The sequence below is a fragment of the Pseudorhodoferax sp. Leaf267 genome, assembly GCF_001422405.1.
Classification (GTDB): Bacteria; Pseudomonadota; Gammaproteobacteria; order Burkholderiales; family Burkholderiaceae_C; genus Pseudorhodoferax.
The window spans coordinates 1,345,571-1,458,395 of record NZ_LMMV01000001.1 but is presented as its reverse complement, the minus strand read 5'-3'; the positions used below and the strand labels follow the sequence as shown (position 1 = coordinate 1,458,395).

Here is a 112,825-nt window from a genome sequence, read left to right as displayed (position 1 = left end):
CGCGCGCGTAGCGGATCAGGCCCGCGTTCTGCAGCTGCGAGGCGGCCTCGGTCACGCCTTCTCGGCGCACACCGAGCATGTTGGCGATCAGCTCCTGCGTCATGCACAGCGCGTTGCCATCCAGCCGGTCCAGGCTCAGCAGCAGCCAGCGGCATAGCTGCTGGTCCAGCGAGTGGTGGCGGTTGCACACGGCGGTCTGCGACATCTGCGTGATCAAGGCCTGCGTGTAACGCAGCAGCAGGTGCAGGGCCGGGCCCGCACGGTCGAACTCCGCTTTCATCTGCGCGGCGCCCAGCCGAAAGCCCACGCCTGCGCTTTGCACCAGTGCCCGGCTGGAGGTGGAATTGCCGCCCATGAACAGCGAGATGCCGACGATGCCCTCGTGGCCCACAACGGCGATCTCGGCCGAGGCACCGCTCTCAAGCACGTAGAGCAGCGAGACGATGGCGGTGGTCGGAAAGTAGACATGGGTCATCAGCCCGCCGGACTCGTACAGCACTCTGCCGAGCGGCAGGTCGGCCACCTCCAGGTGGGGCAGCCAGCGTTCGAGCACCTCCTGCGGCAGCGCGGCCAGCAGCTGGTTCCTGGTCGCGTCGTTCCGGTTCACCATGCGTGCATTTCGACAACTCCTCGGCGCAAAGACCTTCCTCGCCCGTGCCGCACTGTAGGACAGGCGCGGCTGGCGGCTGTCCGGATGGCAAGCATGGCCCCACGGACCGCTGACCTCGCAGGCTTGCCTGCGTGTCGCAGGCCCGCGCGCTCAGGCCCGCGCGCTCAGGCCAACAGCCCGAGCAGCGCCAGCACGATGGGCACGACGATGCCCGTAGCGATGCCATTCAACCCCATCGCCAGTGCCGCGAACGCGCCGGCGGTGGGGCTGGTCTGCAACGCCCGCGCGACGCCGATCGCATGGGCCGAGATGCCCAGCGCGAAGCCGGCCACGGCCTCGTCGCGCTCGCGCAGCAGGGCCAGCAGGCCGCGCGCGGCCATGGCCCCGGCGATGCCCGTGACGGCCACGGCCACGGCGGCCAGCGAGCGCGTGCCGCCGGCTTGTTCGGCCACCGCCATGGCGATCGGCATGGTGGCGGACTTGGGCGCCAGGGCCACCAGCGTGGCACGCGAGCCGCCCAGCAGCCAGGCGATGCCCAGCGCCGAGACGATGGCCGTCAGCGAGCCGGCGGCCAGCGCGATGGACAGCGGCAGCCACATGCGGCGCAGGCGCTCCATCTGGCCGTACAGCGGCACGGCCAGCGCCACCGTGGCCGGGCCGACCAGCCAGTAGATCCAGCGCGCGCCGTCGAAGTAAGTGGCATACGAGGTGCCCGTGGCCAGCAGCACGCCCACCACCAGCGTGGTGCCCACCAGCACCGGCAGCAGCAGCGGATGCAGCCCGCCGCGGCGGAACAGCCACAGTGCCACGGCATAGGCGGCCAGCGTGAGCGCCAGCCAGGGCAGGGCGGCAAGGGCGCTCACTGCGGCCCCTGACCGAAACGGCGCAGCGACCAGCGCAGGGCCAGCGCCGTCACCGCCAGCGTCAACGCGGCGCCGAGCGCGCAGGCGGCCAGGAACGGCAGCCATTCGTCGGCGACCAGTGCGAACTGCGTCATCACGCCCGCGACGGCCGGGATGAAGAACAGCATCAGGTGCCGCAGCAGCGGTGTGCTGGCCGCCTGCAGGCCGGGCGGCGTGCGGCCCCACGCGATCAGCGCGGCCAGCAGCAGCACCATGCCGACCAGCGAGCCCGGCACGGGCAGGCCGGACCAGCGCACGATGGCCTCGCCCAGCAGCAGGAACAGCACGAGCGCCAGCGCGCCGGCAAGGGTTCGGATCATGGTGGCAAGCGGGGAGGGCGACACGGGGGCGCGATTGTCAGCCATGCCTGCGCGATGCGACAGAATCAAAAGCAGCCCCCGCCACCAGATCAGATGGACACGCCCGCGATGCACCCCGCCACCCGACCAGGCCGCGCGCCATGAAGCGCTACGAAGCGCTGGCCGCCGAGATCTCCGCGTCCATCGCCAGCGGTGTGCTGGCGGCCGGCGACCGCCTGCCCTCCGTGCGCCAGGCCTGCGCCAGCCGCGGCGTGAGCCCGTCCACGGTGTTTCAGGCCTACTACCTGCTGGAGGCGCAGCGTTTGATTGAGGCGCGCGAGCGCTCGGGCTACTACGTGGCGCCGCAGATCCAGGCGCGCCCGCCCGAGCTGGAGCGGCCGTCCGCGCCCGAGGGCGAGACCATCGCGCTGGACGTGAGCGAGCAGGTGTTCGAGATCCTGCAGTCGAGCATGGTGCGCGACGTGGTGCCGCTGGGCTCGGCCTTTCCCAGCCCGCTGCTGTTCCCGCTGCAGCGCCTGGCCGCGCTGCTGGCCACCAGCGCCCGCAACCTGGACCCGTGGAGCACGGTCGACGACCTGACGCCGGGCAGCGAGGCGCTGCGCCGGCAGATCGCGCTGCGCTACCTGGCCGACGGCCTGCACGTGCACACCGACGAGATCGTGATCACCAACGGCGCGCTGGAGGCGCTGAACCTGTGCCTGGCCGCCGTCACGCGCCCGGGCGACGCGGTGCTGATCGAGTCACCCACCTTCTACGCCGCGCTGCAGTCGCTGGAGCGCCTGGGCCTGGAGGCGGTGGAGGTGCCCACGCATCCGCGCGAAGGCATGGAGCTGGACGCGATGGAGCGCGCCATCGTGCGCCACCAGCCCAAGGCCTGCTGGCTCATGACGAGCTTCCAGAACCCGCTGGGCAGCGCGATGCCCGACGACAAGAAGGCCGCGCTGGTGCAGATCCTCGCGCGCCACGGCGTGCCGCTGATCGAGGACGACGTCTACGGCGAGCTGCACTTCGGCGCCCAGCGCCCCAAGCCCGCGAAGGCCTTCGACAGCGAGGGGTGGGTCATGCACTGCGCGTCGTTCTCCAAATGCCTGGCGCCCGGCTACCGCATCGGCTGGGCCGCGCCGGGCCGCTTCGCCAAGCAGGTGGCACGCCTGAAGCTGACGACCTCGCTGGCGGCGCCGGCGCCCAACCAGGCCGCCCTGGCGGCCTACCTGGAGACGGGCGGCTTCGACAAGCACTTGCGCCGCCTGCGCCACACGCTGGCCACGCAGCAGCAACAGTTCGCACAGGCCGTGGCCGAGCATTTCCCGGCCGGCACGCGCGCCACGCGGCCGGCGGGCGGCTACTTCCTATGGGTGGAGATGCCGCAGGGCGTGGACGCGCTGGACCTGCACCGCCGCGCGCTGGCCCAGGGCATCAGCGTGGCGCCCGGGCCGATCTTCTCGGCCACGCGGGGGTTTGGGAATTGCCTGCGCTTGAACTACGGGCACGCATGGGATGCGCGGGCGCAGCGTGCGGTGGCGGTGTTGGGCGGGATGGCGGCGGGGCGGGGTTGACGTGAGGGAGCCATGCTTGGTCCGTCAGGCGGCTGGGGCGGAACGTCAAAGTGACGGGCCATGCTCCCGGCTTGCATGCCAGTGGCACAACACCTCCAGCGTCTCACCCTTGACGCGGTAGTACAGCCAATGGCCTGTGCGCGAGAGGTAGAACCGACGCACCTGGATCGTTCGGCCGGTTTCGACTTTGCCGCCGATACCGGGTTGGATCACCAGCACAGCCAACGCGTCCTGGATGTCCTGGCGGACAGCGCCGGGCGCTGCCTGGCGGTGCACAGCCCACCATTCGGCGGCGCTCGCGATCTCACGGGCAGCGCGCGCCTTGATCTGGTACTGCAGCGTCACAGGGGCTATCCGTAACGGCGAAGACTTTCCAGAAATTCCGGGCCCGCGCCGCCTGGTTCGGCGTCGGCTTCGTCGATAGCGGCGAGAAGTTCCTGCTCCAGGTTTGGCGGCAGCCGGATCGGAGCCTGGTCGTCAGGGGCCAGCACGGTCACGACGGTCCCTTCCGGGAGCGTCAGGCCTTCGACGACGATCTTGCCGTCAACGACGGTTCCAGTGGCGATGCTCATGCGCGCAATCCTACTCTCGGGTGGCATGGTGCGAGGTGCGTGATCAATCGGCCAGCGCGCAGACCCGGCCAGCCCCACGCCCAATTGGGCCACTACCGTCCGCGATTCAGACCCGCTCGAACACCGCCGCGATCCCCTGCCCACCCCCGATGCACATCGTCACCAGCGCGTAGCGCCCGCCGATGCGCTGCAGCTCGTGCAGCGCCTTCACGGTGATCACCGCACCCGTGGCGCCGATGGGGTGGCCCAGCGAGATGCCCGAGCCGTTGGGGTTGACCTTGGCCGGGTCCAGGCCCAGGTCCTTGGTGACGGCGCAGGCCTGGGCGGCGAAGGCCTCGTTGGCCTCGATCACGTCCAGGTCGGAGACCTTCAGGCCCAGCTTTTCCAGCAGCTTGCGGCTGGCCGGCACCGGGCCGATGCCCATGTACTTGGGGTCCACGCCGGCATGGGCATAGCCGACCAGGCGGGCCATCGGCGCCAGGCCGCGCGCCTTGGCGACGGACGCCTCCATCAGCACCACGGCCGCCGCCGCGTCGTTCAGGCCGGATGCATTGCCGGCCGTGACCGTGCCGTTCTCCTTCTGGAACACGGCCTTGAGCTTGGCCATGTCCTCCACCGTGGCGTCGGCGCGGAAATGCTCGTCGGTGTCGAACACCACGTCGCCCTTGCGGCCCTTGGAGACCACGGGAACGATCTGCTCCTTGAAGTAGCCGGCGGCGCTGGCCTTGGCGGCGCGGCGATGGCTCTCCACGGCCAGCCCGTCCTGGTCGGAGCGCGTGATGCCCCACTTGGCGGCGATGTTCTCGGCCGTCACGCCCATGTGGATGTTGTGGAACGGGTCGTGCAGCGCGCCGACCATCATGTCCACCATCTTGGTGTCGCCCATGCGGGCGCCCCAGCGCGCGTTGAGCGAGGCGTAGGGTGCGCGGCTCATGCTCTCGGCGCCGGCGCCGATCGCGATGTCGCAGTCGCCGAGCAGGATGGACTGGCTGGCCGACACGATGGCCTGCAGGCCCGAGCCGCACAGGCGGTTCACGTTGTAAGCCGGCGTGTCTTCGCTGCAGCCGCCGTCCAGCGCGGCCACGCGCGACAGATACATGTCGCGCGGCTCGGTGTTGACCACGTGGCCGAAGACGACGTGGCCCACGTCCTTGCCCTCGACTTGGACGCGCGCCAGCGATTCGCGCACGACCAGCGCGCCCAGCGCCGTGGGGGGCACATCCTTGAGGCTGCCCCCGAAGGTTCCGATGGCGGTGCGCACACCGCTGACGACGACGACTTCACGACCCATGTTCCTGCTCCTTGAACGCTTGTGGTGGCCGCCCGCGGAGTGCGGGCCGCAACGCGCGCGATCTTCCCACGCGAGCCGGCGTCAGGGTGTCACCGAGCGGGCAGCCGAAACAATTCAGTGCACGCCGTGCACATGCCGCGTGCGGCCCGGCACGTGCGGCGCCGGCTCGCTGGCCAGGCCTTTGAGGATGCCGCAGTCTTCCGTGGCATGGGCGACGGGGCATTGGGCACGCAGGTCCACGAGCTGGCGTTCCAGCGCGCGCAGCTCACGGATGCGCTGGGCCACATGGCCGATGTGGGCGTCCAGCAGGTCGTTGACGCCGGCGCAGTCGGCGTCCGGTGCGTCCTTGAAGCGCAGCAGCGTGCGGATCTCGTCCAGCGCCATGTCCAGCGAGCGGCAGTGCCGGATGAAGCTCAGGCGCTGCACGTGGGCCTCGTCGTAGACCCGGTAGTTGCCCTCGGTGCGCGGCGCGACCGGCAACAGGCCTTCGCGCTCGTAGTAGCGGATGGTCTCCACGGGTGTGTCGGTGGCGGAGGCGAGTTGGCCGATCTTCATGGCAGGTCCTTCCATGCTGGGCCCGACTCTATCGCGGCAGGCAGTCCATGCCGTTGCAAGGGCTCGATCCGATCAAATGCCCCGGTTTGGTGCGCTGCTGTTGTGCCCAGGGGCCGTGGATAACTTTGGGGAAAACCCTGAGGGCTTCTGCGCAGATCGTTGCTGGGCGCGGCCTGCGACGCGGTGCCCGCGAATGAGGCATGTGAACAGTTCGGATCGTGCCGGCGTTCACCTGAGCCGCTGTTATTGCACTGCACCAACTATGTCTGGCCCTGGCGCGAAGCTGGTGCCTGGGCGTTGTGCACGCCCACCATCCTCCGGATGGCGGACTTTCTCGCCCGCTACACGCAATGACCGCTGATCTGCTCTTACTATGGCCGAATTGTGTGAACCATATGAAACGACGATGGACCGCGAAAACCGACCCCGGGCTTTGCTGCAGTACCTGGGCATCGCCGAGGCTCTGAAGGACCTGAGCTTGCATATGCCGTGCCGTTACGCGGCCATCTTCGAGGTGCAGGATGGCGACCTGGTCAACCGCTATTTCCACGACAAGCGCGGCGAGCCCCGCCCGGCTTTCATTGCGCGCGTGCCGTTCAAGGACAGCTTTTGTCATCTGGCACTGCGCGACGGCGAGCTGCGCTGTGCCAATTCGGCCACCGACAGCCGCATGGACTACAGCCCGTACAAGGGGCTGATGCTGGCGTACCACGCCGTGCCCATCCTCGACCCGCAACGCTCGCTGAAGGCCACGCTGTGTGTCTTCGACGAGGAGGAAGTCGACCTCAGCGACGAACAGTTCGCACGGCTGGCACTGCTGGCCAGCCTGTTGCCGCCGTTCCTGGAGGCCGAGAGGCAGCCAGGCGCGTGGCGCGCGCGCCAGCCGTAGGCCAGCCAGGAGGGATGCGAGAAGGGGATGTCAGCCGGGCGGCTGGGCCACTGCCGGCGCGGCCGGGAGTGGAGCGGGTGAAGGGAAGCGGAACCGAACTCAGGGCATCTCACGAAGTCTCATTCCGGGAAACATGATGTTGATTTAAAATGATGTCTTTGAATCATCGTCGCAGTAGGTTTCAGAAGATATCACCACGGCTCGCGTTTGTAGTGGGGCGGTTAGTGGGGTACACTGGTTCGATTCCGCTTGAGATCCACTGTGCCAAAGACCGCTTCGCAGCTGACCATCCTCGAAGTCAAAGCACTGAGGAAACCTGGCCTCCATCCAGTTGGTGGTGCACCAGGGCTGCAACTTCAGATTTCGCCCAGCGGCGCCCGTTCTTGGGTGGCACGGCTAACCGTGGGCAAGCGCGTCAATTCAAGCGGCCTAGCGGTGCAGCATCGCCGCGACTTCGGACTGGGCAGCCTGGGTGATGTGTCCTTGGCGCAGGCCCGCGAGAAGGCCCGGCTGCTGCGCATCAAGGTGGCCGAGAACGTGGACCCTTTGGCCGAGAAGATGGTCGCCAAGGCCCAGGCCGCAAACGCTAGGGCAGCGGCCATCAGCGTCACGGCTGCGGTCGAGGGGTTCATTGAAGACATGAAGGGCAAATGGGTTCGCGATCCAAAGGGCGTTTCTAAGCGCTTAGCCATGTTGGGTACCTTTATCACGCCGGTGATCGGCACCCTCCGCGTCGCAGATGTCGAAGCCGGTCATGTGGTGAAGGTCTTACGGCCGGTTTGGGAGACCAGCCCGGCAACCGCTGAACGGTTGGCGTCGCTGCTGCGCAATACCTTCGACTGGTGCAAGGCGCACAAATACCGCAATGACAACCCGGCCGCAACTGAGATTTTGAACAAGTTGCTGCCGAAATTGAGGGAGGGCGGAAAGCACCCGTCGCTGCCTTTTGCCTTGCTGCCCGCATTCATGCGCGATCTACGAGCCAGAGATGGCATGTCGGCGCACGCGCTGGAAGTCACCATTCTCTCAGCGCTTCGGACCAACGAATCTTTAGGGGCTGAATGGTCGGAATTAGATTTCGAGTCGAGAGTTTGGACGGTGCCGCGCTCGCGCATGAAGGTTAAACGCGATGTCCACCGTGTTCCCCTTGAGGGGTCGCTTTTGGACTTGCTCAAGCGTATGCATTCGGTGCGGACAGGCAATCTGATATTTCCCGGTGCTGGGAGTAGTGGGCCGTTGAGCGATGGGGCCATGCTTGAGCTTTTGAAAGAAATGAAGCCGCTCGATAAGGACGGTCGCCGTGTCGTAACGCATGGCTATCGCGCGACATTCTCTACCTGGTGCAGTGAAGCCACGGACCATCCTTCAGAAGTCCGTGAAATGGCTTTGGCGCACAAGATCAAGAATCAAACCGAAGCTTCCTATCGACGGGGTGACCTGTTGGAGAAGCGCAGATCACTGATGGCCGATTGGTCCAGGTTTTGCGATGGCGTCTAGACGCCATTACTATCCAAAAGCGCGAAACTATATTTTTTGCAATTAAGTGGCGCAGTCCAGACACTGGTAGTTGTCGAGCAAATTGGCGTCGAGGAATTCGCCTAGGAACGGTCTGCACAAATCCGCTCGCGATGTGCTCGGCGAACTGAGGCGCTGCAAAATCTGAGCCATGGAGCAAGCCGACCTGGGCCTGAACCTGACGACCAAGCGCACACGAAAGCGCGAGTTCCTGGCAGAGATGGAGCGCGTGGTGCCATGGGCAGCGCTGATCAGCCTGATCACGCCGTACGCGCCCGAAGGCAAGGCTGGGACAAACACAAATTCAGGATTTGAGCGAGCTTCTGCCTGCATGGTGGGGATGGCAAGGCCATGCGCGGTATGTGCTACGCGGCGGATGCTGAAAACTTGCGCTTTCCACGCGTCGTTGGAGCCAGGGGGAGCCAAGTCGCGTGCAGTCGCCAGGGTGTCCTGTATCGCCGCCAGCCCTGTATCGAACACGCCATCGAGTGCCAAAATCGTCGTTGATGGCATCATGGCGAGAACGGTATCATAATTGGCAATATTGCCAAGTCCCCTTATGGCGTTGCGATGCTAGATTTGGGTGTGCAGCCGATCATTGAAATGTCCTGGCAGCACAAACCTCAACCATTCACCGAGGAGATCATCAAGATGACGCAAATGGGTTTGTTTGTTCGGCTCGATGCCAAGCCTGGTAAGGAAGCCGCGCTAGAGGAGTTCCTTAAAGGAGCGCTTCCACTTGCACGAGAGGAGACCGGTACGCCGGTCTGGTATGCCTTGAAATTCGGTCCCAGCAGTTTCGCAATCTTCGACGCTTTCGACGCCGAAGATGGTCGAGCCGCCCACCTTAATGGGCCTATCGCCGCAGCGCTAATGAAGCATGCGGACGAGCTTCTCGCGAAACCAGTAGTGATCGAACGCTGGGATGTTGTGGCGGTCAAATAGTGCTGAGCGGCGAAGCGCCGAAGGAGCTGAGTGAACCGCCCCGGCTTTTGAACTGACCCCCAGAAGTTGGACGAACTTCAAGGGGTTTTATGAAGCGGTACAGAACGGAGTTCAAGCTGGAAGTCGTCCAGAGTTTCTTGGCGGGCGAAGGCGGCGCAAAGTTGCTGGCTCGGCGCTGGTCGGTGCCCGAAGAGAAGATCCGCACCTGGGTGAGCCACTACCGCCTGCATGGCGTCGACGGATTGCGCCCTAAGCGCAGCATCTACAGTGCGCAGTTCAAACTGCAGGTGCTGTCTCATCAGGATCGCGAACAGCTCTCCAGCCGCCAAGTTGCGGCGATCTATGACATCCGCAATCCCAACCAGGTCGTCGTCTGGCGACGCAATCTCGATCAAGGCGGCCTGCAGGCTCTCCAAACCGAGAAAGAAGAGCCTCTTAAGATGAAGCCGGAACGACGCTGTGCAGCCCCGTCGAACGTGGTCGCCACCGATGCGCCGCAAACCCTGCGGGAAGAGAACGAGCGTCTGCGCGCGGAGGTAGCGTACCTAAAAAAATTGCAGGCCTTGATCCGGTTGAAGAGGTCAGCTGCGCCGACAAAGCGCGTCTGATTGCCGGGTTGAGGCCTTACCATAAATTGGCGGACCTATTGCAGGTAGCGGGCCTGGCGCGCAGCACGTTCTACTACCAGTGCCATGCGACCCAGCGCGCCGACCAGCAAAGCGCCATGGAGGCCACGATCCGCACGGTCTATGACGAGCACAAGGGCCGCTACGGCTACCGGCGGATCACGGCCGTGCTGTGCAATTCGATGGCGGAACCGGTCAACCACAAGTGCGTGCAGCGTCTGATGCAAAAGATGGGGCTGCGCGCGTTGATTCGGGCGAAGAAACGCTCCCGGCATGTCCCTGGCTTGAGCGATGCGCATGTGCCCAACGTTCTGCAACGCGACTTCTGCGCGACCGCGCCAAACCAGAAGTGGGCGACCGATGTCACCGAGTTCAATGTGAACGGCCACAAGCTCTACCTGTCGGCCTGCATGGACCTGTACAACGGCGAGATCGTCGCGTACCGCATGGCAAGGCGTCCGGTCTTCGAGCTGGTTTCCGGCACGCTCGAGGCAGCGCTTGCGCGGACCAAGTGCGCCCATGAACTGATCGTGCACTCGGACCAGGGCTGGCACTACAAGATGCAGCCGTACCGCGCGATGCTCGCGAGACGTGGAGTCAAGCAAAGCATGAGCCGTAAGGGCAACTGCTTTGACAACGCGGTGATTGAAAGCTTCTTCGGCACCCTGAAGGCTGAGTATTTCCATCTTGCCGCGCCCAACAGCATTGATGCGCTCGAAGCGGGCGTGCATGATTACGTCCACTACTACAACCACGAGCGCATCAAGCTCGGGCTGCAGGGGCTCAGTCCGGTGGAGTACCGGCTGAGAAGCGCCGCCTGATCGGCGGAATCGTGACCGTCCAACTTGTGGGGGTCAGTTCACTTTGCGGGGCGGTTCACTTTTGTCCTCGGGGTGGAGTTACACCGAGGAACTCGCGGGCACTGATTGCTGCACTACGCAGCCTTCTGCAGGGTGATAACGCTACGATTCAGCGCCTCGAGCAATGCCTGTTCCTCGGGCTTGGCCACCTCGACGCTGCGGGCTCGGACGTGGCCGTAGCCGCGGATGTGCTCAGGAAGCGTCGCCAGTTTCAACGCCGTGTCATGGTGGCCTGCGTCGCGCGACGCGGTCAGTACTTTCAAGGCCTGGGCGATGTTGGACTCGTAGCGCTCAATCAGGTTGCGTTCCATCCGCCGCTCTTGCGAGTAGCCGAACACATCGAGGGGGCTCCCACGGAGGAAGCGTAGTTTCGCGAGAAGACGCAAGGCCGGAAGCAGCCATGGACCGAACTCTCGCTTTTTGGGCTCACCAGTCTCCCGGTCTCGCTTGGCAAGCAAGGGAGGTGCGAGGTTGAAAACCAACCTGTAGTCGCCCTCGAAGTTGCGCTCCACGCCCTTGAGGAACTCTGTCTCGGTGTAGAGGCGAGCCACCTCGTACTCGTCCTTGATGGCAAGCAGCTTGAAGTAGTACTTCGCGACGGCGCGCGTCAAATCGGTCCGTCCTGGAAAGCTGCCCTGCTCGGCGGCACGCACGCGCTCCACGAGCGCAAGATACCTGTCTGCGTAACGCTCGTCCTGATAATCCGTTAGGAAGGTTTTCCGCCAGGCAATGGCCTCGTCCAGGTCTGCGATTGCCGAAGGTGCCAAAGTCGAGGCCAGCGAGGCCTGTGTCCAGCCGAGAACCCGCTCAACGGCCTTGGGGTCAACGGCTGTCCGGCGCCCCCAGAGGAACGCCTCTTGGTTCATTTGCGGCTGTGACCCGTTCAGTTCGATGGCCTTCTCGATGGCCTCGCTCGCCAACGGAATCAGGCCCTGCTGGTATGCATATCCCAGCATGAAAAGGTTGGTCGCGATGCTGTCGCCCATCAGCGCTGTAGCAATGCGTCCAGCTTCGATGAAGCGCGCATGGCCTTCGCCGACGGCGTCTACGACATTGCGTTGAAGGCTGCCGCGCGGATACTGCATGTCGGCCTTCCTGGAGAACTCACCAGGCATGGTCTCCTGGGTGTTGACCAGCATGTGCGTACGCCCGGAGCGTGCCGCAGCCAGCGTCTTTGAGTTGCCCGCGACAATCATGTCGCACCCCAGAATCAGGTCGGCGCCACCCGCTGCGATGCGAATTGTCTTGATGGCGCCCGGCGTCGCTCCGAAGCGCAGGTGGCTCCACACGGAGCCGCCTTTTTGGGCCAGTCCCGCCATGTCCAGAATGCCGCATCCCAGGCCCTGGAGATGCGCTGCCATGCCAAGGATGGCGCCAATCGTGACCACACCGGTGCCGCCCATGCCCGCGACCAGGATGCTGTAGACACGCCCGTCGAGAGACGGAAGCGCTGGCTCGGGAAGAGCCACGAACGGTCGGCTTTGTTCGCCGGCGCGCTGTGGCTTGCGCAGCTTGCCACCCACGACTGTCACGAAACTCGGACAAAAGCCTTTGACGCACGAGAAGTCCTTATTGCAGGACGACTGGTCGATGGTGCGCTTGCGCCCGAGCTCAGTCTCAAGGGGTTGCACCGACACGCAGTTGGACTTTGCCCCGCAGTCGCCACAGCCTTCGCAGACCAGGTCGTTGATGACGACCCGCTTCGCTGGGTCAGGCATCACGCCCCGCTTGCGGCGGCGGCGCTTCTCGGCCGCGCAGGTCTGGTCGTAGATGAGGGCCGAGGCCCCCTGAACCTCCCGAAGCTCGCGCTGCACCACATCGAGGTGGTCACGGTGGTGGACCGTCAGTCCAGTTGGCCAATCGATGTCCTTCGGGTACTTCCCGGGTTCGTCGGTGACCACAGCGATGCGCTGGATGCCCTCCGCTCGGACTTGTCGCGCGATGGTCGGCACATCCAAGGTGCCGTCGTGTCGCTGCCCACCGGTCATGGCGACCGCATCGTTGAACAGAATCTTGTAGGTGATGTTGGTCTTCGCGGCGACAGCAGCGCGAATGGCCAGCAAGCCCGAATGAAAGTACGTCCCGTCGCCGATGTTCTGGAACATGTGCGTTCGCTTTGAGAAGGGAGCCTCCCCAACCCACGCCAGCCCCTCAGCGCCCATTTGCGTGTATCCCGTCGTCGAACGGTCCATCGATTGGGCCATCCAACTACAGCCGATGCCCGCATACCCCTTGCTACCTTCGGGCAGGACCGTCGACGAGTTGTGCGGGCATCCGCTGCAGAAGTAGAAGCTGCGAGACAGGATATCGATTACCCCCTTGGGAGAACGCATGGAGCGAATCTGCTCGATGCGCCGCTGGAGCGCTTCAAGCCCGCCTTCGTGGAGTTCCAGCAGCCGCGGGCCCAGAGCAACTGCAATTTGATTGGAGTCGAGGGCGAGCTCTGACTGGAACAGGGTGCCCCCTTGTTCATCGCGCTTGCCGATGATGGTCGGCGCACCTGGCTTGCCGTAGAGCTGCTCCTTGAGCTGCTGCTCCAACAGGCTGCGCTTTTCCTCGACGACGATGACCTTTTCCAGGCCCTTCGCGAAGAGCGCGGCACCGGTGGGTTCGAGCGGCCAAGTCATGCCAACCTTGTAGATGCGCAGGCCGAGCTTGCCCGCCTGCTCCTCGCTGAGGTCAAGGTCATGCAATGCTTGAAGCACATCCAGGTAGCTCTTGCCGTGCGTGATGATGCCGAGCTTGGCGTCCTCCCCATCGACGACGGTGCGGTCGATGGCGTTGACCCTGGCGAAGGCCTTCACCGCCTCCAGCTTGTGCCGGTGAAGCCGCGCCTCCTGCGCATGCGGCGTGTCTGGCTGCCGGAGATTCAAGCCGTCCGCAGGCATCTGGAGGCCCTCAGGCAGGTTGATGCGCACACGGTCGATGGCGACTTCAATCGACGCGGTCGCCTCTACCGTGTCCTTGACGCACTTCATCCCAACCCAACAACCGCTGTAGCGCGACAGCGCCCAGCCCACCACGCCGAAGTCGAGGATTTCCTGCACGCCAGCAGGACTGAGCACCGGAATCATCGCGTCGACCATCGCGAATTCGCTCTGGTGGCAGGTCGTCGACGACTCGCACGTATGGTCGTCGCCCATCAGGACGAGGACGCCGCCATTCTTCGATGAGCCGGCCAAGTTCCCATGCCTGAACGCATCGCCTGTGCGGTCGACGCCAGGGCCCTTGCCGTACCACAGCGCAAAGACACCGTCGTACTTGCCTTCCCCAGCGGCTTCGGCCTGCTGAGAGCCCCACACCGCCGTCGCGGCCAGGTCTTCGTTCACCCCGGGCACGAACACGACGTCGTGCGCGCCCAGGTGTTTGGAGGCCTTGTTGATTTGATCGTCGAACGTGCCAAGCGGCGACCCGCGGTAGCCCGTGATGTAGCCGGCGGTGCTCAGGCCCGCAGCCTTGTCTCGCAGCTGCTGCGTCAGCGGCAGCCGCACCAGTGCCTGCGTTCCTGTGATGAAAACTCGCCCGCTGCGCAGCGTGTACTTGTCGTCAAGGCTGACCGTACGAAGGTTCATTTGCAACGTCCACAAAATGGGCGCGGTGCCCGAGTCGGCTGAGCGGCAACGCCGCTCAATGCCGGCCAAATTCCTGCTCGCAGCTGAGACCAATCCCCGGGAAACCACGCACTTGAACCGCGGCCGGAGCAGTTCTAAAATTCTATGCCGGTATAAGTGTCGACACTTATCATTCCGGCTCACCAACGTTCGCAGAAGCTCATGGAAATCCCTCGTTTACAGGCACAAATCGACTGGCCATCCCCGGTCTGCACGAGCGTGCATGCGGCCTCGTTGGTGACCACGGATAGGCAGGTGTAGGACCATGCGAACAGCCAGCCGGAAGGCCTCGAAAAAGCCGCCAACCGTTCGCGACGAAAGCAGCGTTGAGCGGCTCTACTACGAGCTGCGTGACCGCGCCATGCGGTACGACTTCAAACCGGGGTCGCGCATCAACGAGAAGGGTCTCAGCGAGGAGCTTGGCGTCGCCCGTGCCACGCTGCGAGAAGCCCTGAACCGACTCTCGTCGGAAGGCCTCTTCGAGTTCGTGCTGAACAAGGGCTTCTTCCGCAAGGCCATCAGCGTGGACGAGGTGTTTGACCTCTACCAGGTCCGAATCGCACTGGAGCGGCGGGCAGTTCATCTGGCGGTTTTGCGTGCCTCGGACGCGGACATCGCTGCGGTCAAGGCCTACTGGGTTGGCGTCATGCAACGGGCTCAGGACCTGTCAACTGGCGACCTCGTCCTTGCGGACGAGGAGTTCCATCGAAGGCTTGTGGCCCTTTCCAAGAACAAGGAGCTGGTCTCCTTCGCCGAGATGGTGACCCGCCGCATCCATGTCGCACGGAACATCGATATCGAGCAGCTGTCAGCGTGGAATCTGAAGGCCTTCGACGCTCACATCAACGTCATCGACTTGGTCGCCCACAGGAGGACTGAGGAGGCGCTTCAAGTGCTCACTGAGCACATTGACGTCAGCCTCAAGCGAGCCGTTGAAATCGCCAAGGAGATGGTCTCGCGATTTTTCTTGGTCGATGCGTCGACATCGCTGCAAGCGGCCGGCGCAACCCTGCAGGGCGGTGTAGCCCTAGAGCCCAACACGGTGTGAACGATTGGGCACGGTTGAGGTGCAGCTATGTCAGACCCACTTCGTATCATCCACGGGACGTTTGGAAGAGTCGTGCTGGTCCGCTTGGACCATTCCATGGCGCTTCACGCGCATCGGGAATGCCACATCGTTTTCAAGATTGGCGGCGCCGACATCGACTTCGGCATCGGCCGCAAGGAGTACCCCGTCACAGCCCACGGCGCGCTGTTGATTAACGCCTGGGAGCCGCACTTCTACAACTTTCGCGAGACGGAGGAGAAGACCGTCCTGCTCGCGCTCTACCTCAACCCACACTGGTTGAAGCAGGTGGACCGGCGGTTCGCGTACAGCGCGCACCCCAAGTTCTTCGCCCGACCAGTCCAAGTGCTGACGCCCCTGCTCGAGCGCGGTCGCGACGATGTGATGGACGCCCTGACTCAGCGCGAGCCGCCAAGTCCTCGCGACATGGAGAACCTCATCGCATCCATCTTCGCTGAGATTTTGACACTCGCACCGCCGCGCGACCTTCTGCACTTTGCCGGCGAGCGCGGTGAACTGGACTACGACGCGCGCATCAGGCGCATCGTCGAGCGCATGCTGTCCTGCGAGGAACCCACCGCGACACCGGAAGACATGGCTGTGCAATCCGGGCTGTCGCGAGCGCAGTTCTTCCGGCTCTTCAGGAAGTCCACAGGTATGCCGCCCGCGCTGTTCATCAACATGCTGAAGATGGAATGCGGGCTGCGCAAAGTAGCTCAGCGCGACGTCAAGCTGCAGGACATCGCATTCGACCTTGGCTTCGACACCGCTGGAAATTTCACGCGGTTCTTCGTTGGCATGCAGGGGTTCGCCCCCAGCAAGTACCGCAAAATTGTCGAGGTGATGTAGTTGCGCCGCGGGACGCGGGCCTCGAGCGGTCGTCCGCTCGAGATGCATGCAGGCCGGCCTGCTGCGGACGAGGCGCCCGGTCCTCGTCGGGCAGCTTCGTCAGCCTATGCCAGCGGTGGCTTAGCTACTTCCACTCCACCAGGATTTCGCGGTACGTCTCATTGCCCACGTTCTTGGCTTTGTGCTTGGACGGGACCTTCACGCCCTTGCCGATGTCCGACATGACCTCGATGGTGTCGCCTTCGACCTTGAGTTCGAAGACTCCGTCGGTGGGGACGGGGAACAGTCCCACGTCGTTGCCGTGCTCGTCGTAGATTTGAAGCGGTGCGCCTCGCACCGCGAACCACATGTACGAGTGGTTGTGCATGTGGACGGGGGTCTCCTGCCCTGCTGGAAGAACGAAGTCCCAAACGATGACCTTGTCGTTCTCGAAGAGCTTCTTGCTGCCTATGCCTGCCTCTGCGGGCGCCTCAATGACGTTGTCCATGGTTGTCTCGCTCATTGTCGGGTTGCTAGTTGGAATGGCGAGCGGACGCAGACCGCGCCCGCCCGCAGGCGGGTCGTGGCGAAGAACCCTGAGGTGCAACTCCATCGACTGCCCGGTTCCATGCTCCAGCAACACCGGCAACGGGCCTTATCAACGGCCCTCGCTCCTTATCGCAGGGGCTCGCAACTTATCGTTGCGTCTCATCACATCGCAGGCCTGCGCGGGCGCTGCGACGGCGGGCTTACCAGGGCAACGGCTTCCCGAGGTGGGTGAATGTGCCCGACGGACCATCCTCCGCGAGAAGCGCCATCTCCACGCTGCTATTCGCCCCTTCCGGCACCGAAATTTCGCCGTGACCGCCGTTCATGTCGGTCTGGACGTAGCCAGGGTGGATGGCGTTCACCTTGATGGGGGTGTCGCGCAGCTCGTAGGCGAGGTGCACCGTCAACGAGTTCACCACGCTCTTGGAGGCGTTATAGGCGGGAATTTTGAAGTTGTAGATGGGCGAGCTGGGGTCCGTGTGCCATCCGAACGAGGCCAGTTGGCTCGACACGTTGACGATGCGAGCTGCCGGCGCCGCGCGTAGCAAGGGCAGGAACGCCTGCGTGACTTCGACCACGGCGAACACGTTGGTCTCGAAGGTGGCTTCGTCACCGCCATCGCAGGTGCGGCAGCCATCACCATCAACGGGCCGAGCCACGATAGCGGCCCCATCGCGGCGGCTCATGCCTCTGAGGCAAAGCAGGCTCCGGCAGTGCAGGTCGACGTGGCGACCATCATCGCCAAGCCCATCGCCGAATGGCAAACCTACTCCGGCCGGATGGAGGCGGTTGAGAAGGTTGACAACCTCGGCTACACCCAGGTCGTCGCACCGGTCTCTGGCCGCATCTCGCGCGCCGAGCTCACGCTGGGCAACGTGTTGAGCACGGGCGCAAGTGCCCCCATCCTCACCACACTGGTGTCGGTATCGCCCATGTATGCGTCGTTCAGGTGATGATGGACAACCTGGCGTACATCGCCCTGGATGGCCTTCAGGCAGACATCCGCCGTGACCTGGAAGCCGGCGTGTTGCCCATCGGGCATCTGCTTTCGCGGCTGTGGGTGAGGCGCCACTTCTTGAGCCTCGAAACGGCGCTGCTGGAGCGCCTGTGGTCTGCCGCGGGAGGTTTGCCGGACCCAGACGCATCGCGGCTGTACTGCATCGCGACGCCCGAGAAACCGCGCATGTTGGATCGCAGAAACCTTCAGGCGCGGCATGCTGATGGCCCCCAAGGGCCTGCCCTGACGCGGCTGCTGATCGCTCAGCAGCACAGCCAAGCGCAGTAGGCCTCCTGGCCCTGCAACAAGCGCAGTCCAACCATCCCTTCTTCAAGCGGATGCGGATGCGCGCGCCAGGGTCTACAAGGCGTAACCGACTGGTATCGTTCTCACGCAGGTGTCGAAGTACGAAATAACTGCAAATTTGAATGAACAACCCGCTAGCCTGAACGAGTAATTTGCAAACGCATCTCGGCGGCGGTTGTAGGGCTGCGCCGGCTGGTCTGTTTAGCCGATGGCGCGCGCCAGATCGGACTTGGCCGACACGCGCCCCACCAGGCCGCTCAGCCAGGCGTGCAGCTTCTCGAGCAGCGGTCCGGCACGGGCCTGGCGGTGAGCCCGGCGAACATCCGGTGGCAGGCCACGGACCTCTTTCTCCACGGCATACAGCGCTGCGATACGTTGCAGTGCCTGGGCGGCGATGGAGTCCTCGGCTTTGCCGGTGCTCAGGTACAGGTCCCACCACGGGCGGCGCGCATGGGCCCAGCAAGCGGCCTCGGTGACCTGCCCGCTGTCGTACAGCTTGCCCCAACCACCATAGGCATCGGCCTGACGCACGCCATGGAAGTGGCGCAGGTGGCGTTGCGGATGCTCGCCCCTGCGGTCGGGCGTGTACTGGTACCAGGCAGCGGGTGGCTCGCTGGCGCCGGCGGGCCGGTCGTCGCGCACGTAGACCCACAGGCGCGCGGTGCGCGTCTTGCCCTGGCCAGGTGCCAGCACCGGCACGGGCGTGTCGTCGGCGTGCAGCTTGGTAGCCGCCAGCGTGTAGCGGCCCAGCGCGGCCACCAGCGGCGCGAGCAGCCGCTCGCTGTGATCGACCCAGCCAGCCATGGTGGAGCGGTACGACATTGTCTTACTTTGAGGTTTCAGGGGGTCTCAGGCAGGCCCAAGCTGTATCGCTAAGTTGTTGTAGCTAAAGGGTTTTTTGCATTTTTCGGTTTCACGCCGTATCTTGACGTCCTGGCTGATCTCAACGTTGATGGGTAGCTAGCTGGGTAGCTAGCGCGCCCTTTGGAGCAGGCCGATGAAAAGCAGGTACGGTGTGTTAAAGGACCTTCAGTGCAGGCACGCGCTGAGGCTTGGCGAACCAACGGCGCGCAGCGACGGCAATGGTTTGACCTTCACGATCTCCAGCGCGGGTTGCGCGGCTTGGGTGTTGCGGTACCGACATGGGCAACGACGCTACGAGTTGACGCTTGGCCGGTACCCGGAACTCAGCTTGGCAGAGGCCCGTTCGATGGCCGCACTTCAGCGGGCAGAGATCCTTCGGGGTGTCAATCCCGTGGCCGAGAAGCGCAAGGCCAAGGTGGTCGCGGCCAAGGACTGGACCGTGCGCCAGTTGATCGGGGACTACCGCGGCAAGAAGCTGGTCACGCTGGCCAAGAGCACGCAGACCTGCTACGGCCGCCATCTCAAGCGGCTTGAAAAGCGCATCGGCATGCTCGGCGTGCGCGAGGTTGAGTCCAGCGACATCGTCGGAGTGATCGAGGACAGCCGCCTCACGTGGGGGGGAATCGAGTCTCCTGCACATCACCGCGAAGTGCTTGTTCACGCACGCGTGCGGCAAGCGGCTGATCAACGTCAATCCAGCCGCTGGCATCATGGTCGCGGCGCTGCTCGGGCCCCGACCACCGGTGCGCAAGCGCCTGATGCTGACACGCGAGGAACTGCACTTGCTGCTGAATGCTCCCATGCGTCGCAACAACGCATTGGCCATCCGATTTTTGCTCGGCACCGGCGTTCGGGGAACCGAGCTCTTCACCGCGAAGTGGGTCGATGTTCACTTGGAGGAGGGCCGGTGGCACATTCCGGACAGCAAGACCGGTCCCGCGATGGACGTGCCCCTGGCACCGGCGCTGGTCGGCTGGTTCAGGGAGCTGAGGCAGTTCAGCGGAAGGTCAGACTATGTGCTGCCGGCCAGGGCGCGCAGTCGCGCCGAGCGCCATGGCGGAGACATGCATGTGGGCAAGGACACGGTGCGGGAGTCCATCGACTACTGGGTCCGGCAATACCAGACGAAGGTGCGTCGTTTCACCCCGCATGATCTGCGCAGCACCATGAAGTCGCACATGCGAGCGCTGGGCGTGCCGCGCGACATCTCCGAAATGTGCCTGAACCACAGCTTGGAGGCGTCGAAGGCATCTACGACCAACATACGTACTATGCCGAGCGTCGCGCCGCGCTGTCGACATGGCTGGAATTTCTTGAAATCTGTGGTTCGGAGGATCCGGCACGCCGCACAAACCCATGCCCTCCGGAGGCGGGCTTGCGGCAACTACGGACTCTTAATCCGTAGGTCGAGTGTTCGAGTCACTCAGGGCCCACCAAAATTCTTTTGGTAGATCAAGCACTTAGCGCGAAGGCGCTAGGTGCTTTTTTCTTGGCAGATTGTCGATTCTTGGCCGTGTCCGACGCGTGTCCGAAATCGCACGCGTACGACAAAGTCTTTTCTCCAGCGATGCTGGAGTGCCGCGCGTGGTGTGTTTCGCGCCGATGACCATGTTGATGGCGCGGCGCTTGATGCTGAATGCCGCGCGCAGGGGAAGGAAGCACCTGCGCCTCGGCGATCAGCGCCACCATCTCTGCACTCGTCCGCAAGTCATAGGGGCTGGGCTGCAGCGGGATCAGTTCGCGCGTGGCCGCCAGCACCGCGGAGCGTGCCACCGCGGCAATACATGCCGGCCCGTCGATCCCGACGCAATCTGCCCGCCTGGCAAATTCTGGCGCTTCACACGGGAGGGGTCGCAGGTTCGAAGCCTGCACCGCCCACCAAAAAAGTTTGTTAAATCAGCGCACTACCTGACAGGTGGCCTTTTGTTTTGGTGGGCCAAAAGTGGCCAAAGCTTTCAGCTGCATACCGTTCGCTCGATGCAATCGAACGGCTCGATTTAATTGGATAACCTTGCGGGAAGAGTAGCTTTTCTGTTCCTTCGCTGGATCGGCCGTTGTCGAAGGCTGGCGGCAACATCCTCCTGATGCTGAGGACTTGTCTCCAACTCGCCGCAGCTACCCGCGTCCTTGCGGTGTGAGTCAGACATACGACGTCCCCAAATGCTAGGCGTCGCTTTGGGACCGCATTCGCATCCATCAGCGTGTGCCAGCCGCGTGCCCCCCGGCCGGAGCCTGTCAGAACCTGCGCGACATCGTGAGCGCGTCCGGCCACGAGGTAGACCGGGCTTGGCAGATGGCCGCACGGCATGATCCGGCTACCATGCACGCGGTAGCCGATCTGGAGTTCCATGCCGCGCGGGCGTTGCCGGTGCAGCGCGAGGTCAACTGGCGCGATGACAAGCGGATGGCCCGGCCGCGCAGAACATTGACTGTCGCGCCTCGCGCGGCTGAACAATTCGCCGATGGCCGAGCTGGCCACGCCCTGATGGGTGGCCGCGCAAGAGCGCAGCGACCTGCTGGGCTGGATGACCATGTGAACAGCGGGACGTCCATTATCATTAGCCAGTTGTCGCCGTTGGTTTGGCACGCTTGGCTGGGCTGCTAGCCTACGCTGGCCAACGCGATCTTGGACCGCGTATGCATGGTGCGCGCAAGATCGCGTTAGAAGGGCGAGTCCATGCGGCGCGGCCATGCCGCCGATAGCACCGGCACCGCTGAGGCCGCCACGGCTCAGAACATCGGACCGGGCGGCTGACGCCAGCGCTGTGCGCAGCACCGCTTCGCCCGCCGCGCTCAGTTCGTCGCACCCACCGACCGCCGCCGCGGACAGAGCTTCCGAGCACGTAATCGAAACGCTCTCATCGCCCCCGGCGCACCGATTACCCACCGGGACCATCGCCGCCATCACTCCGAGCCGCACGCGGCTCCCCGCCAGCGCGTGGATCGCTGCCCGCAATCCGCGTGGACTGCTGCACGCCATCGTCTGGAATAGGGGCCTGCTATCAGTGGAATGCGCGGTCTGATCACGTGCGGGAGGCCAACTGACTGATCGACGTCGGGACTGGCTGCGGCGGCCGCCCGAGAGCTGCCCTACAGCGGCTTCCCTGCCTCCGGCCGCAGCTATTTTGCCAACGTCCTGGCCTGCGATAGCGAGCTACGTTTTTCTTCGGCGTGTGCGCGCGAAGCAGGAATTCTTGTTTGCGCAATAAACGAATGGCTGGCCCGTGACGTTCATGTCCCCGACTAAGCGGCTATGGTCCATCGCTTGTACGCCTGTCCCTTCACACTCTTCGGCAATATCGGGGCACAACCTTTTCCATAGAACTCCTCTCTCATTTTTGGGCGTTTGAACTTTAGGCTTAAATAGTTTAATGCGGCAGGGATGAAACTATTTCTTCTTAAAATAGGCGCCGCTTACCGGTGATTGAGTGTATTAATAAGTTTGCTCGATGCTACCCGCCTCTGGTAATCCGTCGCATGAGGATCTCGCCATTTTTAGTCCGAATCGATCGCTTAATAACCTCTGGCGTAAGCTCATTCTTAGACAAAAGAATGTTAACTTAAAACGAATACGAAGGGACTTCCCCAGTCCCAACACGGTGTCCAGGCACCAAGATTGACTCGCGGAAGTTCAATCTGAAACGGAAAAGGGGAAGTCCATGACGGAGATTACACGGGCGCCGGTTGTGCGGGTAGGGGTGGATCTGTCCAAGCGGATTTACCAAGTGCATGCGGTCGATGTGCAGGGCCGCGTCGTGCTGGCCAAGGCAATGCCGCTGGATCGGTTCTTTGCCTGGTGCGCCGAACTGCCGAACGGATGTGTCGTGGCGATGGAGACTTGTGGCGGTGCGCACCACGTGGCCCGCCGGTTGCGCTTGCTGGGTCTGGATGCCCGGTTGATCGCCGGAAACTTCGTCACGCCTTACCGCATGGCCGGCAAGAGCGGCAAGAACGACGCCAACGATGCCGCTGCCATCTGCGAGGCCGCTGGTCGCCCGCACATGCGCTTCGTGCCGGTCAAGACGACAGAGCAGCAGGGCCAGTTGGCCGTGCACCGCCTGCGCGAAGGCTTCAAGGAAGAACGCACGGCGTTGATCAACCGCATTCGCGGCCTGCTGGCCGAGTTCGGATTGGTCTTCGCCCAAGGCCCCGATGCGCTGCGCCTGGTGCTGGCCGGCGTGATCGAGGATGCCAGCAACGAGATCCCCGGCGTGGCACGACTGGCCTTGCAACGCGCGCACCCGCACTGGATTGACATCGACCTGCAGATCGCTTGGTGCGACGAGCGCATTGCCGCCCATGTGCGCGCCGACGCGCGGGCGACCAAGGCGGCCACGTTGCTGGGCATCGGTCCGACCACGGCGTCGGCATTGGTTGCCAGCGTCGGCGAGTTCGGCCAGTTTGCCAATGCGCGCCAGTTCGGCGCCTGGCTCGGGCTGGTGCCCAGCCAGAACTCCACCGGCGGCAAGGCCCGGCTCGGGGGCATCACCAAACGTGGCGACGACTACCTGCGCACCTTGCTGATCCAGGGCGCCAAGTCGGCCGTGATGAGTGCGGCCAAACGCAGCGACCGCATCAGCCTGTGGCTGGTGCAATTGAGGGAACGTGTCGGCTGGCAAAAGGCCGTGGTGGCCTTGGCCAACAAGAATGCGCGCATCCTGTGGGCCGTGCTCACGCGCGATGGCCAGTTCGACCCCGACCATGTGCCGCAGATACCCGCGGCGCGGCAAAAGCCGCAACTGGTATGAACTGATTCTCTGAGTTGGACGTGCGAAAGCAGATAACCACCACAGGTCAGACCGGCAGCAGGTGAGCTCGATAACTCGTCCGTGCTTCAAGCACGAGGAACGAATGGAGTCCTGCTGAGCGGTTCGTATCTGGGGCATCGGACCATTCGGCCGACACAAGCCCGCCTGTAGATGTGCAGTCTGTCCGTTTGCGGTGGCTTCTGAATCCATCGTGCGTCTGCGATCAATGAATGCGAATACCGTTTATCAGGAGGAACACCCATAAGCCGCTGTTGACGAGACGGGAAGTCCCTGTAAATGAGTTAGGCGATTTGTGGGTATTTGGTGTCGTCAATGGTGGGATGTCTTCGGTGTGAGGGAGTCAAATCTGTTCGTTTGAGAGCAGGTAAGCGATCTATGCATAGATCAGAACGCAGAAGACTGACTTTTAACAAATCGGTAGCGTGCCTCGGGCAAGCGCGTCAGAAACTTCTTCACGCAGAGCCTCATAAAGTGTTTCTTCTGGGAGGATGGCCCGGAGCTCTCTGAAAACCTTTTGTCCAATGGCTGGTTGATTAGTATCCTTATCAACACTATAAAATTATTGTCCGTAAACCCAGGGTTTTGAACTGGGGCAGGTCGGAGGGCTTCCAAGTGCTTGATGCGACAAGACAAATCACGAAGGTCAGGGCGCACCGTTCGTTGCGTTCGCACTGCGCCGGCGCGCCTCGCGCAAGCAAAAGAGGAGGGCGCGCGCTCGGCTACACGCGCGCCGCGGGGGCATGAAGGCCCAGGTCTCCAACGCCCGCACCCGCAAGCTGGGCATCGCCCACTTCGCCTTCATGCGCGCGCTCGTGCAGGGCATCGCGCTGCGCGACGCTTGGGACCGCTACTTGCTGGTGGAAGGCCTGGCCACCGACCTGCGCCTGGTCAAGGGCACCATCGACTGGATCCGCGACGCCTTCGCCGCGGCCGCGCGCCGCGAGGACCGGCACGGCACGGCGCGGCTCATCCTCATGGATGTGCGCCGGCTCGCGGACCCCGAGCCCGTTTTGCCATCGCTGGAGGACTTCGCGGCCGAACGCGGCCTGGAAGACTTCTCCGAGGCCGATCAGATTGAGGCCTTCGAAGCGGAGTTCGGCAAGGCCAACGTGCGCCAGGGACGCCGCGCGAAGCTCATTGCCCGCCAGCTCGATGCGCTGCGCTGGCTCGAGCAGCTGGTGGCCCAGCCACCGCGCGCGGGCGACGCCGTAGCCGCCTGGCTGAACCCGAACGTGTCCGGGCGGCTAGAAGCTGTGGGAATCTTTACGCTGCATCAGTTGGTGGAGCGCATCAATGGGGTGGGGCGGAACTGGACTGCGTCCATCCGCGGCCTGGGGACGGCCAAAGCCGCGCGCGTGCAGCGTTGGCTCACCGAGCACCAGGACTCGCTCGGCTTGGCCATCGGCGGGCATGTAGCCTTGGCCCGGGGAAAAGTGTTCCGGCACGAGCTGCAGAAGGTGGTGGAGCCGGCCACCGATGTACGGCCTTTGGAGAAGCTGCTGGTGCCCGCCGAGCTCGACGGTCGCGCGGGCGTGTACCGCCGGCCGCAGGCCCAGTGCCTGATGACCGCGCGCAACGACTACGAGGCCATCCTCACCTGGCTGCGCTCGAAGAATGGGGCGTCGCCGGCGCAGCAGGCCCAGTCCAAGGCCAAACGCCGCGGGCGCGACCTGGGGGTGGAGTCCACGTTGGACTGGCTCACGACGCTATCGCACACGCAGCGGGCCTACCGCAAGGAGGCCGAGCGCTTCTTGCTGTGGGCCGTCATCGAACGGCGCAAGCCGCTGTCCTCGATGACGACCGAGGACTGCACTGCGTACCGGGATTTCTTGGGAGATCCGCTGCCGCGGTCGCGCTGGTGCGGGCAGCGCAACCGAGAGCGCTGGTCGCCACTGTGGCGGCCGTATGAAGGGCCGTTGTCGGCCGCGGCGCAGCGCCATGCTCTGACCGTGCTGAAGAACCTGTATGCCTACTGGGTGGACAAGAACTACCTTATGGGCAATCCGTGGAGCGGCATCACGGTACCGCGGTCAGCGCTGCCCAAGATGAACACGGGCCGCAGCTTCACGATGGCGCAGTGGCAGTTCATCTGCGAGCAGGCCGACATGCAGCGCGAGCGCTCGACCTCCCAGCGGTTGAAGCTGGCGTTGGCACTTCTGTACGCCACGGGGTTGCGGCTGTCGGAGGCAGTGGCCGCTAAGGTCGACCACCTGCAATGGGTGGAGTACCCGCCGGACAGCGAGGATGCGGAGCACGTGGAGGGTTGGCTACTCAACGTTGTGGGAAAGGGACAGAAGCTACGGCAAGTGCCGGTGCCCGTCGACGTCGTCGGGCAGCTGGCGGACTACCTGATCGCCCGAGGCCTTGACCCCGACCCAGAGGCTGGGGTCAACCAGGGTGCCTACCTGCTGGGCAAGGCTGCCGACCTGGAAGCGGTGGCGCCGTCGCTGCAGGAGCGGCACGGGGACGATCCCAAGCATGGGATCGCGACCAACACGCTGTACGACCAGCTCAAACGGTTCTTCGAGGAGTGTGGGCGGGTGCTGGATTCGCTGGGAGATGAAAAGGGGGCCGACCGGCTGCGGAGAGCCAGCACGCATTGGCTGCGGCACACCCATGCATCACATGCGATCGCACGCGGCATCCGTGTGGAAATTGAGAAGGAGATCCTGGGGCACGCATCGTTGGCGACGACAACGGTCTACGTGACGACCGAGGAGAAGCGGCGCATGAAGGCAATGGCCAGGTTCTGGGGGCGGTCCTGAACGCACCTGGCATCCGCGATTGGCTTACAGCGAGCTGGCCGTCTGATTCGCTGCCCTCGTGCGGACGGCGGCATCTTCTGGCAGTCTTCGAATTGGCCTTTCGAGCCGACGACTGATCAAATCGGCCAGAGTGCAGGACAATGGGAGAACCATGGCAAACGGCGATCAACTCAAAGCACTGCTGCGTTCTCACGCGGAGGGCGACGATCGCCATTTCTACTCGGTGGCCATGCAGATGGCGGCTCATGAGGCGAAACAAGGGCACGGCAAACTCGCCGAGGAGCTGCGCGACTTGATCGATGCCGCAAAATCGCGCCGCAGCTCAGGCAACAGCGAAGGCGCGACCCCGATCGCGAGGCCCAAGGGCGAGCTCGCAGGGCTGCTCAGCGTCACCTACCCGTCGCGACGATTGAGCGACATGGTGTTGTCTGACACGTTGCAGCAGAGCCTGCAGCGCGTGCTCAAGGAGCAGAGGCACTTGTCCAAGTTGCGCAGCCACGGCCTGCACCCGCGGCGCAAGCTTTTGCTCGTTGGCCCGTCGGGCACGGGCAAAACGATGACCGCCGCAGCGCTGGCCGGAGAGCTCGGCATTCCGCTGTTCGTGGTTCGCTTGGACGCACTCATCACCAAGTTCATGGGGGAGACCGCGGCAAAGCTACGCCAGGTCTTTGACGCTGTGGCTTCCACGCGTGGCGTCTACTTCTTTGACGAGTTCGACGCAATCGGTAGCCAGCGTGGCATGGCCAATGACGTGGGCGAGGTCCGCCGGATTTTGAACAGCTTCTTGCTAATGATCGAGCAGGACGATTCCAACAGCGTCATCGTTGCGGCGACGAACCACCCGGACATCCTGGATGAAGCGCTCTTCAGGCGTTTCGACGACGTGGTCGAATACCACGTGCCGTCTGCAGCAGAGGTGCAGGCTCTCCTGCGCATACGCCTGGCCGCCTACGTCAAGTCGAAGAAAGATCTCGCAGAGCTCGCATCGGAGGCATCAGGCCTGAGCCATGCGGAGATCGCGCGCGCGATCAACGACGCGGTCAAAGAGGCAGTGATGCATGACCTGGAGACCGTCCCGGTCGAAGCGATGCGAGCCCTACTGCAACAGCGCCAGGCCGTACGCCGCCGAACCGCCGGCAGCTAAGAGTAAGCGCGATTATTCTTCATGGCCACTGAGAATCAACAGCGACGTCCGCACCTCTTTCCCCATAACACCCGCTCTACCGAGGGATATACCGCCAAGAAGGCCGTCGTCGTCAAGGCTGCGGTTCCGGCGCAGCCGCGTGGACAACACGCGCAGAAGTTGCGTGCGCAGTTCGCGCAGGTAGAGGTCGTTCAGCTCCAGCGCGTCGATGAGCAGAAGGCTGCGGGAGTGCAAACTGCAATTGGCATCCAGATTGAATTCGAAAGCCAACAGGGCGTAGAGTTGGCTGCTGAAAGCCTGGCCCGCGATCGGCAGGGCATTGAACTCATGAACGTGCGTGAGCAGGACGACCAAGTGCTGGCCACCGTGTTCGTGCCCCAGGGCAAACTGACGCACTTTGAAAAGCTGATCGCTGCCTATGCAGAGCACCGCACAGGTGCTGGCGGCCGTTCTCTCGACAATCATTCGCTGATCGATGCCATCCGCTCGGTGCGCGTTGCCACGTTTGAATCGCTGTGGACTGATGATGCCGGGGCGCTGCCCCTCAATGACGGCGAGTCGATCTGGTGGGAAGCGTGGCTTCCTGCCGGGGAGCACAGGCCGCAGATCATTGCGGACTTCCGCACGGTCGCTGAATTGGCCGGCCTCCTTGTACGGGAACGCGCGCTGCACTTTCCAGAACGTTCGGTCGTGCTGATGCACGGCAGCAAAGCGCAGTTGCTTCGTTCGTCGCTGGTTCTGAACATGGTTGCGGAGCTGCGTCGAGCTAAGACGACCGCGGAGTTTTTCGCGGCGCTCCCGCTGAACGAACAAGCGGAGTGGGGTGCGGATCTGCAGGCTCGCCTCGTGCCGCAGCATGCGGGCAACTCGTACGTCACTTTGCTGGACACAGGCGTCAACCACGGGCACCCACTGCTGGCCCCAGTGCTCGATGCCGAGGACCGGTACACCGTGGAGCCTGGTTGGGGACCGGATGACGCCAATGGCCACGGCACAGAGCTAGCCGGCTTGGCATTGTTCGGCGACCTGACGCCAGCGATCTCAGACACTGCCGCGCTCTCTGTGCCGCATCGGCTCGAGTCAGTGAAGATCTTGCAAGGTCCGGGCGACAACGATGGCCAGTCCTACGGTGCGATCACGGCAGAAGCTGTCGCACGTGTTGAGATTGCTGCACAGGATCGGCGTCGGGTGTTTGCGATGGCTGTGTCGTCCACCGACGGCCGTGATCGAGGACGCCCGTCGTCGTGGTCCGCAGAGGTTGACCGGCTTGCATGCGACTACGAGGGGCAGGGCGAGTCGCCGCGCCTTTTCGTGCTCTGCGCGGGAAACACGCAAGATTCCAGTGCCTGGGGCGATTACCCGGCCAGCCTCTCGACAAACATGGTGCATGATCCAGGCCAAGCTTGGAACGCTCTAACCGTCGGCGCGTACTCTGAGCTCACATCGATCTCTGAAGCCTTTGGCCATCTGTACACCCCCATCGCTGCTGCCGGTGCGCTGAGTCCGTATACGACGACCTCGTCCACTTGGCAGACGGGGTGGCCTTTCAAGCCGGACATCGTGATGGAAGGCGGCAATGCGGCGGTCGATGGGAGCGGCTTCACAAGCCAGTTGGAGAGCTTGTCGCTTCTGACGACTAACCACCAACCTCACGATCGCCTGTTCACGTCAAGTTGGGCCACGAGTGCATCCACCGCTCTGGCAGCGGGCATGGCCGCCCGGATCCAGGCTGCGTATGCCGACTACTGGCCTGAAACCATCCGAGCGCTCATGGTTCACTCTGCACGTTGGACCCAGCCCATGCTCGACGCCTACAATCCCAACGCAGTTCGCAACCAAGCCAACATGCGGCAGCTGCTTCGACATTGCGGGTATGGCGTCCCCAGCCTGGAACGGGCGCTGTACAGCGCAAGCAACTCGCTCACATTGATCGTCCAGGATCAACTGCAGCCGTACCAGAAGGTGGGCTCGGTGGTCCGCACCCGCGACATGCACCTGCACGACCTGCCGTGGCCGACCGAGCTGCTTGAAGCTCTGGGAGAAGCGCAGGTGAGACTGCGAATCACGCTTTCGTATTTCATCGAGCCAAACCCTGGCGAGCGCGGCGGCATCGACAAGTATGCGTATCAATCGCATGCGCTACGGTTCGCAGTTCGGCGTCCTTTGGAGACTGAGGCCACCTTCCGCGGACGTATCAACGCACAGGCCGCAGCAGAAGAGCAGGGCCTCCCTGCGGCCGGTGGCGCAGACGCAGGCTGGACTGTCGGAGAGCGCACGCGTGCACGTGGGTCTTTGGTCAGCGATAGCTGGAGTGGAACGGCCGCGGCACTCGCTAACCGTGGGCAGATCGCTGTATTTCCCGCAATGGGCTGGTGGCGAAACCGTCCTCGCCACGAGCGGTTTGAGCGGGCTGCGAGGTACAGCCTCGTCGTTTCGATCGAGGCACCAGAGGTTCAGCAGGACCTGTACGCGGTGGTCGCACAGCAGATCACAGCACCAGTTGCGATCGACATTCCAGCCGGGGCTTGAAGGTCCGGACCACTGCAGCGCGATCGCGCGCTGTGAGCTTCAATGAAGCGGTGAGCATGAGGACCTGCTGCCCGGCCAGGTTCCGAGTGTCGGTTACACAGGCGCCTTGCCTTCTGATGTCCTGGCGATCATGGCTGGAGTCCTCGCGGGCTGTGATGCACTTGAAGTCCTCAGCGTGGCTAACACATGGAACGTAGCGTCGCGAAGCCTTCCATCCGGTGGTATGCCCAGTTCTACCGCATCCTTTGCATCTGCGATTCTGACGATCAGCGCGATCGTGTCGTCAAGCACCGCTCGGACCTCGTGCCAATGAAGTTCGTTGGCGGCGAAGAAGTCTTTGGTTGTCTCCTTTGCATCGATATGCGCGACAGTCTTGTTACGGATCTTCAGCAGCGGCTTTGCACGCGCAGTAAGAGGGTCAAAGAGGGCTCGCAGTTCGATGACGCGATCCTGCTTTCCATCCTTCTCAAGCAAAGCCATCCTTCGCCAGGATGTCCAGGTAGCGGGCGGGCCCGGTCATACGGTCGCCGGGTGGAGGTCGAGCGCCAGAAGGTCGCGCAGCGCAACGCAGGGTTGGCGTTGTGTTGCATCCACGCTATTCCGTGGCTGGGCCGGACCGCACCATCGTCGAGCGGCTTGAACACCACGCCTTCGACCGTTTCCTGCAGCGCCAGTTCGCGCGGAGCGATCGAGCCCCCGACCCCGGCCGCCACCAGGCACAGCAGCACTTGGGCGGTCTCGCTCTCGCGCACCACGCGCGGCGAGAATCCGGCGCGGCGGCCGTGGACGAGAGCGGGCCAAAGTGGGGGCTAGCAGAAAGCCGTAGCAGGATCAGAATCGTTGGCCAACGAACGTCTGGAGGCCTGCCATGCGGATCATCATCGAAGCACATCTTGTCGATGACAGAGAGCAAACAGAGCGTGTTCAGCTCTGTGCTTTTGAGCGCGAGCTCACCACGGATCCAATTGGCATGAGCTTGGCCGAGGGGAAAGCGTTGTTGGCTGCGGCACAACGCTACTTCGTGAGGGGCCAGTGCGCAGGGATATCCTGCGGCCATGCGCGCTGCGAAGTATGCGACGCGAAGCTCAGCTTGAAAGGCTGGCATCAGCGGAAGATCCGAACTGCGTTCGGCCTCGTCCAAGTGCCGAGCCCCCGCGTGCGCTATTGCTCCTGCGCCGGCCAGCCGGACGGCGCGACGTTCAGTCCCCTCTCGAAAGTCGTCCCGCATGGGATGACGCCGGAACTGGAGTACCTGCAGGTTAAATGGGCCGCGCACCTCTCCTATGCCGATGCATGCTCTCTTTTGCGGGAAGTTCTCCCCGTTGAGCAAGCGATCTCTGTTACCGGGGTGAAGCGGCGCGTTCGTGTGGTTGGTCAGGAGCTCGAGCTGGCATCTGAACGGCCTTCTTCGAACCCCCAGCCGCAGATGCCTCCAGTCACGGCGGTCGCCGTTGATTCAGGGTGGCTCAAGCATTGCTGCCCACCGCGCCGCCACAACCGGAACGTCAACGTCGTCGTGGGCCGAGCCTGCTTCCAGGGAGGGACGACGCGTCTGTACTCCTACGTTCACAACCAAGTCCCTTCTTCGTCGGCACGCCTTGACCAGTTTCTCGACAGCTGCGGGGTTGGACATGACGAGCGGGTCACCGTCGTCAGCGACGGCGCAGGTGAATTTCAGAAGGCCGTCGATGGCACTGCTCGGCCGCTGTGTCGCATCTTGGACTGGTTCCACATCGCAATGAAGTTTCGATCGATCGAACTATGCGCGCTGAAGTTCCCGCGGATGCTTGCACCGAATGGACGTCTGCTCCGAGACGAAGTACAAGCGTGCAAGTGGCTGACGTGGCACGGGAAGGCCGGCGCGGCGGTAGCAAGGCTGAAGGAGATCCACGACGTCTTGGACGGCAAGGACGAACTCGAGTACTTCAACCTGTATTGGAGCGTCAGACGCACATGGGGCTACCTAAGCTTGAACGACAGGTACCTCGTCAACTATTGCCGACGGCACCACAGGAACCTCCCAATAAGCAGTGCCATCGCTGAATCAGCCGTCAATCAGGTCGTGAGCCTGAGGATGGCCAAGAAGCGACAGATGCGGTGGTCTGATCAAGGGGCGCATCTTCTCGCACAGGTGCGCGTCACTGATTTGAACGGCGAGTTGCGGCCCAGAGCATTCGCAGTTCCATGGCGTCCTCCAGCAAAGTTGAATGGCTGGGATGATCCCTTCCTGCGTCCATACCTACAGGCATAGCCCCCGGTTTGGCCCGCTGTCGTTGACGACTGCCCAATACATCCCCATCCAGCCGGTGTCGGCCTCCATGACCCCGCCCAAGTTTCCGCTGAACCAGTGGTACATGGCCGGTTTCTCCACCGATGTGACCGACAAGCCCGTGGGGCGAATGTTCCTGAACCAGCGAGTGGTGCTGTTCCGCACGGCCGACGGCCAGGTAGCCGCATTGGAGGACCGCTGCTGCCACCGCTCGCTGCCGCTGTCGTGCGGCACGGTGGAAGCGCAAGGCGTGCGCTGTGGTTACCACGGCATGCTCTACGCGCCCAACGGCCAGTGCCTGGAGATTCCGGGGCAGGACCGTATACCGAGCAAGGCCAAAGTCCGGGCGTACCACATTGCCGAGAAGAACCACATCCTGTGGATTTGGATGCCCAAGGAGGCCGGCGGCGCCCCGACTACCGAAGCTCCAAACTACCCTTGGCACAACGATCCGCGGTATAAATTTGGCACGGGCGCGTACCACTACAAGGCACCCTGGCAGCTCATCCACGACAACTTGCTGGACCTGAGCCACCTAGGGTACGTGCACTTGCAGACCATCGGCGGTGACGCGCGCCTGCACATGAACGCCGGCATGAAGGTTACCCAGGATGGCGACACGGTCAAGGTGGTCCGGCAGATGCCAGGCTCGCGGCCGCCGCCGACCTACAAGGCGGCATGGCCATTCGGTGACACCTGCGACCGTTGGCAGGAAATCGAGTTCGCGCTGTCTCACTTGAAAATCTGGACCGGTGCCATAGAGCCAGGCACCGATTCCATCGACGACCCCGAGCGCGGCGGCTTCCACATGCGCGGCCTTCACGGCATCACTCCGGAGACCGAGGACACCTGCCACTACTTCTGGAGCATGTCGAGCACGCGGCACCCGGACAAACCGGACAACAGCCAGGCAGTCATCCAGCAGACCGCCTTCACCTTTGACGAGGACCGCATCGTCATCGAGGAGCAGTACCGCAACATACGGGAGTTCGGCGGCAAGCCCGAGTGGATTGACATTCACGTCGACGCGGGAGGCAACCGTGCCCGCCGTGTCGTTCAGCGGTTGCTGGCCGAGTCCGCTTGACCGCTCTTTCCTGTCCGTGCGGCGCTGGCGGGCCGTGTCAGCCGCGCGGCCTGCGCGTGACGGCCTGCGGGTAGCGCTGTTCGAGAAACTCCGCCGTTGCCTTCTCGACGCTGGGCAGGTTGTCGTGCAGGCGGCGCAGCAAGTCCAGAAGGCTCTCGCGTTCGTGCTTCGCCAGGACGGACAAGAAGACACGCTCGCGCTCGCGGGCCAGTTCCAGAATCTGGTTGTGAAGAGCGCGGCCCTTCTCGGTGATAGTCGCAAGCCGCAGCCGGCCGTCGTTGTTGTCCAGACCAAACGTCACCAGCCCATCGGCCTGCATGTTTTTGAGCGCGCGGCTCACTGAAGCCTTGTCCATACCGATGGTCTTGGAAACGGCCTGTGCGGTGAGCTCGTCTTCGATGGCGAGCAGAACAAGGATGCGCCAGGTTTCGATGCCAACGTCGAACGCTCGCAAGTAAGCGTTTGACGCCCCTCCAGACAGCTTGTTCGCAATCCACGTGAGGTAGGCCGGGGCGTACTGCTCAAGGTCGATGGTGGGACTGGGCGCCTTCTTGGGGTCTGCGCCTTTTCCCTTGAACTTGGGTGACAGTGCTTTGGTCATGCTCCGATGCGTTTTGTTGCGCACCGGATTGTGTCTCAGCGCGCTGCGCGCTCAGGAAACGACGGCCCTGAGGCCAGCAGACAAGTCGTGTCGCGAGCGTCTCAGTCGCCGGCCACCGAACGAGGGCGCTTACTTCAGTTGCCCGTGCGGGTCGATGACGAACTTGGTCGGCGCGCCGGCGTCGAACTGTGCATAGCCGGCGGGAGCCTCATCCAAGCCAATGACCTTCACACCAACGACGTTCGCGATGTCAATTCGGTTCCAAAGGATGGCCTGCATCAGGGCGCGGTTGTACTGCATCACCGGGGTCTGGCCCGTCATGAAGCTATGCGACTTCGCCCAACCGAGCCCGAGGCGCAGGCTCAGGGAGCCCTTCTTCGCGGCGGCGTCCACCGCGCCGGGGTCGTCGGTGACGTAGAGGCCAGGGATACCAATCTTCCCTGCGGCGCGCGTCACTTCCATCAGCGAGTTCAGCACCGTCGCTGGTGCTTCGTGCTGCGCGCCGTCGTGTCCATGGCCCCGTGCCTCGAAGCCGACCGCATCGATGGCGCTGTCCACTTCGGGCACGCCGACGATGGCAGCGATTTGGTCCCCGAGGCTGGCATCGAGCGACACGTTAACGGTTTCAAAGCCTACCGCCTTGGCGTGTTTCAAACGCTCTGCGTTCACGTCTCCGACGATGACGACCGCGGCGCCCAAGAGGCGGGCTGATGCCGCTGCTGCGAGGCCAACAGGTCCTGCGCCGGCGACGTACACCGTGCTTCCGGGGCCAACGCCAGCCGTGACCGCGCCGTGGTAGCCCGTGGGGAGGATGTCCGATAGGCAAGTCAAGTCGCGAATCTTCTCGATGGCCTGAGCGCGGTCTGGGAACTTCAGCAGGTTGAAGTCCGCATAGGGCACCATGACGTACTCCGCCTGGCCCCCAATCCAGCCTCCCATGTCCACATAGCCGTAGGCGCCGCCTGGCCGAGCTTCGTTGACGTTGAGGCACACGCCCGTCTGCCGTTCCTTGCAAAGGCGGCAGCGGCCGCACGCGACGTTGAAGGGGACCGAGACGATGTCGCCAACCGACAGCGTCTCCACGTCCTTCCCGGCCTCGATGACCTCGCCGGTGATTTCGTGGCCCAGCACGAGACCTTCGGGGGCGGTCGTTCGGCCGCGGACCATGTGCTGGTCGGAGCCGCAGATGTTGGTCGTCAGGACCTTCAGGATGACGCCGTGGTTCGCCGTGCGTCCTCGCGGATTGAGAAGCTTTGGATAGTCGATGTTGCGTACCTCGACCTTGCCCGGTTCGACGTAGACGACGCCTCGGTTCTCTGCCATACGATGTGTTCTCCTGATTGGATGGTTTGGGCCGCGACGCATTGGTGGTCAGGCGGCCGTTCTTTGACGACAGCCTTTGCAATGTCGCACCGTGTGCGTTGAAGTGGCACGACCACTGGCGCCCCGGTTTGAGGCCTGCAGACGATATCCATGGCTCACGCTGGTGTCAGTCGGCCAAGGCGACTACGGGCTAACCCTCGGGCCTTGCTGCGTGTTTGACCTGGGAGCGGATGACCCTGGACAGCGCGGTTCGCTGCAGACCTTGCGCAGAAGTCGGAAGAGACAGGCCGACTCGCGCGAAGTGAGCCCCGCGATACTCTCGGCTTCCACCTGCCGTAGCAACGGCGACAGACGCGCCACCGCGGCGAAGCCCGTCGGCGTGGCACGAAGCGCACTCGCTCGCCCATCCTCCGCGTGAACACTTCTGACGACGTACCCCGCGCTTTCGAGGTCGCGTAGGACGCCGACGAAGTTAGGCTTGCGCATACCGAGAGCGGTCGACAGCTGAGAAGACGTGATGCCTGGGTTGCCGGCGATGAGCGACAGGGCTGCGAACTCGTAAGGCTTCAGGTTCAGGCGCTCCGCGGCCAATGCATGTGCCTGGGAAAGCCTATGGGACGCGCGCCGCAGCCAATAGGTCATCAAGGCTTGCACTTCGGTCAGGTCCAGCTCGATGGGACCAGCGCGCGAAGCCAAGTTGCGGGAAACCTCTCTATCGCTCATGACGTTGCATATGCCTATCATCATCTGTGGAAACGATTGACCCAGATTTCGACCTCAACACGCTGCGCCTCATCGTTGCCTTGGAGGAGACGCGGAACGTGACGCGAGCGGCCGAGCTGCTCGACATGAGCCAGTCGGGTGTGAGCTCCGCGCTCGCCCGTTTGCGCAAGCGCTTTGCCAATCCCCTGTTCGTGCGCACTGCCAATGGGATGGAGGCAACACCCCGAGCCGCTCGCATGGCCGAGAACGCGCGTGACATCCTGTCGCGTGTGAAGTCCGGCATCCTCGACCAAGAGGTCTTCGACCCACTGGCCGAGTCCGCGCATTTCTCGCTGTCGATGGCCGACGTCGCGGAGGTGGTTTTTCTTCCGCGCTTGCTCGCGACGCTGCGCACAACGGCTCCGCGCGTGACGGTGCAGAGCGCTTCGCACCGCAAAGAGGAGCTGCATGCAGAAATGGAGGCCGGACGCGTCGACCTGGCCATCGGCTACTTTCCCGAAATCGACACCGACGCGTTCTTCCAGCAACGCCTGTACAACCACACCTACGTCGGCATGCTGCGACCCAAGCATCCTGCGCTCGCGGCGCCGATGACGGTGAGCGTCTTCACCTCCCTCGGGCACGCCGTCGTGATGTCGCCAGCTCGGACCAACGACCTGTTCGAGCGCTTTCTGGAGCACCGCAAACTCAAGCGCACCGTGGTGGTCAGGACCCCGCACCACCTGAGCCTTCCGTCCATCGTCAGCGAGACCGACCTGATGGCTGTGGTGCCCCTTGCGACAGGGGCGTACTTCGCCGAGCTGGGCGCCGTGGAACTGGTCCCACTCCCGTTCAAGCCGCCTGTCTTCGGCGTGAACCAGCATTGGCATCGGAGGAACCACCACGATTCACGCCACTCTTGGCTTCGGCAGCAGTTGGTGTCGCTGTTCAACGACGATACGGACCGCTGGCTGCCTCTGGAGCGCAAGCTCTACGGTGACCTGCGCCGCCGCAGCCGTTAGTCAGCGAGGGGCCATCCGCAGCGCGCCGTCCAGGCGAATGACCTCGCCGTTGAGGTGCCCGTTCGTCACGATGTGGCAAGCGAGTTCCGCGAACTCGCTCGGCTTGCCCAGGCGTGGCGGGAACGGAATCGACTTCGCCAGGTTCTCTTGCACTGCCTCGGGCAGCTCTTTGAGCAGCGGCGTGGCAAACAGGCCTGGAGCGATGGTGCACACCCGGATGCCGTGCTGCGCCAGGTCCCGGGCCATCGGCAAGGTCATGCTCACGACACCGCCCTTCGACGCGCTGTACGCCTGCTGGCCGACCTGGCCGTCGAAGGCCGCGACGGAAGCCGTCATCACCATCGCGCCGCGCTCGCCACCTTCGTCGGGAGGAAGTTGCGCGCATCTGGCGGCGAACAGCCTGCACACGTTGTAGGTCCCGATGAGATTGATGCGGACCACGGCTTCGAAGTCCTCGAGAGGCGCCGCCCGACCGTCCTTCTGAACGATGCGTTTGGCGGTGCCGATGCCCGCCACGTTCATCAGAATGCGCGCGGGTCCGTGCGCTGCGGAAGCCCGCTCCAGCGCGGCTTCCACCGCCTGCGCGTTCGTGATGTCGCACTCGATGGCCAGGCCGTTAATTTCGCTTGCCACCCATTCAGCTGCGGCAAGGTTTCGGTCAAGCACTGCCACGCGGGCGCCGCGGCCGGCCAGTTCACGCGCGACGGCCTCGCCCAGGCCGGAGCCTGCTCCGGTGACGATGGCCGCTTGGTCTTGGATGTTCATGGTTCAAACCGGCTTCGACGCCGGGTATCTGGGGTTACATGGGGGCGCAGGCGAACTAGCCGCGTTGCACCTTCTCGGCACGGCCCTGCAGGAACGCGCGTACGCGCTCTTTGGCCTCAGGCGCGCTCTGCGTGATACCGGATATCAGCGACTCGGTGAGGTAGCCGTGGTCGGCGGGCTGCTCCGAAATGCGAGGCAAGACATGCACGAGTGCGTAGTTGGTGAGAGGGGCGTTGCCAGCAATCTTCTCGGCCAGAGCCACGGCGTGGTCCAAGGACTTCCCGGGGGGCACCAGGTACTGCGCCAGGCCGACGCGCTCGCCCGCCGCTGCGTCGTAGACACGGCCAGTCAGCATCATGTCGGCCATACGAGCTGCACCGATGAGCTTGGGGATTCGGACGGAGCCACCTCCACCAACGAAGATGCCGCGCGAACCCTCCGGCAGGGCGAAGAACGTCGTTTCGTCCGCGACGCGGATGTGGCACGCGGCTGCCAGCTCCAGGCCTCCTCCCACAACCGCGCCGTGCAGTGCTGCGACGACCGGTACAGAGCCGAACTGGATGTGCTCCAGCGCGGCATGCCACATGCGGGAGTGCCGCATCCCCTGGCCGGCGTCGCGCTCGGAAAGCTCCGAAAGGTCAAGCCCCGCGCAGAAGTGCTCGCCTTCTCCCGCGATGACGGCGGCCTTGATGTTCTCGGGCAGTGTTTCGAAGATGGTGCGCAGCGCAGCAATGATAGGGTCGCTCAGCGCGTTGCGCTTGGCCGGCCGGCACAGCGTGACAACAGCGATGTCGCCTTTGGTCTCGAACGAGACGTCGGGATGGGTTGTTGAGTTCAAGTTTCGGTCCAATCAGCTAGCAGCCACTGTGTCTATTGCGCGGCCTGCATCGCGTTGCGCAGGCCGCCCCAGGTGTCTTGGAACATTGCAGGGTCCATCACCTTCACGTCACGTAGGATGGGCCTGAAGCTCATGTGTGCCAGGACGTCGCGCTCAAGGTCGATGCCGGGGGCGACCTCGATGAGCTCCAGGCCCTCGACTCCCAACCGCAGAACGGCGCGCTCGGTGACGAAGAGCACGTTCTGCTGGCGTTGCGCAGCGTCCTTCCCGTTGAAGGTGACCTGCTCGACCTGGTCGATGAACTTGCGCGACTGGCCTTCCTTGCGGATGTGCAGGCGGCCGTCCGACACCTCGACCTCCAGGCCGCCTGCCGTGAAGGTGCCGCAGAACACCAAGTTGGGTGTTGCCCGCGTGATGTTGATGAAGCCACCACATCCGACCGGACGCCCGTTGAACTTGCTGACGTTGACGTTGCCCGCAGCGTCGACTTGCGCAAGTCCCAGGAAGCTGACGCCGAGTCCGCCACCGTCATACCAGTCGAACTGCGCGCTTTGCTCGATGATTGACGTCGCGTTGTAGGCCATGCCGAAGTCGCCAAGCTGGGCGGGGACGCCACCGCTGACCCCACTCTCAATCGACAGCTTCAGCAGATGCGCTACGCCCTCTTCGGCGGCGACGGCGGGGATGGCTGCCGGAATGCCGATACCCAGGTTGGTCGCGGCGCTCGCCCGCAACTCCAACGCAGCACGTCGCGCAATCACTTTGCGCTCATTCAGCGGAATGCGAGTGAGCCGCGTCAACGGGACTCGGACGTGGCCGCTGAAGGCCGGGTCGTACTGGGTGGAGATGCTTTGCATGTGCTGCTGAGGCTCAGCAACAACCACGTAGTCGACGAGAGCCGCCGGCACCTTGACGTGCATGGGAGCCAAGCTTCCGGCTTGCACAATGCGTTCGACCTGGACGACGACGGTGCCCCCGCAAGCCTTTGCCGCTTGCGCAATCGACAGCTGCTCCAGCAGCATGCCTTCCTTGTCCAGCGTGATGTTGCCGTCCTCGTCGGCAACTGTTCCGCGGATGAGGGCGACGTCCACCCGCGGTGGGGGGTAGAACAGCCATTCTTCGCCCTGGAAGTCGACCAGGCGCACGAGGTCCTCCGTGGACCTGCTGTTCATCTTGCCGCCTTCCTGCCGCGGGTCCACGAAGGTGCCAAGACCTACCTTCGTCAGCAGGCCCGGGGACCGGCTGGCGATATGCCGCGTCAGGTGCGAGATGGAACCCTGGGGAAAGTTGTAGGCCTCGACCTCTCCGTCGAAGACCATCCGCATCATTTCCTTGCCGGCCTGCCCGAAGTGCCCGGCCACCACGCGCCGGACCATGCCCGGATGCGCGAAGTGCTTCATGCCCGCGTCGCCGGAGTTGCCGATTGCACCGCACGCCCAGGTCGTGAGATTGCGAGGCGAGCCGTGGGCCTGGAAGTGGCGCTCAAGGCCCTGCAGAACGGCTTCTGGGAGGCCGCTTAGGGCCAGGCCGCCAAGGAAAACGGTGGCGCCGTCGCGAACGAGCCCGCCCACGTCGTCGGATGTGATGACTTTCAAGATTGCTCCGATGGATGTCGGTTGGAAATGCGCCGTGGTCGCGGCTTACGTGTCAGGCCCGGCTGCTGTCGTCCACGCGCAGCACGACCGCGTGACCGGTGTCGCCGGCCGCGCAGCCCGTGAACAGGCCAATGCCGCCGCCGCGCAGGACAAGCTCCTCGATGAGCTCGATGACGCCGCGCAGGCCGGTAGGCGCCTGCGGGTGGCCCCAGACGATGGAGCTGCCGAAGTTGTTCATCCGCTCCCAGGCAAAACCGGTTTCCCGTGCCAACACGATGTCGTTGACAGCGAATGGGTTGTGCGTCTTGACAGCGTGCAGGGCCGATGGCGTGATGCCTGCGCGTTGAAGGGCGCTCAGTGCAGCGGGTGCCGGCGCGACCGGCATGTAGCCCGGCTCGACACGCGCCATGCCGAAGCCGAGAACCGTGACTGAGATGGCCGGGTTGCGGGACACCTGGCGGGCGAGCTCGGGCGTGGTTACGAGCATGCCTGCGTTGCCATCGGCCGGGTGCGTCTGGGCGCCGAAAGTGACGGTGCCGCCATCCAGCACCGGCTTCAACGCGGCAAGGCCTTCCGCGCTCGTGGCGAATACACCTTCGTCCGCCTCCAGGCGCCGCTCATCCTTGCGACCGCGGCCGGCGATGGGCGCGTCGACCATGTATCGACGCTGGAAGGCGCGGTCGTCCTTGAGCGCCTCCTGGTACTGCTCGAAGCGGTGCAACTTGACCGCGTGCTGCTCGGCTGTGTCGATGGCGTACTTGCGCGCGGCGTTCTCGCCGGTCTGCAGCATGGAGTTGCGTGCGTACGGGTCCTGCGCCATGTTGTCCAGGACCCAGCGCTCGGTCTCCCCGTACCCGCCCGGGCCGCGCGGGTTGGGATAGTGGACAAGCGGTCCGTTGGACTGCCGGTCTGCCATCACGAGCAAGGCGCAGGAGCTGGTGCCACAAGCGACCTCCTGCGTCGCCATCTGCAACGAGCGAACGCTCGTCGCGCACGCCTGCTGGACCGTAGGCCCAGCGACCCTGTCCAACCCCATCAATCCCGTGACATACGGAAGCCCGTAAAAGCCCCCCTTCTGCGGATTGGTGATGCCGAGAATGCCAAGGTCGATGAGCGACTTGTCGACGCCACGGCAGGCCAACGCTTCGTCCGCGACACGGGCGGCCAGGGTGAGCGCGTTCTGCTCGGCGAGCGAGCCTTGCCATTTGGCAAACGGTGTGGACCAGTAGGCCCCGTAGGGGATGGATGCTTGCATAGTTTCTTGGTTGCGATGCAGAGGGCTGCGCTACGCGTTGGTCGCAGCCTCTTCGATGCGCCACTCGAAGGTGAAGCTGCGCATCAGAGTCTTCAGACGTTCTGGCGTATCGGGCGAGAGAGAGCTAGCGCACGGCACGAAGTCCACGCACAGCCCGTGCGCTTCGTCGCGCGTGCGCACGGAGACTTCCGTTTGCAGACCCGTCGCGACCAGTCTTTCCTGGATGGAACGCTCTAGTGCGATGCGACGCAAGGCCGGCTTGTAGACCTTGCCCACCGCGGTCTGGGGCAACGCGTCGATGACGTCGATGCGCTTGGGCTGTGCCGGACGCTCAGCAATGTTCTCGCTCGAGAAGGCCAGCAGGTCGTTCAGGTCCAGGACCACACCCGGCTTAGCCACCACGAACGCCACCGGAAGCTCGCCGGCGTACTCGTCGGGCTGACCAACCGCCGCGGCCATCTGCACGCCCGGATGCTTGAGCAGTGCATCCTCAATTTGCTGTGGGTCGATGTTGTGGGTGTTGCGGATGATGACGTCCTTGGCGCGCCCCGTGACCTCGATGCGCCCGTCTCGGATACGCGCCAGGTCGCCTGTGACGAGCCATCCACCTTCGAAGGTGCCAGCACCGCGTGCTTGCTCGGTGTAGCCTGGGCTCACATTGGGGCCGCGCAGGCGCATGATTCCGGACGTCCCGTCGGGAACGGGAGTCCCATCGAGCGTGGCCACTGAGACCTCAGTGAACGGAATGCGAATGCCGCACGAAACGGACTCTCGTTCAGCGAGGACAGGCTCGATGCTCACGACGCCGGAGCATTCGGTCATGCCGAAGGTGTTGCGCACCGGAATGCCGGTTTCGCGCTCAAACTCCAGCGCAAGCTCCGGCGGCAGAGGCGCCCCGCCGGTCAGAAGTGCCCTGACGCCATCGACCTCACCAGGTTTTCGCGCGGCCGCAAGCACCGTGGCAATGCCTGTGGGCGTGGCCGTGATGAGGCTGGCCTTGACCCCTGCCGCCACCGACCAGAAGTTCCTGAGGAAGCCGGGGTTGCGCATGCCGAGCACGGTCGGCAGAACGATGTGTCCGCCGGACAGAACCGTGGACAAGCCGAACACGATGGTGCCTGCCACGTGGAACAGCGGCATCGCGTTGATGATGCAGTCCTGTTCCGTCAGGGCATAGTGACCGGCTGCGCCTGCTGCCGCGTGCAGCTGGTTGCGATGGGTGTGTTGGGCCAGCTTCGGGCTGCCTGTTGTTCCGCCCGTATGGAACAGCGCGGCGATGTCGTCGCCCGAACAGGCGTTCTCAAGGGTCGCCGGCTGCGCCGCCACCAGGTCTTCGAAGCTGACTCCACTGGCGCCGGGTGGAACCTGTCCCACCCAGGCAATCTCGCGGACGCTGGGACAGTCCCGACAGATGTCCAGAACCTTGCTGCTGATGTCGAGCTGCCCATGCACGCCCAGCGCGACCACCACGTTGCACTGGGCTGCTTGCAGCAACTCTGCGATGTGCTCCTTGCGCAGGATGTAGTTGATGGGACAAATGGTGCCGACCGAGGCAGCTCCCCACAACGTCGCGTACGCTTGGGGGATGGCCGGCAACAGCATGGCCACGCGCGGCCGTTCTCCCTTGGCCAGTGCCCGGAAAGCGTTGCCTGCGCGAGCGACCTGTTCAAGCAGCTCAGCGTAGGTCCAGGACTGAGCGGGCTCGAACGTGTCGTCGGCGAGAAGCGTCATGGCCGTACGAGCGCCGAACCGCTCGGCGCTCGCGCTCAGCGCCTCGTGCAAGCCGCGCCATGGCATGAACGTTTCGTAGGGACGTGCCTCGATGGCCTGCACATCGGCCACGGTGCGAACGGGAGGGAAAAGCTGGGTGCTCATGGCGTGCTGACTTGTCCTGGCTTTCAGTCGGCGCGGAAGCCAGTGGAGCGGGCGGCGGCGCCCCAGGCTGCGAATTCCTTCTGTGCGATTTGCGCGAACTCCTCGCGGTTGGTGCCGCTGATGCGGAAGCCGGCCGCTTCGAGCTTCTGGCGCACGTCCGGGGACTGCAGTGCTTTGCGTGCCTCGGCAGATACGCGCTCGAGAGTTGCCGCGGGCGTCGAGGGCGGGGCAGCCAGGCCGAACCACGCTGCGAAGACTGCCTGGGGCAAGCCCAACTCGCCGAATGACGGAACGTCGGGCAGCTGAGCCATCCGGGTGGGTGAGGTCACCGCCAGCGCACGCAGCTTGCCTTCCTTCACGTACTGCGTGCCCAGCGATGCTGTCACGAAGAGGCCGGGGACCTCGCCGCTCAGGACGCCGGACATCGCGTCCGCGGTCGTCTTGTAGTGGACGGGCTCAATCTTCAGCCCCGAAGCGTTGGCAAACATGGCCGTGCCGAAATGGGCCGGAGAGCCGGGGCCGAACGTGGCCATGAACATCTGCTTCTGCGTCTTCGCCCAGGCGATGTACTCGCGCAGCGACTGCGCCGGAACCGACGGCGGAATGGCCAGGATGAAGTCGGTGTAAACCAGGTGGCTGATGAGCGCGAAATCGTTGGGGTTGTAGTTCAGCTTGCTGTAGATATGCGGCGCGATGCTCATGTCCGACACCGTGTTCATGAACAGCGTGTTGCCGTCCGGCGCGGCCTTCGCGGCTTGTGTCGCAGCAATCATCCCGCCTGCGCCGGCCACGTTCTCGACCACGAAGGGCTGCTGCATGTTCTCGCCCATCTTCTGGGTCACGATGCGAGCCACCGTGTCGGGTGCGGTCCCGGGCGGGAAACCCACCAGGAGACGGATGGGGCGGTTCTGCTGGGCCTGTGCGGGGAGGATGGTGCCAACGCTGAGGGCACCAAGGCCTTCAATCAGCGTGCGGCGCGTGAAGCGTGCCATGAATGTCTCCTGAGATGTGGATGCGCGCAGAACGGCCTGCGCGGTGCCTCATCGTAGGAACGAAGGTGTCCTTCGTCAGTCCTCCGAGGCGTGGACAGGAAAGCCCTGCTACCACCCTCCAGTTGCCAGCCAGCGCTCGGCTTGGTCGAGACGGTCGAAGCCCCAGAACGGCTCGCCATCGATGAGGACGGTGGGGGAGCCGAACACGCCCCTGGCCACCGAGTTCTCGACCGACTGGCGCAGCAGGTCGGCCGCCTCCTTGGACTTTGACGCGTCAACGAGCGTGCCTGCATCCAGCGACGGCGGCAATGCCACCTGCGTCAAGTCGTCTGGCGCATCGATGTCGATGCCATGGCGCCATAGGGCCGCGTAGAGCGCGTGGACGAGCTCTGGCACGGCGTGCGGTGCATAGTGCTTCGCCCAGCAGACGGCACGCGCTGGAACCAGCGAGCTTCTGGGTGGCCTCTCCAGCTCACGGCCCAAGGGTAGGTCCAGCATCCGCGCCAGACGCGCGACGTCGCGCCGGATGTAGTCGCCCTTGAGCGGTGTCTCAAGCAAGGGCTTCAGTCCCATGACCTTCATCACGGTGATGCCCAGCAACATGGGATGCCAATCGACCAGGCGGTCGTGCCGCGCGGCCAGCGCCTCGACGCCTTGGCTCGCGAAGTAGCCGTAGGGCGAAAGGAAGTCGAAGTGAAACTCGAGTTCAGGCATCCACGCTCCGCGATTGCGACGTCTTCTCGACGACACCCGCAACGCATACGCCGTACAGCTGATTCCGATGGTTGATGCCGAGCCGGCGGAAGGCACGGTCGCGGTAGGTCTTCACCGTGGCTGCAGACAGATTCAGCCGCGCGGCAATGCCATCGAAGGACCAGCCTTGCACCAGGCCCATGCACACCTCGAGCTCGCGCTCCGTCAGGCGGGGGCAGCGCTCGCGCAACACCGAGATTTCGAGGTCCTGGGTGGTGACGGTCGGTGGCGCGGGCCGTGACACCGCGGCCAGCTCCAGATGCCGCTTGACCGCGGTCACAAGCATGGCTGCCGAGGACAGCAGGTCGGCCTCTTCATCGGCGCTGAACCAGTGTTGCCCGGCAAAGCGGTAGAAGTTCAGGGCCAGCAATGACCCAGGACGCTCGACGGTGACGAGAGAAAGGCGTTCCTGAATCGCGTGGCGGTCGTAGATTGCGGCGCGATGTGCTGGTGCCAGCTGTCCCGGGTCAAGGCGCGACATGGCCACGCCGCCTTGGGGGTCCGCTTGCATCGCGTCAAAGCTGTGGTCGGACCGGTACAGACCTGACCGGTAGCGCTCCCAACACGCCTCGGTGATGTCCTGCCGCCCCCGCGTCGCACCCAGCGAGAACTCTGGCGGAGCATCGCTTTGGATACGGTAGACGGTCCACGCTCCCAAAGCGACCAGCGGATGGATGCGCTCCAAAGCCGCAATGGCGAAGTCCTCGGCACCAATGCACCCGACGATGGATGCCGAAATCTCGGCGGAGCGACCACTCGAACGCGCAGCGCCCTCTGCCTGGGAATGGGATTTCATCGTGGCATCTCCTTGTTGTCGGAAGCATTGCTCAGAGGTCCAGAACCAGCCTGTCAGTCTTTGAGCGCGAGCAGCACGGCGTGAACTGGTCGCCCTTGGCGTGCTCTTCGTCGGTGAAGTAGCTGTCTCGGTGTTCTGGAATCCCCTCGAGAACGTGGGTGATGCATGTACCGCAAACACCCTGCTCGCAAGACGTCATTACCTCGATGCCGCACGCGGCGAGGGCGGCGACCACGGTCTGGTCCGCCGCAACAGGGATGACAATGCCCGAGCTCGCGACGACAACCTCGAACGCCTTGTCACCCGCGGTGTCGACCGGGGCGGCGGAGAAGAACTCTCGATGCACCCGGCTGTCTTGCCAGCCCTGCGCCTTTGCCTGGCTCAGTACCGCATCGATGAAACCGGAAGGACCGCAAACGTAGAGATGAGCATCCCGCGGAGCCGTGCGTAGCGCATCGGCAATGTTGAACTTCAGTTCGGCCGGTCCATCGTCATGGTAGACGCGGGCACGCTCGCCAAACCGGCTGGCGAGCTCGTCCCGAAAGGCCGTTCGCGCGGGGCTGCGTGTGCAGTAGTGCAAAGCGTACTGGCGGCCCTGAGCCTCCAACTGGTGGGCCATCGCAAGGATGGGGGTGATGCCGATGCCGCCAGCCAGCAGAAGGCTTGGAGACGCGGCGACATCCAGCTCGAAGTGGTTGCGCGGGGCGCTGATGGTGAGCACGTCCCCCGCCTTTACCTGTTCGTGCATCGCACGAGAGCCGCCGCGGCCATCTTGCTCATGCAGAACAGCGATGCGGTACAGGTTCCTGTCGGTGCTTGGATTGCTGAGCGAGTACTGGCGGATGATGCCCGAGGGCGTGGTCACATCGACGTGAGCGCCGGCCGTGAACGCCGGCAACGTGTCTCCTTCAGCGGCAACCAGGTCGAACGCGCAGATGCCCTCCGCCACGGCCTCCTTCTTGGCCACCCGAACGCGAAGAGAGCCGGTCATGCGCTCGCCGCCTCGGCAGCCTTGGCGTCCTGCTCTGCCTTGATGAGGGCGTCGAGCACCCGACGAGCGCGAACTGCGGCAGCATCGCCCGACAGCAGGATGGGCTTCATCGACCAGAAGTCACGGTCTCCGAGTTGCCGTTGCTGTGCTTCCAGCATCGGAAGGTCCTCTCGCTCGAACGGCTCGCGCAGGTACTTGATGTCCGACTCCGCCCGAGCGCGACCTTCTTCGCCCATGCGCTTCGGGTAGCTGGTCGCGAACCAGTAGTGCGCGGTGGTCGCGGTCTCCGGTGTGAACAGATGGGCGAACGGGACCTGCTTGCCCACCGAGCGTGGGTCCGCATCACCAGCGGGGGCGACGCCCACCCACAGCTCCATGACCGCCGGTGCGTTCCAACGGGTATCGAGCCAGCGGTCGACGAGTTGGGTTTCGGGAATGCCGTATCGCTGCGCGAGCGAAGGCATCAGCTGCTCATTGCGGGTCAGGCGACGCGAGTAGACGGTGTTGCCCTCCTGCTTGACTTCGGACTGCGACTGCTTGACCGCGTCGCTGCCGAGGGTGCCGGGGTGCAGGTACTCGATGTGGCTCAGGTCCAGAATGTTGTCGGTTTCGAGTTGGTATTCCGCCTTGGCCAACAGGTAGTCCTTGCCCACCCAGCGCTTCTCGGGGTCCAGGCTTTTGAACTCGGGGATGAGCGCGTCGTCGGCCTTGTCCGGGTCACCCATCCAAATCCAGAGCGCCGACCAGCGTACGACCAGTGGATAGCTGCGCACCTGCGCGGCCTTGGGAATCTGGCCGTTGCCGTGCGGGTTGCGGCTGCACGAGCCGTCACCGCGGAACTCCAGGCCGTGGTACGGACACTGCACGCAGCCGTCGACCACCTTGCCCATGCTCAGCGGTGCAAACCGGTGTGGGCAGCGGTCGAAAAGAGCATGCGCGCGACCGTTAGCGTCACGGAACATGACGATGCGCTCGCCAAGAATCGTGCGAGCGAACAACTGGCCGTCCGGGACTTCAGAGTCCCATGCGGCGACGTACCAGACATTGCGGAGATATTGAGTCATGGGGAGAAAGCGGGTGTCGTGGTTTCCTTGTGGGGAAGGATGACGGCGGGGTCGAATACCTCGGCGTGTAGCCGGACGACCTCGTCGTTGCGAAGCGCCAGGACCTGGCGCTGATTCAGATATCCCTTGTCGGTGATTTCGCCGGCGTCTGCGCGGGGCGGGTTGACCTGGACGAGCGCTCGCATCACACGGGTCGAGCTCCCCGCGGCTGCGTTCATTCGGGCCAGGCCTTCACCGAGGCGCTCGCGCAGCACAGCGGGAGCTATGGAAGCCGCAGAGGGGTGCAGAAAGAGCAGCGCGCCAATCTCGTCGCGGTCGTGTCCTGTCAAGACGGCGTCCTGAACTAGCGGGTCACAGGCTGCGATGAGCTGCACCCGAAGTGCACCCACGTGCACCCAGGTACCCGTGCGCAGCTTGAAGTCTTCCGCGACGCGGCCGTCGAACACCAGGCCCTTCTCTGGCTCGTCCGGGTCGAGCATCTTGAGGGCGTCACCAATGCGGTAGAAGCCTTCTTCGTCGAACGCGGCCTTGGTCAGCTCTGGGCTGTTGTAGTAGCCCGGCGTGATGTTGGGACCGCGCACGCGTGCCTCAAGCTTGCCGGCCGTCGGCACCAGCTTGATGTCGCACCCGGGGACAGGCAGCCCGACAACGCCGGCCTGGTCAATCTGGAAGTGCACCGCCGCGCAGAGTGGTGCGGTCTCGGTAGAGCCCCATGCCGACACCAACATCACGTTCGCACCAGTCTCTTTGCGCGCCAGGCGTTGGATGCGGTCCCACGTGTTCTGCGCGAGCGCGGCGCCCGCGTAGAAGATGAACTTGCAACGGGAGAAGAAGCCCTTGCGGAACTCTGCGTCTTCCTCCAGATGCGGGAGCAGCAGGTCGAAGCCCTTGGGCACGTTGAAGTAGATGGTGGGCAAGACTTCGCGCAAGTTGCGCAGGCTTTCGGAAAACAGCGCAGGCACTGGCTTGCCGCCATCGATGTACATAGTCCCGCCATTGCTCAGGACCAGGTTGAAGTTGTAGTTGCCGCCGAAGGTGTGGTTCCACGGCAGCCAGTCGACCACCACAGGTGGCTCGTCGCCGAGGAATGGCCAAACGTGAAGGCTCTGCCGCTGGTTCGCGGTCATCATCCGCTGCGTGTTCATCACGCCCTTCGGCGTTCCCGTCGAGCCGGACGTGAACATGACCTTCGCGACGGTGTTCGGCGACGTGAGCGCGTGCGCGTGGTAGACGGCCTCGCTGGGCTCGTGGCGAAGCAGCTGTTCGAACGAGACGCTGTCGCGGCCGAGCGCGTGCAGTGCCTTCCCATAGCGCACTGGGTCGCTTGCGAAGACCGCACCGGGCTGCAGCAGCGCTGCCACGGCGCGCAGCTTCTCGTGGTCGCCGCTCAACAGCGAGTAGGCGGGCGATACTGGGGCGACCGGCACGCCGACGTGCATCGCCGCCAGAGCCAGCAGGGCATGCTCAATGCTGTTCTCGGAAAGAATCATCAGTGGCTTCTGAGGGCCGAGCCCCAGCAGCAGCAGCCCCTCCCCAAGCCGCAAGACCTGCTCCCAAGCCTTTGCGTAGCTGAGGTGCACCCATTCGCCTTGCTGCCGCTCAGCGAACACTGTTCTGTCCGGCGCGTGCGTACTCCAGTAGCGAAGCCAGTCGCTGACGAGCTCGTTGTGGTCTACGAGCGTGGTCGGTGAGCGCAGGATTTGCGTCCCGTCCGCTCGGCGCTGAATCGTCACGCGGGCCTCTGCGAGGCGAAGGTGCTGGGCCACTGCAAACATCCTCACTCCTCGGGGACGAAGCCGACGCTCTTGACCAAGGCCGCGAAGGACACGGTCTCTTCCCGGATCTGCCGCGCGAAATCGTCGCCTTTCACGAAGGCAGGCTGCACGCCGAGCTTGCGGAAGCCCTCGCGCAATCCCGGCTCCTCCAGCGCTTCGCGGATGGCAGCCTGAAGCTGCTGCGCTTGTGCCGTCGGTGTCGCGGCCGGGATGAACAGACCGAACCAGTCATGGGTCTGCAGAGCGTCGAAGCCTTGTTCGGCAATCGTCGGTGTTCCTGGGAGGTCCGGCGAGCGCTGCGCGCCCGTGGTTGCGAGCACGCGAAGCTTTCCGCTGGCGATGTGCGGGAGCTGCGCCGCAGGCACGTTGATGCTCATCGGCACCTGGCCACCAAGCAGGTCTTGGATTGCAGGCGCATCACCCTTGTACGGGACATGGGTGAACTCGCTGTTCGCAGCGCGCCCAAGCATCACGCCCACGAAGTGCGGGGTCGAGCCCGTTGCCGGCGATGCAAAGAAGCCATTCTTCGGTCCCGAATTGGCCCAGTCCAGGTATTGGCGAACCGTCTTGACACTGTCGGGGACCGCCGGACCCACGCTGATGAAGAGCGGGTAGCTTGCGACCTTGGCCAGCGGCGTGAGGTCGCGTACCGGGTCGTAGGTCAGCTTCTTGTAGACCGATGGGTACTGGGTAATCAGCGGGTTCGGCGCTAGCAGAATGACGCTGCCGTCTGCGGGCGCTGACTTCACGAATTCGGGAGCAATGCGACCTGCGGCACCCGCTTTGTTCTCCACGAGGATGACCCGGTTCAGCCGCGGCCGCAGTGCCTCGGCCAGTTGACGCGCGACGACGTCGGATGAGCCACCTGGCGGAAAGCCGACGATGATGCGAACCGGCTGGCCGGATGCCTGTGCCCAGGACGTTCCTACTGCGAGCGGCCCGGTGAGAGTAGATGCTGCTGCAAACGCGAAGTCGCGTCGCGACCATTGCGACCGTGATCGAACCATTCTTGCCTCCTTGATGTTTGAGGCGTCAGCATAGAAATTCATGCCTCTCGTTTCCAGCGATTCAGGTGCAGTCCTGGTATCTCTGGCTACGATAGTGCTGGCGCTTCGGGGCCGTGTCGCGGACTTCGAGCGACCGCCGTCCGGCCCACGACCTCATCGCTCTCGCCAGCTCTCACCAGCTATCGCCCGCGCAGATACCGCGACTGTTCCGCAGCGTGTTGCCGGTTCGGCATCAGGCCAATAGCTTCGCGTCACGTTGGAAATGGTTCCGACGAGTATTTATTGGAGACAACGTGGAAAGACTGAAGAAGTTGATGCTTGCGCTGACTGCGGCAGGCGGCTTGGCCGCGTGTGGCGGCGATGGTTCCGACGATGAGGCGCCGCCTTTGCCGGCGGCCGTGCGCATGTCGTGTGCGGAGGTGACGTCGGCGAACGTGAACCTGCCAGGGGTCATCGTCGACGCAGCTGTAGAAGTTGCCGCCAAGGAGGGCATGGGAGGCGTTGGCTACCCTGCGCATTGCTATGTGACGGGACGGCTGAATCCGAGGACTGGCATCGACGGGAAGTCCTATGCCATTGGCTTCGGCCTTCGGCTGCCCAACGAGAACTGGAACGGGAGCTGGATTTACGGTGGAGACAGCGGACTGTCGGGTTCATTGACGGGGCCCGAAGGCATGGCCAACACCGGCATGGGTGGGCAGACCAATCCTCTGAAGCTCGGCTACGCGCTTGCGAGCAGCGACGGTGGCCACCGAGGTAGTGGACCCGCGGCCGGCCTCGATGGGTCGTTCGGACTAGACCCCCAAGCGAGACTTGACTATGGGTACAACGCCATCGGCACCTGGGCGCCCCTTGCGAAGCAGTTTGTCCAGAAATACTACGGGAACACGCCGCGCACCTCCTACTACGTGGGGTGCTCGAAAGGCGGGCAGACAGGCATGCAGGCCGCCGCGCGTCTCGCCGACGTCTTTGACGGTGTTCTCGCTGGAGACCCAGGCTTCAACCTGCCGAAGTCCGGGGTTGCAGCGATGTTCGACAACAAGCAACTGGCAACGGTCAACAACGATGTGACCAAGGCGTTCAGCCCAGCCGATCTCGCGCTGGTGAGCTCTCGAATCCTCGCGAAGTGCGACGCGCTCGATGGTGCTTCAGATGGCATCGTGAACGACCTGGCCGCCTGCAAGACACGTTTTGACATCGCCGCCGACGTGCCTCAGTGCGCTGCAGGCCAAGTGCAGTCGGGACAGTGCTTGAGCGCAAGCCAGGTCACCGCGCTGAAGAACATCATGGCAGGTGCGAAGACATCGACCGGCACCCCGCTGTACTCCGATTGGCCCTGGGACCCGGGCATCTCCTCGAACGACTGGGTCGGATGGAAGACCTCCCTGAATGTGATGCTCAGCCCTGTGGCGATGTCAACCGTCTTCTCGGTCCCACCAACGCCTGGCGTGAACGCGCTGGATTCGACGGCAGATGCGTACTGGCGCGCGTACGACATGGATCGCAGCTTCGAGTTCATCTACGGGACCGACGCGACCTATCGCGTCTCCTCGATGGATTTCATGTTGCCGCCGGGGATGACGACGCTGTCGACGTTGAAGGCCAAGTCGAAGTTGCTGGTCTACCATGGCGCCGCAGATGGCATCTTCTCGGTCAACGACACGATCAACTGGTACTCCAGGCTCCAATCGAACGACAGCAACGCTGCCGCGTACGCTCGGCTGTTCGTGGTCCCTGGAATGGCCCACTGCGGGTCGGGTCCATCGACCGACCGATTCGATGCCTTCTCTGCGCTTGTCAGATGGGTCGAGCAGGGAGTGGCCCCGGACAACATCCGAGCCACCGTGTCCCCAGGCAACAACGAGTTGCCGACCTCGTGGTCTGCCACGCGTAGTCGCCCTCTGTGCCCGTACCCCACAAAGGCGGTGTGGAAGGCCGGCTCAGTTGACCTCGAGAGCGCCGACAGTTTCATCTGTCAATAGCCGCGCGGCGAGGCCGTTGCCGTGCAACTGGCCTCGCCATGAGAAGGCCGGCGGCGATTGCGAGGACGGGGTCCACAGTCCATGCAGCCCCCGCGTTTCTGCTTCGCTGGCTCTGCCCGTCAAACTCTGATGTAGCTGGAGCCTCACAGGCTTCGGTTGACCGTGACTCGCAACACCGCGTGCGTCTTCGTTAAGGGTTTTCCTGTCAACTGCCAAGGTGGCTGCCGAACGTCGGTCGTTCTCCTATCGTTGCTGGGCAAAAGCAACTTTATCGGAGACATTGAATGCGCTTTCTCGTTATCGACCGCACGGCCATCGCGCTCGCCGCATCGGTCGTTCTCATCTCGGGCTGCGGAGGGGACGGCAGCGATGAGACGGATGTGGGGCAGGCTCCCTCGTTGACGCCCGCGCAAGCGTGCGAGGGCCTGAAGGGCTTCTCTATCCCCGCCACGGATATTGCGCTTTCAACGAGAGGCGCGGTTGTGGAGAACGCCACGCTCGTGGCTCCGGCAGGGAGCGGAACGACCGCTGTGGGGGAGTTCTGTCGGGTGACCGGCTGGATTGCGCCGATGGACCGCAGTGCTCCATCCATCGAGTTCAGCGTCGCGCTGCCGTCTACCTGGAATCGCAAGGCAATGCACCTCTTCGGCGGCGGCTACGATGGTAGCCTCATCCAGGGAAGCAACAACGTTCCCGGCGCGAGCGGCTATGCGTCGCCGGTGGCCAGAGGCTATGCGGGATTTGGTAGCGACGGCGGGCATAAGGGGGGGGAGGGCAGCTTCGCCCTAAACGACGAGGCGCTGGAAAACGAGCTGGGCGACCACCTTGGCAAGACGCGTGATGCCGCGGTAGCGGTCATGAAGAAGCGCTATGGCGAGGGCCCCGCCCTTACCTACGCTGCGGGTGGCTCGGGAGGCGGTCGTCAGGCGATGTACGTCGCAGACAGATGGCCCGCCTTGTACGACGGCGTCATTGCCTACTATCCAGCGTGGTCGCTCACGGCCATGCTGGTGAACTACACGCAGACAGCGAAAGCTTTGGCACTGCCAGGAGCGTGGTCGACCCCCGCGAAGCAGCAGCTGTTGACCAACGCTGTCATCGCAGCCTGCGACGGACTCGACGGAGCCACTGACGGCGTCGTGAGCAACGTCGCAGCCTGCACGTTCGATCCGATCATTCTGCGCTGCCCTGCTGGAAACGACGCAGGTGATAGCTGTCTTTCTGATGCACAGATTGCGGGATTCCAGGCCTACTCGAAGCCCCTGTCCCTGTCGTTTGCACTGGCCAACGGGACGCGAAGCTATCCTGCGTACAACATCTTCAACGGTGGAATGACTCCGGCCATGGGGACCGTTGCGCCTTCGACGCCTTCGACAACCAACATGGCATTTGCCATGTGGATTGGCGAGTCGTTCGCAAGGTACTACATCTACAAGGACTCGACGTTCGATTCGCTAACCTTCAACCCGTCCGCGAATGGCTTCACACAGCAACGACTGCAGTATCTGTCCGGCCGCCAGGACATAAACCCGAACCTGTCTCCATTTGCGAGCAAGGGCGGGAAGCTCATCATCATCCACGGAATGGCCGATCCGCTAATACCTGCAGCTACCTCTGACGAGTTCTACGCTAGGGCGGTTGGCGCGATGGGCCGGGACATGGTCAACTCGTTCATGAGGTACTACCAAGTACCAGGCTACGGCCATGGCAGCGGTGCATTCAACCTTTCGGTCGATTCGCTGACCGCGCTGGAGGGCTGGGTGGAGGGCAGGACTGCTCCTACAGGCCTGGTCGGTCGTGATGCAAACGCAGGGGCGAATCGGTCGCGACCGCTGTGTGAGTATCCGACTTGGCCGCGATATAACGGCACTGGTGACGGGGCCCTTGCTACGAGCTTCGCCTGCGTGCTCTAGTTGTGGAGTCTCAATAGTGAGGTTGCCCTCGAATCCTGGAGTTCATTGCCCCAGCCGTGAGAATCCACGGACGGGGGCGTAGATTGAATGAGAGGTCAATGAAAGCGATGTTGACGGTGGAGTTCAAGCAGGAGGCTGTGTGACAGTTCAATGCCGGGCGCACCGCGTCGACCGTGGCCGCGACGCTGGGCATGCCCAGTCGGGCCTGACGAACTGGGTGCGTGCCGATGCTGAAGGCCAGTTGGCGATGGCGTCCGATGGCCAGGCGACGACACCGACGGTCAGCGCGCGGCTGAAGGCGCAGGTCGCCTGGCTGACGATAGAGCGCGACATTGAAGAAAAAAGCCGCGGCTTACTGTGCGTAGTGCGTGCTGCAAGGTACGCCTGGATTTTCTCCATGAAGTGGAGATGGCCGATCACGCCGATGTGCCAGGTGCTGCGGATCAGCGCCAGCGGATATTTCCGCTTGAATGCCTGCACACCAGGCACCAAGCACGGTGAATGCCGGCGGCACAACAACTACGCTTGAGGATAGGGAGACGCCCTCCGGTTGTCAGGGGCAACCTCAGTTCTGGGCCGACACCAAAACGGTGTGCTCCAGTCGCCTGCACCAGATCCTCTATGCCAAGCAGGATTCAAGATAACGGATGCCGCTCAGCCTCGAAGCTGCCGCCCCAGCTTCTCGCTGATCATCATGCAGGCTGCATTGATGTTGCCGCTGATGAGCTCCGGCATCACCGATGCATCGGCGATCCACAGATTCTCCAGGCCTTTGACCTTCAGGTCCGGCGTCACCACCGCATTGTTGTCGATGCCCATGCGGCAAGTGCCCCACGCGTGGTAGGCCAGCCCGGTGCGCGCCTTCACATACTCCACCAGCGCGGCCTCGGACGTGGAGTGTGGCCCTGGCTTGATTTCATCCATCACCATGCCGGCCAAAGGGGACTGAGAGACGATGCGGCGCAACATTCTGATAGCCCTTACGAGGGTCTGTACATCGGCATCTTCGGCAAGGAGGTTGGAGTCGATGAGCGGCGCCGCCTTCGGCTCCTTGCTGGTGAGCCGAACGGTGCCACGGCTTAAGGATAGCTTTTGTCGGGCACCATCGAGAATGATGGGTACGGCAGGACCGTCAAGCTTTTGTAGAACTTTCGTTCGTCGTCGTTGACCGCGCCCGCCACCGAGAACAGCATGTGCACATCTGGCACGGGTTCCGAGGGCGAGGTTCTAAGGAAGCCCCTGGCCTCCGTGATCGTAGCCAGTGGTCCTTGCCCGGTCAGCAGGAACTTGGCACCGAAGCCTGCCATGCGCAGAGGGTTTGTGGTGGGGCTGTAGCTGGACCCCTTCACGCGCCAGGTCGGGCGGATGAGCGGATGCTCCATCAAGGGGATGCTCAGGCGCATTCTTGAGACGGATCCGATGGCTTCGTTGATCGTGAAAGAGCGCCTGCCAGGGCCACAGGCGGTCAGCGATGAGCAACTTCTCGACCATGTGAAGAACCATGGTGGCACAGCCTGGCACCCCGTCGGTACATGCCGCATGGGATCGGATCCTCAATCGGTGGTCGATCCCACCCTGCGGGTGCGCGGGGTCGAAGGCCTTCGCGTTGTCGACGCGTCCATCATGCCAAAGATTCCGTCCGGCAACACCAGTGCGCCGGCGGTCATGATCGGCGAGAAAGGCGCAGACCTGATCCGACACGCAAGCTGACGGTGAGCGCCAGGCGTAGCCCCATCGCGTACCGGCGCAACCTTGGGCTCGCCATATAACCCGTCCAAGTTTTCTGCCGCACCCCCGGTGGCTCACTTTTGCATCGTCGCCGACAGCGCAGAACTTTGATGGGCGCGCAGGCATGAGTGCGCCTGCAAACGGCCAAAAGGCAGGAAAACTGGCCTGCAGCGGCCGAAGAGCCGCTGCACCGCGGGCCGAATCGGCGTGTTGGCTTGAACGTACTGCATCAGCACATCTCAAAGTGCATTGCGCAGAGCTTTCCTAAAGGGACGGTAGCCGCGCGGCAGGTCCGAGCCCTTCTCGTCCGCCCGGTGCCATGTCTTGAGAGCGTTCTCCGTTGAATAGCTCAACAGTGAATGGTCTCGACGACCCGCTTGCCAAGTTTATGTAGAGCTTGACTGCGCGGGTTCGATTTCCTTAAAAATTAATGAACTACTTTTTCCAGGTGGTCCAAGTTTTTTACCATCCCCGTTTGAGGTCGCCAATGCATTCGTCCCTGTCGGGAAAAGTATATCGGCGGCAATGCTTCTTAAGGTTTGTATATCCATTTCTACATGTAAGACTGAACTGTGTAAGCCTGGATTGGTTGTGGGTGATTCCATGGGTGTCACTTCAGATCACCGCGCATCTGCGTTTGGTAAGAAGCATCTGCGAACGCAGCTCGATTGACGATGGTAAAGAAGAGCGTAAGAAGATCTTAACTAGTAAGCAGAAAATCCGTCTTGACGTATCCATTGGATTCTCCAATACTTCGTGAATTGACAGTAAGAGCAAATAGAGCTGCCGATTCTGTGACGCGTCGAGATACCGATGCAGGCTCAAGATGCATATTGAAGCAGCAACAATAATATTAACCTCGCATGAGGAGACATCCATGTTTTCAAGACGATCGATATTGCAAGCAACCTCGGGATTTGCAGCCATCGGGTTCCCGACAACTCGCGCCCTTGCGGACAGAGCCTACCCGTCGCGGCTCATCAAAATTGTGGTGGGAAACGCGCCTGGCGGGACGGATGATCTGATCAGCCGCTCGTTGGGGCAGTACATGACGACCCGATGGGCTCAGCCAGTGATTGTCGAAAATCGGGGTGGTGCTTCGACCACCATTGCGGGCGGCCATGTGGCTGCGGCTCCCGCTGATGGGTACACGATGCTTTGCCTCATCGGTACGAGCATTGTGCAGACAGTGTTGCGCGACAAAATTCGATATAGCCTCGACAGTTTTTCTCCGATCATCGGTGTCGGCGGATTCCCATTGGCGCTCGCAGTATCGGCCTCTGGAAATATAAAAACCATGGACGACTTGAAGGCGGCGGCCAAAGCGCCAGGTGGGGTGAAATTTGCATCGGGCGGCGTTGGGACCATGGGTCACCTGAATGCGGTGAAATTCTTGAGATCCATTGGCGGGTCAGGGCTGCATGTGCCCTATCGCAATAATCCGGAATGTCTTCAAGCCATTGCGGCCGGATTTGCAGACATGATGTTTGCCTCGGTATCGGAAGTGGCACCAATGCGGAGTGACGGTTTTTTGCGTGTTTTGGCAGTTTCATCGCAAGAGCGGTCGAGTAATCTCACCGATGTGCCGACCACGCGTGAGTTGGGTCTCCCCCAGATCGATACCGTGCTGTGGCACGGGTACATGGCGCCTGCCGGAACTACCCCCGCGGTCATTGCGAAAATTGCCGAGACAATCACCCAAGGGGTGAATGAGCCGGAGTTTCAAAACCGGTTCAAGCCTTTGGCCTTTCAAACTGATTTGAAGACCGGCACCGCATTGAAATCGTTTCTGACAGGCGAGGCCGCGAAGTGGCGGGAAGTCATCACTGAGAACAACATCCGGATCACCGACTGAAACTGAGGACAGACATGAAGAGATACGGGCATTTCATCGACGGGAAAGACGTCGAACCACACTGTGGGGAATGGATCGAGACAGTCGATCCCTACCGCGGCGAAGCCTGGGCCTCGATTGCGCGCGGAAGTGCCCACGACGCTGACCGTGCCGTGGCTGCCGCCAGAATGGCTATGACCAAGGGCGAGTGGGCTCGCATGTCGGCCACCAGGCGTGGCAGGGTCATGCGCAATATCGGCGATGCAGTGGCCAGCCATGCAGCTCGGCTGGCCGAGATCGAGGCCAGGGACAACGGGAAGCTGCTCGCGGAAATGCATGGGCAGCTGAACGCCATCGCGGAGTGTTGGTACTACTACGCCGGACTCGCTGACAAGATCGAAGGATCGTCCGTGCCGGTGGAAAAGCCAGAGATATTCGCCTTCACGACCCGCGAACCGATCGGCGTGGTGGCGGCGCTGACGGCGTGGAACTCACCACTGTGGTTTGCCACCGTCAAGTGCGCGCCGGCCATGGCTGCAGGCTGCGCCGTGGTGGTGAAGCCCTCTGAATTTGCGTCAGTCAGCACGCTGGAGATGGCAGCTCTCATGCGGGACGCGGGGGTCCCGGATGGGGTGTTCAATGTCGTCACCGGGCTGGGGCAGGAGGTCGGTGCTGCGCTGGTGGAGCATCGGGACGTGGCCAAAATTAGTTTCACCGGCTCCGACACCACTGGCACCCGCATTTACGAGACAGCGGCGCGATCACTGAAGCGCGTGTCACTGGAACTCGGCGGCAAGTCGCCGAACATTGTGTTCGCCGATGCCGATCTGGATCTGGCAGCGGCAGGCGTGGTTTCCGGTATTTTCGGTGCCGCAGGCCAGATGTGCTCTGCGGGATCTCGACTGCTGGTTGAAAAGTCCATCAAGGAAGTGTTCGTTCAAAAGCTTTTGAAACTGGCGACAGACATTCGTCTCGGCGACCCGATGGACCCGCAGACCAATGTGGGTCCGATCGCCACGCCGCCTCAGTTTCAGAAAGTTCTGGATTACATCGCGATCGCAAAAAAAGAGGGCGCACGTTGCATCCTGGGCGGGAAGCAGGCCGCCGGGCCTGGATTGCAGGGCGGGCAATTCGTCGAACCGACGATTTTCGATGACGTGACCAACGGCATGCGCATTGCGCAGGAAGAGGTGTTCGGTCCTGTGTTGTCGATCATCGAGTTCAGCGGAGAGGAACAAGCGGTCGAGATCGGCAACGACGTGGCGTTCGGGCTGGTGGCTGCCGTTTGGACCAAAAGCATCGGGCGGGCACTGCGCATGTCGAAAGCGCTTCATGTCGGGACGGTCTGGATCAATACCTACCGAACCTATAGCTACATGATGCCGTTCGGTGGAATGAAGCGCTCCGGTATCGGGCGCGAGCAGGGCATCGAATCGGTCAATGAGTATCTGGAAACCAAGAGTGTTTTCATCTCAGCCGCAGAACATGCGGCGACCAATGCCTTTGTCCAGCGATGAACCAAGGCGTTCGAGACCAGACCACGGATCTGAGATGAAACTCTCTAGGCGACAGCTGTGCTGCTCGATCTGCATGGCGGCTTTGCTTCCGACGCCGTCGAGGGCACAGCCGTTTCCGAACAAGCCAGTGCGCATCATCCTTCCGTTTCCGGCGGGCACCGGGCCCGATGGTGTCATGCGACTGGTCGGCGACAAGCTCGGAAAGCTGTGGGGCACCCCGGTCGTGATCGACAACCGTCCTGGCGGCAATGGCTGGATCGGGGTGGAAGCCGCCAAGCGATCACCGGCCGACGGCTACACCTTCCTTCTGGTCGACGCCTCTTACGTGGCCATCCAGCCGCATCTGCACAAAAGACTGCCGTTCGATCCGTTTCATGACTTCGAGCCGGTCGCGCCGATGTACCGGACGAACTACTTCGTCGTGGTGAGCGCCGATTCCAAGTGGGACAGCGTTGCCGACCTTGCTGCCGCGGCCAAGGAGGCCAAGGGGCAACTGACCTATGGATCGTCGGGCGTGGGCAGCCAGCTGCATGTCAATGCGGCTACCCTGGCCACGGCGCTTGGACTGCCCATGACGCACATCCCGATCAAGGACACACCGCAGGTCTACACCAGCATCGCCCGCGGCGACATTGCCTGGGCGTTCGGCACGGCTGCTACCGCTGGCCCCCTGGCCAAGGCCGGCAAGATCAAGCTGTTGGCGCTGGCCGCACTCCAGCGGCACCCCAGCTATCCGGATGTTCCGACCGTGCGCGAGGCGGGTGGGCCGCCAAGCCTGGAGGCGCGCACCTGGGTGGCGCTATTCGCCCCGACGGGCGTGCCCGCACCCATCGTCGAGCGGGTCAACGCCGACGTGATCCGGGTCATGGCCGAACCGGATATCCGGGAGCGGCTCGACGCCGTCGGCTTCGCGGCATGGGCTGGCAGCCCCGCGCATCTGCGCAAGGTGATGGACGAGGACTACCTGCAGTTCGGCCAGGTCATCAAGTCGCTGAAGATCTCGCTGGACTGAACCGATCAAGCCGTCCTGCACTTGCACGACGCGTGGTGCATCGCTGCTGAGATCGTATCCGTTTCCAAGCCACTGCCATGGACCCACGCAAGCTTTTATACCTGGCCACGATCATCGAATGGGGCAGTCTGGCCAAAGCGGCAAAGCAGCTCGCTGTGTCGCAGCCTGCGCTGTCGAAGTCGATGGATCGGCTGGAGGCCGATCTGGGTGTGAAGCTGCTCGACCGCGGAGCAAGCGGCGTCAGGCCCACCAAATCGGGTGAGCTGGTCTATGCCCATGCGAGGTCCATGCGCGAGGAGATGGCGCTGGCGCAGACATGTTCCTGCGGGCATCCGGCCCGCTCCAACGTGCTGACCCTGGCCACCTTGCCCAGCCTAGCCAGCAGCGTGATCGCGGGGGCGGTGGCGCGCTGGCGGACGGCCCAACCCGCGGGGTTGCTCAGGGTGGTCGAAAAGGTGCAGATCGAACTCTTGGTCGGGCTGCAGCGCGGCGAATTCGACTTCGTGGTCGGTCAGACCGAGTTTTTCGACATCCTGTCGGACGGACTGAAGCAGCGCGTCCTGTTTCGCGATCGGCTGTCTGTCTTCGCGCGTGTGGGCCACGCGCTCTTCCGCAAAGACGCATTGGCGTGGGCCGATGCAGCGGCTTATCCGTGGATCTGTCCGATGGTCGGATGGTCCCAGCGCAATGCCTTGGAAAAACTGATGGATGAGCAAGGCATTCGATTTCCCGCCAACCTGGTGGAGTGCGGCTCCATCAATTTCACCAGAACACTGGTCGCCTCTAGCGACCATCTTGCGCTGTTGCCGATCCATTCGGTCGCAGCAGATGTGCGCGCGGGTTCCGTGAAGGCACTGCCGCTGGATGTTTCGTCGCTCAAACGGGATATCGCCGTGGTTTTTCAGGAAAGCGCACCACTCACACGGGAGAGTTATGAATTGATCCGGCATATCGAAGAAGTGGGGCAGGCCCTCTCGCGTGATTGATCGGCGGCCTGTGCTTGTTGTTGTTGTGGCGTCGTTTACATGGAGAAATCATGATCAAGATTGGTGAAAAGATTCCAGAAGTCGTTCTGATGGAGTACGTCGAACACGAGGGTGAGGGCTGCAGCCTGGGGCCGAATCCCGTCGATGTCATCAAGGCAAGTGCGGGCAAGACAATCGCGCTGTTTGCCTTGCCCGGTGCCTTCACGCCGACTTGCTCGGCGAGCCATGTGCCCGGGTACATCGCACAGGCGGAAGCTCTCGGTGCGGCGGGGGTCGACGAGATCTGGTGCTTGAGCGTCAACGACGCGTTCGTGATGGGGGCCTGGGCGCGCGACCAGAAAACAGAGGGCAAGGTGCGCATGCTCGGCGATGGCAGTGCCGACTTCACCCATGCCGCCGGCCTCGCGCTGGACCTCACGGCACGCGGCATGGGCGTGCGCAGCAGCCGGTACTCGATGTTGATCAAGGACGGCGTTGTCACTTCGCTGAATGTCGAACGGCCGGGGGCTTTCGAGGTCAGCGATGCCGAGACCTTGCTGGCACAGGCGAGATCCTGATGCGGGGTTGGACGGGTGCAGCAGGGCCCGGCCGTACAGCGCTCAAAGGGGCAGGCACGCGTCAGTTTTTTTGGTAAGTTAAGCTTACCAATATCGCTGATAAAAGTGTCTTGACCCGCTTCTCTGCAGTTTGAATACTGGCAGTATTGTTCGTCAGTTGTTGGCGATCCGGAGACACAAGATGAATGTCGGGTACATCGGCCTGGGGGCCATGGGAGGCGCGCTGGCGCGTCAGATCATTGGAAAATTTCCATTGAAAGTGCTGGATCTCAACCCGGCAGTCGTCGCCGACTTCGAGGCAAAAGGTGCCGTGGCGGTGGCCACAGCGGCCGACATGGCGCGGCAGTGCGATGTTGTTTTCCTGTGCCTGCCGCGCAGCACGGATGTCGGCCACGTCATCTTCGGTCCCGGGGGGCTGGTCGAAGGTCTGTCGCCGGGCAAGATCCTGATCGATCAGACCAGTGGTGTTCCCGAGCAGACCCGCAGCTTCGCCCACCGCCTGGCAAAGCTGGACGTTGTGCTGTTCGACGCGCCCGTTTCGGGCTCGATGGCGGCGGCCGAAGCCGGTACGGTGTCGATCATCACGTCCGGCCCGCAGACTGCGTTCGACAGGTGCAGGCCTGTGCTGGAAGCGATCAGTCGCCATGTCTACCGCTGCGGTGACCGGGTTGGCAACGGCCAGACTATGAAGTCGGTCAACAACCTCATGAACACCGGGTGCCGGTTTTCGACCTTGGAGATCGTGGCCCTTGGCCGCAAGATGGGGTTGACGCTGGAGGTGATGACGCAAGCCATCAACCAGACGACGGCGCGCAACTTCACGTCCACCGGCATGCTCCACGCCATCGCCGAACGACGGCAGGCGACGAACTTCGGCCTGGCTCTGCAGCTCAAGGACACGAACCAGGCGTTGGCGCTCGGTGTGGAGACCTCCGCCCCAATGCCGATCACCACGGTCGTTCGCGGCCTGCTGCAGATCGGCGTCAACACCCTTGGGCCGAACGCTCGACTCGAGCAGATGATCGGATTGATCGAGTCCCAGGCAGACGTGCGCTTCGTAGCTTCGGCTCCGGCCGCGCAAGCCCCCACGGAAAGGGTTTGAAATGAACATCGGATGCGTGACTTTCGGCGGCCTGGGTCAACGGCTCGTCGATCAAATTGCACGGCGACATGACGTGTCGGTATTCGACGTATCAGGCGCGAACCCGAAGAGCCTGAGCCTCGCGGCACTGGTGGCGCGCAGCGACGTCGTCATGGTCTGCAGCAAGACAGCGCAAGAGAGTCTGCATGACGTCGTTTTCGAGCACGACGAATTTGCGGCCGGCCTCACACCGGGCAAGATCGTGGTCGACCTCACAAGTGGCGACCCCGAGTCGACGCGGACCCTGTCCGACGCGCTGAAGTCGCGCGGCGTGCAGTTGGTCGACGCGCCAGTCCATGCCGAAATCTGGGCCGATCTCGGTGCACACGCAGCCATCTTCTGCGGCGGTGACGCCGACGCCGTGGCCAAGGTCCAACCCCTGTTGAACTGCATCACCTCCAGGGTCGTGGCAACCGGATCCTGCGGCAACGGGCACGCGACCTATCTGGTCGTCCAGGCCATCGCCATCTGCAATCGCGTCGTGACGTGCGAGTGCGCCAGCCTGGGCGCCAAGCAAGGGCTGTCGGTGCGGGACATGGACACGGTGCTCAACAACAGTTCCGGTCAGAGCAGTGCATCAGAGCGTCTGCTGCCAGGTTTTCACTCGGCACAATCGACGGCCGATGTCCCTCTGAACAACGTGGTGCAGGACCTCCAGATCTTTTCACGCGCCGCTGCAAGCTTCGGAGCCCCCGTTCTCATCGGCAACCTGGCGCGCAGCATCATCGAGATGGCGTCGAACGACCTGGCACCAGGCGCCACGTTGGATGACATTGCGCTCTTCTACGAATCGACCGGCAAAATGAAGTTTGCCGACGCATGACGGCTTGCTTCGCCGCGGGCCTGCCGTCGTGCCTATGACATCACCGTTGCAGCGCGCCTGACAGGCCACCCCATGGAACTTCGACACCTTCGCTATTTCAAGGCCGCTGCAGAGGAGGAACATTTCGGCCGCGCGGCGGAGCGGCTGCATGTGACGCGGCCCGCCGTGTCACAACTCATCGCCGATCTGGAAAGCGAACTCGGTACCGCGCTGTTCGAGAGGCTGGCGCACCGCGTCAAGCTTACCGAGGCAGGCAAGGCACTGCTGCCCAGGCTGAATGCCTTGATGAGCGACCTGCACGACGCCCTGACCATGACCAAGCGCGTCGGCGAGGGCAAGAGCGGCGCCCTCACTATCGGCTACGGTTCCTTGACCCTGTTTCACACCCTCTTCCGCGGTGCGATCAAGCGCTTTCGCGAGGAGTTTCCGGATGTCATCCTCTCGTTGATCGATCAAGTGACGATTGACCAGTACAAGCTGCTGGAAGATGGAAAGATCCATGCGGGGTTCATGCACTTCGGACCTGACACGGTGTTCCTGCGCAAACGTCGGAGCACGCCGGTGATCAATGGCCAGGACCGCACAGCACTCGACTGGGTCCCGATCCAGACTGGAACCGTTGGCGTCGTGATGCTGCGCGACCATCCGTTGGCCAGTAAAGAGTCGGTCGAGTTGGCGGAACTGGCGAATGAGCGCTTTGTCGTGGTTCCACGCGGGCTTAGCAGCCCAGGACACGGCGCCATCCTTGAATTCTGCCGGGAGGCGGGTTTCGAGCCGAGGATCGTGCAGGAGGTGAGCACCACTGTGTCGCAGATGAACCTGATCTCTGTCGGTATGGGAATCGGGCTTTCCATCATCGGCAAGAACTTCATCTATCCGCCGGAGCTCACTGTCTTGCCGCTCAGCGACATGGACTATCCCACCACCTTCGTGTTTGCTTGGTTAAAGGGGGAGCGGACACCCGCCCTGAATCACATGATCGAAATCGTTCAATCTCTGGCGGCATAGCGGCCGGCCGGCGTCACGCGGGGTCGACCAGGCGCTGTGGCGGCGGGTGGAGAGCGGTTGCCCGATTTGTCACGCTGACCGTGGGGCGGTCAGCGCCGGTTCATGCCATCAGCGTTCCGCCATTGACGTCATAGACCGCACCGTTCACGTACGCCGCTTGGTCGGACACAAGAAAGTTGATCACCGCGGCAGCCTCCTCGGGTTTGCCGTAGCGCACCATCTGCGCTTTGCCTGAGCGGTATTCGGGCGCGTTCATGATGCGTTGGGTTAAAACCGGTCCGGGCGCAATCGCATTGACGGTCACGCCTGACTGTCCCGATTCGATGGCAGAGCTGCGCGTCAGCCCGATCAGGCCGTGTTTGGAGGCGGTATAAGGCGTGCTGCCATTGACGCGTCCGGTGCGCCCCGAGGTCGACGCGTTGTTGACAATCCTGCCCCAGCCCCTGGCCTTCATCTCGGGCAGCAATTCACGCGTCAAGATGAATGGCGCGGTCAGGTTGATCGCGAACACTTCAGCCCAGTGCGCGTTGGTCACCTCTTCCAACATGAACTTGCGGTCAAGCTGTTTGGGATGGATGCCGGCGTTGTTGACCAGAATGTCAACCCTCCCCTTCCAAGCCAGGGCGTCGCGCGCCAAGGCGGTAACCTCTTCTTCGCGCGCAAGGTCGACGACGAATCCGATGGTCGGCACATGGTGCTTCTCGCCAAGTGCTGCAGCAAGTCGGTGCACGTCCGGATTGCGGTCGACCAATGCCACCTGCAACCCGCCTGCGGCAAACATTTCGGCACATGCCGAGCCGATGCCGCCAGCACCTCCCGTGATCAATGCGACTCTCTCGTTCATAAGACGGTTCCGCTATGCAGGTACGCGAGGCTGCGCAGGGCGCGTGGGCAAGTAGGCGGTTTGAGATGCATGGGAGGTTCGAAGTTTGTTGAATCCGAGGGCCGCCACACCGTGGATGGCGCCGGACCAATGAACTGTAGGACCCCAACTGCCAACCGTCCATTTGCATTAACTTTGCATTTCGAAAGAAATACTGACATCGTTTGGCCGTGCCGGTTCACGAGCGCTGGCATTCCCGCCTTGGCGCTGACGTGCCAGCAAGGCGCGGCCCTTCGACAAGCCGAGCCGGCCCTACGGAAGCAGTCAGGCAGCAGCCTCGACGATGCGCACGTCACGCTCGGCAGCTTGGCCAAGAGCCTGCAACGCCGCGTTGTAGCCGGGACCGTCGTGTGCGGCGATCGCCTGCTGGACGCTGTCGAACTCGATCAGGACCGTGCGCTCGCTGATCCCGCACTCATACACCATGGCAGGCACCGCGCGCGCCAGAAAGCGGCCGCCTGCGGCTTGCAACGCGGGGCCGGCGAGCTTGCCGTACTCCGCAAGTGCGGCAGGGTCCTTGATGGCGCGGTAGGCAGCGATCCAATAAGCCTTGGGCATGGTGAAGTTCCTTGAAGTTGCAGAGAGTTGAGGTGGGACGAAACAAAGTCAGCGAGTGGATCCGCCGGCTTGCGGCACCGGGGGCGTCGGCAGCTCGCGAAGTTGTCGTGCCTTGGCCGTGGCGGCGCCGAGCAGGAAGGACAGATCGGTCCCGGTGGACACGTACTGGGCGCCGAGGGCCACATACCGGGCGAGCAAGGCAGGGCTGCCAGCAAGCCCGCCGATCCCCAGCGACTTGCCATGGCGCTGGCAGGCCTGCATGGCGTACGCATAGGCATCGCGCACCAGCGGATGGTCAAGTTGTCCGGGCACACCCAGGGAAGCGCACAGATCATTTGTGCCGATGAAGACCACATCCACACCCGGTACGGCGGCGATGCGATCGACGGCTTCCAGGCCCTTGGCAGACTCCACCATGGCGATCACCATGGTGGCGTCGTCCAATGCGCTGAACATCTCGCCTGCATCGACGCTCTGGTATTGAAAGTGCGGTAATGCGGCGGAGAAAGATCGATGGCCAAGCGGCGGAAATTTCGCAGCGCGCACAATTCTCTCGGCATCCTCCGAAGATTCAATGTGCGGTGCAATGATGCCGAGTGCCCCGCCGTCCAATACTCGGGCAACATAATCAACGTTCGGAACGCGAACAAACGGTGCGATATTCAAAGCCAGCGCTGACATGCAGATCTGGCTGGTGGCATCCAAAGAAAACGTGCTGTGTTCCAGATCTATGTAGATCGAATCGAATCCCGCGGTGGAAGCCAATGCCGAAATCTCGACCGTTCGCACCAGACGAACGGTCAGCGACAAGACCAATTCACCACGACCCAGCTTGTCTTTGACGGTGTTGCGCAGTAAACGTTGTTGCGGCTTTGCAGGCATTTTTTCTCCTGAGGATTTTGTAGCGGCGAGTTCCACTGGACCATCCAGGCACAAGAAGCTTTGGATCGGCAAATAATCTGCGGAGGAGAGCGGTGCGTCAACAGCGGGTAAGCACGGGGAAATAACCAGGGGTTATAGCTTGTCCGGTAAAGGGCTTCTAATTTCAGAGCCCAACCGCTAGCATCGCGCCACGCTAATGCACAACCGCCTAAATTACCGCGTGGCGGTGGAGGAAATACACATGCGAGTGTCTGAAGCAGCCTCGGCGGAGAAGAGCCAAGTGGGCAGCATGCGCGAGGGCGTCTTGGAACTGAAGATTCTGCTGACGGGGGAAGACGACAGCCCCAGCAATTACTGCATGCAGATGAATCGGACTGGCTCGGGCGGATGGAGCACGCCCCGCCATCGGCATAATTTCGACCAAGTGCGTTACATTCTCAAGGGCACTTATCCGTACGCCAAGGGTAAATCGATGCCCGAGGGGTGGGTTGGCTATTTTCCCGAGGGCGTGCGCTATGGCCCGCAAGACCGACCCGAGGGTCTGGAAATGCTCACCCTTCAGTTCGGGGGAGCCAGCGGTAATGGCTTTCTGAGCGTGGCGCGCCGGGAAAGAGCCAATCGGGCGCTCCAATCAAAAGGCGTCTTCAAAGACGGCATCTTCAGCTATGTCGACGCCAACGGGAAGCTTCACAACCAGGACGGATCCGAAGCCTGCTTCGAAGAGGCGACCGGACAAAAGCTCAGTTTTGGCAGTCCGCGCTATCAGGACCTGGTGCTGATGGATCCTGCAAGTTTCCAATGGATCGAAGACCCCGTGGCCGGCGTATTCCACAAGTGGCTGGGCACGTTCACCGAGCGGCGTACACAGATCGGGCTGACCAGGGTCGAGCCGGGTGCGAGCTTCGTGGCCGGGGGCCAGCCGTCGATCGAACTGCTGTTCCTGAGCAGGGGCAGTGTGGAGATTGGTGGCAAGACCTATGGTCCGCACTCGGCTTTCGAACTGGCCGCGCACCATGAGCCCGTCGCGATACGCGGCGTCACGCCAGCCGAGTTCCTGCGTCTCGTGCTGCCGCAGTTCTGACCCAGCCACTCCAAGGACCTCCACATGAAAATTGCCCGCTATGCCCAGGGTTCCCGCATTCTTATCGGCGTCGTCGACGCCGACGGCATCTGCATCCGACCCCTTGCAGAGGACCTGCAGGACATGGTCGACGTGATCCAGCGCCACGGCGCGCCGGCCGATACGTTGCGCGTTGACGCCACAGCCGTGCGACTGGACCAGATCCGCCTGTTGCCGCCGCTGGTACCCAGGCGCAACATCTTTTGCGTCGGCAAGAACTACCGTGCCCATGCCAAGGAATTCGCGGGCAGCGGCTACGAGGCCGGTGCCGTCAAAGGCGCCGAGATCGACGAGTACCCTGCGGTCTTCAGCAAGCCGCCGTCGACCGTGGTCGGCGACGGCGACACGGTCCAGTTGCATCCCCAGGCCACGTCCGAAGTGGACTATGAGGCCGAGCTGGCGATCGTCATCGGCAAGGCCGGCCGCGACATCCCGGCCCCGCGCGCGCTGGACCACGTCTGGGGCTACACCATCGTCAACGACGTCACGGCGCGGGACCGGCAGCGCAAGCACAAGCAATGGTTCCTGGGGAAGGCGCTCGACACCTTCTGCCCCATGGGCCCCTGGATCGTCACGGCCGGTGAGCTGCAGCACGACGACCTGGCGGTGAAATGCTGGGTCAACGGCGAGTTGCGGCAGGACGCCAACACGCGAGACCTGATCTTCGACATCCCGACGCTGATCGCGATCCTGTCCGCCGGCCTGGAATTGCAGCCCGGGGACGTGATTGCCACCGGCACGCCGGCGGGTGTCGGGATCGGCTTCTCGCCCCCCCGGTTCCTGAAGGCGGGCGACGAGGTGTCCATCACGATCGATGCCATCGGTCGCCTGACCAACCGGTTCGCGTAGCGGCGCCTGAGGCCCCGCGCCTGGCATGGGCCCACTGCGCTCGGTGGGCCAATTCAATGCGCTGCACTGCGCTGCGCTGGAGACAAGGAGACACAATATGAGGTCAAGCAATGCGGGCGCTCGCGCCCAGGCACGTACGTGGATGGGACGGCAGGCACCTGCGGTGCAGGCGGTGCGGGTGGTGATGGCCGCCGCTCTCTGCGCTTCAGCGCTTGGTGCGCAGGCGCAGCAAGGCCCTGCGCCCGCGCTGGGCAGCAAGCCGATCCGCATCCTGGTGGGGTACACGCCGGGGGGCGGCGCCGACCTGATTGCGCGCGCATACGGCCAGAAACTGCAGCAGGCGCTCGGCGTTCCCGTCGTGGTGGAGAACAAACCTGGTGCATTCGAGCAATTGGCGGCGCAGCCCGTGGCCAGTGCGGCCCCTGACGGCCATACCCTGTGGCTCGGAACCTCCGGCGCGCTGACGATGGGGCCAGGAGTCCGGTCCAACATCCCCTACGACATCCTCAAGAGCTTCACCCACATCGGCAAGGTCGGCGAAGTCAACGCCGTGCTTACCGTGAACAAAAGTCTTCCGGTGAGCAACCTGAAGGAGTTCATCTCCTACGCGAAGTCGTCTCCGAACAAGCTCAACTACGCCAGCGCAGGCGTGGGCTCGGGCAACCACCTGTTCACCGAATACATCATGGGTTTGACGCAGATCAGCATGACCCATGTGCCCTACAAAGGCGACGCCGATGTCGTGCGCGAGGTCGCCGCGGGCAATGCGGATTTCGGCATACCGACCATTGCTACGGCGGCCCAGTTCATTCACGAAGGGCGGATCAAGGGTCTGGTAGTCACGGGCAACCAGCGATCCACGGCGCTGCCCCAAGTTCCGACGCTGGCGGAGGAGGACGTCACCGATGCGTTGAAGAACTACGATGTCTACGCGATCTACGGCTTGCTGGGGCCGGCTGGCATGTCCGCCTCGGTGACGCGGACACTCAACGAAGCACTCGAACGCATCTCGCGCATGCCAGACGTGGTGCAGCAGTTGGAACATGCCAATGTTCGCGCCAGCTACTCCACGCCGGAGCAACTCAGGCAGTTCATCGAGAAGGATGTCGCCAAGTGGCGGGAAGTCGGCAAGAAGATCAAGATCGAATGACGGCCGCCGCTCACGCTCGCCATCAGGCCAGACTGCAGACACTCCCCCATTCCACTCCGCCTGAATCCAGGAACACGCCATGCCCTATGCCATCACCTTCGTCGACGGGCCCGGAACAGACCGGGAAATGAAGAGCAGCCTCCGCCAGATCCACGTCGACTATGTGACGCGCAACGCCGGGCGCATCATTGCGAGCGGTGGACTGTTTCCGGACGACGACGACTTCCCGAACGGCGGTCTGATCATTCTTGACGTCGAAAGCCGGGCCGAAGCAGTCGACTACATCGAGAACGATCCGTTCTTCCTCCACGGGATCTTCGGCGCCTACACAATCCAACGTTGGAAGAAGTTCGTATTCGATCACCGGCGCGTCGTGGGCTGAGCTTGGGCGGATCGGTGCCCGCGGCCACTTCTGGCATGCCACGCACCTGAGCGTCGGAGCGTCAGCAACGACATTCAGGCGGCTCAGCCCCTGAGCTGCCGCCCCAGCTTCTCGCCGATCATCATGCACGCTGCATTGATGTTGCCGCTGATCAGCTCCGGCATCACCGACGCATCGGCGATGTACAGGTTCTCCAGGCCCCTGACCCTCAGGTCCGGCGTGACCACTGCCTTCTCGTCCAGACCCATGCGGCAGGTGCCCGACGCGTGGTAGCCCAGCTCGGCGCGAGCCTTCACGTATTCCACCAGCGCGGCGTCGGTGGTGGCGTGCGGACCCGGCTCGACCTCATCCATCACCATGTCAGCCAAGGGCGACTGGGACACGATGCGGCGCAGCACTTTGATCGCCTTCACCAGGGTCTGCACATCTGTCCAGCGTTGTTCGAACTGCATCGGACTGAGGTAGCCCAGAGCCGAATGTAGCCGCGAGTGGTTGTAGAAGGCGATCCAGTCCATGACTGCCTGCTTCGCCTGCTCGCGCGTGGCATACCTGGGGCCGTGATCACAGGCAGTTTTCAGCCGTCCCCACAGGCTCTCGGTGAGGGCGTTGTCCCAGCAATTTCCCTCGCGCGACATCGAACTGCGTATGCCCCAAGCCAGCAGCGTGTCCTGGAAGTCCTGGCTGCAATACTGGGTGGCCCTGTCGCTGTGAAAGATCAGGCCGGCGGCCGTCCTGCGTCGAAAGCAGGCCATCAGCAGCGCATCGCTTGACCAGCGAGGTCTGCATGTGTGCCTGCAGGCTGCGTCTTCGATCAGTGCCGCATTCGCGTGCGTATCAGCCGCTGGCTTCCGTGAAGAACTTTTCTCCTCCCAGAAACCGGTTGGGCTTCGTGAAGAACGAGATGAAGACAGCACCGCCTGGAGACTTCGCGACATGCATGTTGCCGCCTGGACGCCAGACGAACCCGCCAGGGTTCGCCGCGCCTTCCGCGTCTTCCAGCGAGCCTTCGATCATGTAGGTCTGTTCGATGGACGTATGCTCGTGCAGCGGGACGACGGAGCCTGGCTCCATCTTGAACATGATGGTGGACATGCCCGTAGCGGGATCGGCGTACAGCAGTTTCATCGTGATGCCCTCGAACTGCGTGGGTTGCCAGTCCATGGCGTTGGTGTCCAGGTAATGCGAGCGCAGATGTGGGGGCTGCGGCGCGGCCGGCGTGCTGTCGTGGGTGCGTGCGGTGTCGGGAAGGGGAGGGGTCATGGTAGGGCTCCTGGTTCATGCGTCATGCCGGTGCACTGGCTCACTGGATGCGGATGTTGCGCTTGCGCACGACGTCGCCGAGCCCTTTCTGGCTCGTCATGAACGACGCACGGAACTGCTCTGGTGTGCCAGGCGACGGGATGAAGCCGCGCTCGACCAACTCCCTGTTCACTGCCGGGTCCTGGAGCGTCTCGCGGATGGACCGCGACAGCTTCTGCACGACATCCTCGGGCACACCCTTGGGGGCGACGACACCCTGCCAGCTGTACATGTCGAAGCCGGGGTAGCCGCTCTCGTGGACGGTCGGTACGTTGGGCAGCGAAGGCAGGCGCTCCTTGGTGGAAACCAAAAGCACCTTGAGTTTGCCCGCCCGAATGTGGGGCAAAGCCGTCGCAGGGTCGGAAAAGTACAGATCGATCTGCCCACCCAGCAGTGCCTGGACTGCGGGTGCTGCGCCGGGATAGGGAATGTGCATCGGTGTGACACCGACGCGGTCGGCGAACGCCTCCATCGTCAGATGGTTCATGCCACCTTGTCCCCAACTGCCATAGGTAACCTTGTCTCCCCGATCCTTCATGAGACCGATCAAGGCCGCTGCGTCGGCGGCGGGAAACTCGGGGCGCGCCAGTAGCACCAGCGGTGTCCGCACCAGCGGCGCGATGAACGTCAGATCGCGCTCAGCCGAGTACTTCAGATCGGGATACAACGTGCCGTTCACCGCCACCTGCTCTGCCGAGTTCATGACCGTGTAGCCGTCCTGCGGAGCAGACAGCAGCGCCTGGGTGCCGATGATGGTGTTTCCGCCAGGGCGGTTGTCGACGACGATAGGCTGGCTCAGCATGCTGGACAGTCGCAGCGTCACGGCACGAGCGACGTTGTCCGCGCCGCCACCCGCAGGATAGGGAACGATCCAGCGAATCTGACGCGACGGGAAGTCTTGGGCACAGGCGCTGCTGGCGATTCCGATGGCAGCTATCAGTGCCAGAGTTGCTTGGGCAAATCGCATAGGACATCCTGAGTTAAACAGATGTTTGAATACTAGAGTGAATCACGAATCTCTCCCAGTAGACTTATCCCTTAAGATCAAGCGATGTTTCAAACAGTCGTTTAAATCATGGTGCGTCACTTTCCGGGCGGGCCTCGTTCCGGCGAGGTGACCAGAGGCCTGATCCTGGACGTGGCAGAGCGCATCTGTGCGCGTGGAGGGACCGAGGCGCTCTCCGTGCGCGCTGTCTGCGAAGAGGCTGGTGCCAACGTCGCAGCGATCAACTACCACTTCGGCTCCAAGCAGAAGTTGCTGGAGGAAATGTTCAGTCGGCGGGTGACGCCGTTGAACGACGAGCGCCTGCGAATGCTCGATGTTGCCTTGGCCGGTCCGCAGGCCACACTGCTCGAACGCGTGGTCCACAGTTTCATCGCGCCGGTCATCCACGGGGTTATGCCCGAGCAGCCCGCCGCGGACCACGGCGCGCTCGATGAGGGCAACTCGTCTCTGGTTGTGACGCAGTTTCTCGCCCGCGTGTACTCAATGCCAGGCGAGGAGGATTTCTTGAAGGTCCACTACGAGCCGGTGCGCAGCCGCTTCGTCCTCGCGCTGCAACTGTGCCTTCCCGCGTTGTCGCTTCGAGACTTGCTGTGGCGCTACAACCTGATGGTCGGCGCGCTCATCTATGCCATGGCAGGACCACAGCGGATGACGCGGCCGCCGGTGCTGTTCAGCAATCTGCGCTTCAACGATGACCATGGCCACTCGGAGGCCAGCGTGCGGCAGATGACCGCATTTCTCGTGGCCGGCTTTCGGGCGCCACCCTGCGAACTCGAGACACCGCCACGCTGACACGCGCGCGGCCGACAGCGCCGGCCCGGTCGTTGCCAGACGTTCCGGAGTTGGCGCAACGGTCAGCCCCTGAGCTGCCGCCCCAGCTTCTCGCCGATCATCATGCACGCCGCATTGATGTTGCCGCTGATGAGCTCCGGCATCACGGATGCATCGGCGATCCACAGGTTCTCCAGGCCCTTAACCTTCAGGTCCGGCGTGACCACCGCCTTCTCGTCCACGCCCATGCGACAGGTGCCCGAGGCGTGGTAGGCCAGCCCGGTGCGGGCCTTCACATACTCCACCAGCGCGGCCTCGGAAGTGGCGTGTGGCCCTGGCTCGACTTCGTCCATCACCATGTCGGCCAGGGGCGACTGTGAGACGATGCGACGCAGCACTCTGATCGCCTTCACGAGGGTCTGCACATCAGCATCGTCCGCGAGAAGGTTGGGGGCGATCAGCGGCGCCGCCTTCGGGTCCTTGCTGGCGAGCCGGATGGTGCCGCGGCTCAAGGGATAGCTTTTGTCCAGCACCATCGAGAACGACGGATACGGCAAGACCTTCAAGCTCTTGTAGAACTGTCGTTCGTCGTCGTTGACCGCGCCCGCCACCGAGAACAGCATGTGCACATCCGGCACAGGTTCCGTGGGGGATGTTCTCAGGAAACCCATGGCCTCGGTGATTGTGGCCAGTGGCCCTTGCCCGGTCAGCAGGAACTTGGCACCGAAGCCTGCCATGCGCAGCAGGTTGCTGGTGGGGCTGTAACTGGGCCCCTTCACGCGCCAGGTCGGCCGGATGAGCGGATGCTCCATCAGGTTGCGTCCGACACCCGGGCTGTGCAGGGCGACGTCGATCCCCAGCGATTGCAGTTCCCGCCCATCGCCGATGCCCGACAGCATCAGCAGCTGCGGCGTGTTGATTGCCCCGCCGCAGACGATGACGCGGCCTGCCTGGGCCACGCGTACGACCCCACCGACTTCGTAGGCGACTCCCGTCACCCGGCCATCCTTGACAAGCAGCTTGTGCACCAGCGCGTCCGTGGTCAGCTGCAGGTTCTTGCGCCGCAGGGCTGGGTTCAGCCATGCGTCCGCTGAACTGACCCGCATGCCGCGACGCTGATTGAACTGGCCGTAGCCCACGCCTTCCTGCTGCGCGCCATTGAAGTCTTGGGTGCGCGGGATGCCGGCTGCCTGTGCTGCCTTAAGGAAGGCCTCGGTGAGCGGATGGCAGTGCCGCACTTCCCGAATGGGCAGCGGTCCGCAATCGCCACGGATCGAGAGGTCCGGCGGCGTGTGGTAGCCCGGCTCGCAGCGCTCCATGTCGCGGAACAAGGGCATGACGTCGTCCGCTGACCAGCCTGTGTTGCCCATGGCGGCCCAACGGTCGAAGTCGGCGCGGGTGCCGCGCACGTAGTTCATCCCGTTGATGCTGCCGCTGCCACCCACCACGCGGCCGCGCCGCCAGTGGTCGGTCCGCAGGTTGCGGGTCGCATCGGGCTGCGACCAGAAGCCCCATTCGAAGCGCGAGAAGTCGAGGTAGTAGCTGAGGCCGAAGGGCTTCATGAGCCACACGTCCTTTGGTCCTGCTTCCAGCAGCAGCACGCGCCGGCCACTGTTCTCGCTGAGCCGCGCCGCCACGACGCAGCCCGCGCTGCCGGCCCCGATGACGATGTCATCCCAGGCGCTTTCATCTTGGTTCATGATGCCCGCATCCACATTCAGTCTCTTGTCTCTTCATTGATAGTTGATGGCGTCCCTGGGTGCGCAAGCACTGATGACGCCTTTGGGGGTTGTCTGCTCACTCCGGCTTGATGCCCATCTTGTCGATCAGGCGCTGCCACGCGACGACCTCACCTGCGATTCGCTCTGTGAAGCTGGCGGTGTCCAAAAAGGTCAGCGAGACGCCAGACCGCTCGAAGATCTCACCGAGACCTCGCGCATTGCTCGCTTGCTGCACTTGGCTGCGCACGGCGTTCCGCATCTCGGCGGGCATGCTGGCAGGAACCATGAGCCCGAACCAGTAGGTCACCTTGTAGTTCGGAAAGCCGGCTTCGGAGAACGTTGGCACCTGGGGCATCAGGGGGTGCCGTTGCGTGCCGCTGTGCGCGAGCGCTTGCACCCTCCCGTCCTTGATCAGGGCTTGGGTCGATCCGACGCTGCCGATGGAGATGTCGATGCGCTGGCCCATGACGTCCGCCATCGCTGCCGCCACCCCTTTGTAGGGAACGTGCACCATCTCCACGCCCGCTTGCTGCAACCATTCGGCTACGGCTAGGTGGCCGGATGAGCCCTGGCCACCGGATCCGAACGACAAGGCCGACGGGTCCTGGCGGGCCAGAGCAACCACGGCCTTGAGATCCTTGGCTGGCAGCCCCGTACGTGCCACCAGCACAGCAGGAGACTCACCCACCTGGGCCAGTGCGAGCAGATCGCGGGCAGGCACGTAAGGCAGCTTCTTGTACAGGGCGGACGACACCGAGAAGGAACCGTCGGTGAACAGCAAGGTGTGGTTGTCGGTCGCCTTTGCCACCAGGTCGTTGGCGATCGTTCCGCCTGCGCCGGTGCGGTTGTCAATGACGAACGATTGCCCCGTCTGCTGCGCGAGTTCCTTGCCCAGGGCGCGCGCCGCGATGTCGGTGAAGGAGCCGGCCGCAAACGGGACCACGATGCGAACGGTCTTGGTCGGCCAGTGGGTGGCTGTGGGGCTCTGCGCTTGGGCCGAACCTGCGGCGAGCGCGATGGCTGTGGCCAGAAATCTTTGGAGCATGGTGGTCGGTGGGGATGTTGGTGCGCTGCGAGCAGGTGCTACACGACCACCGGCCGCGCCGCACCGTCCATCGAGATCACCGATCCCGAGATGTATCCCGCGCGCGGCGACGCCAGGAACACGACGGCGTTGGCGATGTCCTGCGGCGTTGCCAGGCGTCCGATCGGGATCGAGCCATTGGCCTTGGCCAGCGCCGCGTCGATGGAAACACCGCGTTGGCGCGCATCGGCTTCCACGCCTTCCATGAAGCGGTCGGTCGCGGTCTTCGAGGGGTTGAGCGCGTTGATCCGCACCCCTTGCGGCGCATAGGCCATGGCCAATCCGGCCGTGGCCAGCAGCAAGGCCGCGTTGGCGGCGCCGCCCACCAGATGTGTGGTGATCGGCAGCTTGCCGCCCATGCCGACGACGTTGACCACCACGCCCGTGCCGCGTGCTGCCATGCGCTTGACGAGCGGGTCCATCACGTTGATGTAGGTGAAGAACTTCGCGTCCATGGCGGCGCGCCAGTCCTGCGGCGCGAGTTCGGCAAACGGCTTTTGCTTGGCGCCCCCGGCGGCGTTGACCAGCACATCCACCGGCCCCAGCGCAGCCTCGGCCTGCTCGATGGCCGAAACCGCACCTGCTGCGTCGGTCAGGTCGGCCGCCACGCAGTGGATCCGGCGGCCCGGCGCGTCGAGCCCGTCACGGGCGTGCTGCAGTCGCGCCGGGTCGCGGCCGACCAGCGTCACGGCGCAGCCCTCGTTCAGGAATTCTGCGGCACACGCCAAGCCGATGCCTTTCGATCCCCCGGTGATGAAGACGTGCTTGTGGTTGAGATGGAGATCCATGGGTGTCTCTGGCAGTGCTAATGGCTGTCCGTGGGGTGCACGATGTGGTCGGCCAGCTTCTCCGCGACCATGATGGTGGGGATGTTGGTGTTGCCGCGCGGTACCGACGGCATGATGGAAGCGTCCACCACGCGCAGCCCGTCGACGCCGATCACGCGCCCGGTCGGGTCGACGACCGCCATCGGGTCATCCGGCCGGCCCATGCGGCAGCTGCCGGCCGGGTGGTACACGCCCGAGACTTCGCTGCGTACGAAGTCCAGCAAGGCTTGCCGATCGCGCGAGAGGTGGCCCATGTCCAGCGCCGTGCCCGTCATGCGCGCCAGCACACGGTCGGCCAGCGCCAGTGGCATCACGTCCAGCAGGGCGGCGAAGGCCTTGGCCTGCAGCGCGTTGCGTTCGCTCAGCGCATTCCACTTGCGGATGCGGTCGCCCACCCGCACCACGAACGGCTTGCCGATGTGCGGCGCGACATGCGGCGAGGCCAGCATGTCGAAGATCCGCAGCAGGCCTTCGGACAGGCGCAGCAGGTCGCCCTCGTGGTCGCCGAAACCGAATTCGACGACGGGCGCGCTGCCCGCTGCGCCGTTCGCCAGGCTCACCCGCCCGCTGCCCTGTGGCTTGAGCAGCACCGAGTTCAGGCTGGCCAGGCGCAGGCCCATGGCGTTCCACGAGGTCTTGCTCTGGATGTTGATGTACAGGTCCGAACGCAGCGCATCGGGCGTGCTGGAGGTCAGCCGCATGCAGGTCGTGGGGTGGGTGCGCAGCCGCGGGTCCTGCCGAAAGTCGCGGCCCAACACGGCGCCCACGAACACGGCCGCGTGGTTCTGCAGGTTGCGGCCGACGCCGGGCCGGTCGGCCACAACCGTGATGCCGTGGCTTTGCAAGGCTTGACCGTCGCCGATGCCCGCGCGCAGGAGCATCGTCGGCGAGTGGATGGCGCCGGCAGAGAGGATGACTTCACGCGCGTTGAGCACAATCTGCTGCCCCGCATGCTGCGCCACGACGCCCACCACACGCCGGCCGGCAAAGCGCAGCGTCTGTACCGATGCCGCGGCCAGCAGGGTGAGGTTGGGCCGCTGGCGGACCTGGGGTGTCAGGTAGCCGGCTGCCGTCGTGACCCGGCCGGAGGCCAGGTTGCCGATGGGCGTCATGCCATAGCCTTCGCGGAAGTCAGCATTCATGTCCGCCACGAAGTCCATGCCCGCGTCGCCGGCATAGCGGTGCAGCGCCTTGCTCAGGGGCGGCCAGTCGCGCTGCGGGATGCGGCGGATCGGGATCGGTCCCGCGTTGCCATGGGACGACCCCTGGAAATCCTGGTCGGACTCCAGCTTGCAGAAGTAGGGCAGCACATCGCTCCACGACCAGCCCTGCGCGCCCTGGGCCGCCCACTCGTCGTAGTCGTCCGCCGTGCCGCGGAACGCCACCATGCCGGCCACGGCCGAGCCGCCGCCCATGATGCGTGCCTGCGGAAACTTCACCGCGCCGCCGCGCTGGCTGTTGCGCCAGAACGCCTTGACCTCGGGCCAGAAGTAGCTCTGGTTGTAGGAGGACAACGGGTAGGGGTCACGCACGTCCTCGGCCTCCCCTGCGGGCCCGCTGTCCGGCGCGGCTTCCAACAGCAACACGGTCCTGGAAGGGTCGGCCGAGAGGCGATTGGCCAGCACGCAGCCGGCCGAGCCGGCGCCGATGATGATGGTGTCGTAGTCGGTTTGCATGGCTGCGCGGTCAGGCCGAGGCGAGCGGTTTGGGTGGCACGGCGCGCGTGATCGAGTGAGGCGCGGCACGGGTGCCGGCGGGGACGGCACGCCAGTGCAGTGAGCGGAGCTCGCCGAACTCGTGCGGCAGGCGCAGCCAGCTGTCGCCGCCATCGGTGCTGCGGAAGACCTGGCCGAGGTTGGTGCAGACGAACATCCAGTCCGGCATTGACGGGTGCAGCGCCACGCACCACAGCGTGCTGTTCAGCTCGCCGGGCAAGGGCAGGCGTTCCCAGGTGTCGCCGCCGTCGCGGCTGCGCAGCAGCTGCCCGTCGTTGCCCGGGGGGCCATTGCCGTTGGCAAGGAATACCGTTGCCGGGTCGTCGCTGCGCGTCACAACGCAGCGCATGTACTGCGAGGGCGTGTCCATGGCCACAAAGCGCCAGGTCTCACCCTGGTCCTCGCTGATGTGCAGGCCGCGGTTGGTCGTGGCCAGCACGCGCACCGTGCCGGCCGGCGTGCGCGCCACTGCGATGCCGTGCACGTCGGCAGACACCAGGCCTTCGGTCAGCAGGCGCCAGGTGGTGCCCGCGTCGGTGCTGCGGTAGATGCCGCCGATCTCCACCGTGGCCCACAGCGTGTCCGGCGTGAATGGGTCGAACAGGATCTGCGTGACGCGCGTCGGCCCCATGTTGATGTCGGAGAACTTGGCGATGCCTGGCGTTGCAAGCTCGCTCCAGGTCACGCCGTCGTCGACGGACCGGTAGAGCGCTGCAGGGCGCGTGCCGGCGAACAGGGTGCTCGGGTTCTCGGGTGCGTGCGCGATGGCCCACACGTCACCGAGCTGCGTGGAGATGGCCTGCCAGCGCGCGGTGCGCTCGTCCCAGCGGTAGACGCCTGCGTCCGTCCCGGCATGCAAGGTTTCCGGTGTGGCCGGGTGGCTGCTGAAGGCCCAGACCCGCGCTTCCAGGTACATGCCGGAGTGGCTGTTGGGATGCACCCAGGTGTCCCCCAGGTCATCGCTGAACCAGGCGGAGTGGCCCGCCGTTCCGGCATAGAGATGGACCTCTTGCCCCTCGGGTGTACCAGAGGCGCTGGCCGGGCCTTGGTGAACGATGCCTTCTGCTTTCATGGTTGTGTCCTGTGCGGTTGGGATAAATTATCCCAAATGGTGACACAAAATACAAGTGCCGATGTGCGCGCCCGTTCTTCCGTCGCATCCACCCACGGTCCCAGAAGCGCCGCCATGGGACCACTTGCTTTCACGTTTGCAAGGACTTAAACTAGTCTCGCCAATTGAGACAAACTTGTTTTTTTAACTACTTCGCAAAGCACACGATGGAAATCAATGCATTTGTTCATGCCCCGCAGGATTCGGGCGTACCGGCCTCCGCGCGGGATTTCGGCGTCACTGGCCGGGTCGTGATCGTTACTGGCGCGGGCCAGGGCATTGGTCGCGAGTTCGCGCGGCAGTTCGCTGCGGCGGGTGCCATCCCTGTCGTGGCCGATCTCAACATCGAGGCCGCGCAGAACGTGCTGGCCGAGATCGAAGCCGCAGGCGGGCGCGGCATCGCAGTGAAGGTCGACATCGGCGACCGCGCGTCGGTCGATGCCATGGTGGACGCGACCGTCGCCGAGTTCGGCCGCGTCGACGTGCTGATCAACAACGCGGCGATCTTCGCCACGCTGGAGAAGCGACCGTTCGACCAGATTCCGCTGGCGGAGTGGGAGCGTGTCATGCGCATCAACATCACCGGGGTGTTCAACAGCGTGTGCGCCGTGGCTGCGGCCATGCGCGAGGCCCAGTGGGGCCGCATCGTCAACATCTCGTCGGATGCGGTGCGCCTGGGCGTTGCCAACTACCTGCACTATGTGACGTCCAAGTCCGCGCTGATCGGCATGACGAACGCGCTGGCGCGCGAGCTGGGGCCGCATGGCGTCACCGTCAACTGCATCCGCCCCGGTGGCGTGGCGACCGAGGTCGATCGCGCGGTCAACCCCACGCTGGAACGGCGCCAGCAGCAGCTCGCCCAGCAGTGCCTGCCCCGCAGCCAGGTGCCTGCCGACCTGGTGGGTCTGGTCATGTTCCTGTCATCGCCGGCGTCGGCCTTCGTGACCGGCCAGACCATCGCCTGCGATGGCGGCCTGACGCACAGCAGCTGATTTCACAACCTTCATTGCATCCCAACCCAGGAGGGGCGGATTAAAAGATGAAGTGCAACACCCTTGTTTCAATGAATGGCGATGAATAACGCTGGCAGCAGAGAAGAAGTTCATTTCTGGGTATGCCATCACTTGGCCACTGCGTCCCCCGGCATGTTGAAGTTTCCGCTTCGGGGTAGTTGGGCTAGGGCCGCTTTTTAGACAAGCTATCGTTACTGAATCTCGCACAAAGGAAATTCAATGAAAAATTACACCGAGCACTATATCAACGGCAAATGGCTCGCACCTTCAGGGCCAGGCAAGCGTGAGATGGTCAATCCAGCCACCGAAGAAGTCTTTGCCATCGTCGCGAATGGCGCTAATGCCACTGACGTGAACTTGGCCGTACTGGCTGCTCGCCGCGCGTTCGAGGAGTTCTTGAAGACCAGTGTCCAAGAGCGTGTCGCCATGATCGACCGAATCATTTCAGCCTACGAAGCGCGGGTCGATGACTTCATCGATGTTCTTGCGAATGAGTTGGGCTCTCCGATTTCCGCAGTCGCTCAGGTTAGCGGACCGATCGGGCATATGAAAGTAGCCCGGGATCTGCTGCAGTCGTATCGATTCGAAACACGGATGGGTGACAGCATTGTGCGGCGCGAGCCAATAGGCGTTTGTGCATTGATCTCGCCGTGGAATTGGCCGATTCAGACGCCGGTCATCAAATTCATCTACGCACTGGCTGCAGGTTGCACGTCCATTCTGAAAGGTTCCGATGCGTCTCCGCTCAGTGGTCTTTTGCTGGCCGAGGTCATGGACAAGGCTGACCTGCCTCCTGGCATATTCAACCTGTTGCTTGGGCGTGGACGTGTTGTCGGAGAAGCGTTGTCAGCGCATCCGGATGTCGACCTCGTATCGTTCACCGGCTCTACCGTAGCCGGTGTCAAAGTTGGAGAGGCTGCCGCGGGGACGGTCAAGCGGGTCTCATTGGAACTGGGCGGAAAGTCCGCGAACATCGTGCTGCAGGATGCCGATCTCGAGGCCGCTGCACGATGGAACATTCAACGGTGTTTCTTCAACGTCGGCCAAAGTTGCCACGCGCCGAGCCGCATGTTGGTGCATGAGAGCCAGGTTGAATCGGTGCTGCCGTTCCTGGTTGACGAAGTATCCAAGTTCCGGCTGGGTGATCCGCACGACCCCCGCACCACGATGGGACCAGTGATCAACCAGGCGCAATACGAGACCGTGCAACGCTATATCCAGTCGGGGATCGATGAGGGGGCCAAGCTGGTTTGCGGCGGTACCGGCCGACCCGACGGTTATGAGCGGGGGCTTTTCGTCAGGCCGACCGTTTTCAGCGGAGTGACCGAGGCAATGACCATCGCCACGGAGGAAATCTTCGGCCCTGTTCTTGCCGTCATGCCTTACAGCACCGAAAGCGAGGCGCTGAAAATTGCCAATGACTCGATTTACGGCCTGGGGGGTTATGTCTTTGCGGGCGACCGCAAGCGCGGCTATGAATTCGCAAGTGGATTGCGTGCCGGACGCATCTGCTTCAACGGAGCTGCCACCAACTCCCTGACGCCGATGGGGGGCTACAAGCAATCGGGCATTGGACGGTCGATGGGTGTCTTTGGACTTGAAGAGTATCTTGAGATCAAGTCGGTTTACGGATTTGCCGAAGAAGCTGCCGCTCTGCCCGAACTGGTTCGTTGAACATCGCGGATTTGAAAGCGAAGTGCAGCACCTGTGGTTTCTATGGATGGAGGTGAACGCGCTGGGCTCTTGATGAGAAAGTCTCGGTAAGACCCGGCCAGCTTGCCCGGCCGGTCAAGGCCCGCTGTTGCGTGCGGACACCGAACCGAAGGCGCGCGGCGGGTTGATCAGGTCGCCGCCTTCGTCGGCCAGCGCCTCGCTGAGCTGCCTGGCCGCGGCGACCACGGCCTCGCAGTAGGCCGGCATCTTCTTGCGGTCCAGCCGCTCTTGCGAGCCTGCGATGCCGATGCTCCCGACCACCAGCCCCGCCGCATTGAACACCGGGGCGCTGATGCCGAACACGCCGGGGTTGAACTCGCCCTGGCTCATGACGTAGCCGTCGCGCCGGATGGCCGACAGGGTGTCGCGGAACGACTGCCAGTCCGTGCCCAGGCCGGCCAGCGCGATGGCGCGCTGGTGCTGCTGAAAGATGCTGCGCAACCGGTGCGGCGGCACGTAGGGCAGGATGACCTTGGATGCCGCCCCCGCGAACAGCGGCCGGCGCTGGCCGCGCGAGAACAGGACAGCCGGGCTGCCGGGTGCCAATTCCTCGCGCACGCACATCACGGTGTCGCTGGACAGCGCGCACAGCAATGCCGAATGCCCCGTCAGCGCGACCAGCGGAGGCAGCACCTTGCCGCCGCCCTTGTACAGCGGGTCGGACATGCGGATCTGGCGGTCGAACTCGACGATGCGTGGTCCCAGCACGTAGCGGCCATTGGCCACCGCCTCGATCAGGCCGGCCGCGTGCAGGGCCTTGATGTAGCGGTACGAGGTGGAGCGCGAGGTGCCCAGGTAGTTGACCAGATCGAGCGCGGGCCGTACCGGCATGGACGGGGTGAACAAGTCCAGCAGACCCAGCATGCGCTCGAAGCTGCTCTGCGCATCGCCCTCGGCCTTCTTCAGCTTCGGGGTCTTGCTGGCAGGCTTGGTTGCCGGGGTTGTCTTCGTCGCGCGTGTGGCCATGGTCTTCGAACTGCTCCTTGCCTCGCAAGAAAATCTCACGGGTTCGCAATGCGGAACCTGGAAACTATAGCCGAGCACCCCTCGGCGCCAGGGCCTGGCCGGCGCTCGTTCAGCCAGCGTGGGCTAGCGCCACCAAGTCGGCCACGTTGTCCATTTGCTCCACCGTCCAGCAGGCGTGCAAGAGCGCGGCTGCCGCCTCGGGCGGCAGGCTCAGCCTGGCCTGGCCGTGGAATTTCGCTTCCAGATCGGCGTCGGTCATCGGATTGGCCACGCTGCCCTTGCACTGCGCCACTTCGGCCATGCATTGGTGGCCATTGGCGTGGGTCACGATCAGGCTGGCGGCCTCTGGCGTGAGTTGCGTGTCGGCCTCCACCTCGATGAGGCCGCGCAGCCGCACGATCTCCGGGTCGTCGATGCCCTGGCTGCCACCTTCCGCCAAGCCCGCGCGGCCGGTGGCCAGCGCAACAGCCGTCCAGTGGTACAGGCTGACCTTGGCTTGCAGCGGATCAGCCGGATGCCGGCAGAACCCCAGCGCCAGTGCCGAGGGGTGCACGCGCAGGCGGACGGCGGCGATGCTATCGCCCGGGCGCTGCCGGGTGCGGCAGTCCAGCGCGGCATCGACGGCGGGGTGGATCACGATGCCGCAGGGGTAAGGCTTGTAGGCCAGGGCTTCGACCTCGAAGCGCTCGCCCAGCCCGTCGGTCAGATAGGCCAGGTGCGGCACGCTGGCAAACAGTTCGGCAAAACCGTAGCGGCCTTCCAGCGGCGCATCCGGCCCGCTCAGTCCGTGTCGGGCAAGCAAAGCGCTGCGCAGCCCGCCTTGCGCGGCGTTGCCGAAGATCAGCGTGGCCGCCATGCTGCCGTGCGCCACGCGCAAGCCCGATGCCTGCTGCACCGCATGCCCGATGGCCCAGCCGGTGCGATTGGCGTCGAGCTGCAGCACCTTGGCCATCGCCGCTGCGGCACCGATGCCGGCCGCAATGCCGGTCTGCGACCAGCCGATCGGCCCCTGCGCCGGCGCCATCGACACCGCCTTGCTGATGCGCGAGGCCACGTCCACGCCCAGCGTCAGCGCCAGCAGGAAGTCGTCGCCGCGCACGGGCGTGTGGCCGGCGTGCGCGAGCAGGGCAGCGACCACCACGCCGGTGGGGTGTAGGATGGTCTCAGCGTGCGTGTCGTCGAACGAATAGGCCGCGGAGCTCAGTGCGTTGAGCAGGCTGGCCGTCAGCGCATCGGTCTGTTCCGGTCGGCCCAGCAGGCCCGAGGTGGGCCGGCCAGCGTAGGGTAGCAGCGTGTGCGCGGCCGTCTCGACGATAACGTGGCGCGCGCCGCCGACACAGCAGCCCACGATGTTGACCAGCGCGCGCAGGGCTGCGTGGCGCGCACGCTCCGGCACGTCGGCCAGGCGCAGCGTGTGCACCTGGTGCGCCAAGGTGGCGGTGATGCGGCTGGCGGCTGCTTCCTGCGTCATGCCTACCGGCCGTCCGTGGACCACTGCGCGGCCAGCTTGGCGCCGCCGTCGGGCAGCGCTTGTGACTGCATGAACAGGAACATCTTCATGCTGTCCTCGTCCTTGTAGCCGGCGGCGGCCGCCTCGCGGTACAGCTCCAGGATGCGCGGCGCCAGCCACAGGGCCGCGCCATGGCGTTCGGCCTCTTCGAGCATCAGCGCCTCGTCCTTCAAGCCGATCGACAGGGGCCCGTTGAACTTGAAGCTGCCGCTCAGGATGGCGGCCGGCACCTTGTGCAGGGTCGTGTAGTTCTGGCCGGAACCGGCGTTGAACACCTCGTTGAGCACCTTCGGGTCCAACCCGGCCTTGATGCCCATGGTCAGCCCTTCGAACACCGCCATGCGGCCCGCGGCGGACACATGGTTGTTGATGATCTTGGCCACCTGGGAGATGCCGGGCTTGGCGCCCAGGTAGATGAGCTTGGCGGCGAGCAGGTCCAGCGTGGCACGGGCGTAGCCGAAGTCGGCCTCGCTGCCCGATGCCAGCACCGCCAGCTTGCCGATGCGCGCAGCCGGAGGGCCGCCGCTGATCGGCGCGTCGATCAGGCCGATGCCTTTGCTGCGCAGCCCGGTGGCGATCTTGTCCATGACGGCGCTGCCCAACGTCGAGGTCTCGATGTAGACCCGCAGCGCCTTGCCTGCCGCCATGCCGCGCTCGCCCAGCGCCACGGCGAGGCTCGCCTCGCGCGAAGGCATGGAAGCGATGATCAGTTCGCAGCGGTCAGCCAGCGCCTGCGGGTCGGCGCAGACATGGGCGCCCAGTGCCACCAGGGGCTCGAGAGCAGCGGGGTTGCGGTCGCAGACCGACAGGTCCACGCCCTGTTCCAGCAGGCGTAGCGCCATGGGCTGGCCCATGTTGCCGGCGCCGATCAATCCGACTTTCGGTGCAGTCATGTCAGGTGTTCTCCGCGTTGGGGGGCAGTGGCGATGCGCCGGCCGGCAAGGGCAGTTTGGCGGTATTGAGCACGAAGGCCAGCAGCGTGTAGTAGCCGCAGACGGCCAGCACGTCGAGCGTGGCCGGCTTGCCGAAGATGGCCGCCAGTGCGTCGAAGGCGCTATCCGACGGCTCGCCCAGCCACACGGTCTCGTACGCAAAGTCGTGCAGCGCTTCTTCGGTGGCGTCCATGCCATCGGGCCGGCGGCCCTGTGCGATGGGGCCGGTGATCTCTTCGCGCAAGCCCGCTTCGCGTGCGATGCGTGCGTGAGCGGCCCATTCGTAGTCGCAGCTCCAGCGTCTGGCCGTGACCAGGATGGCGATCTCGACCAGTTGCTGCGCGATGCCGGTGTTGTAGCGCAGGTGCTCGCCCAGCGCCTGCACCTTGCTGGCCAGCGCCGGGTTGTGGATCAATGCCAGGAACGGCCCCTTCAGTGCGCCGCGCGGACCGCTGGCGATGGCGTCGGCCACCTCGCGCTGGGGGGCGCTCATCTGCTCACGGTCCAGAACTTCGAATCGGGTCATGTGTGTCTCGCTTCAGGCCGGGGTTGCCAACTGGAACGCCCGGTCGTGGGTCAGGGAAGGAAGCCGTGCGCGCACATTGGTGACCTGGTCCAGGTCGATTCGCGCGCAGACCACCTGCGGGGCGTCGCCGGCTTCGGCAAGGACCTGCCCGTCGGGGCCGATCACCATGGCATGCCCATAGGTCTGGTGCCCGCCGGGGTGCTCGCCGCAAGTCGCGGGGGCGAGGATGAACGCGCCGTTCTCAATCGCCCGTGCCTGCAGCAGGGCCCGCCAGTGCAAGCTGCCGGTCTGCCTGGTGAATGCCGCCGGGATGGCCAGCACCTCGGCACCGGCCTGGGCCAATTGACGGTAGAGGTGGGGAAAGCGCACGTCATAGCAGATCGACAGGCCGAGTCGGGCCCAGGGCGTCTCGGCCAACACGGCCGTGGCGCCGGGCGCGTAGGCGGCGGATTCGCGGATCACGCGGCCGCCCTTGAGCGTCGCGTCAAACATGTGAATCTTGTCGTAGGACGCCACGACGGCACCGTCGGCAGACAGCAGGTAGGAGCGGTTGACCAGCCGGCCTTCGAGGCCGGGCAGCGCGAGCGAACCCACCAGCAGCCAGACCGCGTGCTCGCGCGCCATGGCCTGCAGCTTGGGCAGCGCAGGGTCGGCCAGCTCGGCGTCGGCGTTGTTGCGCATGGCGGCGCCACTGGCGTGTAAAAAAGTGGCGTATTCCGGCAGTGCTACCAGGGCGGCGCCTTGCTGGCGTGCGCTCTGCACACCGTGGCGCACTTGTTCGAGATTGGCCGCCCGGTCATCGCCCGGGCACAGCTGCACGCAGGCCGCGATGAACGACCTGTCGCTCATGCGGGGGCCTTCGCCTTCGGCTGCGGAGCGAACCTCTTCGGGCGGCCGGGTGAGGTTCATACCGAAGCCAGCCCCAGCATGACGCGCGCCTCTGCGGGCGTGGCCAGCCGGCTGCCCAGCAAGTCGATGACGTTGGCCGCCTTGCGGACCAGGGATGCGTTGTCCGGTGCCAGTTCGCCTTTGGCGATGTACAGGTTGTCTTCGAGTCCGACGCGCACATGCCCGCCCAGCAGGAAAGCCTGCGCCACCATTGGGAACTGGGCGCGGCCGACGCCGAACGCAGCCCATTGGGCGCCGTGCGGCAGCATGCTCTTCATCGACGCCAGCACCTCGGTGCTGGCCGGCGCGCCCCATGGCACGCCCATCACCATCTGGAACAGGGGTTTGTCGTCCAGCAGGCCGCGCTTGATCATGTCCAGCGACAGCGCGATATGGCCGGTGTCGAACACTTCGAGTTCCGGCTTGACGCCGGCCGCGCGAATGGCCGCGGCGATGGTCTCTACATGGGCCGGCACGTTGACCAGCACGCCTTTGCCGAAATTCAGCGTACCCATGTCCAGGCTGCAGATGTCGGGCTTGAGCTCGACGATGTGCTGCACCCGCTCGATGGGCGGGCGCAGGTTGGAGCCGGGCTCGGCCGTGTTGGCCAGCGTGTTGCTGGGCACGAAGCGCGCACCGGGGCCGGTGGTCAGGTTGACGATGACGGGGCTTCCGCTGTCGCGGATGCGGTCCACCACCTCGCGGTACAGCGCGGTCTCCATGCTCGGCTTGCCCGTCTCCGGGTGGCGCACGTGGATGTGGGCGATGGCGGCACCGGCCTTGCAGGCATCGATGGCGGCGCGCGCGATCTGCTCGGGTGTGACCGGGACGGCCTGGAAGCGGCCTGCGGTGTCGTCGCCGCCGGTGACGGCGCAGGTCAAGATGACGGGGTTGTGCAAGAGGTCTCCTCGTGGTGGTGCGGGTTCGTTCGATTGTCGCGGGGCGCGATGCGTGTGTCAATAAGTCCCGCTAAACGAGATATTATTTGATGCTGGGGTTCATCGCATCGATCGGGTGTTGGGTCTGCGATCTCTTTGAGGGCCGTATAAGGAGTGTCTAGGTTGTTGATATATGTCATATAGCGGGATAAAATTGTAGATGGGCGGCGCAAGTGTGTCGTCGAGCTTTTGGAGACATCGATGAAGACGATTGCGAATCTTGGGTGTGCCGGCGTGCTACTGGTCTCGGGATGGGCTGGTGCGCAGGTGCCATCCGGCACACCCATCCGCTTGATCGTGCCGTTCGGCGCGGGTTCGTCTGTGGACTCGACAGCACGGCCGTTCGCTCTCGCGATGTCGGAGGCGTTGGGCCAGCCGGTCGTGGTGGACAACCGCGCTGGCGCGGAGGGTGTGATCGGCGTTCGTGCGGTGTTGAATGCGCCTGCAGACGGGCTGACGGTGCTGTTCACAAGCAACTCCGTGCCCACCCTGTTGCCGGTGCTTAAGAAGGTCGCGCCCTTCGACCCCGCCGATCTCGTTCCCGTCTGTGCGATATCCAAAGCGCCTATGAACGTGTGGATGCGGGCCACGCTGCCGCACAAGACCTTGCCGGAGTTCATCGCCGACGCCAAGGCCCATCCGCAGAAGTACACCTACGCCACTTCGACCGGTCTCACGCGGCTGACTGCGGAGTGGCTGCAGCAGATTGCCGGCATCGAGCTGCGTGGAGTTCCCTACAAGGCGACGTCGCAGGCGCTGGTCGACATCCAGTCCGGCCAGGTCGACTTGTTGATGTCCGATGTGTCAACGGCCAAGTCCAGCTACCAGAGTGGGCGGATCCGGCCGTTGGTCGCAGCGGACGCCAAGCGCTCCGCAGCGCTGCAAGAGGCGCCCTCGGCGCCGGAGGCGGGCGTCGCAGGCTTCAATGTCAGCGTGTGGTTCGCCACCTATCTGCCGCGCAACACGCCCGCGGCCATGGTGGCGAAGATGCGGCAGACGGTGCGCCAGGCGGCGAACAGCGCGCAGGTACACGATGGCGACAAGGCCGGCGGCCGTGAGGCGATGGTGCTGTGCGGCGATGAACTGGCGCGCTACCAGGACGCCGAGATCGCGCGCTGGCGCAAGCTAGTCGCCACGGCCCGGATCGAGACAGACTGAGCGGCCCTGCTGCACGCGACGGTGGCCCGCGCAGGCGCAAGGGCCTGACGCGCTCAGGCAGCGTGCTCGCGCTGCGCCGCCTCGATCCAGTCGAGCACCAGCGCCGCTTGCGGCAACACCAGCGTGACACCGATCCCGGCCAGGATCACGCGCTCCAGCCGTTCCCTGGAAACCCCCAACCCGAACAGGCGGATGGCGTGGATCCTGAAAGGCACCTCGTGCCCCAGCAGCGCGAGCTGGGCGGTGACCACGATCTCGCACAGTAGGCGATCCTCGTCGCTCCCTTCGAGCAGAGCGCCTCGCATGGCTTTGTAGTGGTCGATGGCCGCTGCGTTCACTTCAGCGACTCTGACTGTTGATGCCTTCATGGTGTTCTCCTGGTCCTGTAGAGGCTGACAAGCGGGCGTGTGCAGCGGCGTTGAACCCACTGCCAGAGCAGGACCGCCGGCGCCGGCGGTGCCGCTGCTGCCATGATCTTACACAAATCCCGATATGTGAGATATGTGTAAGTTTCTTGGTGGCGTGACCGCTCCCTCTCTGAGTGCTCATGGCGTTAGTTATGGCGATTTTTTTGATGGGATCCCTTGCGCTGCAGATGCACGCCACCTAAAATTTGTCGCATATCACGGGATTTAATGATTTGCGACGGTCGCAAAGCACCTCCCGCGACAGATTGGAGACGACGCATGGCAGCAACCGCCGACGACAGATTTTTCCTGGGCCGCAAGATGCAGCTCGCCTTTTTGGTCGGCGACATGGAGGCCGCGCTCAAGCTCTGGACGGAGACCTTCCAGGCCGGGCCCTTCGTCGTGTTCGAGCAAGCCCTCGGTAGCCGCCACTTCATCCACCGCGGCCAGCGCAGCCCGGTGGATTTCGCGCTAGCGCTGTCCTATGTTGGCGACACGCAGATCGAATTGATCTTCCAGAAGAACGATGCGCCTTCCATCTACACGGAAGCCGAACGTGATCCGCGCGGCAATGGCGGTGCGCACCATATCGCGTTCTGGCCCGACGACATGCCGGCGGCCTTTCGCAAGCTCACGGCGCAGGGGTTCGAAGAGGTCGCGTCCATCCGTTCTCCGGCAGGCGAGATCGACGTGTACTACATGCAGTCCCCGGGCGAGCTGGGCGTGATGCTCGAGCTCGTGCCGATGAGCTCGGCCAGGCGCGTGTACTTTTCGCGCATCAAGGAGTTGTGCGAGCGGCCCGATGCGGGCCAGCGCGTGTACCGGTTCAAGGACAAGGACCACTTTCTCAGTTCCATTGCCCAGGAGGCTGTGTGATGTCGATGCGCCAACACCCCATCCAAACGACCCTCCGGCGCGCTGGCGTGCTGCGAGGCATGGCACAAACGGCCGTCGCATCGTGCGCAAGGCGTGCGATCCACTGGGGGCTGTGCACTTCGCTCGTCATGCTGGCGCTGGGCCCGGCGCAGGTGGCCGCGCAGAACTACCCCAACAAGCCGATCAAGTTCGTGATCCCGTTCACGGCCGGTGGCGGCACCGACGTCACGGCCCGCATGTTGGGCGAGCAACTCGCACTGAAGCTGGGCCAGTCGGTAATCGCAGAGAACCGGCCGGGCGCCAGCGCCGGCATTGCTGCCGGTGCAGTGGCGCGCGAACGCCCGGATGGCTACACCTTGCTGGTCGGCACGGCGACCTTGGCGGCGAACGCTGTCGTCCCCGGCGCGAACCTCCAGGTGGACTTGATCAACGACTTCGAGCCCATTGCCAAGATCGGCCAGATCGACCTGATCCTGACGGTCTCCGCGAAGTCGGGCATCGACCGACTTTCCGACCTCGTGCAGAAGATGAGGGCCCAGCCGTCCGCGGTGCAGTTCGGCTCGCCTGGCATTGGAGCTCCGGCGCATCTGGGCGGCGAATTGTTCAAGCAGCTGACCAAGGCGGATGCACTGCACATTCCGTACAAAGGCGAGAGCGCGGCGCTGACCGACCTGATCGGGGGGCAGACCACCTTCCAGCTTTGTGCGCCCGCCGTGTGTGGCCCCCGCATCCAGGAGGGTAGCCTGAAGGGACTGGCCGTGACGGCCAAGGCCCGCTCGAAGGTCGTGCCCAGCGTTCCCACGGCGGCAGAGGCGGGGGTGCCGGGGTTGGAAGCCGGCACGTGGTACTACCTGGCTGCTCCCAAGGGCACGCCGCCAGCGGTCATTGACAAGCTCAATCGCGCCATCAACGAAATTCTGGCCGACGAGCGCTTCCGGGCGCGCTTGCTGGCGATGGGCGTGGAAGTAGAGCCGGGTACGACGCCCGCTTCCGTGCGCGACGGACTGCGGGCCGAAATGGACAAGTGGCGCCCGGTCGTCAAGGCAGCCGGCGTGACCATTAACTGAGCACCGGCGCGTCCGCCGGGGCGGACGCCAACACCCATAGCAATCACCGTGGGCTGCGTACGCATGCCCAGGGCGGGTCGTCGGCCGGCGCGGCGCCGGCCATCCCAGCTTTTCATACAGGAGAGAGACATGAAACCGAACATTCTTTATGGCGTGGCGGTACTGCTCGTCGCCGCGGCGTTGATCCCGGTAACCTGCGCCGCCCAGCAGCTCGCAGGCACCAGGCCCATCAAGCTGATGGTTGGCTATTCCCCCGGCGGTGGCATGGACAGCCTGGCTCGTCTCTATGCAGCCAAGCTGCCTGACATCCTGAAGGCGCCGGTCATCGTCGAGAACCGGCCCGGCGCGTCGGAACTGCTGGCTGCGCAACCGGTGATCCACGCGCCGGCCGATGGATTCACCTTGTGGATCGGCTCCGGCGGCGCGCTGGTCCAGGGGCCTGGCGTGCGCACCGATCTGCCATACGACCCGCTAAAGGACCTGACCCCGATCACCTTGATTGCCGAGGGCGAGGCCGTGTTCCTGGTGCGCAAGGAAGCACCTGTGAACTCGATGGCCGAGCTGGTCGCGTATGCGAAGCAGAACCCGGGCAAGATGTCCTACGGCTCGGCCGGCATCGGCTCGGGTAGCCATTTGACGGTCGAGTACGTGCTGGCGCTGACGGGCGCCTCGATCCTGCATGTGCCCTACAAGGGCGAGGCCGAGTCGACCCGCGACACGATGGCGGGCAACGTCGACCTGACCATGGCCATGGTGGCCACTGCCGTGCCGCTGATCAAGGACGGCAAGCTCAAACCAATCGGCATCACCGGCCTGCAGCGCGTGGCCTCGCTGCCCGACCTGCCGACCGTCGCGGAATCCGGTGTACCCGAGCTGCGCGAGGTCGGTGCGTACACCTTCTACGCGCTGATGGGGCCGGCCGGCATGCCGCCCGAGATCGTCAGGCAACTGAACGAGGCGTTCAGTAAGGTCGCGCAACTTCCCGAGGTGGCGCAACGCCTGCGTGATACGAGCCTGCGCCCCGGCTCCGCCTCGCCAGACGTGTTCCGCAAGCAGCTCCAGGACGACCTGGCCAAGTGGAAGAAGCTGCGCGGCAAGGTCAAGGTCGGCACGTCCTGAGCCTGAGCCTGCGGCGCTCGCGCCCCGCGGTGTCCCCTGCGTCCCCACCAGCCCTTGCACACGATGAACACCGACACCGATCTTTGCCACGCCTTCGCGCACCATGTCGCCGAAACCCGCTTCGAGCACCTTCCGCCCGCTGCCGTGGAGGCGGCCAAGCAGGCCATCCTCGACACCCTGGGCGTGACCCTGGCAGCCAGTGGCATGGAGCCGGCAGTGCGCGCCCTGGCCGATCTGGTGCTGGAGACCGGCGGCCGCGCGGAAAGCACCGTGCTGGGCTTCGGCGGCAAGGTGCCGGCTGCTGCAGCCGCCTTGGCCAACGGCGCCATGGCGCACTGCCTGGACTTCGACTCCCAGACGCCGTGGGGCGCCCATGCGGACAGCTCCGTCGTGTCAACCGCGCTGGCCCTGGCCGAGCGGGTCGGCGGCGTCAGCGGCAAGCAACTGATCACGGCCGTGGCCATCGGGCAGGACCTGTTCGCGCGCCTGCGCTGCAACGTGGGCTGGAAGCAGGACTGGAACCTGTCGTCCGTGGTGGGCGCGTTCGCGGCCGCAGGGGCGGGCGCCCATGTGCTGGGGCTGCCGCGCGCGCAGGCTGCGCACGCGCTGGGCATCGCCAGCATGCAGTCCAGCGGAACGATGGAGGTGATCTTCGGCATCGGCAGCGACCTGCGCGGCATGTACGCGGGCTTCACCTCGCAGGGTGCGGTGCTGGCGGCGCTGCTGGCGGCCAGGGGCATCACCGGCATCGGCACGCTGTTCGAAGGCCGCGCCGGTATCTTCAATGTGTACTTCGGCGGCCAGTACGCGCGCGACAAGATGCTGGACGGCCTGGGCACGGACTACCTGGGCGCGACCACGCTGTTCAAGGCCTGGCCTGCGGTCGGCAATGTCCATACCTACATCCACGCGACCGTCGAGCTGATGCAGGAGCACCGCATTGCGGCGCGCGACATCGAACGCATCCGCGTGTTCGTGGGTGACTTCCACCAACGCATGTGCACGCCGCTGGATACCCGGCGCGCCCCGGCCACGCTGGTGGATGCGAAGTTCAGCCTGCCGTTCTGCGTGGCGCTGGCGGCGGCCAAGGGCGGCATGCGCATCTCGGACTTCAGCGCCAAGGCGTTGAAGGATCCAGAGGTTTTGGCCATGGCGCAGTTGATCGAACCGGTGGAAGACAGCAGCCTGGACTGGAAGCTCAAGATTCCCGATGGCCGCATGGAGATCACGACCCGCGACGGGCGGAGCTTCGAGCGCGTCGGCCACAGCGTGCCGGGCAGCCAGGAAGCGCCGATGGACTGGGACGGCATCGCCGCCAAGTTCAGCGCCTGCGCCGCCGTGGCGGCCGTCCCCGTGCCTGCAGATCGCATCGCCGAAGCCATCCGCATCGCGCGCACGCTGGAAGACCAGGCCGACGCCACCACCCTGGTGCGCGTCGTGGATGCCGCGCACGCCGCCTGAATCCCACCGGCGTGAGCCAAGCTTTTCAAGGAGATCACATGAAGACCTACCAACACTGGATCGACGGAGCAGAGGTGGAACCCGCCAGCGGCGCCTGGCTGGACAGCGTCGACCCCTACACAGGCGAAACCTGGGCGCGCATTCCGCGCGGCAACGCGCAGGATGCCGAGCGCGCCGTGGCGGCCGCGCACCGCGCCATGCACGAAGGCGAATGGAGCCAGATGACCGCGTCGCAGCGCGGCCGGATCCTGCGCAAGATCGGCGATCTGCTGAGCGAGCCCGAGGTGGCCCAGCGCCTGGCGGAGATCGAGTCGCGCGACAACGGCAAGATCCTCGCCGAAATGCATGGCCAACTGGCCTACCTGCCCGAGCACTGGTACTACTACGCCGGGCTGGCCGACAAGATCGAGGGCGCGGTGCTGCCGGTCGACAAGGCCGAAATGGTGGCCATGACCTACCGCGAGCCGGTGGGCGTGGTGGCCGCGCTGACGGCGTGGAACTCGCCCCTGATGTTCTTCACGATCAAGTGCGCGCCCGCGCTGGCGGCGGGCTGCTCGGTGGTGCTCAAGCCATCCGAGTTCGCTTCGGTCAGCTCGCTGGAACTGGCGGCCTTGACCAAGCGCGCAGGCTTGCCCGATGGCGTGATCAACGTCGTCACCGGTCTCGGGCAGGAAGTGGGGACGGCCCTGGTCGAGCACCGTGATGTGGCCAAGGTCACCTTCACCGGATCGGACGTGACCGGGGCCAAGGTGTACGAGGCGGCGGCGCGCGGCATGAAGCGCGTGGCCATGGAGCTGGGTGGCAAGTCGCCCAACATCGTCTTCGACGACGCCGACCTGGACATGGCCGTTGTCGGCGCAGTGTCCGGCATCTTCGCGGCGGGGGGGCAGATGTGCACGGCGGGCTCGCGCCTGCTGGTGCAGAACTCCATCCGCGAAAAGTTTACCGAGCGGCTGGTGGCCATGGCGCGCGACCTGAAGCTGGGCGACCCGATGAAGGCCGGGACCAACATTGGCCCGATTGCCACGCGGCCTCAATACGAAAAGGTGCTGCACTACATCGCCCTGGCCAAGGCCGAAGGCGCGCGCTGCATCCTGGGCGGCTCGCCGGCCAGTGGCGAGGGGCTGGGCATCGGGCAGTTCGTGGAGCCGACCATCTTCACCGACGTGTCCAATGGCATGCGCATCGCGCAAGAGGAAGTGTTCGGCCCGGTGCTCTCGATCATCGGCTTCGACACCGAAGCGCAGGCCCTGGAGATCGGCAACGACGTGGCCTACGGCCTGGCCGCTGGCGTGTGGACGCGCGATGTCGGACGCGCAATGCGGATGTCCAAACGGCTGCGGGCCGGCATGGTCTGGGTCAACACCTACCGGGCCTACAGCTTTGTCGTCCCCATCGGTGGCATGAAGCAATCCGGCCTGGGCCGCGAGAGCGGGGTGGAGGCGGTCGATGACTACCTGGAGACCAAGAGCGTGATGATTTCGACGGCCTCCAGCGCGCCGAGCAACCCATTTCTGCAGCGCTGACGCTGCAGGCGCCGAAGAAATCCAAGGAGACGACGTGATCACCAGAAGAAAGTGGGCAGCGACCTCCGCCGCGCTGGTAGCCTGCGCACTGCCTGGCATGGCACAGGCTGCTTATCCGGACCGGGTCATCCGCATCGTGGTCGGTAACGCAGCGGGCGGCACCGACGATGCCATCAGCCGCTTCGTGGCCAGCAAGCTCGCGGCCGAGTACGGGCAGGGCGTGATCGTCGAGAACCGGGGTGGCGGTTCGACGACGATCGCTGGCGGCGTCGTTGCTTCGGCGGCCCCTGACGGCCACACGCTGCTGTGCCTGATCAGCGCTGGCATAGCCCAGACCGCGTTGCGCGACAGGTTGCCCTACAACCTGCGCAGCTTCACGCCGATCGTGGGCGTCGGCGGCTTCCCGCTGGCGTTGGCCGTGTCAGCGACACCACCGGCCAGCATCGGCTCCGTCGGCGAGCTGGTGGCGGCTGCCAGGTCGGGCAACGGCGTCACCTTCGCGTCCGGCGGCGTGGGCACGATGGCGCACCTCAACATGGTCAGGTTCCTGAAGACGGTCGGCGGCAAGGGCGTGCATGTGCCGTACCGGAACAACCCGGAAGGGCTGCAGGCGCTGGGTGGTGGCTTCACGCAGGTGATGTTCGCCTCGGCCTCCGAGGTGGCGAGCCTGCGCAGCGACGGCAAGATCCGGGTGCTGGCGGTGACCGCGCCCGAGCGCCTGGGCCTGTTGGCCGATGTGCCGACCATGCGCGAACTGGGCTTTGCCTCGATCGATCCGACGCTGTGGTATGGCTTCATGGCGCCGGCCAGAACACCGGCCGATTTCGTGGCCAAGCTGGCCGCCAGCATCACGAAGGCGGTGAGAGACCCGGAGTTCCAGAACCGGTTCCGGCCCATGGCGTTCATCGAAGACATCAGGACCGGGCCAGAGCTGGACGCGTACATCGGCGCCGAGGTCGCCCGTTGGCGCGAAGTCATCCTAGAGAACAACATCAGGATCACGGACTGACGCACGTCGGCCCGCAACACACACAGCAAGGAGAGTGGACATGAATCAGGCGGACGTTAAGGTGCCAGGCCGGCTCGCGGGGCGCAAGCTCGTCGTGACGGGCGCGGCCTCGGGCATCGGTAAGGCAACGGCCCGGTTGCTGGCGCAGGAAGGCGCCAGGCTTGCGCTGCTGGACCTGGACGCGGCCGGGGTGCAGCGCACGGCGGCCGAGACCGGTGGCTGCGGCCTGGTCGTGGACATCTCGGACGAGGGCGGTGTCGACCAGGCCATCGACGCGGCGGCGGCTTTCCTCGGCGGCATCGATGGCGTGGTGAACGCCGCCGGCATCATGACCATCGGGCCGGTGGGCGAGACTCCCGTGGGTGTGTGGCGCAAGACGCTGGAAGTCAACCTGACCGGCACTTATATGGTCACGCGTTCGTGCCTGCGGTTCATGGCGGCTGAAAGCGCTGGCTCGGTAGTGAACATCGCCTCGGCCGCGGGCCTGCTGCCCAACGCACCGGGACTGACCGCGTATGCCGCCTCCAAGGGCGGTGTGGTGAACCTCACGCGTGCGCTGGCAGCTGAACTGGCGCCGAAGATCCGGGCCAACTGCGTGTGTCCCGGCATGGTGGACACGCCCATGGCCGACGGCTTTCGGGCCAACGTGGGCAACTATGCGCTCAAGCGCGTAGCCGATCCGCTGGAGATCGCGCGCGTGGTGCTCTTTCTGACGAGTGCTGAGTCGTCGTACGTGACGGGCGCCACGCTTGCCGCGGACGGCGGCCGGTCGTACCACTGAAGCACAGCCGCAAAGGGCGTTGCGTGCCCCCGCGCTGCCGCTTGCGGCGCTGGCCAACGGGAGGGCAGAAGGCTTGCCCCGCGCGCAGCAAGATGCGGGGCAATGCCGGATCGGCGCTATTCATGCGCTCGCCGGCCTCCTCATTCATGAGTGGCGCTTATAGGCACAAGCAACGCAGACCGGCTAGTCGCGCTGGCTGCCATTGGTTAACTTTGAGTATCTATGAAAGCCTGACCCCACGATGACCGGCCTCTTCGCGACCACACGCAAGCGCGCGCGCATGCTGCCGCTGCGCACGGTGTCTTGGACGCCGTCACGGCAAGCCACCCATCCATTCAAAGGAAACCCGTGATCAACTCATGTCCAATCTGCTCCGCGGCGATGGTCGCCGTCATGGCCACCGCAGGTCTTGCCGAGGCGCAGACCCCGGCCACCCAGCAGATCGCGCGCGCCGGCAGCCAGCCATTGGGCGCCGGCCCTGCCGAGTTCTTCACCGGCCGCGTGCGGGTCGAGCCGGTCTGGCCTGCAATGCGCAGATCACCGCGTCCGGCCACATGGTGACCTTCGAGCCCGGTGCGCGYTCGGCGTGGCACACCCACCCGGCCGGCCAGCGCCTGCTGGTGACGTCGGGTGTGGGCTTCACGCAGGAATGGGGCAAGCAGATCCAGGAGCTGCGCGCGNTCGGCGTGGCACACCCACCCGGCCGGCCAGCGCCTGCTGGTGACGTCGGGTGTGGGCTTCACGCAGGAATGGGGCAAGCAGATCCAGGAGCTGCGCGCGGGCGACAGCGTCTGGTGCCCACCCGGCGTAAAGCATTGGCACGGTGCGGGACCGTCAACCGCAATGACCCACCTGGCCGTGAGCGGTGCGGTGGATGGCAAGAACGTCGAATGGATGGAGAAGGTCAGCGATGAACAGTACAGCGCACGCTGATCGACGCCGGCTGATGTCCCTGGGCGCCGCTGCGGCCATCGGCCTGGCCATGTCCAGCGGTTGMGCCAGCCCCCAGAACCCGCGAGAAAACCAGAACATGCCGATTCCACCCTCTTCGGAACAGCTGACCGCCGCGCAGCAGGCCATCGTGCCCGTCGCGGCACTGGCGGCCGCCGGCGACATGCCGCGCCTGAAYGCTGCGCTGAACCAGGGCCTGGACGCCGGCCTGCCCGTCAGCGATGCGCGCGAGGTGCTGGTGCAGCTCTACGCCTATGCCGGTTTTCCGCGCAGCCTGAACGCGCTGGCCGAACTCATGAAGGTGGTCGACGCGCGCAAGCAACGCGGCGTGCAGGATGCACCGGGCCGTGCACCCAGCAAGCCCATCCCCAGGGGCGATGCGTTGCTGGCGGCCGGCACGGCCAACCAGACCCGGTTGGTCGGCGCGCCGGTGAGTACCTGCGCAGCCATCTGTTCGGCGACATCTTCGAGCGCGACAACCTCGACTGGCACAGCCGCGAGGTGGCCACGGTCAGCATGCTGGCGGCAATCACTGGGGTGGAGTCGCAACTGCTGTCCCACATCCGCATCAGCATGAACATCGGCATCACGGCAAACCAGTTGCGCCTGGTTGCCCAGTTGCTGGCCGACCGTGTGGGCGCCGACAGCGGGCAGCGTGCGCGCGAGGCCCTGCAGCAGCACCTGGCCAGTAGGCCGGCGGGCTGACCGCATGCGCTACGCAAAGCGGGCCGCAGCATCGATCGTGGCGTTGGTCGTGGTGGCCGTGCTGGGCGCCTGCGCCTATGTGCACCCACCGCTCGGGCAGATGCCCGAGGGCGAGCGGCTCGGCGCCGTGCAGGCCTCGCCGCAGTACCGCAACGGTGCATTCCAGAACGAGGTGGCATCGCCGCCACGCCCTGGGGGGCTGGCGTTCGCATGGCAGGTGGTACGCGGGCAGTTCGTGGCCAAGGACCGGCCGCGTCCGCCTGCGGCGCTGCCCGTNGTCGCCGCCACGCCCTGGGGGGCTGGCGTTCGCATGGCAGGTGGTACGCGGGCAGTTCGTGGCCAAGGACCGGCCGCGTCCGCCTGCGGCGCTGCCCGTGGTGAAGACCGATCTGGCCGCGCTGCCGCGCGRGCAAGACATCKTGGTCTGGCTCGGCCATTCCTCCTACTTCGTGCAGGTGGCGGGCCGCAGGCTGCTGRTCGATCCGGTGTTCAGCGACCACGCGGCGCCGCTGCCCTGGATGGTGGAGGCCTTCGAGGGCACCACCATCTACCGCGTCGAGGACGTGCCCGAGGTGGACGCGGTACTCATCTCGCACGACCACTACGACCACCTGGACTACGCCAGCATGAAGGGCCTGCTGTCCAAGACCCGCGTGGTGATCGCCGGGCTCGGCAACGGCGCGCACCTGGCGCATTGGGGCTTTCCGCCGGAGAAGATCCGCGAGATGGACTGGCACCAGACGGTGGAGCTCGCGCCCGACCTGAAGATCCACGTGCTGCCGGCGCAGCACTACTCGGGTCGCTTCATGGAACGCAACCAGGCGCTGTGGGCCAGCTACGCGGTGGAGACACCCACGCGGCGCCTGTACTTCAGCGGCGACACCGGCTTCGGCCCGCATTTCGAAAGCATGGCCACGCGNGCGCTGTGGGCCAGCTACGCGGTGGAGACACCCACGCGGCGCCTGTACTTCAGCGGCGACACCGGCTTCGGCCCGCATTTCGAAAGCATGGCCACGCGATTCGACGGCTTCGACCTGGTGGCGCTGGACGCTGGCCAGTACAACGCTGAGTGGGGCGACATCCATATGAACCCGGAAGAGGCGTCGCGTGCCGCCGAAATTCTGCGCGCCCGCAGCCTGCTCACGGCCCATGCCGGTCGCTTCAGCCTGGCACGCCACGCCTGGGACGAGCCGTTCGAGCGTGCCGTGGCGGCCAGCGCCGGGAAGTCCTACCGGCTGCTGACGCCGCGCATCGGCGAGGTGGTGCGGATCGGCGATGCGCAGCAGCACTTCGAGCACTGGTGGCGCGGCATCGACCCCGGCACGCAGGTGCAGGCGACACCGTAGAAAACTCCAGCCAGCCCTATCGGGCCGGGCGTCCCAGGCGCAGCGCCTCGACCACGAGCGAGAACGCGGGCGAGGGTTGTCGCCGGCTCGGGTAGTACAGGTGGTAGCCGGCGAACTTGGGGCACCAGTCCTGCAGCACACGCACCAGCCGGCCCGAGGCGATGTGCGGCATCAACTCGTCCTCCGGTAGCAACGAGATACCCAGCCCCGCCAATGCCGCGTCCACCTGCGGCGGGGCGGTGTTGAAGATCAGGGGGCCGTCCACCCGCACATTGACCTTGCGTCCGCGCTTCTCGAAGTCCCACACGTAGAGCCCGCCCGATGTCGGCATGCGCTGGTTGATGCACTGGTGCTGCGTCAGGTCGGCAGGCGTCTTGGGCGCCGGATGGGCGGAGAAGTAGGCCGGCGAGGCCACCACCGCCATTTGCAGCGGCGGCCCGATGGGAACGGCGATCATGTCGTTGTCGATGGTGTTGCCCATGCGAACGCCGGCATCGAAGCGGTCCGCCACGATGTCGCGAAAGCCGTAGTTCATGTCGAACTCCAGCTTAATGTCGGGATAAGTGCGCAGCAGCGGCATCAGCTTGGGCAGCAGCACAGTGTGCATCACGTTGTCGCCGCAGGTGATGCGCACGGTGCCGGCAGGCTTCTCGCGCAGGTCGGTCAGCGCGTCGAGTTCGGCCTCTATCTCGTCGAAGCGGTGGCCGATCGCGTTCATCAGCCGCTCACCGGCCGATGTAGGCGCCACGCTGCGTGTGGTGCGCGTGAGCAGGCGGATCTGTAGCCGTTCTTCCAGCCCGCGGATGGCCTGACTGAGCGCTGACTGGGTCACACCCAGCGTGCCGGCGGCCTTGGTGAAGCTGGCCTCGCGGGCCACAGTGACGAAGGCCAGCAGATCGTTGAGGTTACGTCGTGGCATACGGATTGCGGTCGAGTTTTGATTAATTTGACTTATCAATGTATAAAAAACTCATTACTCAGTCAAATTGCCCATGGCCAGCGAACTCTTACCTAGGCGGCTTCAAAGCCCATGTGCAACAGTTGGATGTTTCCAGCGTGCAATGCCATGAAGGTCCTTGAAGCGAACTTCGACGGGCGTGCACCAGCCAAGCGTCTTGCGATGCTGGGTGTTGCTCTCCCCGGCGATGTGATCGAGTTCGCGTTTGGAGTGCGCGCTCGGGGCGGGCGCAATGCCGATGGCCCAGCCGATTGGTCCCCGCGCGCATCCGGCCGCTGTGCGCTTACCCCACGGTGGCACGCTACAACGGCAAGGGGTCGATCGAGGACGCCACGAACTTCAGTTGCCACTGAGACCGCAGCGGTCTGTCACGGCGCGATGCCGGCCTTCGCCGCGACGTCGCGCCAGCGCGCGATGTCCCGCTGCACCATCGCCAGCATGTCGGCCGGAGCGCGGGGCGCGGCCTCGCTCCCCAGTCCCGCCAGAGTGTTCTGGAACTCGGGGTCGGCCAGGGCCTTGCGCGTCTCCGCATTCAGGCGCTGCACCACCGCCTCGGGTGTCCCCGCAGGTGCCGCCAGTCCCAGCCATGAGCGCACCTCGAAACCCGGCAGCGTCGCGGCCACCGTCGGCACCCCGGGCGCGCCCGGCCAGGGCTGCGCACTGGTCACGCCCAGCGCGCGCAGGCGGCCCGACTTGATGTGCGGCGCGGCCACCGTCAGCGTGTCCGCCAGCACATCCACATCGCCGCCGATCACGGCCTGCACCGGCGCGCCGCCACCGCGGTAGGGAATGTGCAGCAGCCGCACGCCGGCGGTCGAGGCCAGCAGCTCGCCGACCATGTGCTGGGTCGAGCCGATGCCCACCGAGGTGAAGGTCACCTTGCCCGGCTCCTTGCGCGCGATGTCCAGCAGATCGGCCAGCGTGCGCGCCGGATGCTCGGCCCGCACCGCGACCACGAACGGGAAGGACGACACGGTCGAGACGAACGCGAAATCCTTGACGGGGTCGTAGGGCAGGTTCTTGGCGATGGCAGCCGACACGGTGTGCGCGCCGGTCAGCAGCACCAGCGTGTACCCATCGGGCTTGGCCTTGGCCACGTAGCCGCTGGCGATGGCACCGCCGGCGCCGCTTTTGATCTCGACCACCACCGGTTGGCCCAGCGCGCCGGCCAGCTTCTGCGCGACGAGGCGGGCCACCACATCCGCATTGCCGCCGGCACCGAATCCGTGGATGAGTTGGATGGGCTGTGAGGGGTAGGGCGATTGGGCCAGGGCCGGGCCGGCCCACAGCGCCGCCATGGTGGCGGCGCCTCCCAGCAACATGTCTCGACGCAGTGGCGCCATCCTTGTCTCCTTGTTCATGGAATGCGGGGCCGTGGTGTCAGCGACCAGCCGGGGTGAACTGCTTGGAAAAGCCCGACCACACCGCGTCGTAGTCCACCTGCAGGTGGCTGGCATGCAGCGCCTGCGCCGTGGGCCGGAACACGTGCCGGCTCTCGAACATGAAGGCCAGCGTGTCCTCGATGCGGTGCGGCGCCAACGTGGCCGCGCTGGCCTTCTCGAAGGTCGCCGCGTCGGGCCCGTGCGGCAGCATGCAGTTGTGTAGGCTGATGCCGCCGGGCACGAAGCCCTCGGCCTTGGCGTCGTACACGCCGCGCACCAGGCCCATCAGCTCGCTCATCACGTTGCGGTGGAACCAGGGCGGGCGGAAGGTGTCCTCGGCCACCAGCCAGCGCGGCGGGAAGATCACGAAGTCGCAGTTGGCCACGCCGGGCGTGTCGGTGCCCGAGGTCAGAACGGTGTAGATCGACGGGTCGGGGTGGTCGAAGCTGATGGTGCCGATGGCCATGAAGCGTGCCAGGTCGTACTTGTAGGGCACCAGGTTGCCGTGCCAGGCCACGACGTCGAGCGGCGAATGCGGCTGGCCGCCTTCCCACAGATGGCCCATGAACTTGTTGACCACGCGCACCGGGCCCGCGTCGACCTCGAACGCGGCCACCGGCGCCAGGAAGTCGCGCGCATTGGCCAGGCCGTTGGAGCCGATCGGCCCCAGCTCGGGCAGGCGGAAGGGTGCGCCGTAGTTCTCGCAGACGTAGCCGCGCGCCTCTGCCTCGCGCAGCTCCACCCGAAAGCGCATGCCGCGCGGCACCAGCGCCACCTCGCCGGGGGCCAGCTCCAGCAAGCCGAGCTCGGTGTGCAGCAGCAGAGCGCCCGACTGCGGCAGGATCAGCAGCTCGCCGTCGGAGTCCATGAAGTAGCGCTTGTGCATCGAGCGGTTGGCGCGGTAGACATGGGTGGCGCAGCCGGTCTGGCCGTGCACGTCGCCATTGCCGGCGATGGTCACCATGCCGTCCACGAAATCGGTGGGCTCCGTCGGCATCGGCCAGGGGTCCCAGCGCAGGCGGTTGGCCGGCGTTTCCACCTCGTCGAAGGGCGCACTGCGCCACTGGCGGTCGTCGATGCGCTGGAAAGCCTCGTGCATCGCGCTGGGCTGGATGCGGTACAGCCAGGTGCGCCGGTTCTGGTCCCGCGGGGCCGTGAAGGCCGCGCCCGACAGCAGCTCGGCGTACAGGCCCAGCGGCGCCTGCTGCGGCGAGTTGCGGCCGATGGGCAAGGCGCCGGGCCGGGCCTCGCTCGTGAACTGGTTGCCGAAGCCGCTCTGGTAAGCGACCGCGGACGGCTTGGACGTCGACTCCATCTTCATCTCCTTGATCTTGTGGCTGGCTCAGTCCTGCCATTGCGGCGTGAAGAACTCCGCCGGCACCAGGATGCGCGACTCCTGGCTTTGCAGCAGCGGCAGCATCTTCGCCACATAGGCCTTGAAGCCCGGATCGGCCATGAGCGCGTGGCGCCGCGCGGTGCGCTCGTTCATGTCCTCGTAGGCCCACAGGTGCACGATCTGGCTCAGCGGCCCGGTCTCGCTGCGGTAGTAGCCGACCATGCGGCCCAGGATCTTCTTCTGGATGGCCAGGCCCTCGGCCTCGTACAGCGCCAGGTAGGCGCGCCACTGGCCGGGGTGGCAGGTGTAGGTTCTTTGCTCGACGATCATGTGCGGTCTCCTGGGATCAAACAGCGGCGGGCAGCAGCGTGCCGCGGCACGCACCGAAGCCGATGGCCACATGGCCTCGGGCTTCGCAGCGGCCCGTCAGAGTCAGTTCGTCGCCATCGGCCAGGAACAGCCGCTGCTCGCCGCCCGGCAGCGTCAGCGCGCGCGCGCCACCGGCCGTGATCTCCAGCAGGCTCCCGAGTGCGTCGAGATCGGCACCGGAGACCGTGCCCGAGCCCAGCAGGTCGCCGGTGTCGAGCCAGCTGCCGTTGCTGGTGTGGTGCGCCAGCATCTGCGCGATGCTCCAGTACAGCAGGTCGGCATTCGAGCGCGACAGCCGCAGCGCCGGCAGCCCCTGGGCGGCCATCCGCGCCGAGCGCAGGTGCGCGTCCAGCGCGATGCGCACACCGCCGTGGCGCTGGTCCACCGCGTCGTGCAGGTAGGGCAGCGGCGCCGGGTCGTCCTCGGCGCGCGGCGCCACCGCGGTGCGAAACGGTGCCAGTGCCTCGGCCGTCACGACCCAGGGCGACACCGTGGTGGCAAAGCTCTTGGCCAGGAACGGGCCCAGCGGCTGGTACTCCCAGGCCTGGATGTCGCGGGCCGACCAGTCGTTGAGCAGCGTGACGCCGAACACGTGGTCCCAGGCGTCGCCCACCGCGATGGGCCGGGCCTGCGTGGACGGCGCGCCGACGTAGATGCCCAGCTCCACCTCGTAGTCCAGCCGCTGCGCGGGCGCGAAGCGTGGCGCGGCGTCCTGCGGGCCCTTCAGTTGGCCGTGCGGGCGCTGCACCGGCGCGCCGCTGACGCGCACGCTGTTGGCGCGGCCGTTGTAGGCGACGGGCACGTGCTTGTAGTTGGGCAGCAGCGGCATGTCGGGGCGGAACAGCCGGCCGGCGTTGGTCGCGTGGTGGATGGAGGCGAAGAAGTCGGTGAAGCCGCCGACCTGCACGGGCATCACGAGTTCCACTCTGTTGATGGCGTACAGCGCCGCACCGAGCCGGTCGCGGTCGGCGGTGTGCGCGGCGGACAGCCGTTGCGACAGTCCTGCGCGCAGGGCCGATGCCGCCGCCGGCCCCAGGGCCATGAGTGCGTTGAGCCGTGACGCGCGGCACGCCAGCACCGCCTGCGCGGCCGGCCCGTCGAACAGCTCGGCGCAGGCCCCCACGTCGAGGATGCGGTCGCCGATGCCGACACCGCAGCGCGCTTCGCCACCGGCAGGCCGGAACACTGCGAACGGCAGGTTCTGGATCGGGAAATCGGTTTCCGGCGCCTGGGCTGAAGGCACCCAGCTTTGCAAGGACGGATCGTGTGTGGCATTCAGGCGATGGCTCACAGGCTGTGCCCCCCATCGATGACCACGCGCGTGCCGGTGGCCGTGCGCAGATGCGTCACGCAGGCCAGCACCGACAGTGCCACGTCCTCGGGCGTGACGACGCGGCCCAGCGGCGTGGCCGCGGCCTTCTTCTCCAGCTCGGCGCGGTTGCGGCCGGCGACGAAGTCGGTGTCCACCGCCGCCGGCGACACGCTCAGAAAGCGCACCTGCGGGCCGAAGGCGCGCGCCAGCGCGACCGACATGGTGTCCAGCGCCGCCTTGGCCGCGCAGTAGGCGATGTTGCTGCCCAGCGCGGTGAAGGCCGAGACCGAGGACACGCTGACCACCGTGGCCTGGCCCGAGGCGCGCAGCAGCGGCAGAAGTGCGCGGATGATGGAGAACGGCCCGCCCGCGTTGGCGCGCAGGATTTCGTCGAACAGCGCAGGCGTCAGCGTGTCGATGTCCGTGTGCGCGATGCGCTGCGTGAAGCCAGCCGAGTTCACGAGCACGTCGACGGCGCCATGCTCGGCCCGCAGCGTCTCGGCCAGCGCCTGGTGCGCCTGGCCGTCGGTCAGCGGGATGTGCAGCGCGCGGTGGCCGCTGCCGGGCAGCTCGGCGCGCAGCGCCTCGGCCCGTTCCGCGCCCTGGTTGAAGCCGATGACGACCCGGGCGCCCGAGGCGGCCAGCAGCCGCACGCAGGCCGCGCCGATGCCGCTGCTGCCGCCGGTGACGACGGCCAGCTTGCCGGCCAGCGGCAGCGTGGCGTTGGGAGGTGTGGTGTTCATGGTGGAGAGCTTTGCGGTGGAAGGCGGTGTCAGGCGTAGCGCACCAGCACGGACTTGGTCTCTAAGAAGGATTCGAACGATTCCTCGCCGAGGTCGCGTCCGTAGCCCGAGGCGCGGCGGCCGCCTTCGGGCAGGCCGGGCCAGGGCATGGGTTCGGTGTTGACCGCCACCTTGCCCGAGCGGATGCGCGGCACCACGGCGTGCATGGTTTGCAGGCTGCGCGTCCACAGGCAGGCCGACAGGCCGTAAGGCGTGTCGTTGGCCATGGCCACCGCGTGGTCCACGTCGTCGAACGGCGTCACCGTGATCACCGGGCCGAACAGTTCCTCGCGCACGATGGCGGCTTCCTGGTCGGCCACGGCCACCACGCTGGGGCGCACGTAGTAGCCTGGTGCGTCGACGCGCGGCGCGGCGGTCAGCAGCTCGGCACCGGAGCGCTGGGCGGCGTCCAGATGCTGCAGCACATGGCGCTGCTGGCGCGCGTTGACGAGCGGGCCGAGCTGGGTGTCGGGCGACAGGCCCGCGCCCAGGCGCATGCCGTCGGCATGCCGCGCGAGCCGGTCGACCGTCTCGTCGTGGATGCGCTTGTCCACGTACAGCCGCGAACCGGCCACGCAGACCTGGCCCGAGTTCAGGAAGATGCTGCCGGCGATGCCGGGAATGGCCTGGTCCAGGTCGGCATCGGCGAACAGGATCTGCGGCGACTTGCCGCCCAGCTCCAGCGTGGCTCGGGTCACGTTGCGCGCTGCCGCCAGCGCCACCTGCGTGCCGGTGGCGGTGGAGCCCGTGAAGGTGATCTTGTCCAGCCCCGAGTGCGCGGCCAGTGCCGCGCCGGCGGCGCTGCCCACGCCCGTGACCACGTTCACCACGCCGGCCGGAAAGCCGGCCTCCTGGATCAGGCCGGCCAGGTGCAGCACGCTCAGCGATGCCTCTTCGGACGGCTTGAGCACGATGGTGCAACCGGCCGCCAGCGCGGGCGCCAGCTTCCAGATGGACATCATGAGCGGCACGTTCCACGGAATGATGGCGCCGACCACGCCCAGCGGCTCGCGCTGCGTGTAGCCGAAGAAGGCCGAGTCCGGGATCGGCACGCCCACCTGCACCGTGCGGCCGGTGGCGCGGCCCGCCAGGCCGGCCATGTAGCGCAGCGTGTCGATGGCACCGCCCACGTTAAGGTCGCGCGCCATCCAGATCGGCATGCCGACGTCGACCACTTCCAGCTCGGCCAGCAGTTGGCGGTCGCGCTCGATCAGCTCGGCCAGCCGGCGCAGCAGGGCTTCGCGCTGCGCGCCGTGCAGACGCGGCCACGGGCCGCTTTCGAAGGCGCTGCGGGCGGCACGCATGGCCGCGTCGATCTCGGCGGCGCCGCCGGCCGCGATGCGCGCGACCTCGGCCGTGCTGCTCGGGTCGATGACGGGCAGGCTGTCTGCCACCGGCACCCACTCGCCGCCGATGAAGACGCGGGCCGGCTGCTCCAGCACCGCGCGGGTGGCCAGCGCGAGCCGGCCCAGATCGTTCACCAGCATGTTCATGCTCCTTGCGATTGGATGAAGTGGGCGGCCCGCTCGGCCACCATGATGGTGCCGGCGTTGGTGTTGCCGCGCGGGATGGCGGGCATGACCGAGACATCGGCCACGCGCAGGCCCTGCAGGCCGTGCACGCGCAGCTGCGGGTCGACCACGGCCTCGCGGTCGATGCCCATCTTGCAGGTGCCGCCGGGGTGGTAGACGGTCTTGACGAAGTGGCGCACGCGCGCGTCGATGGTGGCGTCGTCGTCGCCCGCCAGTTCGGGCACGGGCTCGATCTCCTCGCTGACCAGCGCGGCCAGCGAAGGCGCGCGCAGGATGCGGCGTGCCAGGCGCACGCCTTCGCGCAGCACGCGCACGTCGTCCTCGTCGGCCAGCGCACCGGCGTCCAGCCAGGGCAGGTCCAGCGGGTCCTTGCTGCGCAGGCGCAGTTCGCCGCGCGACTTGGGCGCCAGCTGGCAGGGGTTCAGCGTGATGCCGTGCACCATGGGCGGCTCGCGGCCCACATCGCCGACCAGCACCGGCAGCACGTGGAACTGCACGTCGGCGCGGCCATCGCCGTCCAGGTCGAAGAAGCCGCCGGACTCGACGACGTTGGACGTCATCAGCCCGCTCTTGAACAGCACCCACTGCGCGCCGTGGCGCAGCGCCGACAGGCCCTTGTCCTGGCCGAACAGGCTGATCGGCTCGCGCGTCTTGCCGTAGACGGGCACCTCCAGGTGGTCCTGGTAGTTGCGGCCGACGCCAGGCAGGTCGCGCACCACCGGGATGCCCAGCGCCTGCGCCTGCGCGCCCGGCCCCACGCCGGACTGCAGCAGCAGCTTGGCGCTGCCCAGGCCGCCCGCGCACAGCACCACCTCGCGCCGCGCACCGAAGCGCACCGTGGCGTGCGAACCCGTGCTCTCCACGCATTCGATGCCGGTGGCGCGCGTGCCTTCGAACAGCACGCGGGCGGCCGTCAGGTCGGTGCGCACCTCCAGGTTCGGCCGCGACTTGGCCGGCCGCAGGTAGAAGCGCGAGGTGTTGCCGCGCTCGCCCTCGGCCGCGGTGATCTGGTAGAAGCCGGCGCCCAGCTGCGAGGCGCCGTTGAAGTCGTGGTTGAACGGCAGCCCCACCTCCTGCGCGGAGCGCACGAAGGCCGCGTTGAGCGGATGCCGGTAGGGCGTGTCCATGACCTTGAGCGGCCCCTGCGCGCCGTGGAAGGTGTCGGACAGCCGTGCGTTGCCTTCGGACTTGCGGAACCAGGGCAGCACGTCGTCGTAGCCCCAGCCGTCGCAGCCGGCGTCGCGCCAGCCGTAGTAGTCCTGGCGGTCGCCGCGGATGTAGATCATGCCGTTCATGGAGCCGCTGCCGCCCAGCGTGCGGCCCTGCGGCACGTGGGGCTTGCGGCCGCCCAGGCCGCGCTGCGGCTCCGACTGGTAGTCCCACATGCGCTGGGTGCCGAACACGCGGCTGAAACCGGCCGGCATGCGGATGAAGATGCTGTTGTCGTGCGGGCCGGCTTCGATCAGCAGCACGCGCTGGGCCGGGTCGGCAGACAGCCGGTTCGCCAGCACGCAGCCAGCAGAGCCGCCGCCCACCACGATGTAGTCATAGTCTTGCGAGGTGTTCACGGGAGAGTCTCTTCGTTGTGGTGGACCAGGTGGTCGGGGCGGACGCGGCCGCGTTCGATGGCGAAGCGCAGGTCGCACAGGCCTTGCAGGTTGGCGCCCTCGGAGTCGGTGACGACGATGGTCGGGCCCTGCCGGCGTAGCGCGCGCAGCACGGTGGCCAGGCGCTCGACCAGGGCCGGCGCCACGCCCTCGAAAGGCTCGTCCAGCAGCAGCAGGCGCTGGCCCTGGCAGATGGCGCGGGCCAGCGCGGCCAGCTTCTGCTGCCCGCCGGACAGTTGGTTGCCGCGGCGCTGGATCAGCGGCACCAGCTCGGGGATCATCTGCAGCACGCCGTCGATGCGGCGCGTGCGCTCGGCCGGGGCCAGGCGCGCCACCTCCAGCGGCAGTTCGATGTTGGCGCGCACCGTCAGTTCGGGCACCAGGCGCCGGTCCTCCGGCATGTAGCCGATGCCCAGCTGCACGCGCTGGCGTGTCGGCCAGGCGGTCACGTCGTGGCCGTCCAGCAGCACCTGCCCCGACGAGGCCGGCAGCGCGCCGACCAGGGTGCGCATCAGCGTGGTCTTGCCGGCGCCGTTGTGGCCGACGACACCGATCACTGCGCCGGGCGTGGCTTGCAGGTCCACCTGTTCGAGGATGGAGACGGGGCCGACGGCCACGCTGAGTTGGCGGGTTTCGATCATGCGGCACCTGCCTGGCTGCGGACCGGTGCCGCTTGGTTTGGTTTGCCACGCAGCACGGCGGTGGCGACCACGGCGTCCTGCATGACCTGCTCGGGCGTGCCGTCGGCGATCATCACGCCGTCGCGGAACGCGAGGATGCGCGTGACATAGCGGCGCACCACGTCCATGTCGTGCTCGACGAACAACACGGTCACGCCGCCGGCGCGGATGGCGTCGAACACCACCTCCATGAGCGGCATCTTCTCGGCCGACGAGACACCGCTGGTGGGCTCGTCGAGCAGCAGCAGCCGGGGCTTGAGCGCCAGCGCCATGGCGATGTCGATCAGCTTGCGCTGCCCCTGCGGTACCAGGCTCACCGTGCGCTCGGCGATGTCCAGCAGGCCGAAGCGCTGCAGCACCGCGGTGGCCTCGGCGTCGCTGGCCGGCGCATGAAGGGGGCGCAGCAGGCCCGCGGCACTGCCTTGGGCCAGTGCCAGCGCAAACAGGATGTGCTCGCGCACCGTCATGTCGGGGAACAGCTGCGGCACCTGGAACGAACGCGCCATGCCGTGTGCCACCAGCTGGCGCGGTGTGCGGCCCACGGTGCTGCGGCCCTGCAGCGCGATGCTGCCGCTGGTGGGGCGCAGGTAGCCCGTCACCATGTTCAGGAAGGTGGTCTTGCCGGCGCCGTTGGTGCCGATGAGGCCGACCACTTCGCCGGCATCGATGCGCACGCTGACCTTGTTGACGGCGACCACGGCGCCGAAGCGCACCGTGAGGTCGCGCGTTTCCAGCAACGGTGTCGTCGTCATGCGCTGGCCTTCCGGTTGGTCTTGAGGATGCTCGACAGCCCGCTCGGGAAGCGCACGATGAGCAGCAGCAGCGTGCCGCCCAGCACGAACTTCCAGTACTGCGGCGCGTACTCGAAGGCCAGCGCGTGCACCGCTTCCAGCACGAAGGCCGCGGCCAGCGAACCCCAGATGCCGCCGGCGCCCGCCAGGATGGCGATGAACACGAACTCGCCCGAGGTCATCCAGAAGCCCATGCCCGGGTCGACCTGGCCGACCAGGATCGCCACCAGCGCGCCGGCGCCGCCCGCGAAGGCGCCCGACAGCGTGTACTCGGTGTGGATCAACCGGCGCGGCGAGTAGCCCAGGTACTCCACACGCACCTCGTTCTGGCGGATGGCCGGGCCGATGTTGCCCATGGATGTGGCCAGGTAGCGCGACACGCCCCAGGCCGCCAGCAGCGTGACGGTTGCCGTCAGCAGGTAGACCGACTGGATGGCGCCCAGGCCCGCCGTCTGCGCGCCGAAGAACGAGGCGCGGGTGACGGAGAAGCCGTCGGTCGAACCCAGGCTCTGTGACTTCAGCAGCACGCCGTACAGGATCATCGACAGC

At 64.8% G+C, this 112,825-nt stretch carries 102 protein-coding genes, 1 tRNA gene and 10 pseudogenes (2 of these 113 cut by a window edge); 51 read left to right on the top strand and 62 right to left on the bottom strand.

Annotation, left to right across the window (positions count from 1 at the left end; translation table 11 throughout):
• The 3 genes from ASF43_RS06485 to ASF43_RS06475 form a co-directional block, all read right to left on the bottom strand.
• Positions 1-610: the 5' portion of a Crp/Fnr family transcriptional regulator gene (locus tag ASF43_RS06485; protein ID WP_056177818.1), read on the bottom strand. Its footprint begins 110 nt before the window's first position; 610 of the gene's 720 nt are visible here — the first part of the coding sequence; it begins with the start codon at positions 608-610; the stop codon falls past the left edge of the window.
• Between the two features lie 164 nt (positions 611-774).
• Positions 775-1,473, bottom strand: coding sequence for an LrgB family protein (locus tag ASF43_RS06480; RefSeq protein ID WP_235578146.1), 699 nt, complete (start codon positions 1,471-1,473; stop codon positions 775-777).
• Complete coding sequence (locus tag ASF43_RS06475; RefSeq protein ID WP_056177816.1) at positions 1,470-1,832, bottom strand: CidA/LrgA family protein; 363 nt, start codon at positions 1,830-1,832, stop codon at positions 1,470-1,472. The genes ASF43_RS06480 and ASF43_RS06475 overlap by 4 nt, the downstream gene beginning before the upstream one ends.
• Before the next feature lie 140 nt (positions 1,833-1,972).
• Here ASF43_RS06475 and ASF43_RS06470 point away from each other — a divergent pair, with 140 nt between their 5' ends.
• Positions 1,973-3,388 (top strand): PLP-dependent aminotransferase family protein, encoded by a 1,416-nt coding sequence (locus ASF43_RS06470; RefSeq protein WP_056177814.1) that lies wholly within the window; start codon positions 1,973-1,975, stop codon positions 3,386-3,388.
• Between the two features lie 45 nt (positions 3,389-3,433).
• Here the strand turns inward: ASF43_RS06470 and ASF43_RS06465 are convergent, their stop codons facing one another.
• From ASF43_RS06465 to cadR, 4 genes are all read right to left on the bottom strand, one after another.
• Positions 3,434-3,733: a type II toxin-antitoxin system RelE/ParE family toxin gene (locus ASF43_RS06465; RefSeq protein ID WP_056177811.1), complete on the bottom strand. Its 300-nt coding sequence runs from the start codon at positions 3,731-3,733 to the stop codon at positions 3,434-3,436.
• A 5-nt stretch (positions 3,734-3,738) separates the two neighbouring features.
• Positions 3,739-3,960 carry a hypothetical protein gene (locus ASF43_RS06460; protein ID WP_056177809.1) on the bottom strand — a complete coding sequence of 74 codons (222 nt, stop codon included), beginning with the start codon at positions 3,958-3,960 and terminating at the stop codon, positions 3,739-3,741.
• A gap of 106 nt (positions 3,961-4,066) precedes the next feature.
• A complete protein-coding gene (bktB, locus tag ASF43_RS06455; protein WP_056177807.1) occupies positions 4,067-5,251 on the bottom strand; it encodes a beta-ketothiolase BktB in 1,185 nt (394 codons plus the stop codon).
• A 114-nt stretch (positions 5,252-5,365) separates the two neighbouring features.
• Positions 5,366-5,806, bottom strand: a complete 441-nt coding sequence (gene cadR / locus ASF43_RS06450) for a Cd(II)/Pb(II)-responsive transcriptional regulator (RefSeq protein ID WP_056177805.1) — start codon at positions 5,804-5,806, stop codon at positions 5,366-5,368.
• A gap of 406 nt (positions 5,807-6,212) precedes the next feature.
• On the opposite strand from cadR, the gene ASF43_RS06445 reads away from it, so the two are divergent.
• From ASF43_RS06445 to ASF43_RS29715, 5 genes and pseudogenes are all read left to right on the top strand, one after another.
• Positions 6,213-6,695, top strand: a complete 483-nt coding sequence (locus ASF43_RS06445; RefSeq protein WP_156373167.1) for a hypothetical protein — start codon at positions 6,213-6,215, stop codon at positions 6,693-6,695.
• A 261-nt stretch (positions 6,696-6,956) separates the two neighbouring features.
• On the top strand, positions 6,957-8,192 hold the full coding sequence (locus ASF43_RS06440) for a site-specific integrase (protein ID WP_056177800.1): 1,236 nt from the start codon (positions 6,957-6,959) through the stop codon (positions 8,190-8,192).
• A 169-nt stretch (positions 8,193-8,361) separates the two neighbouring features.
• A pseudogene (locus ASF43_RS31330) lies at positions 8,362-8,502 on the top strand (IS5/IS1182 family transposase); the annotation flags it as partial.
• A 359-nt stretch (positions 8,503-8,861) separates the two neighbouring features.
• The gene (locus ASF43_RS06430) at positions 8,862-9,155 is read left to right on the top strand and encodes a putative quinol monooxygenase (protein ID WP_056178177.1); all 294 of its coding nucleotides are present in this window, start codon (positions 8,862-8,864) and stop codon (positions 9,153-9,155) included.
• 89 nt (positions 9,156-9,244) lie between these two features.
• Positions 9,245-10,602 (top strand): IS3 family transposase gene (locus ASF43_RS29715; protein ID WP_235578145.1). Its coding sequence is split into 2 segments (ribosomal slippage): positions 9,245-9,725 and positions 9,725-10,602, totalling 1,359 coding nucleotides; the frame shifts between segments, so codons are not numbered across the junction.
• A 113-nt stretch (positions 10,603-10,715) separates the two neighbouring features.
• Here ASF43_RS29715 and ASF43_RS06415 read toward each other — a convergent pair.
• On the bottom strand, positions 10,716-14,228 hold the full coding sequence (locus ASF43_RS06415; RefSeq protein ID WP_369803243.1) for an indolepyruvate ferredoxin oxidoreductase family protein: 3,513 nt from the start codon (positions 14,226-14,228) through the stop codon (positions 10,716-10,718).
• Between the two features lie 289 nt (positions 14,229-14,517).
• Between ASF43_RS06415 and ASF43_RS06410 the strand changes: the two genes are divergently transcribed.
• Positions 14,518-15,300 carry a GntR family transcriptional regulator gene (locus ASF43_RS06410; protein ID WP_056177792.1) on the top strand — a complete coding sequence of 261 codons (783 nt, stop codon included), beginning with the start codon at positions 14,518-14,520 and terminating at the stop codon, positions 15,298-15,300.
• Between the two features lie 72 nt (positions 15,301-15,372).
• Positions 15,373-16,167 carry an AraC family transcriptional regulator gene (locus ASF43_RS06405; protein ID WP_056177790.1) on the top strand — a complete coding sequence of 265 codons (795 nt, stop codon included), beginning with the start codon at positions 15,373-15,375 and terminating at the stop codon, positions 16,165-16,167.
• Positions 16,168-16,291: 124 nt separating this feature from the next.
• On the opposite strand, the gene ASF43_RS06400 is transcribed toward ASF43_RS06405, so the two are convergent.
• Positions 16,292-16,654: a hypothetical protein gene (locus ASF43_RS06400; RefSeq protein WP_056177789.1), complete on the bottom strand. Its 363-nt coding sequence runs from the start codon at positions 16,652-16,654 to the stop codon at positions 16,292-16,294.
• A gap of 241 nt (positions 16,655-16,895) precedes the next feature.
• The gene (locus tag ASF43_RS06395) at positions 16,896-17,381 is read right to left on the bottom strand and encodes an SDR family NAD(P)-dependent oxidoreductase (protein WP_082497640.1); all 486 of its coding nucleotides are present in this window, start codon (positions 17,379-17,381) and stop codon (positions 16,896-16,898) included.
• Between ASF43_RS06395 and ASF43_RS06390 the strand changes: the two are divergent.
• A pseudogene (locus ASF43_RS06390) lies at positions 17,313-17,642 on the top strand (hypothetical protein); the annotation flags it as partial. The gene ASF43_RS06395 and the pseudogene ASF43_RS06390 sit on opposite strands and share 69 nt — an antisense overlap.
• Before the next feature lie 5 nt (positions 17,643-17,647).
• Entirely contained in the window at positions 17,648-17,980 is a 333-nt protein-coding gene (locus ASF43_RS06385; RefSeq protein ID WP_056177785.1) for a hypothetical protein, read from the top strand.
• A 219-nt stretch (positions 17,981-18,199) separates the two neighbouring features.
• Here the strand turns inward: ASF43_RS06385 and ASF43_RS06380 are convergent, their stop codons facing one another.
• On the bottom strand, positions 18,200-18,820 hold the full coding sequence (locus ASF43_RS06380) for an IS66 family transposase (RefSeq protein WP_369803237.1): 621 nt from the start codon (positions 18,818-18,820) through the stop codon (positions 18,200-18,202).
• A gap of 175 nt (positions 18,821-18,995) precedes the next feature.
• On the opposite strand from ASF43_RS06380, the pseudogene ASF43_RS31595 reads away from it, so the two are divergent.
• From ASF43_RS31595 to ASF43_RS30460, 3 genes and pseudogenes are all read left to right on the top strand, one after another.
• Positions 18,996-19,214: pseudogene (locus ASF43_RS31595) on the top strand (Arm DNA-binding domain-containing protein); the annotation flags it as partial.
• A gap of 358 nt (positions 19,215-19,572) precedes the next feature.
• Positions 19,573-20,034: pseudogene (locus tag ASF43_RS31590) on the top strand (tyrosine-type recombinase/integrase); the annotation flags it as partial.
• A gap of 199 nt (positions 20,035-20,233) precedes the next feature.
• Positions 20,234-20,298 (top strand) — tRNA-Ser (locus ASF43_RS30460).
• Positions 20,299-20,460: 162 nt separating this feature from the next.
• Here the strand turns inward: ASF43_RS30460 and ASF43_RS29710 are convergent.
• Positions 20,461-20,701 (bottom strand): annotated as a pseudogene (locus ASF43_RS29710) (ATPase); the annotation flags it as partial.
• Positions 20,702-22,521: 1,820 nt separating this feature from the next.
• Here ASF43_RS29710 and ASF43_RS06370 point away from each other — a divergent pair.
• From ASF43_RS06370 to ASF43_RS06355, 4 genes are all read left to right on the top strand, one after another.
• Positions 22,522-23,610: an IS110 family transposase gene (locus tag ASF43_RS06370; protein ID WP_056177783.1), complete on the top strand. Its 1,089-nt coding sequence runs from the start codon at positions 22,522-22,524 to the stop codon at positions 23,608-23,610.
• A 761-nt stretch (positions 23,611-24,371) separates the two neighbouring features.
• Positions 24,372-26,396 (top strand): phage integrase family protein, encoded by a 2,025-nt coding sequence (locus ASF43_RS06365; protein ID WP_056177781.1) that lies wholly within the window; start codon positions 24,372-24,374, stop codon positions 26,394-26,396.
• Between the two features lie 151 nt (positions 26,397-26,547).
• Positions 26,548-27,540 carry an AAA family ATPase gene (locus tag ASF43_RS06360; RefSeq protein WP_056177779.1) on the top strand — a complete coding sequence of 331 codons (993 nt, stop codon included), beginning with the start codon at positions 26,548-26,550 and terminating at the stop codon, positions 27,538-27,540.
• A gap of 21 nt (positions 27,541-27,561) precedes the next feature.
• Positions 27,562-30,069: a S8 family peptidase gene (locus tag ASF43_RS06355; RefSeq protein WP_056177777.1), complete on the top strand. Its 2,508-nt coding sequence runs from the start codon at positions 27,562-27,564 to the stop codon at positions 30,067-30,069.
• Between the two features lie 93 nt (positions 30,070-30,162).
• Here the strand turns inward: ASF43_RS06355 and ASF43_RS31190 are convergent, their stop codons facing one another.
• Positions 30,163-30,549 (bottom strand): hypothetical protein, encoded by a 387-nt coding sequence (locus tag ASF43_RS31190; RefSeq protein ID WP_162241773.1) that lies wholly within the window; start codon positions 30,547-30,549, stop codon positions 30,163-30,165.
• Positions 30,456-30,839, bottom strand: a pseudogene (locus tag ASF43_RS32195) (hypothetical protein); the annotation flags it as partial. The gene ASF43_RS31190 and the pseudogene ASF43_RS32195, both read right to left, overlap by 94 nt.
• A 98-nt stretch (positions 30,840-30,937) precedes the next feature.
• On the opposite strand from ASF43_RS32195, the gene ASF43_RS30450 reads away from it, so the two are divergent.
• Positions 30,938-32,320 carry an ISKra4 family transposase gene (locus ASF43_RS30450; protein ID WP_156373165.1) on the top strand — a complete coding sequence of 461 codons (1,383 nt, stop codon included), beginning with the start codon at positions 30,938-30,940 and terminating at the stop codon, positions 32,318-32,320.
• A 67-nt stretch (positions 32,321-32,387) separates the two neighbouring features.
• The gene (locus ASF43_RS06350; RefSeq protein WP_056178172.1) at positions 32,388-33,422 is read left to right on the top strand and encodes an aromatic ring-hydroxylating dioxygenase subunit alpha; all 1,035 of its coding nucleotides are present in this window, start codon (positions 32,388-32,390) and stop codon (positions 33,420-33,422) included.
• Positions 33,423-33,459: 37 nt separating this feature from the next.
• Here ASF43_RS06350 and ASF43_RS06345 read toward each other — a convergent pair whose 3' ends face one another.
• The 3 genes from ASF43_RS06345 to ASF43_RS32190 form a co-directional block, all read right to left on the bottom strand.
• Entirely contained in the window at positions 33,460-34,023 is a 564-nt protein-coding gene (locus ASF43_RS06345) for a MarR family winged helix-turn-helix transcriptional regulator (RefSeq protein WP_056177775.1), read from the bottom strand.
• A gap of 129 nt (positions 34,024-34,152) precedes the next feature.
• Positions 34,153-35,346: a formaldehyde dehydrogenase, glutathione-independent gene (gene fdhA / locus ASF43_RS06340; protein WP_056177773.1), complete on the bottom strand. Its 1,194-nt coding sequence runs from the start codon at positions 35,344-35,346 to the stop codon at positions 34,153-34,155.
• A gap of 183 nt (positions 35,347-35,529) precedes the next feature.
• The gene (locus tag ASF43_RS32190; protein ID WP_369803242.1) at positions 35,530-35,988 is read right to left on the bottom strand and encodes a MarR family winged helix-turn-helix transcriptional regulator; all 459 of its coding nucleotides are present in this window, start codon (positions 35,986-35,988) and stop codon (positions 35,530-35,532) included.
• A gap of 107 nt (positions 35,989-36,095) precedes the next feature.
• On the opposite strand from ASF43_RS32190, the gene ASF43_RS06330 reads away from it, so the two are divergent.
• The gene (locus tag ASF43_RS06330; protein ID WP_056177769.1) at positions 36,096-37,070 is read left to right on the top strand and encodes a LysR family transcriptional regulator; all 975 of its coding nucleotides are present in this window, start codon (positions 36,096-36,098) and stop codon (positions 37,068-37,070) included.
• On the opposite strand, the gene ASF43_RS06325 is transcribed toward ASF43_RS06330, so the two are convergent.
• The 12 genes from ASF43_RS06325 to ASF43_RS06270 all read right to left on the bottom strand — a co-directional run bounded on the left by ASF43_RS06325 (position 37,071) and on the right by ASF43_RS06270 (position 50,818).
• A complete protein-coding gene (locus ASF43_RS06325; RefSeq protein ID WP_056177767.1) occupies positions 37,071-37,835 on the bottom strand; it encodes an SDR family NAD(P)-dependent oxidoreductase in 765 nt (254 codons plus the stop codon).
• A 55-nt stretch (positions 37,836-37,890) separates the two neighbouring features.
• A complete protein-coding gene (locus ASF43_RS06320) occupies positions 37,891-38,673 on the bottom strand; it encodes a crotonase/enoyl-CoA hydratase family protein (protein ID WP_056178170.1) in 783 nt (260 codons plus the stop codon).
• Between the two features lie 32 nt (positions 38,674-38,705).
• The gene (locus tag ASF43_RS06315) at positions 38,706-40,268 is read right to left on the bottom strand and encodes an acyl CoA:acetate/3-ketoacid CoA transferase (protein ID WP_200932437.1); all 1,563 of its coding nucleotides are present in this window, start codon (positions 40,266-40,268) and stop codon (positions 38,706-38,708) included.
• A gap of 52 nt (positions 40,269-40,320) precedes the next feature.
• Entirely contained in the window at positions 40,321-41,523 is a 1,203-nt protein-coding gene (locus ASF43_RS06310) for a thiolase family protein (protein WP_056177764.1), read from the bottom strand.
• Positions 41,524-41,553: 30 nt separating this feature from the next.
• Positions 41,554-43,398, bottom strand: coding sequence for an AMP-binding protein (locus tag ASF43_RS06305; protein ID WP_056177762.1), 1,845 nt, complete (start codon positions 43,396-43,398; stop codon positions 41,554-41,556).
• A gap of 23 nt (positions 43,399-43,421) precedes the next feature.
• Positions 43,422-44,390, bottom strand: a complete 969-nt coding sequence (locus ASF43_RS06300; protein WP_056177760.1) for a tripartite tricarboxylate transporter substrate binding protein — start codon at positions 44,388-44,390, stop codon at positions 43,422-43,424.
• Between the two features lie 108 nt (positions 44,391-44,498).
• The gene (locus ASF43_RS06295) at positions 44,499-45,104 is read right to left on the bottom strand and encodes a 2-hydroxychromene-2-carboxylate isomerase (protein ID WP_056177758.1); all 606 of its coding nucleotides are present in this window, start codon (positions 45,102-45,104) and stop codon (positions 44,499-44,501) included.
• The gene (locus tag ASF43_RS29705; protein ID WP_082497639.1) at positions 45,097-45,939 is read right to left on the bottom strand and encodes a helix-turn-helix transcriptional regulator; all 843 of its coding nucleotides are present in this window, start codon (positions 45,937-45,939) and stop codon (positions 45,097-45,099) included. Before ASF43_RS29705 ends, ASF43_RS06295 begins: the two co-directional genes overlap by 8 nt.
• A gap of 31 nt (positions 45,940-45,970) precedes the next feature.
• The gene (locus tag ASF43_RS06285) at positions 45,971-46,930 is read right to left on the bottom strand and encodes a PDR/VanB family oxidoreductase (RefSeq protein WP_056177754.1); all 960 of its coding nucleotides are present in this window, start codon (positions 46,928-46,930) and stop codon (positions 45,971-45,973) included.
• Positions 46,927-47,994, bottom strand: a complete 1,068-nt coding sequence (locus tag ASF43_RS06280; protein WP_056177752.1) for an aromatic ring-hydroxylating dioxygenase subunit alpha — start codon at positions 47,992-47,994, stop codon at positions 46,927-46,929. The genes ASF43_RS06285 and ASF43_RS06280 overlap by 4 nt, the downstream gene beginning before the upstream one ends.
• Positions 47,991-49,769, bottom strand: coding sequence for a feruloyl-CoA synthase (locus tag ASF43_RS06275; RefSeq protein ID WP_056177750.1), 1,779 nt, complete (start codon positions 49,767-49,769; stop codon positions 47,991-47,993). The genes ASF43_RS06280 and ASF43_RS06275 overlap by 4 nt, the downstream gene beginning before the upstream one ends.
• A 2-nt stretch (positions 49,770-49,771) precedes the next feature.
• The gene (locus tag ASF43_RS06270; RefSeq protein WP_082497638.1) at positions 49,772-50,818 is read right to left on the bottom strand and encodes a tripartite tricarboxylate transporter substrate-binding protein; all 1,047 of its coding nucleotides are present in this window, start codon (positions 50,816-50,818) and stop codon (positions 49,772-49,774) included.
• Positions 50,819-51,069: 251 nt separating this feature from the next.
• Here ASF43_RS06270 and ASF43_RS06265 point away from each other — a divergent pair, with 251 nt between their 5' ends.
• The 3 genes from ASF43_RS06265 (at position 51,070) to ASF43_RS30445 (ending at position 55,200) form a co-directional block, all read left to right on the top strand.
• Positions 51,070-52,758, top strand: coding sequence for a tannase/feruloyl esterase family alpha/beta hydrolase (locus ASF43_RS06265; RefSeq protein ID WP_156373164.1), 1,689 nt, complete (start codon positions 51,070-51,072; stop codon positions 52,756-52,758).
• A 284-nt stretch (positions 52,759-53,042) separates the two neighbouring features.
• Positions 53,043-54,671, top strand: coding sequence for a DUF6351 family protein (locus ASF43_RS06260; RefSeq protein WP_056177745.1), 1,629 nt, complete (start codon positions 53,043-53,045; stop codon positions 54,669-54,671).
• A gap of 139 nt (positions 54,672-54,810) precedes the next feature.
• The gene (locus tag ASF43_RS30445) at positions 54,811-55,200 is read left to right on the top strand and encodes a hypothetical protein (RefSeq protein WP_156373163.1); all 390 of its coding nucleotides are present in this window, start codon (positions 54,811-54,813) and stop codon (positions 55,198-55,200) included.
• Between the two features lie 125 nt (positions 55,201-55,325).
• Here ASF43_RS30445 and ASF43_RS06255 read toward each other — a convergent pair whose 3' ends face one another.
• A complete protein-coding gene (locus tag ASF43_RS06255; protein ID WP_255358095.1) occupies positions 55,326-55,784 on the bottom strand; it encodes a GMC oxidoreductase in 459 nt (152 codons plus the stop codon).
• Positions 55,751-56,074, bottom strand: a complete 324-nt coding sequence (locus ASF43_RS06250; protein ID WP_056177741.1) for a hypothetical protein — start codon at positions 56,072-56,074, stop codon at positions 55,751-55,753. Before ASF43_RS06250 ends, ASF43_RS06255 begins: the two co-directional genes overlap by 34 nt.
• 16 nt (positions 56,075-56,090) lie before the next feature.
• On the opposite strand from ASF43_RS06250, the gene ASF43_RS29700 reads away from it, so the two are divergent.
• Positions 56,091-56,381: a GMC oxidoreductase gene (locus ASF43_RS29700; RefSeq protein WP_235578144.1), complete on the top strand. Its 291-nt coding sequence runs from the start codon at positions 56,091-56,093 to the stop codon at positions 56,379-56,381.
• A gap of 404 nt (positions 56,382-56,785) precedes the next feature.
• Here the strand turns inward: ASF43_RS29700 and ASF43_RS30440 are convergent, their stop codons facing one another.
• Positions 56,786-57,004 (bottom strand): hypothetical protein, encoded by a 219-nt coding sequence (locus tag ASF43_RS30440; protein WP_156373161.1) that lies wholly within the window; start codon positions 57,002-57,004, stop codon positions 56,786-56,788.
• Positions 57,005-57,276: 272 nt separating this feature from the next.
• Between ASF43_RS30440 and ASF43_RS06245 the strand changes: the two genes are divergently transcribed.
• The 8 genes from ASF43_RS06245 (at position 57,277) to ASF43_RS06210 (ending at position 65,277) form a co-directional block, all read left to right on the top strand.
• Complete coding sequence (locus tag ASF43_RS06245; RefSeq protein ID WP_056177739.1) at positions 57,277-58,254, top strand: tripartite tricarboxylate transporter substrate binding protein; 978 nt, start codon at positions 57,277-57,279, stop codon at positions 58,252-58,254.
• 14 nt (positions 58,255-58,268) lie between these two features.
• On the top strand, positions 58,269-59,750 hold the full coding sequence (locus ASF43_RS06240; protein ID WP_056177737.1) for an aldehyde dehydrogenase: 1,482 nt from the start codon (positions 58,269-58,271) through the stop codon (positions 59,748-59,750).
• 34 nt (positions 59,751-59,784) lie between these two features.
• Positions 59,785-60,762, top strand: coding sequence for a tripartite tricarboxylate transporter substrate binding protein (locus tag ASF43_RS06235; RefSeq protein ID WP_235578143.1), 978 nt, complete (start codon positions 59,785-59,787; stop codon positions 60,760-60,762).
• 77 nt (positions 60,763-60,839) lie between these two features.
• The gene (locus ASF43_RS06230; protein ID WP_056177734.1) at positions 60,840-61,748 is read left to right on the top strand and encodes a LysR family transcriptional regulator; all 909 of its coding nucleotides are present in this window, start codon (positions 60,840-60,842) and stop codon (positions 61,746-61,748) included.
• 50 nt (positions 61,749-61,798) lie between these two features.
• On the top strand, positions 61,799-62,305 hold the full coding sequence (locus ASF43_RS06225) for a peroxiredoxin (RefSeq protein ID WP_056177732.1): 507 nt from the start codon (positions 61,799-61,801) through the stop codon (positions 62,303-62,305).
• A 130-nt stretch (positions 62,306-62,435) separates the two neighbouring features.
• Positions 62,436-63,407 carry an NAD(P)-dependent oxidoreductase gene (locus ASF43_RS06220; protein ID WP_369803236.1) on the top strand — a complete coding sequence of 324 codons (972 nt, stop codon included), beginning with the start codon at positions 62,436-62,438 and terminating at the stop codon, positions 63,405-63,407.
• 1 nt (position 63,408) lies between these two features.
• The gene (locus tag ASF43_RS06215) at positions 63,409-64,269 is read left to right on the top strand and encodes an NAD(P)-dependent oxidoreductase (RefSeq protein WP_082497633.1); all 861 of its coding nucleotides are present in this window, start codon (positions 63,409-63,411) and stop codon (positions 64,267-64,269) included.
• Between the two features lie 72 nt (positions 64,270-64,341).
• Positions 64,342-65,277, top strand: coding sequence for a LysR substrate-binding domain-containing protein (locus ASF43_RS06210; RefSeq protein WP_056177728.1), 936 nt, complete (start codon positions 64,342-64,344; stop codon positions 65,275-65,277).
• 100 nt (positions 65,278-65,377) lie between these two features.
• On the opposite strand, the gene ASF43_RS06205 is transcribed toward ASF43_RS06210, so the two are convergent.
• From ASF43_RS06205 to ASF43_RS06195, 3 genes are all read right to left on the bottom strand, one after another.
• Positions 65,378-66,121 (bottom strand): SDR family NAD(P)-dependent oxidoreductase, encoded by a 744-nt coding sequence (locus ASF43_RS06205; RefSeq protein ID WP_082497632.1) that lies wholly within the window; start codon positions 66,119-66,121, stop codon positions 65,378-65,380.
• 303 nt (positions 66,122-66,424) lie between these two features.
• Positions 66,425-66,718, bottom strand: coding sequence for a DUF1330 domain-containing protein (locus tag ASF43_RS06200; RefSeq protein WP_056177724.1), 294 nt, complete (start codon positions 66,716-66,718; stop codon positions 66,425-66,427).
• A gap of 48 nt (positions 66,719-66,766) precedes the next feature.
• On the bottom strand, positions 66,767-67,636 hold the full coding sequence (locus ASF43_RS06195) for an HpcH/HpaI aldolase/citrate lyase family protein (protein ID WP_235578142.1): 870 nt from the start codon (positions 67,634-67,636) through the stop codon (positions 66,767-66,769).
• A gap of 205 nt (positions 67,637-67,841) precedes the next feature.
• On the opposite strand from ASF43_RS06195, the gene ASF43_RS06190 reads away from it, so the two are divergent.
• From ASF43_RS06190 to ASF43_RS06175, 4 genes are all read left to right on the top strand, one after another.
• Positions 67,842-68,681 (top strand): hypothetical protein, encoded by an 840-nt coding sequence (locus ASF43_RS06190; protein ID WP_056178166.1) that lies wholly within the window; start codon positions 67,842-67,844, stop codon positions 68,679-68,681.
• 24 nt (positions 68,682-68,705) lie between these two features.
• Positions 68,706-69,569 carry a fumarylacetoacetate hydrolase family protein gene (locus ASF43_RS06185; protein WP_056177720.1) on the top strand — a complete coding sequence of 288 codons (864 nt, stop codon included), beginning with the start codon at positions 68,706-68,708 and terminating at the stop codon, positions 69,567-69,569.
• A 97-nt stretch (positions 69,570-69,666) separates the two neighbouring features.
• On the top strand, positions 69,667-70,719 hold the full coding sequence (locus ASF43_RS06180; protein ID WP_235578141.1) for a tripartite tricarboxylate transporter substrate binding protein: 1,053 nt from the start codon (positions 69,667-69,669) through the stop codon (positions 70,717-70,719).
• Between the two features lie 79 nt (positions 70,720-70,798).
• Positions 70,799-71,101, top strand: a complete 303-nt coding sequence (locus tag ASF43_RS06175) for a YciI family protein (protein ID WP_056177716.1) — start codon at positions 70,799-70,801, stop codon at positions 71,099-71,101.
• A gap of 83 nt (positions 71,102-71,184) precedes the next feature.
• On the opposite strand, the pseudogene ASF43_RS31325 reads toward ASF43_RS06175, so the two are convergent.
• The 4 genes and pseudogenes from ASF43_RS31325 to ASF43_RS06160 all read right to left on the bottom strand — a co-directional run.
• Positions 71,185-71,487, bottom strand: a pseudogene (locus ASF43_RS31325) (GMC oxidoreductase); the annotation flags it as partial.
• A 33-nt stretch (positions 71,488-71,520) separates the two neighbouring features.
• Positions 71,521-71,902 (bottom strand): annotated as a pseudogene (locus tag ASF43_RS31585) (integrase core domain-containing protein); the annotation flags it as partial.
• Positions 71,903-71,935: 33 nt separating this feature from the next.
• On the bottom strand, positions 71,936-72,361 hold the full coding sequence (locus tag ASF43_RS06165) for a cupin domain-containing protein (RefSeq protein WP_056177714.1): 426 nt from the start codon (positions 72,359-72,361) through the stop codon (positions 71,936-71,938).
• A gap of 40 nt (positions 72,362-72,401) precedes the next feature.
• Entirely contained in the window at positions 72,402-73,367 is a 966-nt protein-coding gene (locus tag ASF43_RS06160) for a tripartite tricarboxylate transporter substrate binding protein (protein WP_082497631.1), read from the bottom strand.
• Positions 73,368-73,475: 108 nt separating this feature from the next.
• Here ASF43_RS06160 and ASF43_RS06155 point away from each other — a divergent pair, with 108 nt between their 5' ends.
• Entirely contained in the window at positions 73,476-74,198 is a 723-nt protein-coding gene (locus ASF43_RS06155) for a TetR/AcrR family transcriptional regulator (protein WP_056177705.1), read from the top strand.
• Positions 74,199-74,260: 62 nt separating this feature from the next.
• Here the strand turns inward: ASF43_RS06155 and ASF43_RS06150 are convergent, their stop codons facing one another.
• The 5 genes from ASF43_RS06150 to ASF43_RS31185 form a co-directional block, all read right to left on the bottom strand.
• Positions 74,261-75,877 carry a GMC family oxidoreductase gene (locus ASF43_RS06150; RefSeq protein ID WP_156373160.1) on the bottom strand — a complete coding sequence of 539 codons (1,617 nt, stop codon included), beginning with the start codon at positions 75,875-75,877 and terminating at the stop codon, positions 74,261-74,263.
• Between the two features lie 97 nt (positions 75,878-75,974).
• Positions 75,975-76,943 carry a tripartite tricarboxylate transporter substrate binding protein gene (locus tag ASF43_RS06145; RefSeq protein WP_056177701.1) on the bottom strand — a complete coding sequence of 323 codons (969 nt, stop codon included), beginning with the start codon at positions 76,941-76,943 and terminating at the stop codon, positions 75,975-75,977.
• Between the two features lie 38 nt (positions 76,944-76,981).
• Positions 76,982-77,770 (bottom strand): SDR family NAD(P)-dependent oxidoreductase, encoded by a 789-nt coding sequence (locus ASF43_RS06140; protein ID WP_056177700.1) that lies wholly within the window; start codon positions 77,768-77,770, stop codon positions 76,982-76,984.
• 17 nt (positions 77,771-77,787) lie between these two features.
• Positions 77,788-79,485, bottom strand: coding sequence for a GMC family oxidoreductase (locus ASF43_RS06135; RefSeq protein ID WP_056177698.1), 1,698 nt, complete (start codon positions 79,483-79,485; stop codon positions 77,788-77,790).
• Between the two features lie 10 nt (positions 79,486-79,495).
• A complete protein-coding gene (locus ASF43_RS31185) occupies positions 79,496-80,596 on the bottom strand; it encodes a hypothetical protein (RefSeq protein WP_162241771.1) in 1,101 nt (366 codons plus the stop codon).
• A 206-nt stretch (positions 80,597-80,802) separates the two neighbouring features.
• Here ASF43_RS31185 and ASF43_RS06125 point away from each other — a divergent pair, with 206 nt between their 5' ends.
• Both ASF43_RS06125 and ASF43_RS06120 read left to right on the top strand, forming a co-directional pair.
• Positions 80,803-81,627: an SDR family NAD(P)-dependent oxidoreductase gene (locus ASF43_RS06125; RefSeq protein WP_056177694.1), complete on the top strand. Its 825-nt coding sequence runs from the start codon at positions 80,803-80,805 to the stop codon at positions 81,625-81,627.
• Positions 81,628-81,867: 240 nt separating this feature from the next.
• Complete coding sequence (locus tag ASF43_RS06120; RefSeq protein ID WP_056177692.1) at positions 81,868-83,322, top strand: aldehyde dehydrogenase family protein; 1,455 nt, start codon at positions 81,868-81,870, stop codon at positions 83,320-83,322.
• 114 nt (positions 83,323-83,436) lie between these two features.
• On the opposite strand, the gene ASF43_RS06115 is transcribed toward ASF43_RS06120, so the two are convergent.
• From ASF43_RS06115 to ASF43_RS06090, 6 genes are all read right to left on the bottom strand, one after another.
• On the bottom strand, positions 83,437-84,327 hold the full coding sequence (locus ASF43_RS06115; RefSeq protein ID WP_056177690.1) for an IclR family transcriptional regulator: 891 nt from the start codon (positions 84,325-84,327) through the stop codon (positions 83,437-83,439).
• A 109-nt stretch (positions 84,328-84,436) separates the two neighbouring features.
• Positions 84,437-85,798: an MmgE/PrpD family protein gene (locus ASF43_RS06110; RefSeq protein ID WP_056177688.1), complete on the bottom strand. Its 1,362-nt coding sequence runs from the start codon at positions 85,796-85,798 to the stop codon at positions 84,437-84,439.
• A gap of 2 nt (positions 85,799-85,800) precedes the next feature.
• A complete protein-coding gene (locus ASF43_RS06105; protein WP_162241770.1) occupies positions 85,801-86,730 on the bottom strand; it encodes an NAD(P)-dependent oxidoreductase in 930 nt (309 codons plus the stop codon).
• 1 nt (position 86,731) lies between these two features.
• Positions 86,732-87,295, bottom strand: coding sequence for a carboxymuconolactone decarboxylase family protein (locus ASF43_RS06100; RefSeq protein WP_082497677.1), 564 nt, complete (start codon positions 87,293-87,295; stop codon positions 86,732-86,734).
• A gap of 12 nt (positions 87,296-87,307) precedes the next feature.
• The gene (locus ASF43_RS06095) at positions 87,308-88,144 is read right to left on the bottom strand and encodes a carbon-nitrogen hydrolase family protein (protein WP_056177683.1); all 837 of its coding nucleotides are present in this window, start codon (positions 88,142-88,144) and stop codon (positions 87,308-87,310) included.
• A 56-nt stretch (positions 88,145-88,200) separates the two neighbouring features.
• Positions 88,201-89,082, bottom strand: coding sequence for a 3-keto-5-aminohexanoate cleavage protein (locus ASF43_RS06090; RefSeq protein ID WP_056177681.1), 882 nt, complete (start codon positions 89,080-89,082; stop codon positions 88,201-88,203).
• Between the two features lie 240 nt (positions 89,083-89,322).
• On the opposite strand from ASF43_RS06090, the gene ASF43_RS06085 reads away from it, so the two are divergent.
• Positions 89,323-90,279 (top strand): tripartite tricarboxylate transporter substrate binding protein, encoded by a 957-nt coding sequence (locus tag ASF43_RS06085; RefSeq protein ID WP_082497628.1) that lies wholly within the window; start codon positions 89,323-89,325, stop codon positions 90,277-90,279.
• Positions 90,280-90,332: 53 nt separating this feature from the next.
• Here the strand turns inward: ASF43_RS06085 and ASF43_RS06080 are convergent, their stop codons facing one another.
• Positions 90,333-90,647, bottom strand: coding sequence for a hypothetical protein (locus ASF43_RS06080; RefSeq protein ID WP_156373159.1), 315 nt, complete (start codon positions 90,645-90,647; stop codon positions 90,333-90,335).
• Between the two features lie 318 nt (positions 90,648-90,965).
• On the opposite strand from ASF43_RS06080, the gene ASF43_RS06075 reads away from it, so the two are divergent.
• From ASF43_RS06075 to ASF43_RS31580, 11 genes and pseudogenes are all read left to right on the top strand, one after another.
• Entirely contained in the window at positions 90,966-91,562 is a 597-nt protein-coding gene (locus ASF43_RS06075; RefSeq protein ID WP_056177675.1) for a VOC family protein, read from the top strand.
• A complete protein-coding gene (locus ASF43_RS06070) occupies positions 91,562-92,629 on the top strand; it encodes a tripartite tricarboxylate transporter substrate binding protein (protein WP_156373158.1) in 1,068 nt (355 codons plus the stop codon). Before ASF43_RS06075 ends, ASF43_RS06070 begins: the two co-directional genes overlap by 1 nt.
• A gap of 129 nt (positions 92,630-92,758) precedes the next feature.
• Positions 92,759-93,748 carry a tripartite tricarboxylate transporter substrate binding protein gene (locus tag ASF43_RS06065; RefSeq protein WP_162241769.1) on the top strand — a complete coding sequence of 330 codons (990 nt, stop codon included), beginning with the start codon at positions 92,759-92,761 and terminating at the stop codon, positions 93,746-93,748.
• A 63-nt stretch (positions 93,749-93,811) separates the two neighbouring features.
• Positions 93,812-95,209, top strand: coding sequence for an MmgE/PrpD family protein (locus ASF43_RS06060; RefSeq protein WP_056177669.1), 1,398 nt, complete (start codon positions 93,812-93,814; stop codon positions 95,207-95,209).
• 38 nt (positions 95,210-95,247) lie between these two features.
• Entirely contained in the window at positions 95,248-96,735 is a 1,488-nt protein-coding gene (locus ASF43_RS06055; RefSeq protein ID WP_056177667.1) for an aldehyde dehydrogenase, read from the top strand.
• Between the two features lie 34 nt (positions 96,736-96,769).
• Entirely contained in the window at positions 96,770-97,744 is a 975-nt protein-coding gene (locus ASF43_RS06050; protein WP_056177665.1) for a tripartite tricarboxylate transporter substrate binding protein, read from the top strand.
• A gap of 40 nt (positions 97,745-97,784) precedes the next feature.
• Positions 97,785-98,525 carry an SDR family NAD(P)-dependent oxidoreductase gene (locus tag ASF43_RS06045; RefSeq protein WP_056177663.1) on the top strand — a complete coding sequence of 247 codons (741 nt, stop codon included), beginning with the start codon at positions 97,785-97,787 and terminating at the stop codon, positions 98,523-98,525.
• Between the two features lie 681 nt (positions 98,526-99,206).
• Positions 99,207-99,458 (top strand): cupin domain-containing protein (locus tag ASF43_RS29685; RefSeq protein WP_235578139.1); only part of this gene is annotated, 252 nt, incomplete at its 5' end.
• Between the two features lie 97 nt (positions 99,459-99,555).
• Positions 99,556-100,181: pseudogene (locus ASF43_RS06035) on the top strand (carboxymuconolactone decarboxylase family protein).
• 317 nt (positions 100,182-100,498) lie between these two features.
• Positions 100,499-101,100, top strand: a pseudogene (locus ASF43_RS32185) (MBL fold metallo-hydrolase); the annotation flags it as partial.
• Position 101,101: 1 nt separating this feature from the next.
• The coding region (locus ASF43_RS31580) for an MBL fold metallo-hydrolase (RefSeq protein ID WP_235578138.1) at positions 101,102-101,527 on the top strand (426 nt) is incomplete at its 5' end.
• Positions 101,528-101,543: 16 nt separating this feature from the next.
• Here ASF43_RS31580 and ASF43_RS06025 read toward each other — a convergent pair.
• The 11 genes from ASF43_RS06025 to ASF43_RS05975 all read right to left on the bottom strand — a co-directional run.
• Entirely contained in the window at positions 101,544-102,446 is a 903-nt protein-coding gene (locus tag ASF43_RS06025; protein WP_056177659.1) for a LysR family transcriptional regulator, read from the bottom strand.
• A gap of 407 nt (positions 102,447-102,853) precedes the next feature.
• A complete protein-coding gene (locus tag ASF43_RS06020; RefSeq protein ID WP_056177657.1) occupies positions 102,854-103,828 on the bottom strand; it encodes a tripartite tricarboxylate transporter substrate binding protein in 975 nt (324 codons plus the stop codon).
• A 37-nt stretch (positions 103,829-103,865) separates the two neighbouring features.
• Positions 103,866-105,182: a homogentisate 1,2-dioxygenase gene (hmgA, locus tag ASF43_RS06015; protein WP_369803231.1), complete on the bottom strand. Its 1,317-nt coding sequence runs from the start codon at positions 105,180-105,182 to the stop codon at positions 103,866-103,868.
• Positions 105,183-105,209: 27 nt separating this feature from the next.
• A complete protein-coding gene (locus ASF43_RS06010; RefSeq protein ID WP_056177653.1) occupies positions 105,210-105,533 on the bottom strand; it encodes an NIPSNAP family protein in 324 nt (107 codons plus the stop codon).
• 16 nt (positions 105,534-105,549) lie between these two features.
• Positions 105,550-106,827: a fumarylacetoacetase gene (gene fahA, locus ASF43_RS06005; RefSeq protein WP_369803229.1), complete on the bottom strand. Its 1,278-nt coding sequence runs from the start codon at positions 106,825-106,827 to the stop codon at positions 105,550-105,552.
• 32 nt (positions 106,828-106,859) lie between these two features.
• Positions 106,860-107,627: an SDR family NAD(P)-dependent oxidoreductase gene (locus ASF43_RS06000; RefSeq protein WP_056177648.1), complete on the bottom strand. Its 768-nt coding sequence runs from the start codon at positions 107,625-107,627 to the stop codon at positions 106,860-106,862.
• A 29-nt stretch (positions 107,628-107,656) separates the two neighbouring features.
• Entirely contained in the window at positions 107,657-109,153 is a 1,497-nt protein-coding gene (locus ASF43_RS05995) for an aldehyde dehydrogenase (RefSeq protein ID WP_200932433.1), read from the bottom strand.
• A gap of 2 nt (positions 109,154-109,155) precedes the next feature.
• On the bottom strand, positions 109,156-110,766 hold the full coding sequence (locus ASF43_RS05990; protein WP_056177644.1) for a GMC family oxidoreductase: 1,611 nt from the start codon (positions 110,764-110,766) through the stop codon (positions 109,156-109,158).
• Positions 110,763-111,446 carry an ABC transporter ATP-binding protein gene (locus tag ASF43_RS05985; RefSeq protein WP_056177642.1) on the bottom strand — a complete coding sequence of 228 codons (684 nt, stop codon included), beginning with the start codon at positions 111,444-111,446 and terminating at the stop codon, positions 110,763-110,765. The genes ASF43_RS05990 and ASF43_RS05985 overlap by 4 nt, the downstream gene beginning before the upstream one ends.
• Positions 111,443-112,237 (bottom strand): ABC transporter ATP-binding protein, encoded by a 795-nt coding sequence (locus tag ASF43_RS05980; protein WP_056177640.1) that lies wholly within the window; start codon positions 112,235-112,237, stop codon positions 111,443-111,445. Before ASF43_RS05980 ends, ASF43_RS05985 begins: the two co-directional genes overlap by 4 nt.
• A protein-coding gene (locus ASF43_RS05975) for a branched-chain amino acid ABC transporter permease (protein WP_056177638.1) crosses the window boundary here: on the bottom strand, positions 112,234-112,825 show its 3' portion. Its footprint extends 353 nt past the window's final position; 592 of the gene's 945 nt are visible here — the last part of the coding sequence; its start codon lies off the right edge, out of view; its stop codon occupies positions 112,234-112,236. The genes ASF43_RS05980 and ASF43_RS05975 overlap by 4 nt, the downstream gene beginning before the upstream one ends.

Coding starts and splice junctions, on each gene's coding strand:
- ASF43_RS06215 (WP_082497633.1), top strand. CDS start 63,409: ATGAACATCGGATGCGTGACTTTCGGCGGCCTGGGTCAACGGCTCGTC.
- ASF43_RS06270 (WP_082497638.1), bottom strand. CDS start 50,818: ATGAATTTCTATGCTGACGCCTCAAACATCAAGGAGGCAAGAATGGTT.
- ASF43_RS06115 (WP_056177690.1), bottom strand. CDS start 84,327: ATGGCCACACGCGCGACGAAGACAACCCCGGCAACCAAGCCTGCCAGC.
- ASF43_RS06145 (WP_056177701.1), bottom strand. CDS start 76,943: ATGCTCCAAAGATTTCTGGCCACAGCCATCGCGCTCGCCGCAGGTTCG.
- ASF43_RS30450 (WP_156373165.1), top strand. CDS start 30,938: ATGCGGATCATCATCGAAGCACATCTTGTCGATGACAGAGAGCAAACA.
- ASF43_RS29705 (WP_082497639.1), bottom strand. CDS start 45,939: ATGAAATCCCATTCCCAGGCAGAGGGCGCTGCGCGTTCGAGTGGTCGC.
- ASF43_RS30440 (WP_156373161.1), bottom strand. CDS start 57,004: ATGGAATCACCCACAACCAATCCAGGCTTACACAGTTCAGTCTTACAT.
- ASF43_RS06135 (WP_056177698.1), bottom strand. CDS start 79,485: ATGCAAACCGACTACGACACCATCATCATCGGCGCCGGCTCGGCCGGC.
- ASF43_RS06075 (WP_056177675.1), top strand. CDS start 90,966: ATGGCAGCAACCGCCGACGACAGATTTTTCCTGGGCCGCAAGATGCAG.
- hmgA (WP_369803231.1), bottom strand. CDS start 105,182: ATGGAGTCGACGTCCAAGCCGTCCGCGGTCGCTTACCAGAGCGGCTTC.
- ASF43_RS06430 (WP_056178177.1), top strand. CDS start 8,862: ATGACGCAAATGGGTTTGTTTGTTCGGCTCGATGCCAAGCCTGGTAAG.
- bktB (WP_056177807.1), bottom strand. CDS start 5,251: ATGGGTCGTGAAGTCGTCGTCGTCAGCGGTGTGCGCACCGCCATCGGA.
- ASF43_RS06020 (WP_056177657.1), bottom strand. CDS start 103,828: ATGGCGCCACTGCGTCGAGACATGTTGCTGGGAGGCGCCGCCACCATG.
- ASF43_RS06205 (WP_082497632.1), bottom strand. CDS start 66,121: ATGAACGAGAGAGTCGCATTGATCACGGGAGGTGCTGGCGGCATCGGC.
- ASF43_RS06225 (WP_056177732.1), top strand. CDS start 61,799: ATGATCAAGATTGGTGAAAAGATTCCAGAAGTCGTTCTGATGGAGTAC.
- ASF43_RS06085 (WP_082497628.1), top strand. CDS start 89,323: ATGAAGACGATTGCGAATCTTGGGTGTGCCGGCGTGCTACTGGTCTCG.
- ASF43_RS06370 (WP_056177783.1), top strand. CDS start 22,522: ATGACGGAGATTACACGGGCGCCGGTTGTGCGGGTAGGGGTGGATCTG.
- ASF43_RS06260 (WP_056177745.1), top strand. CDS start 53,043: ATGCGCTTTCTCGTTATCGACCGCACGGCCATCGCGCTCGCCGCATCG.
- ASF43_RS06065 (WP_162241769.1), top strand. CDS start 92,759: ATGAAACCGAACATTCTTTATGGCGTGGCGGTACTGCTCGTCGCCGCG.
- ASF43_RS06070 (WP_156373158.1), top strand. CDS start 91,562: ATGTCGATGCGCCAACACCCCATCCAAACGACCCTCCGGCGCGCTGGC.
- ASF43_RS06060 (WP_056177669.1), top strand. CDS start 93,812: ATGAACACCGACACCGATCTTTGCCACGCCTTCGCGCACCATGTCGCC.
- ASF43_RS06275 (WP_056177750.1), bottom strand. CDS start 49,769: ATGTTTGCAGTGGCCCAGCACCTTCGCCTCGCAGAGGCCCGCGTGACG.
- ASF43_RS06345 (WP_056177775.1), bottom strand. CDS start 34,023: ATGACCAAAGCACTGTCACCCAAGTTCAAGGGAAAAGGCGCAGACCCC.
- ASF43_RS06280 (WP_056177752.1), bottom strand. CDS start 47,994: ATGACTCAATATCTCCGCAATGTCTGGTACGTCGCCGCATGGGACTCT.
- ASF43_RS06445 (WP_156373167.1), top strand. CDS start 6,213: ATGGACCGCGAAAACCGACCCCGGGCTTTGCTGCAGTACCTGGGCATC.
- ASF43_RS05985 (WP_056177642.1), bottom strand. CDS start 111,446: ATGATCGAAACCCGCCAACTCAGCGTGGCCGTCGGCCCCGTCTCCATC.
- ASF43_RS06185 (WP_056177720.1), top strand. CDS start 68,706: ATGAAAATTGCCCGCTATGCCCAGGGTTCCCGCATTCTTATCGGCGTC.
- ASF43_RS06305 (WP_056177762.1), bottom strand. CDS start 43,398: ATGAGCACCCAGCTTTTCCCTCCCGTTCGCACCGTGGCCGATGTGCAG.
- ASF43_RS06095 (WP_056177683.1), bottom strand. CDS start 88,144: ATGAGCGACAGGTCGTTCATCGCGGCCTGCGTGCAGCTGTGCCCGGGC.
- ASF43_RS06240 (WP_056177737.1), top strand. CDS start 58,269: ATGAAGAGATACGGGCATTTCATCGACGGGAAAGACGTCGAACCACAC.
- ASF43_RS06010 (WP_056177653.1), bottom strand. CDS start 105,533: ATGATCGTCGAGCAAAGAACCTACACCTGCCACCCCGGCCAGTGGCGC.
- ASF43_RS06250 (WP_056177741.1), bottom strand. CDS start 56,074: ATGCGCCTGAGCATCCCCTTGATGGAGCATCCGCTCATCCGCCCGACC.
- ASF43_RS06045 (WP_056177663.1), top strand. CDS start 97,785: ATGAATCAGGCGGACGTTAAGGTGCCAGGCCGGCTCGCGGGGCGCAAG.
- ASF43_RS06285 (WP_056177754.1), bottom strand. CDS start 46,930: ATGACCGGCTCTCTTCGCGTTCGGGTGGCCAAGAAGGAGGCCGTGGCG.
- ASF43_RS06110 (WP_056177688.1), bottom strand. CDS start 85,798: ATGACGCAGGAAGCAGCCGCCAGCCGCATCACCGCCACCTTGGCGCAC.
- ASF43_RS06385 (WP_056177785.1), top strand. CDS start 17,648: ATGATGGACAACCTGGCGTACATCGCCCTGGATGGCCTTCAGGCAGAC.
- ASF43_RS29700 (WP_235578144.1), top strand. CDS start 56,091: ATGGCTTCGTTGATCGTGAAAGAGCGCCTGCCAGGGCCACAGGCGGTC.
- ASF43_RS06235 (WP_235578143.1), top strand. CDS start 59,785: ATGAAACTCTCTAGGCGACAGCTGTGCTGCTCGATCTGCATGGCGGCT.
- ASF43_RS06360 (WP_056177779.1), top strand. CDS start 26,548: ATGGCAAACGGCGATCAACTCAAAGCACTGCTGCGTTCTCACGCGGAG.
- ASF43_RS06160 (WP_082497631.1), bottom strand. CDS start 73,367: ATGCGATTTGCCCAAGCAACTCTGGCACTGATAGCTGCCATCGGAATC.
- ASF43_RS06000 (WP_056177648.1), bottom strand. CDS start 107,627: ATGAACACCACACCTCCCAACGCCACGCTGCCGCTGGCCGGCAAGCTG.
- ASF43_RS06025 (WP_056177659.1), bottom strand. CDS start 102,446: ATGCCACGACGTAACCTCAACGATCTGCTGGCCTTCGTCACTGTGGCC.
- cadR (WP_056177805.1), bottom strand. CDS start 5,806: ATGAAGATCGGCCAACTCGCCTCCGCCACCGACACACCCGTGGAGACC.
- ASF43_RS06120 (WP_056177692.1), top strand. CDS start 81,868: ATGAAAAATTACACCGAGCACTATATCAACGGCAAATGGCTCGCACCT.
- ASF43_RS06295 (WP_056177758.1), bottom strand. CDS start 45,104: ATGCCTGAACTCGAGTTTCACTTCGACTTCCTTTCGCCCTACGGCTAC.
- ASF43_RS06365 (WP_056177781.1), top strand. CDS start 24,372: ATGAAGGCCCAGGTCTCCAACGCCCGCACCCGCAAGCTGGGCATCGCC.
- ASF43_RS06200 (WP_056177724.1), bottom strand. CDS start 66,718: ATGCCCAAGGCTTATTGGATCGCTGCCTACCGCGCCATCAAGGACCCT.
- ASF43_RS06325 (WP_056177767.1), bottom strand. CDS start 37,835: ATGAACATCCAAGACCAAGCGGCCATCGTCACCGGAGCAGGCTCCGGC.
- ASF43_RS06300 (WP_056177760.1), bottom strand. CDS start 44,390: ATGGCACGCTTCACGCGCCGCACGCTGATTGAAGGCCTTGGTGCCCTC.
- ASF43_RS06475 (WP_056177816.1), bottom strand. CDS start 1,832: ATGATCCGAACCCTTGCCGGCGCGCTGGCGCTCGTGCTGTTCCTGCTG.
- ASF43_RS06125 (WP_056177694.1), top strand. CDS start 80,803: ATGGAAATCAATGCATTTGTTCATGCCCCGCAGGATTCGGGCGTACCG.
- ASF43_RS06410 (WP_056177792.1), top strand. CDS start 14,518: ATGCGAACAGCCAGCCGGAAGGCCTCGAAAAAGCCGCCAACCGTTCGC.
- ASF43_RS06155 (WP_056177705.1), top strand. CDS start 73,476: ATGGTGCGTCACTTTCCGGGCGGGCCTCGTTCCGGCGAGGTGACCAGA.
- ASF43_RS06165 (WP_056177714.1), bottom strand. CDS start 72,361: ATGACCCCTCCCCTTCCCGACACCGCACGCACCCACGACAGCACGCCG.
- ASF43_RS06245 (WP_056177739.1), top strand. CDS start 57,277: ATGTTTTCAAGACGATCGATATTGCAAGCAACCTCGGGATTTGCAGCC.
- ASF43_RS06400 (WP_056177789.1), bottom strand. CDS start 16,654: ATGGACAACGTCATTGAGGCGCCCGCAGAGGCAGGCATAGGCAGCAAG.
- ASF43_RS06210 (WP_056177728.1), top strand. CDS start 64,342: ATGGAACTTCGACACCTTCGCTATTTCAAGGCCGCTGCAGAGGAGGAA.
- ASF43_RS06460 (WP_056177809.1), bottom strand. CDS start 3,960: ATGAGCATCGCCACTGGAACCGTCGTTGACGGCAAGATCGTCGTCGAA.
- ASF43_RS06100 (WP_082497677.1), bottom strand. CDS start 87,295: ATGACCCGATTCGAAGTTCTGGACCGTGAGCAGATGAGCGCCCCCCAG.
- fdhA (WP_056177773.1), bottom strand. CDS start 35,346: ATGGCAGAGAACCGAGGCGTCGTCTACGTCGAACCGGGCAAGGTCGAG.
- ASF43_RS06395 (WP_082497640.1), bottom strand. CDS start 17,381: ATGAGCCGCCGCGATGGGGCCGCTATCGTGGCTCGGCCCGTTGATGGT.
- ASF43_RS06230 (WP_056177734.1), top strand. CDS start 60,840: ATGGACCCACGCAAGCTTTTATACCTGGCCACGATCATCGAATGGGGC.
- ASF43_RS06175 (WP_056177716.1), top strand. CDS start 70,799: ATGCCCTATGCCATCACCTTCGTCGACGGGCCCGGAACAGACCGGGAA.
- ASF43_RS32190 (WP_369803242.1), bottom strand. CDS start 35,988: ATGACCTATTGGCTGCGGCGCGCGTCCCATAGGCTTTCCCAGGCACAT.
- ASF43_RS06310 (WP_056177764.1), bottom strand. CDS start 41,523: ATGCAAGCATCCATCCCCTACGGGGCCTACTGGTCCACACCGTTTGCC.
- ASF43_RS06350 (WP_056178172.1), top strand. CDS start 32,388: ATGACCCCGCCCAAGTTTCCGCTGAACCAGTGGTACATGGCCGGTTTC.
- ASF43_RS06180 (WP_235578141.1), top strand. CDS start 69,667: ATGAGGTCAAGCAATGCGGGCGCTCGCGCCCAGGCACGTACGTGGATG.
- ASF43_RS31185 (WP_162241771.1), bottom strand. CDS start 80,596: ATGAAAGCAGAAGGCATCGTTCACCAAGGCCCGGCCAGCGCCTCTGGT.
- ASF43_RS06470 (WP_056177814.1), top strand. CDS start 1,973: ATGAAGCGCTACGAAGCGCTGGCCGCCGAGATCTCCGCGTCCATCGCC.
- ASF43_RS06105 (WP_162241770.1), bottom strand. CDS start 86,730: ATGACTGCACCGAAAGTCGGATTGATCGGCGCCGGCAACATGGGCCAG.
- ASF43_RS06355 (WP_056177777.1), top strand. CDS start 27,562: ATGGCCACTGAGAATCAACAGCGACGTCCGCACCTCTTTCCCCATAAC.
- ASF43_RS05995 (WP_200932433.1), bottom strand. CDS start 109,153: ATGCTGGTGAACGATCTGGGCCGGCTCGCGCTGGCCACCCGCGCGGTG.
- ASF43_RS06190 (WP_056178166.1), top strand. CDS start 67,842: ATGCGAGTGTCTGAAGCAGCCTCGGCGGAGAAGAGCCAAGTGGGCAGC.
- ASF43_RS06055 (WP_056177667.1), top strand. CDS start 95,248: ATGAAGACCTACCAACACTGGATCGACGGAGCAGAGGTGGAACCCGCC.
- ASF43_RS06080 (WP_156373159.1), bottom strand. CDS start 90,647: ATGAAGGCATCAACAGTCAGAGTCGCTGAAGTGAACGCAGCGGCCATC.
- ASF43_RS05980 (WP_056177640.1), bottom strand. CDS start 112,237: ATGACGACGACACCGTTGCTGGAAACGCGCGACCTCACGGTGCGCTTC.
- ASF43_RS06140 (WP_056177700.1), bottom strand. CDS start 77,770: ATGGATCTCCATCTCAACCACAAGCACGTCTTCATCACCGGGGGATCG.
- ASF43_RS06150 (WP_156373160.1), bottom strand. CDS start 75,877: ATGAACCAAGATGAAAGCGCCTGGGATGACATCGTCATCGGGGCCGGC.
- ASF43_RS31190 (WP_162241773.1), bottom strand. CDS start 30,549: ATGGCTTTGCTTGAGAAGGATGGAAAGCAGGATCGCGTCATCGAACTG.
- ASF43_RS06380 (WP_369803237.1), bottom strand. CDS start 18,820: ATGTCGTACCGCTCCACCATGGCTGGCTGGGTCGATCACAGCGAGCGG.